The organism is Pseudodonghicola flavimaris, from assembly GCF_030164425.1.
Classification (GTDB): domain Bacteria; phylum Pseudomonadota; class Alphaproteobacteria; order Rhodobacterales; family Rhodobacteraceae; genus Pseudodonghicola; species Pseudodonghicola flavimaris.
This window is the reverse complement of sequence record NZ_JASNJD010000005.1, coordinates 54683-170025: the sequence shown is the minus strand read 5'-3', so window position 1 is coordinate 170025 and position 115343 is coordinate 54683. Positions and strand designations below refer to the sequence as shown.

Annotated in this window: 98 protein-coding genes (2 of these 98 running past the window's edge); 39 read left to right on the top strand and 59 right to left on the bottom strand. The window is 66.6% G+C overall.

The window, feature by feature from the left end:
- A protein-coding gene (gene gltB, locus QO033_RS08850) for a glutamate synthase large subunit (RefSeq protein WP_284480598.1) crosses the window boundary here: on the top strand, nt 1–4485 show its 3' portion. It extends 51 nt beyond the left edge of the window; only the last 4485 of its 4536 coding nucleotides appear in the window; its start codon lies off the left edge, out of view; its stop codon occupies nt 4483–4485.
- A 65-nt stretch (nt 4486–4550) separates the two neighbouring features.
- Here gltB and QO033_RS08845 read toward each other — a convergent pair whose 3' ends face one another.
- From QO033_RS08845 to QO033_RS08800, 10 genes are all read right to left on the bottom strand, one after another.
- A complete protein-coding gene (locus QO033_RS08845) occupies nt 4551–5828 on the bottom strand; it encodes a flavin-dependent oxidoreductase (RefSeq protein ID WP_284480597.1) in 1278 nt (425 codons plus the stop codon).
- Nucleotides 5829–5885: 57 nt separating this feature from the next.
- The gene (gene idi, locus QO033_RS08840) at nt 5886–6428 is read right to left on the bottom strand and encodes an isopentenyl-diphosphate Delta-isomerase (RefSeq protein ID WP_284480596.1); all 543 of its coding nucleotides are present in this window, start codon (nt 6426–6428) and stop codon (nt 5886–5888) included.
- Between the two features lie 197 nt (nt 6429–6625).
- On the bottom strand, nt 6626–7090 hold the full coding sequence (locus tag QO033_RS08835; protein ID WP_284480595.1) for a c-type cytochrome: 465 nt from the start codon (nt 7088–7090) through the stop codon (nt 6626–6628).
- Nucleotides 7091–7221: 131 nt separating this feature from the next.
- Entirely contained in the window at nt 7222–8262 is a 1041-nt protein-coding gene (locus tag QO033_RS08830; protein ID WP_284480594.1) for a P1 family peptidase, read from the bottom strand.
- Between the two features lie 192 nt (nt 8263–8454).
- Nucleotides 8455–9201, bottom strand: a complete 747-nt coding sequence (locus QO033_RS08825; RefSeq protein WP_284480593.1) for an SDR family oxidoreductase — start codon at nt 9199–9201, stop codon at nt 8455–8457.
- Nucleotides 9202–9276: 75 nt separating this feature from the next.
- A complete protein-coding gene (gene arfB / locus QO033_RS08820) occupies nt 9277–9696 on the bottom strand; it encodes an alternative ribosome rescue aminoacyl-tRNA hydrolase ArfB (protein ID WP_284480592.1) in 420 nt (139 codons plus the stop codon).
- Nucleotides 9697–9963: 267 nt separating this feature from the next.
- Nucleotides 9964–10593: a queuosine precursor transporter gene (locus QO033_RS08815; RefSeq protein WP_284480591.1), complete on the bottom strand. Its 630-nt coding sequence runs from the start codon at nt 10591–10593 to the stop codon at nt 9964–9966.
- Nucleotides 10594–10788: 195 nt separating this feature from the next.
- Nucleotides 10789–11679, bottom strand: coding sequence for an esterase-like activity of phytase family protein (locus tag QO033_RS08810; protein WP_284480590.1), 891 nt, complete (start codon nt 11677–11679; stop codon nt 10789–10791).
- On the bottom strand, nt 11652–12458 hold the full coding sequence (mepA, locus tag QO033_RS08805; protein WP_284480730.1) for a penicillin-insensitive murein endopeptidase: 807 nt from the start codon (nt 12456–12458) through the stop codon (nt 11652–11654). Before mepA ends, QO033_RS08810 begins: the two co-directional genes overlap by 28 nt.
- Before the next feature lie 71 nt (nt 12459–12529).
- A complete protein-coding gene (locus tag QO033_RS08800; protein ID WP_284480589.1) occupies nt 12530–13867 on the bottom strand; it encodes an MFS transporter in 1338 nt (445 codons plus the stop codon).
- A gap of 181 nt (nt 13868–14048) precedes the next feature.
- Between QO033_RS08800 and QO033_RS08795 the strand changes: the two genes are divergently transcribed.
- The 7 genes from QO033_RS08795 (at nt 14049) to QO033_RS08765 (ending at nt 28132) form a co-directional block, all read left to right on the top strand.
- Nucleotides 14049–14336 carry a YggT family protein gene (locus QO033_RS08795; protein WP_284480588.1) on the top strand — a complete coding sequence of 96 codons (288 nt, stop codon included), beginning with the start codon at nt 14049–14051 and terminating at the stop codon, nt 14334–14336.
- Between the two features lie 215 nt (nt 14337–14551).
- Nucleotides 14552–16594, top strand: coding sequence for a DNA helicase RecQ (gene recQ / locus QO033_RS08790; RefSeq protein ID WP_284480587.1), 2043 nt, complete (start codon nt 14552–14554; stop codon nt 16592–16594).
- A 37-nt stretch (nt 16595–16631) separates the two neighbouring features.
- A complete protein-coding gene (gene yaaA, locus QO033_RS08785) occupies nt 16632–17414 on the top strand; it encodes a peroxide stress protein YaaA (protein WP_284480586.1) in 783 nt (260 codons plus the stop codon).
- A gap of 101 nt (nt 17415–17515) precedes the next feature.
- Nucleotides 17516–22975 carry an alpha-2-macroglobulin family protein gene (locus tag QO033_RS08780; RefSeq protein WP_284480585.1) on the top strand — a complete coding sequence of 1820 codons (5460 nt, stop codon included), beginning with the start codon at nt 17516–17518 and terminating at the stop codon, nt 22973–22975.
- A 3-nt stretch (nt 22976–22978) separates the two neighbouring features.
- The gene (pbpC, locus tag QO033_RS08775; RefSeq protein ID WP_407682105.1) at nt 22979–25042 is read left to right on the top strand and encodes a penicillin-binding protein 1C; all 2064 of its coding nucleotides are present in this window, start codon (nt 22979–22981) and stop codon (nt 25040–25042) included.
- 85 nt (nt 25043–25127) lie between these two features.
- Nucleotides 25128–25988 (top strand): 2-keto-4-pentenoate hydratase, encoded by an 861-nt coding sequence (locus QO033_RS08770; protein ID WP_284480584.1) that lies wholly within the window; start codon nt 25128–25130, stop codon nt 25986–25988.
- A 221-nt stretch (nt 25989–26209) separates the two neighbouring features.
- Nucleotides 26210–28132 (top strand): FAD-dependent monooxygenase, encoded by a 1923-nt coding sequence (locus QO033_RS08765; RefSeq protein ID WP_284480583.1) that lies wholly within the window; start codon nt 26210–26212, stop codon nt 28130–28132.
- A gap of 75 nt (nt 28133–28207) precedes the next feature.
- On the opposite strand, the gene QO033_RS08760 is transcribed toward QO033_RS08765, so the two are convergent.
- From QO033_RS08760 to QO033_RS08745, 4 genes are read right to left on the bottom strand one after another with little or no spacing between them, the layout of a single operon-like run.
- Nucleotides 28208–30250 (bottom strand): hypothetical protein, encoded by a 2043-nt coding sequence (locus QO033_RS08760; protein ID WP_284480582.1) that lies wholly within the window; start codon nt 30248–30250, stop codon nt 28208–28210.
- Nucleotides 30247–33045, bottom strand: a complete 2799-nt coding sequence (locus tag QO033_RS08755) for a DUF4159 domain-containing protein (protein WP_284480581.1) — start codon at nt 33043–33045, stop codon at nt 30247–30249. Before QO033_RS08755 ends, QO033_RS08760 begins: the two co-directional genes overlap by 4 nt.
- On the bottom strand, nt 33042–33941 hold the full coding sequence (locus QO033_RS08750) for a DUF58 domain-containing protein (protein ID WP_284480580.1): 900 nt from the start codon (nt 33939–33941) through the stop codon (nt 33042–33044). Before QO033_RS08750 ends, QO033_RS08755 begins: the two co-directional genes overlap by 4 nt.
- Nucleotides 33938–34945, bottom strand: coding sequence for an AAA family ATPase (locus tag QO033_RS08745; protein ID WP_284480579.1), 1008 nt, complete (start codon nt 34943–34945; stop codon nt 33938–33940). Before QO033_RS08745 ends, QO033_RS08750 begins: the two co-directional genes overlap by 4 nt.
- 76 nt (nt 34946–35021) lie before the next feature.
- Here QO033_RS08745 and QO033_RS08740 point away from each other — a divergent pair, with 76 nt between their 5' ends.
- The 8 genes from QO033_RS08740 (at nt 35022) to QO033_RS08705 (ending at nt 43780) form a co-directional block, all read left to right on the top strand.
- A complete protein-coding gene (locus QO033_RS08740) occupies nt 35022–35603 on the top strand; it encodes a DUF1285 domain-containing protein (protein WP_284480578.1) in 582 nt (193 codons plus the stop codon).
- A gap of 147 nt (nt 35604–35750) precedes the next feature.
- On the top strand, nt 35751–36473 hold the full coding sequence (gene mtgA, locus QO033_RS08735) for a monofunctional biosynthetic peptidoglycan transglycosylase (protein WP_284480577.1): 723 nt from the start codon (nt 35751–35753) through the stop codon (nt 36471–36473).
- A gap of 63 nt (nt 36474–36536) precedes the next feature.
- Nucleotides 36537–37208 carry an FtsZ-binding protein FzlA gene (fzlA, locus tag QO033_RS08730; RefSeq protein WP_284480728.1) on the top strand — a complete coding sequence of 224 codons (672 nt, stop codon included), beginning with the start codon at nt 36537–36539 and terminating at the stop codon, nt 37206–37208.
- Nucleotides 37209–37352: 144 nt separating this feature from the next.
- On the top strand, nt 37353–38399 hold the full coding sequence (gene queG, locus QO033_RS08725; protein ID WP_284480576.1) for a tRNA epoxyqueuosine(34) reductase QueG: 1047 nt from the start codon (nt 37353–37355) through the stop codon (nt 38397–38399).
- Nucleotides 38400–38476: 77 nt separating this feature from the next.
- Nucleotides 38477–39241, top strand: coding sequence for a metallophosphoesterase (locus tag QO033_RS08720; protein ID WP_284480575.1), 765 nt, complete (start codon nt 38477–38479; stop codon nt 39239–39241).
- A 382-nt stretch (nt 39242–39623) separates the two neighbouring features.
- Entirely contained in the window at nt 39624–40319 is a 696-nt protein-coding gene (locus tag QO033_RS08715) for a sugar transferase (protein WP_284480574.1), read from the top strand.
- Between the two features lie 84 nt (nt 40320–40403).
- The gene (locus QO033_RS08710) at nt 40404–42557 is read left to right on the top strand and encodes a GumC family protein (protein WP_284480573.1); all 2154 of its coding nucleotides are present in this window, start codon (nt 40404–40406) and stop codon (nt 42555–42557) included.
- 65 nt (nt 42558–42622) lie between these two features.
- A complete protein-coding gene (locus QO033_RS08705) occupies nt 42623–43780 on the top strand; it encodes a helix-turn-helix transcriptional regulator (RefSeq protein ID WP_284480572.1) in 1158 nt (385 codons plus the stop codon).
- A 44-nt stretch (nt 43781–43824) separates the two neighbouring features.
- Here QO033_RS08705 and QO033_RS08700 read toward each other — a convergent pair whose 3' ends face one another.
- The 4 genes from QO033_RS08700 to QO033_RS08685 all read right to left on the bottom strand — a co-directional run bounded on the left by QO033_RS08700 (nt 43825) and on the right by QO033_RS08685 (nt 48608).
- On the bottom strand, nt 43825–45177 hold the full coding sequence (locus tag QO033_RS08700) for a polysaccharide biosynthesis/export family protein (protein ID WP_284480571.1): 1353 nt from the start codon (nt 45175–45177) through the stop codon (nt 43825–43827).
- 47 nt (nt 45178–45224) lie between these two features.
- Nucleotides 45225–45818 (bottom strand): YjbF family lipoprotein, encoded by a 594-nt coding sequence (locus tag QO033_RS08695; protein WP_284480570.1) that lies wholly within the window; start codon nt 45816–45818, stop codon nt 45225–45227.
- Nucleotides 45815–47956, bottom strand: coding sequence for a YjbH domain-containing protein (locus tag QO033_RS08690; RefSeq protein ID WP_284480569.1), 2142 nt, complete (start codon nt 47954–47956; stop codon nt 45815–45817). Before QO033_RS08690 ends, QO033_RS08695 begins: the two co-directional genes overlap by 4 nt.
- Before the next feature lie 244 nt (nt 47957–48200).
- Entirely contained in the window at nt 48201–48608 is a 408-nt protein-coding gene (locus tag QO033_RS08685) for a hypothetical protein (protein ID WP_284480568.1), read from the bottom strand.
- 854 nt (nt 48609–49462) lie between these two features.
- On the opposite strand from QO033_RS08685, the gene QO033_RS08680 reads away from it, so the two are divergent.
- Nucleotides 49463–49663: a hypothetical protein gene (locus QO033_RS08680; protein WP_284480567.1), complete on the top strand. Its 201-nt coding sequence runs from the start codon at nt 49463–49465 to the stop codon at nt 49661–49663.
- Nucleotides 49664–49745: 82 nt separating this feature from the next.
- Nucleotides 49746–50354 carry a transcription termination/antitermination protein NusG gene (nusG, locus tag QO033_RS08675; protein ID WP_284480566.1) on the top strand — a complete coding sequence of 203 codons (609 nt, stop codon included), beginning with the start codon at nt 49746–49748 and terminating at the stop codon, nt 50352–50354.
- A 23-nt stretch (nt 50355–50377) separates the two neighbouring features.
- On the opposite strand, the gene msrA is transcribed toward nusG, so the two are convergent.
- The 10 genes from msrA to ade all read right to left on the bottom strand — a co-directional run bounded on the left by msrA (nt 50378) and on the right by ade (nt 59359).
- On the bottom strand, nt 50378–50887 hold the full coding sequence (gene msrA / locus QO033_RS08670; protein ID WP_284480565.1) for a peptide-methionine (S)-S-oxide reductase MsrA: 510 nt from the start codon (nt 50885–50887) through the stop codon (nt 50378–50380).
- 4 nt (nt 50888–50891) lie between these two features.
- Entirely contained in the window at nt 50892–51335 is a 444-nt protein-coding gene (gene msrB, locus QO033_RS08665; RefSeq protein ID WP_284480564.1) for a peptide-methionine (R)-S-oxide reductase MsrB, read from the bottom strand.
- Nucleotides 51336–51431: 96 nt separating this feature from the next.
- On the bottom strand, nt 51432–52325 hold the full coding sequence (locus QO033_RS08660; protein WP_284480563.1) for a DMT family transporter: 894 nt from the start codon (nt 52323–52325) through the stop codon (nt 51432–51434).
- Between the two features lie 86 nt (nt 52326–52411).
- On the bottom strand, nt 52412–53041 hold the full coding sequence (locus tag QO033_RS08655; RefSeq protein WP_284480562.1) for a class I SAM-dependent methyltransferase: 630 nt from the start codon (nt 53039–53041) through the stop codon (nt 52412–52414).
- Nucleotides 53042–53051: 10 nt separating this feature from the next.
- Nucleotides 53052–53789, bottom strand: a complete 738-nt coding sequence (gene pssA / locus QO033_RS08650) for a CDP-diacylglycerol--serine O-phosphatidyltransferase (RefSeq protein ID WP_284480561.1) — start codon at nt 53787–53789, stop codon at nt 53052–53054.
- A 9-nt stretch (nt 53790–53798) separates the two neighbouring features.
- Nucleotides 53799–54476: a phosphatidylserine decarboxylase gene (locus tag QO033_RS08645; RefSeq protein WP_284480560.1), complete on the bottom strand. Its 678-nt coding sequence runs from the start codon at nt 54474–54476 to the stop codon at nt 53799–53801.
- A gap of 142 nt (nt 54477–54618) precedes the next feature.
- A complete protein-coding gene (locus tag QO033_RS08640; RefSeq protein ID WP_284480559.1) occupies nt 54619–55506 on the bottom strand; it encodes a cation diffusion facilitator family transporter in 888 nt (295 codons plus the stop codon).
- 171 nt (nt 55507–55677) lie between these two features.
- Nucleotides 55678–55968: an HU family DNA-binding protein gene (locus QO033_RS08635; RefSeq protein ID WP_284480558.1), complete on the bottom strand. Its 291-nt coding sequence runs from the start codon at nt 55966–55968 to the stop codon at nt 55678–55680.
- A 128-nt stretch (nt 55969–56096) separates the two neighbouring features.
- A complete protein-coding gene (locus QO033_RS08630; RefSeq protein ID WP_284480557.1) occupies nt 56097–57560 on the bottom strand; it encodes an AMP nucleosidase in 1464 nt (487 codons plus the stop codon).
- Nucleotides 57557–59359 carry an adenine deaminase gene (gene ade, locus QO033_RS08625; protein WP_284480556.1) on the bottom strand — a complete coding sequence of 601 codons (1803 nt, stop codon included), beginning with the start codon at nt 59357–59359 and terminating at the stop codon, nt 57557–57559. Before ade ends, QO033_RS08630 begins: the two co-directional genes overlap by 4 nt.
- Nucleotides 59360–59465: 106 nt before the next feature.
- Here ade and QO033_RS08620 point away from each other — a divergent pair, with 106 nt between their 5' ends.
- Both QO033_RS08620 and QO033_RS08615 read left to right on the top strand, forming a co-directional pair.
- Nucleotides 59466–59885, top strand: coding sequence for a VOC family protein (locus tag QO033_RS08620; protein ID WP_284480555.1), 420 nt, complete (start codon nt 59466–59468; stop codon nt 59883–59885).
- Nucleotides 59886–60026: 141 nt separating this feature from the next.
- Nucleotides 60027–60782: a class II aldolase and adducin N-terminal domain-containing protein gene (locus tag QO033_RS08615; RefSeq protein ID WP_284480554.1), complete on the top strand. Its 756-nt coding sequence runs from the start codon at nt 60027–60029 to the stop codon at nt 60780–60782.
- Nucleotides 60783–61124: 342 nt separating this feature from the next.
- Here the strand turns inward: QO033_RS08615 and QO033_RS08610 are convergent, their stop codons facing one another.
- Nucleotides 61125–61757, bottom strand: a complete 633-nt coding sequence (locus tag QO033_RS08610; protein WP_284480553.1) for a class I SAM-dependent DNA methyltransferase — start codon at nt 61755–61757, stop codon at nt 61125–61127.
- Between the two features lie 90 nt (nt 61758–61847).
- On the opposite strand from QO033_RS08610, the gene QO033_RS08605 reads away from it, so the two are divergent.
- Nucleotides 61848–62699 (top strand): SDR family oxidoreductase, encoded by an 852-nt coding sequence (locus QO033_RS08605; RefSeq protein ID WP_284480552.1) that lies wholly within the window; start codon nt 61848–61850, stop codon nt 62697–62699.
- 34 nt (nt 62700–62733) lie between these two features.
- Here QO033_RS08605 and QO033_RS08600 read toward each other — a convergent pair whose 3' ends face one another.
- From QO033_RS08600 to QO033_RS08575, 6 genes are all read right to left on the bottom strand, one after another.
- Nucleotides 62734–63663 (bottom strand): restriction endonuclease, encoded by a 930-nt coding sequence (locus tag QO033_RS08600; protein ID WP_284480551.1) that lies wholly within the window; start codon nt 63661–63663, stop codon nt 62734–62736.
- The gene (gene dxs, locus QO033_RS08595) at nt 63663–65591 is read right to left on the bottom strand and encodes a 1-deoxy-D-xylulose-5-phosphate synthase (protein ID WP_284480550.1); all 1929 of its coding nucleotides are present in this window, start codon (nt 65589–65591) and stop codon (nt 63663–63665) included. Before dxs ends, QO033_RS08600 begins: the two co-directional genes overlap by 1 nt.
- 28 nt (nt 65592–65619) lie before the next feature.
- On the bottom strand, nt 65620–66486 hold the full coding sequence (locus tag QO033_RS08590) for a polyprenyl synthetase family protein (RefSeq protein WP_284480549.1): 867 nt from the start codon (nt 66484–66486) through the stop codon (nt 65620–65622).
- On the bottom strand, nt 66487–66729 hold the full coding sequence (locus QO033_RS08585) for an exodeoxyribonuclease VII small subunit (protein ID WP_284480548.1): 243 nt from the start codon (nt 66727–66729) through the stop codon (nt 66487–66489).
- A 192-nt stretch (nt 66730–66921) separates the two neighbouring features.
- Nucleotides 66922–67623, bottom strand: coding sequence for a response regulator (locus tag QO033_RS08580; RefSeq protein ID WP_284480547.1), 702 nt, complete (start codon nt 67621–67623; stop codon nt 66922–66924).
- Entirely contained in the window at nt 67620–68132 is a 513-nt protein-coding gene (locus QO033_RS08575; RefSeq protein WP_284480546.1) for a MarR family winged helix-turn-helix transcriptional regulator, read from the bottom strand. Before QO033_RS08575 ends, QO033_RS08580 begins: the two co-directional genes overlap by 4 nt.
- Nucleotides 68133–68310: 178 nt before the next feature.
- Between QO033_RS08575 and QO033_RS08570 the strand changes: the two genes are divergently transcribed.
- On the top strand, nt 68311–69177 hold the full coding sequence (locus QO033_RS08570) for a branched-chain amino acid aminotransferase (protein WP_284480545.1): 867 nt from the start codon (nt 68311–68313) through the stop codon (nt 69175–69177).
- 57 nt (nt 69178–69234) lie between these two features.
- Here the strand turns inward: QO033_RS08570 and QO033_RS08565 are convergent, their stop codons facing one another.
- The gene (locus QO033_RS08565) at nt 69235–70419 is read right to left on the bottom strand and encodes a M24 family metallopeptidase (RefSeq protein WP_284480544.1); all 1185 of its coding nucleotides are present in this window, start codon (nt 70417–70419) and stop codon (nt 69235–69237) included.
- A 286-nt stretch (nt 70420–70705) separates the two neighbouring features.
- Here QO033_RS08565 and QO033_RS08560 point away from each other — a divergent pair, with 286 nt between their 5' ends.
- The 5 genes from QO033_RS08560 (at nt 70706) to QO033_RS08540 (ending at nt 76203) form a co-directional block, all read left to right on the top strand.
- Nucleotides 70706–71830, top strand: a complete 1125-nt coding sequence (locus QO033_RS08560) for an ABC transporter ATP-binding protein (RefSeq protein WP_407682104.1) — start codon at nt 70706–70708, stop codon at nt 71828–71830.
- A gap of 112 nt (nt 71831–71942) precedes the next feature.
- Nucleotides 71943–73052 carry an extracellular solute-binding protein gene (locus QO033_RS08555; protein WP_284480542.1) on the top strand — a complete coding sequence of 370 codons (1110 nt, stop codon included), beginning with the start codon at nt 71943–71945 and terminating at the stop codon, nt 73050–73052.
- A gap of 68 nt (nt 73053–73120) precedes the next feature.
- Nucleotides 73121–73414: a DUF1330 domain-containing protein gene (locus QO033_RS08550; protein WP_284480541.1), complete on the top strand. Its 294-nt coding sequence runs from the start codon at nt 73121–73123 to the stop codon at nt 73412–73414.
- Nucleotides 73411–74964, top strand: coding sequence for an ABC transporter permease (locus QO033_RS08545; RefSeq protein ID WP_284480540.1), 1554 nt, complete (start codon nt 73411–73413; stop codon nt 74962–74964). The genes QO033_RS08550 and QO033_RS08545 overlap by 4 nt, the downstream gene beginning before the upstream one ends.
- 57 nt (nt 74965–75021) lie before the next feature.
- Nucleotides 75022–76203: an ABC transporter permease gene (locus tag QO033_RS08540; RefSeq protein ID WP_284480539.1), complete on the top strand. Its 1182-nt coding sequence runs from the start codon at nt 75022–75024 to the stop codon at nt 76201–76203.
- A gap of 136 nt (nt 76204–76339) precedes the next feature.
- Here the strand turns inward: QO033_RS08540 and QO033_RS08535 are convergent, their stop codons facing one another.
- The 5 genes from QO033_RS08535 to dapE all read right to left on the bottom strand — a co-directional run bounded on the left by QO033_RS08535 (nt 76340) and on the right by dapE (nt 82356).
- Nucleotides 76340–77734: a lytic murein transglycosylase gene (locus QO033_RS08535; protein ID WP_284480538.1), complete on the bottom strand. Its 1395-nt coding sequence runs from the start codon at nt 77732–77734 to the stop codon at nt 76340–76342.
- A gap of 124 nt (nt 77735–77858) precedes the next feature.
- A complete protein-coding gene (rnr, locus tag QO033_RS08530) occupies nt 77859–80111 on the bottom strand; it encodes a ribonuclease R (protein ID WP_284480537.1) in 2253 nt (750 codons plus the stop codon).
- A gap of 69 nt (nt 80112–80180) precedes the next feature.
- Complete coding sequence (locus tag QO033_RS08525; protein WP_284480727.1) at nt 80181–80741, bottom strand: TIGR04282 family arsenosugar biosynthesis glycosyltransferase; 561 nt, start codon at nt 80739–80741, stop codon at nt 80181–80183.
- 32 nt (nt 80742–80773) lie between these two features.
- Entirely contained in the window at nt 80774–81214 is a 441-nt protein-coding gene (locus QO033_RS08520) for a GNAT family N-acetyltransferase (protein ID WP_284480536.1), read from the bottom strand.
- Nucleotides 81211–82356: a succinyl-diaminopimelate desuccinylase gene (gene dapE, locus QO033_RS08515; RefSeq protein WP_284480535.1), complete on the bottom strand. Its 1146-nt coding sequence runs from the start codon at nt 82354–82356 to the stop codon at nt 81211–81213. Before dapE ends, QO033_RS08520 begins: the two co-directional genes overlap by 4 nt.
- A 174-nt stretch (nt 82357–82530) precedes the next feature.
- Between dapE and QO033_RS08510 the strand changes: the two genes are divergently transcribed.
- The gene (locus QO033_RS08510) at nt 82531–83586 is read left to right on the top strand and encodes a transporter substrate-binding domain-containing protein (protein ID WP_284480534.1); all 1056 of its coding nucleotides are present in this window, start codon (nt 82531–82533) and stop codon (nt 83584–83586) included.
- A 60-nt stretch (nt 83587–83646) separates the two neighbouring features.
- Here QO033_RS08510 and QO033_RS08505 read toward each other — a convergent pair whose 3' ends face one another.
- Nucleotides 83647–84261 carry an enoyl-CoA hydratase/isomerase family protein gene (locus QO033_RS08505; RefSeq protein WP_284480533.1) on the bottom strand — a complete coding sequence of 205 codons (615 nt, stop codon included), beginning with the start codon at nt 84259–84261 and terminating at the stop codon, nt 83647–83649.
- Nucleotides 84258–85007: an SDR family oxidoreductase gene (locus QO033_RS08500; RefSeq protein ID WP_284480532.1), complete on the bottom strand. Its 750-nt coding sequence runs from the start codon at nt 85005–85007 to the stop codon at nt 84258–84260. Before QO033_RS08500 ends, QO033_RS08505 begins: the two co-directional genes overlap by 4 nt.
- Before the next feature lie 142 nt (nt 85008–85149).
- Here QO033_RS08500 and QO033_RS08495 point away from each other — a divergent pair, with 142 nt between their 5' ends.
- From QO033_RS08495 to lpxK, 6 genes are all read left to right on the top strand, one after another.
- A complete protein-coding gene (locus tag QO033_RS08495; protein WP_284480531.1) occupies nt 85150–86664 on the top strand; it encodes a DUF2125 domain-containing protein in 1515 nt (504 codons plus the stop codon).
- Nucleotides 86665–86809: 145 nt separating this feature from the next.
- A complete protein-coding gene (locus QO033_RS08490) occupies nt 86810–88156 on the top strand; it encodes a TldD/PmbA family protein (protein WP_284480530.1) in 1347 nt (448 codons plus the stop codon).
- A complete protein-coding gene (locus tag QO033_RS08485) occupies nt 88143–88961 on the top strand; it encodes an inositol monophosphatase family protein (RefSeq protein WP_284480529.1) in 819 nt (272 codons plus the stop codon). The genes QO033_RS08490 and QO033_RS08485 overlap by 14 nt, the downstream gene beginning before the upstream one ends.
- 67 nt (nt 88962–89028) lie before the next feature.
- Nucleotides 89029–89271: a DUF4170 domain-containing protein gene (locus QO033_RS08480; RefSeq protein WP_284480528.1), complete on the top strand. Its 243-nt coding sequence runs from the start codon at nt 89029–89031 to the stop codon at nt 89269–89271.
- Nucleotides 89272–89275: 4 nt separating this feature from the next.
- Nucleotides 89276–90526: a 3-deoxy-D-manno-octulosonic acid transferase gene (locus tag QO033_RS08475; RefSeq protein WP_284480527.1), complete on the top strand. Its 1251-nt coding sequence runs from the start codon at nt 89276–89278 to the stop codon at nt 90524–90526.
- Nucleotides 90513–91511 (top strand): tetraacyldisaccharide 4'-kinase, encoded by a 999-nt coding sequence (gene lpxK, locus QO033_RS08470; RefSeq protein WP_284480526.1) that lies wholly within the window; start codon nt 90513–90515, stop codon nt 91509–91511. Before QO033_RS08475 ends, lpxK begins: the two co-directional genes overlap by 14 nt.
- 134 nt (nt 91512–91645) lie before the next feature.
- On the opposite strand, the gene gyrB is transcribed toward lpxK, so the two are convergent.
- From gyrB to mutM, 9 genes are all read right to left on the bottom strand, one after another.
- On the bottom strand, nt 91646–94066 hold the full coding sequence (gene gyrB / locus QO033_RS08465) for a DNA topoisomerase (ATP-hydrolyzing) subunit B (protein WP_284480525.1): 2421 nt from the start codon (nt 94064–94066) through the stop codon (nt 91646–91648).
- A 101-nt stretch (nt 94067–94167) separates the two neighbouring features.
- Complete coding sequence (locus tag QO033_RS08460; RefSeq protein WP_284480524.1) at nt 94168–94788, bottom strand: LysE family translocator; 621 nt, start codon at nt 94786–94788, stop codon at nt 94168–94170.
- Nucleotides 94785–95216, bottom strand: a complete 432-nt coding sequence (locus QO033_RS08455; protein ID WP_284480523.1) for a VOC family protein — start codon at nt 95214–95216, stop codon at nt 94785–94787. The genes QO033_RS08460 and QO033_RS08455 overlap by 4 nt, the downstream gene beginning before the upstream one ends.
- Nucleotides 95213–96322 (bottom strand): DNA replication/repair protein RecF, encoded by a 1110-nt coding sequence (gene recF / locus QO033_RS08450; protein ID WP_284480522.1) that lies wholly within the window; start codon nt 96320–96322, stop codon nt 95213–95215. Before recF ends, QO033_RS08455 begins: the two co-directional genes overlap by 4 nt.
- Nucleotides 96323–96380: 58 nt before the next feature.
- Nucleotides 96381–97499: a DNA polymerase III subunit beta gene (gene dnaN / locus QO033_RS08445; RefSeq protein ID WP_284480521.1), complete on the bottom strand. Its 1119-nt coding sequence runs from the start codon at nt 97497–97499 to the stop codon at nt 96381–96383.
- 256 nt (nt 97500–97755) lie between these two features.
- A complete protein-coding gene (gene dnaA / locus QO033_RS08440; protein ID WP_284480520.1) occupies nt 97756–99177 on the bottom strand; it encodes a chromosomal replication initiator protein DnaA in 1422 nt (473 codons plus the stop codon).
- 549 nt (nt 99178–99726) lie between these two features.
- On the bottom strand, nt 99727–99990 hold the full coding sequence (gene rpsT, locus QO033_RS08435; protein ID WP_284480519.1) for a 30S ribosomal protein S20: 264 nt from the start codon (nt 99988–99990) through the stop codon (nt 99727–99729).
- Nucleotides 99991–100272: 282 nt separating this feature from the next.
- Nucleotides 100273–101049 carry an enoyl-CoA hydratase gene (locus QO033_RS08430; RefSeq protein ID WP_284480518.1) on the bottom strand — a complete coding sequence of 259 codons (777 nt, stop codon included), beginning with the start codon at nt 101047–101049 and terminating at the stop codon, nt 100273–100275.
- Between the two features lie 66 nt (nt 101050–101115).
- On the bottom strand, nt 101116–101967 hold the full coding sequence (gene mutM, locus QO033_RS08425) for a bifunctional DNA-formamidopyrimidine glycosylase/DNA-(apurinic or apyrimidinic site) lyase (RefSeq protein WP_284480517.1): 852 nt from the start codon (nt 101965–101967) through the stop codon (nt 101116–101118).
- A gap of 87 nt (nt 101968–102054) precedes the next feature.
- Between mutM and ubiE the strand changes: the two genes are divergently transcribed.
- Both ubiE and ubiB read left to right on the top strand, forming a co-directional pair.
- Nucleotides 102055–102807 (top strand): bifunctional demethylmenaquinone methyltransferase/2-methoxy-6-polyprenyl-1,4-benzoquinol methylase UbiE, encoded by a 753-nt coding sequence (gene ubiE, locus QO033_RS08420; protein WP_284480516.1) that lies wholly within the window; start codon nt 102055–102057, stop codon nt 102805–102807.
- Nucleotides 102804–104339 (top strand): 2-polyprenylphenol 6-hydroxylase, encoded by a 1536-nt coding sequence (gene ubiB, locus QO033_RS08415; protein ID WP_284480515.1) that lies wholly within the window; start codon nt 102804–102806, stop codon nt 104337–104339. Before ubiE ends, ubiB begins: the two co-directional genes overlap by 4 nt.
- Before the next feature lie 65 nt (nt 104340–104404).
- Here ubiB and tdh read toward each other — a convergent pair whose 3' ends face one another.
- The 3 genes from tdh to QO033_RS08400 all read right to left on the bottom strand — a co-directional run bounded on the left by tdh (nt 104405) and on the right by QO033_RS08400 (nt 107317).
- Nucleotides 104405–105436: an L-threonine 3-dehydrogenase gene (tdh, locus tag QO033_RS08410; protein WP_284480726.1), complete on the bottom strand. Its 1032-nt coding sequence runs from the start codon at nt 105434–105436 to the stop codon at nt 104405–104407.
- Nucleotides 105437–105450: 14 nt separating this feature from the next.
- Nucleotides 105451–106635: a glycine C-acetyltransferase gene (locus QO033_RS08405; protein WP_284480514.1), complete on the bottom strand. Its 1185-nt coding sequence runs from the start codon at nt 106633–106635 to the stop codon at nt 105451–105453.
- Between the two features lie 115 nt (nt 106636–106750).
- Nucleotides 106751–107317: a helix-turn-helix domain-containing protein gene (locus tag QO033_RS08400; protein WP_284480513.1), complete on the bottom strand. Its 567-nt coding sequence runs from the start codon at nt 107315–107317 to the stop codon at nt 106751–106753.
- 143 nt (nt 107318–107460) lie between these two features.
- Between QO033_RS08400 and QO033_RS08395 the strand changes: the two genes are divergently transcribed.
- Nucleotides 107461–108636, top strand: coding sequence for an acetyl-CoA C-acyltransferase family protein (locus tag QO033_RS08395; RefSeq protein WP_284480512.1), 1176 nt, complete (start codon nt 107461–107463; stop codon nt 108634–108636).
- A 556-nt stretch (nt 108637–109192) separates the two neighbouring features.
- Here QO033_RS08395 and QO033_RS08390 read toward each other — a convergent pair.
- On the bottom strand, nt 109193–109927 hold the full coding sequence (locus QO033_RS08390; protein ID WP_284480511.1) for a metallophosphoesterase: 735 nt from the start codon (nt 109925–109927) through the stop codon (nt 109193–109195).
- A gap of 352 nt (nt 109928–110279) precedes the next feature.
- Here QO033_RS08390 and QO033_RS08385 point away from each other — a divergent pair, with 352 nt between their 5' ends.
- A complete protein-coding gene (locus QO033_RS08385; RefSeq protein ID WP_284480510.1) occupies nt 110280–110654 on the top strand; it encodes a hypothetical protein in 375 nt (124 codons plus the stop codon).
- Between the two features lie 37 nt (nt 110655–110691).
- Here the strand turns inward: QO033_RS08385 and QO033_RS08380 are convergent, their stop codons facing one another.
- The 3 genes from QO033_RS08380 to QO033_RS08370 form a co-directional block, all read right to left on the bottom strand.
- The gene (locus QO033_RS08380; protein ID WP_284480509.1) at nt 110692–111297 is read right to left on the bottom strand and encodes a dimethylsulfonioproprionate lyase family protein; all 606 of its coding nucleotides are present in this window, start codon (nt 111295–111297) and stop codon (nt 110692–110694) included.
- Nucleotides 111298–111446: 149 nt separating this feature from the next.
- Nucleotides 111447–113045 (bottom strand): phosphoglycerate dehydrogenase, encoded by a 1599-nt coding sequence (serA, locus tag QO033_RS08375; protein ID WP_284480508.1) that lies wholly within the window; start codon nt 113043–113045, stop codon nt 111447–111449.
- A 98-nt stretch (nt 113046–113143) separates the two neighbouring features.
- Nucleotides 113144–114289 (bottom strand): phosphoserine transaminase, encoded by a 1146-nt coding sequence (locus QO033_RS08370; RefSeq protein WP_284480507.1) that lies wholly within the window; start codon nt 114287–114289, stop codon nt 113144–113146.
- Between the two features lie 269 nt (nt 114290–114558).
- Between QO033_RS08370 and QO033_RS08365 the strand changes: the two genes are divergently transcribed.
- Nucleotides 114559–115343 carry the 5' portion of an AI-2E family transporter gene (locus QO033_RS08365; RefSeq protein ID WP_284480506.1) on the top strand. Its footprint extends 271 nt past the window's final position, so only the first 785 of its 1056 coding nucleotides appear in the window; it begins with the start codon at nt 114559–114561; its stop codon lies off the right edge, out of view.

Here is a 115343-nt window from a genome sequence, read left to right as displayed (position 1 = left end):
TGGATGGCGGAAAACGGGCTCTATTCCGAGGAAGAGGAGCATTCCTCTTGTGGTGTGGGTCTCGTCGTTTCCATCGACGGGCAGAAAAGCCGCAAGGTGGTCGAGGCCGGGATCCAGGCGCTGAAGGCGATCTGGCACCGCGGCGCGGTCGATGCCGATGGCAAGACCGGCGACGGTGCCGGCATCCACGTGCAGATCCCGGTGCCCTTCTTCTACGACCAAATTCGTCGCACCGGTCACGAACCCCACGCCGGCCAGCTGATGGCAGTGGGCCAGGTGTTCCTGCCGCGGACCGATTTCGGCGCTCAGGAAACCTGCCGGACCATCGTGGAAACCGAAGTCCTGCGCATGGGCTACTACATCTACGGCTGGCGCCATGTGCCGGTGAACATCGGCGTGCTGGGCGAGAAGGCCAATGCCACCCGTCCGGAGATCGAGCAGATCATCCTGTCGAACTCCAAGGGCGTGGACGAGGAAACCTTCGAGCGTGAGCTCTATGTCATCCGCCGCCGGATCGAAAAGGCCGCCGCGGCGCAGGGCATCAGCGGGCTCTATATCGCATCGCTGTCCTGCCGCTCGGTGATCTACAAGGGCATGATGCTGGCCGAGCAGGTCGCGGAATTCTATCCCGACCTCAAGGACGAGCGGTTCGAGAGCGCCTTTGCGATCTATCACCAGCGGTATTCCACCAACACCTTCCCGCAGTGGTGGCTGGCGCAGCCGTTCCGCATGCTGGCGCATAACGGTGAAATCAACACGCTGAAGGGCAACATCAACTGGATGAAGAGCCATGAGATCCGCATGGCGTCTTCGACCTTTGGCGACATGGCCGACGACATCAAGCCGATCATCCCCGGCGGGTCCTCCGACTCCGCCGCGCTGGACGCGGTGTTCGAGGTCCTGGTGCGCGCCGGCCGCAAGGCGCCGATGGCCAAGACCATGCTGGTGCCGGAAAGCTGGTCGCAGCAGGCGGTGGAACTGCCCGAAGCCTGGCGCGACATGTATTCCTACTGCAACTCGGTCATGGAACCCTGGGACGGTCCCGCCGCCCTGGCGATGACCGATGGCCGCTGGGTCTGCGGCGGGCTCGACCGCAACGGTCTGCGCCCGATGCGCTATGTCGTGACCGGCGACGGTCTGCTGATCGCCGGCTCCGAGGCGGGCATGGTGCCCAGCGACGAAAAAACCGTGGTGGAAAAGGGCGCGCTCGGCCCCGGCCAGATGATCGCCGTCGACATGGAAGAGGGCCGTCTGTTCCACGACACCGAGATCAAGGACAAGCTGGCCGCCTCGCAGCCGTTCGGCGACTGGGTCAGCAAGATCAACGATCTGGATGCGGAGCTGGCGCGGGTCAGTGAAAAGCCGCTGTTCTCCGGGGCGGAGCTGCGTCAGCGGCAGATCGCCGCCGGCTATACCATCGAGGAGCTGGAGCAGATCCTGTCGCCGATGGCGGAGGACGGCAAGGAAGCGCTGGCCTCGATGGGCGATGACACGCCCTCTGCGGTGCTGTCGAAACAGTATCGCCCGCTCAGCCATTTCTTCCGGCAGAACTTCTCTCAGGTGACCAACCCGCCGATCGACAGCCTGCGCGAATATCGGGTGATGTCGCTGAAGACCCGGTTCGGCAACCTGAAGAACGTGCTGGACGAGGACAGCTCCCAGACCGAGATCATCGTTCTGGAAAGCCCCTTTGTCGGCAACACCCAATGGGCCGAGGTGGTGCGCCACTTCAACGCGCCGCTGGTGGAGATCGACTGTACCTTCACCCCGGGCCAGGAGGGCACGCTGCGCGATGAGCTGAAGCGGATCCGCGCCGAGGCCGAGGATGCGGTGCGCTCCGGTGCCGGCCACCTGGTGCTGACCGATCAGTATTCCGGTCCCGGCAAGGTCGGCATGCCGATGATCCTGGCCACCAGCGCGGTGCACAGCCATCTGATCCGCAAGGGTCTGCGGACCTTCTGTTCGCTGAACGTGCGATCCGCCGAATGTATCGACCCGCATTATTTCGCGGTGCTGATCGGCTGTGGCGCGACGGTGGTGAACCCCTATCTGGCCGAGGATTCGATTGCCGACCGCATCGACCGCGGCCTGCTGGACGGCACCCTGACCGAGAATATCGCGCGCTACCGCGCGGCGATCGATCAGGGCATGCTGAAGATCATGGCGAAGATGGGGATTTCGGTGATCTCCTCCTATCGCGGCGGTCTGAACTTCGAGGCGGTGGGCCTGAGCCGGGCCATGTGCGCGGAATATTTCCCGGGCATGACCAGCCGGATTTCCGGCATCGGCGTCAGCGGTATCCAGCACAAGGTGGAAGAGGTGCATGCCAAGGGCTGGGGCTCGAATTCCCAGGTGCTGCCGATCGGCGGCTTCTACAAGGCGCGCAAGTCGGGCGAGACCCACGCCTGGGATGCGCAGGGCATGCACATGCTGCAGATGGCCTGCAACCGGTCGTCCTATGAGATGTGGAAGCAGTATTCGGCCAAGATGCAGTCGAACCCGCCGATCCATCTGCGCGATCTGCTGGACATCAAGCCGCTGGGCAATGCGATCCCGCTGGAAGAGGTGGAGAGCATCACCGCCATCCGCAAGCGGTTCGTCACCCCGGGCATGTCGCTGGGCGCGCTGAGCCCGGAGGCACACAAGACGCTGAACGTCGCCATGAACCGGATCGGCGCCAAGTCGGATTCGGGCGAGGGTGGTGAGGATCCGGCGCATTTCGTGCCGGAGCCGAACGGCGACAACCCCTCGGCCAAGATCAAGCAGGTGGCGTCCGGGCGCTTCGGCGTCACCGCCGAGTATCTCAACCACTGCGAAGAGCTTGAGATCAAGGTGGCCCAGGGCGCGAAACCCGGCGAGGGCGGCCAGCTGCCCGGCATGAAGGTGACCGACCTGATCGCGCGTCTGCGGCATTCGACCAAGGGGGTGACGCTGATTTCGCCGCCGCCGCACCACGATATCTATTCGATCGAGGACCTGGCGCAGCTGATCTACGACCTCAAGCAGATCAACCCGCGCGCCAAGGTGACGGTGAAACTGGTGGCCTCCTCCGGCGTCGGCACCATCGCCGCCGGCGTGGCCAAGGCGAAGGCGGATATCATCCTGATCTCGGGCCACAACGGCGGCACCGGGGCCTCGCCCGCGACCTCGATCAAATATGCGGGTCTGCCGTGGGAGATGGGCCTGACCGAGGCGCATCAGGTGCTGGCGATGAACCACCTGCGCGACCGCGTCACGCTGCGCACCGACGGCGGGCTGCGCACCGGCCGTGATATCGTCATGGCGGCGATGATGGGGGCCGAGGAATTCGGCATCGGCACCGCCGCGCTGATCGCGATGGGCTGTATCATGGTGCGTCAGTGCCAGTCGAATACCTGCCCGGTGGGCGTCTGTACCCAGGATCCGCAGCTGCGCGACAAGTTCACCGGCTCCGCCGACAAGGTGGTCAACCTGATCACCTTCTACGCCCAGGAAGTGCGCGAGATCCTCGCCTCTATCGGGGCGCGGTCGCTGGACGAGGTGATCGGTCGCGCCGATTTGCTGACCCAGGTCAGCCGCGGCTCCGCGCATCTGGACGATCTCGACCTGAACCCGCTGCTGATCGCGGTCGATGGTGCGCATGAGATCGTCTACAACCGCGACAAGCCGCGCAACCTGGTGCCTGACACGCTGGACGCCGAGATCGTGCGCGATGCCGCCCGCTTCCTGAAGGACGGGGAAAAGATGCAGCTGTCCTATGCGGTGCAGAACACCCACCGGACCGTCGGCACCCGCACCTCCAGCCTGATCGTGCAGAACTTCGGCATGCGCAACGCGTTCCAGCCGGACCACCTGCATGTGAAGCTGCAGGGCTCTGCCGGTCAGTCGCTGGGTGCCTTCGCTGCCCCGGGGCTGAAGATCGAGGTCTCCGGCGATGCCAACGACTATGTCGGCAAGGGTCTGTCGGGCGGGACCATCGTGGTGCGTCCGCCGATGATGTCGCCGCTCAAGGCCGAGGAGAACACCATCATCGGCAACACCGTGCTCTATGGGGCGACCGATGGCTATCTCTTTGCCGCTGGCCGGGCCGGTGAGCGTTTTGGCGTGCGCAACTCCGGCGCCAAGGTGGTGATCGAGGGCTGCGGCTCCAACGGCTGTGAATACATGACCGGCGGTGTCGCGGTGATCCTCGGCGATATCGGCGCCAACTTCGGGGCCGGGATGACCGGTGGCATGGCCTATCTCTACGATCCGGAAGGCAAGGCCGAAACGCTGATGAACATGGAGACCCTGGTGACCTGCCCGGTGACCATGGATCACTGGGAGCATGAGCTGAAAGGGCTGATCGAACGCCACGCGGCTGAAACCTACAGCCGGCGCGCCGCCGACATCCTGCAGCACTGGGAACTGGAGAAAGCCAATTTCGTCCAGGTCTGCCCGAAAGAGATGCTGCAGCACCTGCCGGTGCCGCTGAGCCGCGAGGTCGAGGCGGTGCCGGCGGAATAAGCCGCGCCCTCTTGTCGGAAACGAAGAAGGCCCCGCCGATCCGGCGGGGCCTTTTGCAACTGGGGTCAGTCTGCCGCGGCGGACAGCGGCTGCCGTGCCGCCTCCGGGATGATCGGCGGTTTCGCGTTCAGCGCTTCGACCGAGAATCCGGCGATGGATTTGAACCGTGCCGCATGGGCGGCGAGGTCTTCCATCGGGATTACGTCTTCGATCCGTTCGAAATCGCCACCGCATCGATCCTCGATCCATTGCAACACCGCATCCGGCCCGCCGCCGGCCCGGTTGGCCAGACCCACTGCGGTGGTCAGCGGTCTCATCTCGGCCTCATAGGCCTGCAAGGCGGCGACACTAGGCCCGTGCTCCAGCAGCTTGGCGCCGATCACCCGCGCGTCGATGATCGCCTGGCTGGCACCGTTGGAGCCGACCGGATAGGTCGGATGCGCGGCATCCCCCATCAGGGTGACGCGGCCCTCGGTCCAGCGCGGCAGCGGGTCGCGGTCCACCATCGGGTATTCGAAGACCTCCGCCGCGCCGGTGATCAGCGCCGGCAGGTCGATCCAGCCGAACCGCCAGTCTTCGAAATCCGGCAGGAATTCGGCGATGCGGGCGGCCCGGTTCCAATCCTCGCGCCGCCAGTCGCCGCTGGGGTCGAAGCGTTTTTCGGCGATCCAGTTCATCGTCACCAGCCCGGTTTCGGGATCGGCGGCGCTGATCGGATAGGCCACCGCCCGCAGGCTGTCGTGGCCGATCATCACCATGGCGCCGCCGCCCTTGAAATTCGGTGCCTGGGTGGTGGCGCGCCACAGGATACGGCCATCCCAGATCGGCGCACCCTCGGCGGGATACATCTGCGCGCGCAGAGCCGAATGGATGCCATCGGCGGCAATGATCAGATCGCCCGCGACCCGGCTGCCATCGGCGAGGATCAGCACGGCGCCATCCTCGCCGGTCTCGAACCCGGTGGCACGGGCACCGGTGACCACCGCCTCTGACCCGGCGCGGGCAATCACGGCGTGATAGAGCATCATCTGCAGGGCGCCGCGATGGACCGAAAACTGCGGCCAGGCATAGCCGGCGCGCTGGCCCCGGGGTTCCTCCCAGATGGTATGGCCCAGCTTGGAATAGAAGCCCAGCTGCCGCGTGCGCACCCCGATGGCGTCCAGCTCCGCCTCCAGCCCCAGATCGAACAGCTCGCGCACCGCATTGGGCTGCAGGTTGATCCCCACCCCCAGCGGCCGGATTTGCGCTGCGGATTCATAGATGCGGAACGGCAGGCCGATCTGGTGCAGGGTCAGCCCCAGAGAGAGCCCGGCGATACCGGCCCCGGCGATCAGAATGGTCATGCAAACTCCTCCCGTAGCTGGCGGGAAGAAAGCAGGCCGGGCGGCCGGGCGCAAGGCTCAGCGTTGCATCGACCGGCCCAGTCCGGGGCCGAAGATGCGATCGGCATGGTTGTTGAGATAGATGCGCAGCCAGGGGGTGAACCGCTGCGGATGGCGGGTCAGCTCCGCCCGCAGGTCGTGATAGTCGATCCAGCGGGTCGCCATCACCTCCTCCGGGTCGGGGGTGATGCGGATGTCGCGATGCACCGGGGCGACGAAGACATCGACCTCTTCATGTTCGACCATGCCGTTGCCGACCTCGGCGCGGTATTCCAGGTGGTGGCGGAACTCCGGGTAGATGCCGGTCAGCCCCAGTTCCTCCTGCAGACGGCGCACGGCGCAATGGCTCGGCTCCTCGTCCCAGAAGGGATGGGTGCAGCAGGTGTTCGTCCACAGTCCCGGGGTGTGATATTTCCCCAGCGCGCGCCGCTGCAGCAGGATGTCCGACTCGCGCAGCACGAAGACCGACACCGCCTTGTGCCGCAGCCCCTGCCGATGCACGGCGAGCTTGTCGGCCGGTTGCAGCCGGCCATCGATCCAGGCGGGGATCTGCGGCGTCATCCGCGGCGCTCCTGCATCAGGCAGATGGGCCGGAGCGGCGGGCGCATCGGGCGGTGTGAGGTCATCTCGGCCTCAGGGTATCTGGGAAAACGATCGGGTGCAGGCATCTTTCGAAGGTAGGCGGCAGGCTGCGGGCGGACAACCATGCGAATGGCCGCAGCCGGAAAGGCCACGGCCCGCAGCGCTGCGGGGCAGGCTTATTCGCTGGCCTTTTCCTCATCGGCGCCCTCATCGCCGGCCGCGTCTTCGGCGGGGGCCGCAGAGAAGGTGGCGAGATAGGCGTAGATGTCTTCGGCGCCCTTCGGCAGCTTGAAGCTCATGTTCGACTTGGCCTTCTTGTCCTCCAGGTGGTGCTGCAGGAACTTGCGCGGGTCCTTCAGGTATTCCTGAAGCGCCTCTTCGTCCCAGACCAGACCGGCTTCGCCGGCGGCGATCAGGTCCTTACCATAGCGGAAGTCGGGATAGGTCCCGGCCTGGCGTCCGACCACGCCGAAAAGGTTCGGGCCGGTACGGCCGCCCTTGACGATGGTTTCGCCGCTGTCCGAGACGATCGAATGGCAGGCCTTGCACTTGTTGAATAGCTTCTCGCCCTTGGCGGCGTCTTCGGCCAGGGCGGGGGCGGCGATCATGGCGAGTGCGGCGGCAGCGATCAGGGGTTTCATGGCGTCCTCCTCTTGGGTTTGGCTGGACCCAAATAGGTAGATCGCGGCACGCGAAGTCAATTGCTAGATTGTCTCAGCGGCAGGGGGGAGGATGGGGGTGAGGCCCTGCGGCCTCAGCCCCCGGGGCAGGGTCAGGCGTCGGCGCCGGCGGTTTCCGACCAGCAGGGCAGCAGATCGCCGGAGGCCGGGGTGGCGGCATGGGCCGCCCGCGCGATGGCCCGCGACAGGCAGATCGCGGCGGCATGGCCGATCACCATCATGTCGCGTTCGGGCTGCGCCAGGGCCCGGTCGCCGGTTGTCATGGCAAAGACCAGATCGCCGTCGCCGGGGGCATGGGCCGGCACGCAGGCCCGGCCGATGCCGTCATGGGCGGCTGTCGCCATGCGCTGGCATTGCGCCTTGGTCAGGGCGGCGTCGGTGGCGACGATGGCGATGGTGGTATTGGCGCGGTCCTGACGCAGCGGCCGGCCCTCGTTGGCGGCCATCATCGCGTCGAACTTGCGGCTGCCCAGATCGCGGCCCAGCCCGGCTGCGGGGTCCGGGCCCAGGCCGCCGAATTCGCCGTCGATCTCATAGGGGGCGGCCCAGAAATGCCGGTCGCCCGGGGTGGTGACCGACCCCATCGGATTGGCCGCGACCAGCGCGCCGACGGTGGTGCCGTCGTCCAGCACCAGCGAGGCGGAGCCGAGCCCGCCCTTGATATTGGCAGTCAGCGCCCCGGTGCCGGCGCCTTCGCTGCCGAGCGCGAAATCCTCGGAGAGATTGGCGAAAGCCGCCCGCCCCAGCGCGCGATACGGGTTGTCCTGCCAGTCCTTGGCGCCGCCGTTCAGCAGATCGAAGATGATCGCCCCGGGCACCAGCGGGATCAGCGCGGTGCCCAGCCTGAGCCCGCGGCCGGCCTCGCGCAGCGCATCCATCACCCCCGAACAGGCGTCGAGCCCATAGGCCGATCCGCCCGAGAGCACCAGCGCATGTACTTCGGTATTGGTCTTGTCGGGGGCGAGTAGGTCGGTTTCCCGGGTGCCGGGGGCGCCGCCCATCACGTTGACCGAGGCGGTGAAGGGCCGGTCCGCACTGAGCACGGTGGTGCCGGATTTCACCCGGTCGTCGCGGGCGTTGCCGACCTGCAGGCCGGGAACATCGGTGATCAGGTTGCGGGGGCCTGGGATCATGGGAAACTCCGGGGTCAGATCGGTCGCCGCCCCCTGGTGGGGGCGAGGGCATGGGCGCGCGCGCCGGGTGCGCGCGGAGCCGATTTGCGCGCCTTCGGCGCATTGTCATCATTTGCGCGCCAAAGGCGCGCGGGGCGCCTCCGGCGGGAGTATTTCGGCAGAGAAGAAGCCGGTGGCCTCTGGGACCCTGCCTCAGATGCAGCGGCCGCCGTCGACTTCCATGGCGACGCCGGTGATCATGCTGGCTTCCTCCGAGCAGAGGAAAGCGGCGGCGTTGCCCATGTCCTCGGGGGTGGAGAAGCGGCCGATCGGGATGGTTGAGAGGAACTTGCTGCGCATTTCGGGGGTGTCCTCGCCCATGAAGGAGGAGAGCAGCGGGGTTTCGCCGGCCACCGGGTTGATGGCGTTGACGCGGATGCCCTTGGGTGCCAGCTCCACCGCCATCGAGCGGGTCGCGGTGATCATCCAGCCCTTGGAGCTGTTGTACCAGCTGAGGTTGGGGCGCGGCGACACGCCGGCGGTGGAGGCGACGTTGAGGATTGCCCCGGTGCCGCGGGATTTCATATGCGGCACCAGCGCCCGGGCGGTCAGGTAGACCGACTTCATGTTGACGTTGAAGACGCGGTCGAAATCGGCTTCGGAGATCTCGTCGAGCGGGGTCGGCAGATGGGTGACCCCGGCGTTGTTGACCAGGATGTCGACCTGACCGAAGGCGGCCAGCGCGGCCTCGGCCATGGCATTGACCGACTGGGCGTCGGAAACATCGACGGTCTGGGCGACGGTGGCGGCGCCGATCTCGGTGGCCATCGCCTCAGCGGCGGCGCCGTTGATGTCGGCGATCATTACCCGGGCGCCTTCGGCAACGAATTTCCGCACGATGCCGGCGCCGAATCCCGATGCGCCACCGGTGACGATGGCGGTTTTTCCCTCAAGTCTCATGGCTGTAGTTCCTTCAGTCCGGAGTTTGCGCGGACATTAGGGCGCGTCGCGAGGGGGTACAAGGTGGCGGCCCCGCTATTCCTCGTCGACGCGGCCGCGCAGCGCCTTGACGGTGCCGCGCGCCTTCTTCGCGTCGAGCCGCCGGCGCACCGATCCCTTGGTGGGGCGGGTGGCGATCCGGCGCTTCGGGGCGACCAGCGCCTTGCGGATCAGCTCGGCCAGCCGCTCGCGGGCGATCTCGCGGTTGCGGGCCTGGCTGCGGGTTTCGTCGCATTGCAGCACGATGGCGCCCTCGGTGGTCCAGCGCCGGCCGGCCAGCCGTTTCAGCCGTGCCTTGACCGCCGGGGAGAGAGCGGGAGACCGGGCGGCCTCGAACCGCAGCTCCACCGCGGTGGCGACCTTGTTCACATTTTGCCCGCCGGGCCCGGAGGCACGGATGAACTGTTCGGTCAGCTCCCAGTCGGCAAGGGCGATATCGTCGGTGATGCGCAGCATGGTGGCAGCGTAGCGGGTTCTGCGGCCACGAAAAAGGGCCGCCCGTGCGGGAGGCCCTTTCGAAAGCTCTCGGAGGTGGGGCCGGTTAGATCATCGGCCGATCCACGCAGGCGGACTGTCCGTCCAGGGTTGCCTTAACGGGCAGCCTCCTGCGTTGTCCCGACACCTCGCTCCAATACCTTTCTCGACACTGGATCACCTCCTTTGCATAGCTGTTACCGTTATCATCAGCGTGGCACGGAGGCCGTATTTCGCCAAATAAAATCGTCACGCGGCGCCGCGGCGGGCGAGCATTTGCGCAACGATCAGGCGGAACGGCAGCAGCGCCACCAGCGCGAGACCCAGTTTGACCAGCCAGTCGGCGGTCCCGAGCGACACCCAGAGCGGCACCATCGGCCCGGCGCCCAGGAGCGGCAGCGTTTCATTGGCCCAGCCGACATCGTTGGCGGGGTCGATCCAGATCAGCTGCGCCGAGAAGGCGATGGAGAAGAACAGCACCGTATCGGCGGCGGAGCCAACCAGGGTGGAGGCGAGCGGCGCGCGCCACCATTTGCCGGCGCGCAGGGCGGAGAAGATCGCCACGTCCAGCATCTGCGCCACCAGGAAGGCGGTGCCGGAGGCCAGCGCCACCCGCAGCGTGACCAGCGGGCCGAAGTCGCCGGCAATCTGGGTGCCGATCAGCGAGCAGATCACGCCGACGACGAAGCCGGCGAAGACCACCCGGCGGGCAGAGGCGGCGCCGTAGACGCGGTTCATCACATCGGTGACCAGGAAGGCGAAGGGATAGGTGAAGGCGCCCCAGGTTAGCCATTGGCCGAACAGGAACTGCACCAGGATGTTGGAGGCCACCACGATGGCGGCCATGGCAAGAATGCCGGGAATATGGGATCGGTTCATGTCTGATGCCCGTTTTGACAAGGTTGCGGCGACTTGTCCCGCCGTGGTTGCGGCGGGCAGGGGTGCTTAGCCGGTTGCAGCGGCCGGCGCAAGCCTGCGCGGTCGCGTGGGCTGGGAGAGGCCGCTGCCCGGCCTGCCTCCGCGGGGATACTTGCGGCCAGAAAAATCCCTGGGTGCGCGGGCTTGGTTGGGCGGTCAGTCGGGCAGCAGGTAATCGACCAGTTCGGTGCGTTGCAGCCGCAGGAAATTGTCGTCCGACACCAGCGTGGCGCGCAGCCGCCCGGCGTTGTCGCGCCAGATCGCGACGCCTTCGAGGTTGTCGTGGCGGCCGGCGGCGGTGGTGAGCAGGGTTTCCTCTCGCACCGGCTGGTCGTTTTCCAGGGTCCAGCGCCGCAGCCGGCTGCGGAAGCCCAGCAGCGTCACCGCCCGTTCCAGTACGTAGAGCCGCCCCTCGGGGTCGAAATCGGCCCCCACCGGCAGGAAGCGGCCCCGCGGCGGCAGGGTGAAGGCGATGTGCCAGTCTTGTCCGTCGCGGCGGTAGACCGGGATTTGCCCCCGGGCGTCGGGGGCGTTTTCCGGCAGGGTGTAGAGCCGTCCTGCGCCGTCCATCGCCAGCGCCTCGAGCGAGCGGTTGCGGGGCGGGTCGCCGAAGGTGCGGGGATCGTTCAGCACCCGCGCCGGGGCGCCGGGGCGGGCATAGCGGGCGACGCGGTCGATATCCTCGAAGGAGATATAGATCTGCCCGTCCGGCCCGGTGGCCAGTCCTTCGGAATCGGCGGCCTGCCCCTTCAGCCGCTGGCCGGTGCTGGCGCGCAGTGGCCACTGCCCGGTGAGCTCGGCGCCTACCACCCGACCGTCGGCGTCGCGGGTCAGGTCGGCGGTGATCAGCCGGGCCCGGTCGCTCAACAGCGTGGCGCGGTGCCCGTCGGCGGAGAGTTCGATTCCCGACAGGCCGCCGAACCAGGGCGCGTCCTCCTGCCAGGTGTAGCTGGAGAGGTATTCCGCCGCGCCGCTGCCGGTGCCGTCGCCGGCATCGCAGCCGGCGCAGAGCAGCAGGGTTATCGCGATTGCAGGACCGAGACGCATTGCTTGGGCAGATTGGCCAGAACGTATTCGCGCCGTTTCTTCGGCGGTGGCGCATTGGGGTCGGGCGGCGGCGGGTTGAGGATGTTGTTCACCCATTGTTGCGCATCGGCGCAGCCGTCCCCGGGCGGCGGCGGGGTCTGGTCGACGCAACCGCGGGCGCCGCGGGGGCAGTTCAGCCGGACATGGAAATGGTAGTGATGTCCCCACCACGGCCGGATCTTGCGCAGCCAGCGGCGATCGCCGGTTTCATCCTTGCACATCTGCACCTTGGCGCCGGGAAAGACGAAAATCCGCGCCACGCGGGGGTCCTCGGCGGCGGCGCGCAGCAGCGCATGGTGCTGCGGTGTCCAGTTGCTGTTGACATAGGCGCCGTTGGCCCGCCGCATCGAGATCGAGGAGATCTTTTCCCGGGCAGACCGGCTCAGGTTCAGCCGGTCGGGTGGCAGCATCCAGATATCGGCGTCGAGGCCGATCTGGTGGCTGGCATGGCCGGAGGTCATCGGGCCGCCGCGCGGTTGGCTCAGATCACCGACATAGAGCCCCTTCCAGCCGGGCAGGGTGGCGGCGAAGCGGCTCAGATCCTCGATGAAGGCAACGGTTTCGGGCTGCGCCCAGTTGCGGTTCCGGCTCAGCCGCATGGCCTGCCATGTCGGGCCCGTTTCCGGCAATTGCGCGCCGCCGGCCATGCAGCCCTTGGCATAGCTGCCATAGGGCGCCGGGCGTTGCTGCGATGGCGCGGATTTGGCCCCGAACAGCTGTTTCGCCAGCGGTTCCGCCATCGCCCGGGGGGCTGCCACAAACGCAAGGGTGCACAGGCCCAGCAGCAGGCAGATCCAGGCGAGAGGGCGGGTCATGGGGCGGCGTCTCCTTCGGATTTGACCCAGCGTAGCAGGATCAGGCCCAGCAGGAAAAGCACGATGAGCGGGGAAACGCCGGTCTGCTGGCTGCCGCTGATCAGGGTGACCGTTCCGATGGCGAGGGGCGCGATGAAGGAGGTCGCCTTGCCGGCCAGGGCATAGAGACCGAAGGATTCCGTCATCCGCTCGGGGTCGGCCTGGCGGACCATCATGGTGCGGCTGGCCGACTGGATCACCCCGCCGGCGGCGCCGATCACCGCGCCGAAGACATAGAAGACGATATCGGGCAGGGCGGAGCCCGCGGGCACCGACAGGCCCAGCACCCGGGTCGGGCCGACGAAGACGATGCCCACCGCCACCGCCCCCAGCAGCAGGATGCAGGCGGTGATCACCGGTTTCGGGCCGAACCGCTGATCGGCACGGCCGCCGATCCAGGCGAAGAGTGCGCCGGAGATGATCGCCAGGATGCCGAAGATACCGGTATCGACCACGGTCCAGTCCAGCACCCCGGCGGCGTAGATGCCGCCGAAGACATACATCCCGTTCAGCGCGTCGCGGTAGAACATCGAGGAGGCGAGATAGGCGAAGAGCGACGGGCGCGCCGGCAGGGTGCGCAGCGTCTGACCGACATCGCGCAGCGCCTGTCCGACCGACCCGCGGCGGCCGGCGGCCGGCACCGGATCGCGCACCCAGAGAAAGAAGGGGATCATGAAGACCGCGTACCAGATCGCGGTGAGCGGCCCGACGAAGCGGGTGCCCTCACGCAGCTCGGGGTTCAGCCCGAGCGCCGGGTCCAGCCCGAAGAAGGTCTTTCCGGTGGTGGCGCTTTCGGCGAAGAACCCCAGCATGATGACCAGCGACAACAGGCCGCCGACATAGCCGAAGGCCCAGCCGTTGCCGGAGATGCGGCCGATCTCCTCGCGGCTGCCCAGATCCGGCAGCATTGAATTGGTGAAGATGGTGGCGAATTCCATGCCGATCATGCCGACGGCGAAGAACAGCAGCGTCAGGATCAGGTTGAAATCGCCCGGCGCCGCCTGCCACAGCCCGGCCGCCCCGACCACGTAGAGCGCCGAAAACCCCCAGATCCAGCGCAGCCGGTTGCCGGAGAGATCGGCCATCGCCCCCAGCACCGGGGCAAGGATGGCGATGACGATCCCCGCCGCGCCGATGCCGAAGCCCCAGGCCGATTGCGCCCGACTGCCGTCGCCGATCAGCTCCTTGACGTAGGGTGCGAAGATGAAGGTGATCAGCAGCGTGTTATAGGGCTGGCTGGCCCAGTCGAAGAAGAACCAGCCCCAGATGCGCCGCTTGGTGGAAATGCCTGCCATCTCTGTCCCCGCCATTTTGCTCCGGTATGACCGGGGAACGGGGCCGCTGGCAAGCGCGGTTGCGCGTGGGGGCGGCTTTTGTCATGGGATTGTCGTGCTTTGTCCGCAGCAGGGCGCAGCGGGCCTTGCCCTTTTGCGGCCCGGCCCTTACCTCAGGGGTCGGTTGAAAAGGGAAGAGCCGATGCAGTCGCTGTTTCAAATCCTGATGCTGATCCTGAGTATCGCGCAGTTCTTCGTCATCGCGCATGTGATCATGAGCTGGCTGATCAACTTTCAGGTGCTGAATCCCCGGCAGCAGTTGGTGTCGCAGATCTGGTATGGGCTGAACCGCGTTCTCGAACCGATCTATGGCCCGATCCGCCGTCTGCTGCCGCCGATGGGCGGGCTCGATCTGGCGCCGCTGGTGGCGCTGCTGGGGATCTATGTGATCGAGATCGTCCTGCGCAACAACATGGCCGTCTTCTACTGAGCCTGCCGCATCACCCTGACTGACGGCGAGCTGTCGTCCTGAGCCTGCGCCCGTGGCGGGCTGCGGGCGCCTCCGGCGGGAGTATTTGGGCAGAGAAGAAGGGGCGCGGCGGCGCAGTGTCACGGCCGCGCGGCCGGGCGCGCGCCTGCCCTTGTCCCGTGAGTCGCGCTGTGGGACAGTAGGGGTCCTGAGCAGATCTTCCCCAGAGGCCCCAAATGACCGCCCCCCTCACGCTGTTGCGCGATGTCTTCGGATTCGATGCCTTCCGTCCCGGTCAGGAAGAGATCGTCGAAGCCGTCACCAGCGGGGAGAACGTTCTGGCGATCATGCCGACGGGGGGGGGCAAATCGCTGTGTTTCCAGTTGCCGGCGCTGTTGCGGGACGGGGTCACGGTGGTGATCTCGCCGCTGATTGCGCTGATGCGGGATCAGGTGCGCGGGCTGCAGGAGGCGGGCGTCGAGGCCGGGGCGCTGACCTCCGGCAACACCCAGGAGGAGACCGATGCGGTCTGGGCGGCGCTGGAGGCGGGGCGGCTGAAGCTTCTCTACATGGCGCCGGAGCGGCTGGCCTCGGGTGGGACGCTGGGCATGCTGCAGCGCGCCGGTGTCGGGCTGATCGCGGTGGACGAGGCGCATTGCGTCAGCCAGTGGGGTCACGATTTCCGCCCCGATTACCTGCGGATCGGCGATCTGCGCCGGACGCTCGGCGTGCCACTGGCGGCCTTTACCGCCACGGCGGATGCGGAAACCCAGGACGAGATTGTTCAGAAGCTGTTCGACGGCGGCGATCCGCGCCGGTTTCTGCGCGGCTTCGATCGGCCGAACATCCACCTGGCCTTTGCTGCCAAGGACGGGCCGCGACGCCAGATCCTGGAGTTCGCGGCGGCGCGGCGGGGCCGCTCCGGCATCGTCTATTGCGGCACGCGGGCCAAGACCGAGGCTCTGGCGCAGGCTTTGGCGGAGGATGGTCACAGCGCCTGTTTCTATCACGGCGGCATGGAGGCCGAGGATCGCCGCGCGGTCGAGACGCGTTTCGCCCGCGAGGACGGGCTGATCGTGGTGGCCACCGTCGCCTTCGGCATGGGGATCGACAAGCCCGACATCCGCTGGGTGGCGCATGCCGACCTGCCGAAGAGCATCGAGGCCTATTATCAGGAGATCGGCCGCGCCGGCCGCGACGGCGCGCCGGCGGAGACGATGACGCTCTATGGCCCCGACGACATCCGCCTGCGGCGGGCGCAGATCGACGAAGGCCTGGCGCCGCCGGAGCGCCGCGCCGCCGATCATGCCCGGCTGAACGCCCTTCTGGGGCTGGCGGAGGCGCTGGGCTGCCGGCGGCAGGCCTTGCTGGCCTATTTCGGCGAGCAGTCCGAACCCTGCGGCAATTGCGATCTCTGCGAGACGCCGCCGGAGCTGTTCGACGCCACCACGCCGGTGCGCATGGCACTGTCGGCGATCCTGCGGACCGAGGAATGGTTCGGCACCGGCCATCTGACCGACATCCTGATCGGCAATATGACCGACCGCATCCGCGACCGCGGCCATGACCGGCTGCCGACCTACGGGGTCGGCAAGGAGTGGGACAAGCGGCAATGGGGGGCGATCTTCCGGCAGATGATGGGTCGCGATCTGGTTCGGCCGGATCCGGAACGGCACGGCGCGCTGAGGATGACTGACGCGGCGTTGCCGATCCTGCGCGGCGAGGCCGGCATTACGCTGCGCCGCGACGTGCTGCGCCGCGCCGCCGATCGGCGCCCGGCGGTCAAGGCGCTGGTGTCGGAGGAGGACGCGCCGCTGCTGTCGGCGCTGAAGGCCAAGCGGCGGGCGCTGGCCGAGGCGGCCAAGGTGCCGGCCTATGTGATTTTTCCCGACCGCACCCTGATCGAGATGGCGGAACGCCGACCCGCCGATCTGGACCAGATGGCGCGGGTCAGCGGTGTCGGCGCCAAGAAGCTGGAGCGCTATGGCGCCGACTTCCTCGCGGTGATCAACGGCGGGGTGGAGGATACCCATCCGGCGCGACGCAAGCTGGCGGGGCGCGGCGCCGGCAGCCTCTATGACCGGTTGCTGGAGGTTCAGGCGGGCCTGACCCGCGGCAGCGAGGGCACCGACAAGCCGATGAGCTGCTCGGCCTCGGAACTGGCGAAGCTGGCGCAGCTGCGACCCAGCGATCAGGGCGCCCTGGTGCGACTTCTTGGCGAGCGGCGGGCGGATCGTTTCGGCGCCGCCTTTCTGGACGTTCTGCGAGAGGCGCCCTAGATCGGGGGAGACACGAGGATAGTGGGGGACTGATAGCATGATGGTGGTGATTTCTCCGGCCAAGAAGCTGGACTGGAGCGCGCGCGGGATCGACACGACAGAGCCGGTCTTTCGCGACGAGGCGGCCGAGCTGGCGGAGGTGGCCCGCGACCTGAGCGCGGAAGATCTGCAGAAGCTGATGAAGATCAGCCCGGAGCTGGCGAAGCTGAACCGCGACCGGTTCCGCGCTTTCGATCCGACGCCCGCCGCCGACCTCACCCGCCCCGCCGCGCTGGCCTTTGCCGGCGACACCTATCAGGGGCTCGAGGCCGCGTCTCTCGATCCCGAGGAAATGGATTGGGCGCAGGATCATCTGCGCATCCTGTCAGGGCTCTACGGGGTGCTGCGGCCGCGCGACGCGATCCAGGCCTATCGGCTGGAGATGGGCAGCCGGCTGAAGACGCCGCGCGGAAAATCGCTCTACGACTGGTGGGGCGACAGGATTTCAGAGGCATTGAATGCGCAGGCCGCGACGCTGGGCACCGATGTTCTGGTCAATTGCGCCAGCCAGGAATATTTCGGCGCGGTCGATCCGGCGGCGCTGAAGCTCAGGGTGATCACCCCGGTCTTCATGGAGGACAAGCCGGGCGGGCCGAAAATCGTCAGCTTCTACGCCAAGCGGGCGCGCGGCGCGATGGCGCGGTTCATCGTCCAGCGCCGGTTGACCGATCCGGCCGCGCTGACGGATTTCGACACCGGTGGCTATGCCTATCAGCCGAAGCTGTCGGCGCCGGACAAGCCGGTCTTCTTGCGCAGCGCAGAGGCCTCTGCCGCCGCCTGATCCTGGGCTGGGCCCGGCTCTGTCGGGGGGCCGCGACACGGGGAATCCTTGCAAAGCAGTCTGCGTCCTGCGACCCTGTCGCCATAGGACGGAGAGATTTCATGTACCCCAGTTTGCGCGCGGCCCTCGCCCTGATTTTCATGTTCATGATCGGGGGGGCCGCGCTGGCGCAGCCGGCCGACGGGCCGATCCCGGGCTTCCGCTATGTCGGGTCGAGCGATACGGATTTCTACGGCTCCGACCTGCAGGCGCTGTTCGACACCGACCTGCCCAGCTGTCTGCGCGCCTGTTCGGCCAGCGACCGCTGTACCGCCTTCACCTTCAACACCCGGTCGCGCGCCTGTTTCCCCAAGAGCGGGGTGAGCGAGCGGGTGCCCTATCAGGGGGCGCTGTCGGCGGAAAAGGTCACGACCTCGGCACAGGTGTTGCGCCAGGGAGCCGCGCGGGCAGCCGATCTGGGGTTTCTGACGGCTGAGGACATGTCCGCCGCGCGCGACCAGGCGCGCGATCTGGGGCTGCGCCATCGCGCCGGCGGTTCCGATCTCAAGGCGGTGACCGAGGCGGCCCGCGACCGGCTGAGCGCCGGCGATACGCTGGGCGCGGCGAACTGGATCGGGCTGGCCGTGGTTCTGGGCGACAAGGCCGCCGCCTGGACCGAATACGCCCGCCTGCTGCTGGCGGTGAGCACCGACAACGATAACCGGCGACGGGACTATGACACCCGGGCCGGGCTGGCGGCGATCAACGGCTATCTGCGCAGCGGAGGCGATCCGGCGCGGGTGGCGGCGTTGAGCCAGCTGGGCGAGGCGCTGGAGCGGCAGGGTCGCGGCCGGGTGATGCTGAGCGCGCTGCGACTGGCCAGCGAGATTCAGCCGCGCGCCGATATTCTCGCCGCCCTGGACGAGGCGATCGGCAAATACGGTTTTCGGGTGACCGACAGCACGGTGGAAAGCGATGCCGCCGCGCCGCGCATCTGCGCCCAGTTCTCTGAGCCGCTGGCGCGCGCCGGGGTCGATTACGCGCCTTTCGTCAAGCTGCCCGACCCGGGGCTGGTGGTGCAGGTGACGGACAGCCAGCTCTGCATCGACGGGGTGGCGCATGGCACCCGCTATGCCGTGACCTTCCGCAAGGGGCTGCCGGCGGCGAGCGGTGAGCTGCTGTCGAAGGACGTGACCGTCACCCATTACGTGCGCGATCGCAAACCCGCCGTCCGGTTCCCGGGGCGCGCCTATGTGCTGCCGAAGGCCGCCGATGCCGCCCTGCCGGTGGAGACGGTGAATGTCACGGGGCTGGACCTGACGCTCTATCGGATCAGCGACCGCAACCTGATCGCGGCGATGCGGGAAGAGCTTTTTGCCCGGCCGCTGTCGCATTGGCAGCAACAGCAGCTGTCGGAGGGGATGGCGGTTGAAATCTGGTCGGGCAGCGCCGAGGTGCAGACGCGTCTGAACCAGGACATGACGACACGGCTGCCGCTGGCCCAGGCCATCGCCGGGCAGCCGGCCGGGATCTATGCGCTGGTGGCGAAGGTGCCGGGCGCCGATCCCTATGACGATCCGGGCGCGACGCAGTGGTTCGTCCTCTCCGATCTGGGGCTGATGACGCAGTCGGGGATCGACGGGCTGGGTGTGCAGGTGCTGGGCCTGTCGGACGCCCGCCCGCGTAACGGGATCGAGCTGACGCTGATTTCCCGCGCCAATGCGGTGCTGGGCACCGCCGTCACCGATGCCGATGGTCTGGCACGGTTCGCGCCGGGGTTGACGCGAGGTCAGGGTGCGGCGGCGCCGGGGCTGCTGCTGGCCCGTCAGGGGGAGGCGGATCTGGCCTTCCTGTCGCTGAGCGATCCGGCCTTCGACCTGTCCGACCGCGGGGTGGAGGGGCGGATGCCGGCGGGGCCGGTCGATGTTTTCCTGACCACCGACCGCGGCGCCTATCGCGCCGGAGAGGTGATCCATGTCACCGCCCTGGCGCGGGACGACCGGGCGCGGGCGATCGACGGGCTGCCGCTGATCGCCGTATTGTCGCGCCCCGACGGGGTGGAATACAGTCGCCAGATCTCGGACGGCGGTGTCGCCGGTGGCCATGTTTTCGCCTTTCCGGTGGGGGCGAGCGCACCGCGCGGCAGCTGGCGGCTGGAACTGCGGGCCGATCCCGATGCCCCGGCGCTGGCCAGCCGCAGCCTGCTGGTGGAGGATTTCCTGCCCGAGCGGATCGATTTCGACCTGAGCCTGCCGACCGGTGCGCTGCACCCCGGCGACAGCCCGCCGCTGCGGATCGAGGCGCGCTATCTCTTCGGGGCGCCCGGCGCGGATCTGAGCATCGAGGGTCAGGTGATCCTGCGCCCGGCCGACAGTGTGGCGGGCTGGCCCGGCTATCGCTTCGGCCGTCACGATGCCGACAGCCGGCCGCAAAGCAGCTTCTTCGGCGGCGCCCGGACCGATGCGCGCGGTCTTGCCGATGTGGCGGTGGAGATCCCCAGCCCCGAGGCCGAGGGCCAGCCGCTGGAGGTGGAGGTGATCGCCCGGCTCGCCGATGGTTCCGCCCGGCCGGTCGAACGCCGGCTGACCGCGCCGGTGCGGCCCGTTGGGGCAGTGATCGGCATCAAGCCGCTGTTTGACGATGTGGTCGCCGAGGGCACCGAGGCGGGGTTCGAGGTGATCGGCCTGTCGCCCGATCTGCAGGTGGCGCCGATGGCGGTGCGCTGGACGTTGAACCGGGTGGAAACCCGCTATCAGTGGTATCAGCTCTATGGCAACTGGGACTGGGAACCGGTCACCCGCCGCAGCCGTATCGCCACCGGCACCGCCGATCTGGGCGCCGCGCCGCTGACGATTTCCCGGCCGGTCGACTGGGGCGAATACGAACTGGTGGTGGAACGCACCGACGGAACCTATGCTGCCAGCTCGGTGGATTTCTACGCCGGCTGGTATGGCGGTGGCGACAGCACGGCGACGCCGGACCGGCTGGACCTGTCGCTCGACCGGGACAGCTATCGCGTCGGCGATGTGGCGAAGCTGCGCATCGTGCCGCGGATGGCGGGCACCGCGCTGGTGACGGTGATGGCCGACCGGGTGATCTCGCGACAGGCGGTGCAGGTCGCCGCCGGAGAGAGCGTGATCCCGCTGGAGGTGACGGCGGATTGGGGCACCGGTGCCTATGTCGAGGCGACGGTGGTGCGGCCGATGGATGTGGCCGCCGGTCAGAACCCGGCCCGCGCCATCGGTCTGGCCCATGCGGCGATCGACCCGGGCGAAAAGGCCCTGAAGGTCTCGATCGCCGCGCCGGAGCTGGCCCGGCCGCGCGGCAGCCAGCGGATCCGCGTCGATGTCGCCGGCGGCACCCCGGGCGAGCCGGCCTGGATCACCCTGGCGGCGGTGGATCTGGGCATCCTCAATCTCACCGGGTTCCAGAGCCCGGATCCGCAGGGCTATTACTTCGGCCAACGCCGTCTGGGGGTGGAGCTGCGCGATGTCTACGGTCGTCTGATCGATGGGATGAACGGCGCGCTCGGCACCGTTCGTTCGGGAGGCGACGCCGGGCTGGGTGCCCAGCTGCAATCGCCGCCGCCGACCCAGGATCTGATGGCGGTCTACTCCGGCCCGGTGGCGGTGGGCGAGGATGGCGCGGCCTATGTCAACGTGCCGCTGCCCGATTTCAACGGCACCGTGCGGTTGATGGCCGTGGCCTGGAGCCGGGACGCGGTGGGCCAGGCGGCCTTCGATATGACGGTGCGCGATCCGGTGGTGGTGTCCGCCAGCCTGCCACGGTTCCTCGCCCCGGGGGACGAGGCGCGCGTCAGGCTCGACATCACCCATGCCGATGGTCCGGTGGGTGCGGCCTCGGTGGCGCTGACCGCGCGGGGTGGTGGCCTCACGCTCGGCGCCCAGCCGGCGGCCTTTACCCTGACCGAGGGCGGCAAGGTGCTGCTGGAGGTGCCGGTCAGCGCTACGGCGGTCGGCGATCCGGTGATCGATCTGGCGCTGACCACGCCGGATGGCACCGTGCTGGACCAGAGCCTGCGGCTGCCGGTGCGCGCCAACGACCCGGAGGTGGCCGAAACCCGGCGCTTCACCCTCGCCGGGGGGAAGACTTTCCGGTTCTCCGACGATGTCTTTGCTGGGCTGCGGCCGGGCACCGGCACCGCCCTCCTGTCGGCCGGCCCGCTGGCGCGGTTCGATGTGCCGGGGCTGTTGGCGACGCTGGATCGCTACCCCTATGGCTGCACCGAACAGGTGACCAGCCAGGCGATGCCGCTTCTCTACCTCTCCTCGGTGGCGCAGGCGGCGGGGATCGGCACCGGCCCGGCGGTGGCGGAGAAGATCGACGCCGCGATCACCCGGGTGCTGACCCGGCAGGCGCCGAACGGGGCCTTTGGCCTGTGGCGGGCGGAGTCGGGGGATTTCTGGCTCGACGCCTATGTCACCGATTTCCTGTCGCGGGCCCGGGCCGAGGGCCATGACGTGGCCGACCGTCCCTTTGCCCAGGCGCTGGACAACCTGCGCAACCGGGTGAATTACGCGCCCGATTTCGACGCCGGCGACAGCACCGGCAACGATGTCGCCTATGCGCTGATGGTGTTGGCGCGCGAGGGGGCGGCGGCGATGGGCGATCTGCGCTATTACGCCGATGTGAAGGCCGCCGATTTCGGCACGCCGCTGGCGGCGGCGCAGCTCGGGGCGGCCCTGGCCAGCTATGGCGATCAGATCCGCGCCGATGCGATGTTCGCCCGCGCTGCCCGTATGATCGCGGAGGATCGCACCCCCGACCGGCTGTGGCAGGCCGACTACGGCAGCCCGCTGCGCGACACCGCCGCGGTTCTGGCGCTGGCGACCGAGGCGGGCAGCACGGCCGTCGACACCGGGGCGCTGATCGCCCGGGTGATCAGCGCCAGCGACCGCCGGTCCACCCAGGAGGCGGCCTGGACCCTGCTGGCGGCCCGGGCGCTGGTCCGCGCCCCGGCGGAGTCGGGCCTGCGGGTCAACGGCGCGGCGGTGTCCGGGCCCTTCGTCCGGCTGCGGCAGGACGATGGCAGCAGCGGCCCCGATCTGGCGGTGACCGGCGCCGATGGCAGCGATACCGCGATCACCCTGACCACGCTGGGCGTGCCAGAGGTGGCGCCGGAGGCCGGCGGCACCGGTTATGCCATCACCCGCCGCTATGTCAGCATGGAGGGCGAGCCGATCGAGGGCAGAGATTTCGCGGTGGGCGACCGCTTCGTCGCTATCCTGGAGGTGACGCCTTTCGAGGATCTGGGCGCCCGGCTGATGATCTCCGACCCGCTACCGGCGGGTTTCGAGATCGACAACCCGAGCCTGCTACGCTCTGGCGATATTGGCGCGCTGGACTGGCTGAAACCGGATGAGGCGACTCATGCGGAGTTCCGCAGCGACCGGTTCCTGGCGGCGGTGGATCTGCGCGAGGCGCGCAAGCTGACCCTGGCCTATGTGCTGCGGGCGGTGAGCCTGGGGGCGTTCCATCAGCCGGCGGCCTCGGTCGAGGATATGTATCGCCCGGCCTATCGCGCCCGCACCGCCACCGGCCGGATCCGGGTGACGGAGTAACCCGTGGCGTGGCGCCGGTCCCGGGGCTGGAGCGCGATCCTTGTCGCGCTGGCGGGGGCGCTCTTTGCCGGGGCGCTGGCGCGCGACGGGGTCGATGCCTGGGTGGCGGCGACCGACCTGCCGCCGGTGCTGGCCGAAACCGGGGTGGAGCTGCGCGACCGCGACGGGGCGCTGATGCGCGCCTATCCGGTGGCGGACGGGCTGATGCGGTTGCAGCCGCCGCCGCCCGCCGCCGTCGATGGCCGGTATCTGGCGATGTTGCAGGCCTATGAGGACAAGCGGTTCGCCCGCCATGCGGGTGTCGATCCGCTGGCGATGGGGCGGGCGGTGGTGCAGGCGCTCTGGCACCGACGGGCGGTGTCCGGCGGCTCCACCCTGACGATGCAGGTGGCCCGGCTGCTGGAGGATGGCGGCACCGGTCGCTGGGCCGGCAAGTTGCGGCAAATCCGGGTGGCGCTGGCGCTGGAACGGCGGCTGGACAAGCCGGCGATCCTGTCGCTCTACCTCACCCACGCGCCCTATGGCGGTACGCTGGAGGGCATCCGCGCCGCCACCCTGGCCTGGTTCGGCAAGGAACCGGCGCGGCTGACCCCGGCGGAGGCGGCGCTGCTGGTCGCCCTGCCGCAATCGCCGGAGGCACGCCGCCCCGATCGCCACGCGGAGGCCGCCCGCGCCGCCCGTGCCCGGGTGCTGGAACGGATGCGACGCGCCGGAGTGCTGAGCGCGGAGGCGGCGGAGAGCGCGGCACGGGAACCGCTGCCGCGCGCGATGCGGCCGTTTCCGATGCTGGCGCCGCATCTGGCCGACCGGTTGCGCGCCGCCGATCCGCTGGCGCGGCGCCATGACGTGACCCTCTCGGCCGGGTTGCAGGCGCGGATGCAGGCGCTGGTAGCCGAGGCCGCGCGTCGGGCCGGGCCGCAGATTTCTGCCGCACTGATGGTGGCCGATCACCGCAGCGGCGAGATCCTCGCTACCGTCGGCTCCCCCGGCTATGGTGCCGGCGACGGTCGGCAGGGCTTCGTCGACATGACCGTGGCGCTGCGCTCTCCCGGATCGACGCTGAAGCCGCTGGTCTACGGGTTGGCCTTCGATCAGGGGTTGGCGCATCCGGAGACGCTGATCCACGACGGGCCGGTGATGTTCGGCCGCTATGCGCCGCGCAATTTCGACGGGCAGTTTCGCGGCGATGTCTCGGTGCGGCAGGCGCTGCAGTTGTCGCTGAACATTCCTGTGGTCCGGCTGACCCGCGATCTGGGGCCGGCGCGGGTGATGGCGGCGTTGCGGCGGGCGGGCACCGATCCGCAGCTGCCGGGCGGGGTGCCGGGGCTGGCCATCGCTCTGGGCGGGGTCGGCGTGACGCTGCGCGATCTGGTCCAGCTCTATACCGCGCTGGCCGAGGGTGGGGCGGGGCCGGTGCTGCGGCTGGAGGCCACCGCGGCGCGGCAGATGGGCGACAGGGTGATCTCGGACACCGCCGCCTGGCAGATCGGCGATATCCTGCGCGGGCTGAGCCCGCCGCATGGCGCCCCGGCGGGGGTCCTGGCCTATAAGACCGGCACCTCCTATGGCCATCGCGATGCCTGGGCGGTGGGCTATGACGGGGCGCATGTGATCGGCGTCTGGATGGGGCGGGCCGATGGCACCCCGGTGCCCGGCGCCTTTGGCGGCGATCTGGCCGCGCCGGTGCTGTTCGAGGCGTTCGGTTTGCTGAAACCGGACTTCGCGCCGCTGCCGCCACCACCGCCGGCGACGCTGATCGTCGGCGCCTCGGACCTGCCGCAACCGCTGCGTCGCTATCGCCCGCGCGGCGCCGTGCTGCGGCCTGCCGGCGGGCCGGAAGTGACCTTTCCACCGGATGGCGCCCGGCTGGCGGCCGGCGACGGGCGGCTGACGCTGAAACTGCACGGCGGTGCCGCGCCCTTTACCGTGATGGCCAATGGCCGGCCGGTCGGGGGTGCCTTTCACGGCCGTGAAATCGATATTCCCAGCCCCGGACGCGGGTTTTCGACGCTGGTGGTGGTCGATCGCGCCGGTCGCGCCGCCCGGGTCTCGGTTGAGCTGGAGTAGGCCGGCGGCGGGAAAACCCTTTGGTGACGCGGCCGATCCTGCCTAGGATGAGATCGGGGCTGAGGAGACCGGAGGAAGGATATCCATGCGACTGACAGGCTGGCTGGCGGCGGCGGCGATCATGCTGGGGGCGACGGGCGCCCGGGCCGATTGCGCCACACAGGAGGAAATCGACGCCTTTATCGAGGCGTATATCACCAAGGCCCCGGCCAAGGCGCTGTCGGTCGGCGGCAGCATGGCGGATGCCGCCTGCACCCAGGCCAAGCTGGGGCTGGCGATGGCGGATGTGATGGGGCCGGTGGTGGGCTACAAGGCCGGGCTGACCAGTAAGCCGGCGCAGGACCGTTTCGGTGTCAGCGAACCGGTGATGGGGGTGCTCTATCACGACACCCTGCTGCGCGACGGGGCGGAGGTGGCGCTGCCCTGGGGCTCGGTCCCGGTGTTCGAGGCCGACCTGATCGTGGAGATCGCCGATGCCGGGATCAACGCCGCCTCGACCGGAGAGGAGGCGATGGCCCATATCGCCAGCCTGCATCCCTTTATCGAACTGCCCGACCTGATGCTGGCGAAGGGGGAGCCGATTACCGGCGTCACCCTGACCGCCATGGGGGTCGGTGCCCGCTCCGGCGTGGTGGGCGAGGGGCTGCCGGTGACCGATCCGGCGGCGGCCTATGCGGCGCTGGGGGCGATGCGGGTGGTGCTGCGCGCCGCCGATGGCGAGGTGCTGGCCGATGTGCCCGGCACTGCGGTGCTGGGACATCCGATCAACGCGGTGCTCTGGCTGCGCGACAAGGGCGTGGTGTTCAAGGCCGGCGATCTGGTCTCGGTCGGTTCCTTCGGGCCGCTGTTCCCGCCGGCAAAGGGCAAGGGCGGCGCCAGCGTTACCTATGTCGGGCTGCCGGGCGATCCGGTGGTCAGCGTGTCGTTCAAAGCGGCGGACGACTAAGCCATCTGACCGGAGCGGCAGAGCCGGCGCGGGCGCGCCGCCCGGGAGGGGCGGGGCCCTGGCCTGCCTGTGTCTCCGCGGTGGCAAACCCGGCCTGGGGGTGCGACCGCGATGCCTCCACAGAAATAGTTTGTGTACTTACTTGTTGTGGTCTATATGATGTGTATGGATACTATATGCCCTCATATCGTTTTGAGCGGCTGCGGTTGGGAGGAGAAACCATGCAATTCTACCTGAACGGTTTTCGGGGCGGCGACCCGGATCTGAAGGATGCGGCCCCGGGCCGCCGCGACCGGACGCGCTTTGCGCCGCTGCCGGAAAAGGTGGACGTGCTGATCGCCGGTTGCGGCCCGGCCGGCCTGTGTCTGGCGGCGCAGCTGTCGCAGTTCCCCGAAATCGACACCATGATCGTCGACCCGAAACCCGGCCCGATCGAAAAGGGCCAGGCCGACGGGGTGAACACCCGCACCATGGAGATGTTTCAGGCCTTCGGCTTCGGAGAAACGGTCAAGCGCGAGAGCTACTGGGTGAACCAGACCGCCTTCTGGTCGCCCGATCCGCAGACGCCGGGGCATATCCGCCGCATCGGCCGGGTGCAGGACGTGCCAGAGGATTCCTCGGAAATGCCGCACACGCTGCTGAACCAGGCCCGGGTACATGAGCTGTTTCTGGATGCGATGAAGGCGTCGCCGTCGCGGCTGGAGCCGGACTACGGCTGGGCCGTGCGCGACCTGAGCGTCGATCCCGCAGCCGCGGACCATCCGGTGACCGTGACGCTGGAAAACACCGGGGTGAACGCTGGCAGCACCGTCGCGGTGCGGGCGAATTACGTCGTCGGCTGCGACGGGGCGCGGTCGAACGTGCGCAAGGCGATCGGCGGCCAGTTGCATGGCGATGCGGCACATCAGGCCTGGGGGGTGATGGATATCCTCGCCAATACCGATTTCCCGGATGTGCGCCAGAAATGCCTGATCACCTCTGCCGGAGAGGGCAACGTGCTGATCCTGCCGCGCGAGGGCGGCTATCTGTTCCGCATGTATGTCGAGCTCGACAAGCTGAACCCGGACGAACGGGTGGCACAGCGCGGCTTTACCGCCGATGACATGATCGCCGCGGCGAACCGGATCATGGCGCCCTATACCATCGACGTGAAAGAGGTGGTCTGGTGGTCGATCTATGAGATCGGGCATCGGATGACCGATACCTTCGACGATGCGGGGGACGATCCGGACCGGCTGCCGCGCGTCTTCACCGCGGGCGACGCCTGCCACACCCACAGCCCGAAGGCGGGGCAGGGCATGAACGTCTCGATGCAGGATACCTTCAACCTCGGCTGGAAGCTGGCACATGTGTTCCAGGGGCGCGCCGATGCCGGGCTGCTGCGCTCTTATTCCGCCGAACGCTGGGCCGAGGCGAAGCGTCTGGTCGATACCGACCACGAATGGGCCCGCATCATGTCTGCGCCGCCGGGGGAATCGGAACTGGACGGGTCGGACATGCCGCGGTTCCAGAAGCAGTTCATCGAGAACCTCGAATTCACCGGGGGCCTCGCCGTGCAATACGCCGAATCGGCGCTGATCGCCGCGCCCACCCATCAGGCCCTGGCCACGGGGGAGGAGATCGGCCGCCGGTTCCATTCCGCTCCGGTGGTGCGGCTGGCGGATGCGATGCAGATGCAGCTGGGGCATGCGGCAGAGGCCGACGGGCGCTGGCGCATCTATGCCTTCGCCGGCCGGGAGGACAGCTCTGCCCCCGGCTCGGCGATCCACAGGCTGGCCGACTGGCTGGAGACGGACGCTGCCTCTCCGGTGGTGAAATACACAAGGCTGCAGGAGGATATCGACGGGCTGATCGACCTGCGGGCGGTGTTCCAGCAGACCTTCGACCAGCTCGCCTATGACGACATGCCGTCGCTGCTGAAGCCGAAGAAGGGCAAGCTGGGCCTCATCGATCACGAGAAGGTCTTTTGCACCGACCACAAGGGCGCCGGCGATTTCTATGCCATGCGCGGGATCGACAGGGAACGCGGCTGCATGATCGTGGTGCGCCCGGATCAGTATATCGCCAATGTCCTGCCGCTCGACGGCTACGCGGCGCTGGCGGCTTTCTTCGACGGCATCTACCGCCCGGTGGCGCAGGGCTGAGGCCGGGGCGCGCCATTCCCCCGGGGCGGATTGTCCGGCCCGGGGGAGATGCGGCGCGGTGCCCGGGGGTTGGGCTCAGCGCCGGCCTTCCCGCAGCCAGCCGGCCAGCACCAGGGCCGAGATCATCAGCAGCACCAGCCAGGCCGGCATCAGCGGTATCTGTCGCACGTCGCGGGTTTCATAGGCGCCGCGCGGGGTCAGGCCGATCCAGCCGCGCCCGGCGGCGGGCCGGCCCTCGCGCACGTCGCGCAGTCGTGGCACCCCGTCTTCCAGCGCCAGGATACCGCCGCGCAGCGGGTCGATCACCGGCTCCATCACCGTGCCGGTGGCGATGGTCTGCTCGAATTCCTTGGGCGCGGCCGGGCCAAGGCCGATGACCGCGCTCTGATCGCCTTCGCTGAGCCGATAGAGGCCGATCTCCGGGCCGCGATAGGTCGCCTCGAAGCGGCCGGGCGAGACCTCGCGCAGGGGGATCTCCTCGGTGCCGCCGTCCGGCCGGGTCACGGTGACCGGGCCGACCGTCTCCGCCAGGCTGCGGCGGATGATCCGCATGGTCTGGCCGCTGGCCTCGGCCCAGAGTGCCTCTTCCTCCAGCTCGGGTTCCTTCATCATCCAGTGGGCCAGCCGCCGCAGCAGCTCCAGCTGCGGCCCGCCGCCCTCGTAGCCACGGCTCCACAGCCAGGCGTGATCCGAGGCCAGCAGCGCCACCCGCCCCTCGCCCACCCGGTCAAGGATGAGGAGCGGCCGGTCCTCGTAGCCGGACATCAGCACCTCGCCCGAGGTCGGCTCAACCTCGATCTGCCGCAGCCAGGAGCCCCAGCCGGTGCCGTCGCCCAGATCGGCGGTGACCGGATGGCGCCTTCCCAGATCGGTGACCATCGGGCGATAGCGTTCCTCGATCACCCGGGCGCTGGGGCGCGCCGGCAGCACCGGCGCCAGCGGCGAGCGATAGATGCTCGAGGCGGTGGCGAAATCCGGACCCGCCGCCACCAGAACTGCGCCGCCCTGGCGGACGTAATCGGCGACATTGTCCAGATAGATCGCCGGCAGGATGCCGCGGCGTTTGTATCGGTCGAAGATGATCAGGTCGAAATCGTGGATCTTCTCCAGAAACAGCTCTCTGGTCGGGAAGGCGATCAGCGACAGCTCATCCACCGGTACGCCGTCCTGCTTCTCCGGCGGCCGCAGGATGGTGAAATGCACCAGATCGACCGAGCTGTCGGATTTCAGCAGGTTGCGCCAGGTGCGCCCGCCGGCGTGCGGCTCGCCCGAAACCAGCAGCACCCGCAGCCGGTCGCGCACCCCGTTCATCTGGATCAGCGCGGAGTTGTTGCGATCGGTCAGCTCTCCCGCCGCCTCGGGAACGGAGAAGCGGATCACGTTGCGGCCACCATGCGGCAGGGTCACCGGCAGGTCGATATCCTGACCGATCGGCACCTGGAACCGTTCAGGGTCACTGCCGTCGATGGAGATGTCGAGCGGCGCCAACCCGTCCCGCGCCGGCGTCGCGCCGCTGTCCTCGATCCGCAGGGTCAGGGTCACGGATTCGCCGATGATGGCGAAGGCCGGGGCGTTGCGGACGATCAGCCGGCGGTCCCAGTCGGTGTCGTGCCCGGTCATCAGCAGATGCAGCGGCGCCGGCAGATCGGGGGTGCGGTCAAGATCGTGGATGCGCCCGTCCGACAGGGCGACGATGCCGGCGACCCGGGCGCGGGGTTCCTCCGCCAGCGCCGAGGACAGCGCCGTCATCAGCTGCGTACCGGCATCGCCGGGGGCGTCGGCGACGCGGATGCGGCGCAGTTCGGTATTGTCGCGGGCGGTGATGGCGCGGGCCAGCTCCTCCGCCGCGCGCTGCATCTGTTCGGGGCGGTCCGACAGAGACTGGCTGGCGCTGTGGTCCTCGACCATCAGCACGATATCGCTGAGCGGGCTGCGATCCTCCTGCTGCAGCGACGGGCCGGTCAGCGCCGCCAGGATCACCGCCGCCGACAGCAACCGCAGCGGCCAGCCCGACAGCCCGCGCCAGAGCGCCAGAGCGACGGCAAGAACCGCCAGAACGGTCAGCCCGGCCAGCACCGGCCAGGGCAGAAGCGGGTCGAAGACGATGCTGCCGGTCATTGGCCCAACCTGTCCAGAAGCGCAGGCACATGCACCTGATCGGATTTGTAATTGCCGGTCAGCACATGCATCACCAGATTGACACCGAACCGAAGCGACAGTTCGCGCTGGCGTTCGCCGGTCAGCCCGCGACCCACCGGCAGCAGCGGATTGCCGTTGCGGTCAATCGCCCAGGCGCCGGCCCAGTCGTTGCCGCCGATCACCACCGGCGTCACCCCGTCATTGAGATTGCGAAACGGCATGCCCTCGATCTGTTCGGCATCGGGCGGCGCCGCCTCGACCCAGACCTGGCCGTTGGCGTGGCGGCCGGGGAACACCTGCAGCAGATAGAAGGTGCGGGTCAGCACGTGATCGGCCGGCACCGGCTCCAGCGGCGGGATGTCGAGCGGCGCGGCCAACTCCTGCAGCTTGCGGCCGTTGGGGCTGGCGGCGCCGAATCCGGCGATATCGGCATCGCGGGTATCGAAGAGGATCATCCCGCCGGAGCGCAGGTAATCGTTCAGCTTGACATAGGCGGCATCGGAGGGGCGCGGCTGATCCGGTGTCACCGGCCAGTAGAGCAACGGAAAGAAGGCCAGTTCGTCGCGTTCCAGGTCGACACCGATCGGATCGGTGGGTTCGATCGAGGTGCGGAAGAACAGCGTATCGGACAGGCCGACCATGCCGGCCTGGGCGATATCGTCCACCTGGGTGTTGCCGGTCAGCACATGGGCCAGCATCAGCTCCCGGGTGGCGTCGATGGCGAATTCGGTGGCGGCGGCATCCGGGGGCGCCGGCGTCTCCTGCGCGCGCAGCTCCGGCGCCGGCAGGCCGGCGGCCAGCGCCAGCACGGCGATCAGCGCCGCGGTTCGCCGGCGGGGCGGCATCAGCCGGCCGCCGAGCGCCAGAGAGGCGATCACATCCAGCGCCAGCAAGATCAGCGCGGTGGCCAGCAGCAGCCCGCCCAGCGGTTGTTCCGGTGTCCGGCTCAGGGTCTCGACGGGTACATCGGTGGGCCAGCTTGCCGGTGTCAGCACCGCATCGGCGGGCAGCACGTTGCGCGCCAGCCGGCGGTCACCGCCGTCATAAAGACCGGGGCGCAGATCGGGGCCCAGCGGCGCTTCGGCCAGCGCGGCGCCATCCACCCCGGGCAGGGTTCCGGCATCATGCAGGGTGCCGAAGCCATCCATCACCTGCACCGGGCGCCAGGTGGTGCCCTCCAGCTCGCGCGCCTCGGGCGGCTTCGCCGAGGAGGTGACCGCCAGCCGCTCCAGCATCTGCACGAAGAGACCGGAGAGCGGCAGCGTCGACCATTCCGCATTGGCGGTGACATGGAACAGCACCACTTGCCCCTGGCCCAGCGATTTGCGGGTCACCAGCGGGGTGCCGTCCGACAGCGCCGCGATCACCCGGTCGGCCAGCGTCGGGTCGGGCTGCGCCATCACCTGGGCGCTGACGGTGACATCGGCGGGGATCGGCAGCCCGGCGAAGGGCGAGGAGTCGGGGAAGGGGGCCAGCGTCTTGGGCTCCCCCCAGCTCATCGCGCCGCCCACCGTGCGGCCGCCGCTGCGCAGCCGCACCGGCATCAGCGGGTCTTCCTCGCGCCGGCTGACGTCGCTGGCGGCCAGCCGCGGCCCGGCGAAGCGCAGCAGCATGCCGCCACCGTCGACCCAGTCGGTCAGCGCCGATTTCTCGGCCGGCGACAGGGTGGCGATATCGGCCAGCACGATGACATCGGGATTGGCCGGCAGCAGATCGTCCAGCGCGCCATGCAGCAGATCGGCCGAGGGTTTCAGTGCCTGTTGCAGGTAATGCAGCGGTGCCAGCAGCTCCAGCCCCTCGCGGTCCTCGCGGCCGGCGATCAGCGCCACCTCGCGCCGTTTCAGCCCATCGTCGGTCAGGCTGACCGCCCCGGCGGAGCGATGCGCCTGCAGTTCGAACCGGGTCACCCGGGCGCGCAGCTCCGCTGGCAGGGCGAGCGCGGTATCGGTTTCGGTGGTGCCGGCCTCGAAGCGGGCGGGGACGCTGGCCAGGACCCGGGGCGTGCCGGCGGGATCGCGGCCCTGGGTCAGCACAGTCACCTCGCGCGCCGGCCCGGGCTGCGACCGGTGCAGCGTGATGTGGATCGCTCCGTCCTCGAACCGGGCCGGCCCCAGGCCCAGCACCGGCTGGCCGGTTTCATAGACCCGCAGCGCGCCCTTGGCCCGCAGCGCGGCGATCAGCCCGTCGCGCCCGGGATAGTCGAGCCCGTCGCTCAGCCAGTGGGTATCGAAGTCTTCGGCGGCGGCGGCGGCATCGCGGGCGGCGGCGGCCAGCTGATCCCCGGTCGGCAACCAGGCGGCGGGCGCCAACCCGGGCAGCCGGCTGCGCCAGACATCGGCGGACTGGAACTGCAGCGGCTCCGGCGCGGTCAGCGACAGCAGCGCCACCGGCCGGCCGGCGCGCCCGGCCTCGGCCAGTTGCCCGTCAAGCAGCGCGATGCGATCGGCCCAGCGGGGGGCGCCGGGCCAGCCGGCATCCAGCACGATCAGCAGTGGCCCCTGTCCGGTCTGGTCCCGCTGCGGGTTCAGCACCGGCCCGGCCAGCCCCAGGATCACCGCCGCCACCGCCGCCATCCGCAGCAGCATCAGCCACCAGGGGGTCCGGTCGGAAATGCTGTCGTCATCGCTCAGCCCCAGCAGCAGCGCCACGCCGGGAAACCGCCGCCGCACCGGCGCCGGCGGGATCGCCCGCAGCAGCAGCCACAGCAGCGGCAACGCCAGAAGACCCAGCAGCAGCCAGGGAGAGGTGAAGCCGATGCCCGCGAGAATCGTCATGCCGTGCCCCTGTCCAGCGCGCGATAGAGCCACAGCAGCTCCGATTGCGCGCTGTCGCCGGTGTGATGGGTGCTGAACTGCCAGCCGGTGGCCCGGCAGAGCCCCTGTAGACGGTCGCGCCGGGCCGCCAGCCGGTCCAGATAGCGGCTGCGCAGATCGCCGGCCTTCAGCGTCTCATGGCGGAGCGTGCCGCCAATACTCTCGAAGATGGTGCGGCCCTGGAACGGAAAGCTCTCCTCCTCGGGGTCGAGCACCTGCAGCAGCACGCCGCGCACGCCGCGATCGGCCGCCTTGGTCAGCGCCAGCTCGACCTCGGCCAGCTCGCCGAGGAAATCGGACAAGAACACCGCGCGGGCATGGGGGATCATCGCCCGGTGCTCCGGCGGGGTGTAATCGGTTTCGGCATCCTCGGCGAAGGCCTCGGCCAGCCGCAGGATCTGGGTCTGGCCGCGCCGGGGCGGCAGGGCGGTGCCGGTCAGCCCGACCCGTTCGCCGCCGCGCACCAGCAGGATCGCCAGCGCCAGCCCCAGCAGCCGGGCGCGGTCGATCTTCTCGGCCAGCCGGTCGGAGGAGGCGAAGCGCATCGAGGCGCCGCGATCGACCCAGAGCATCACCGATTGCGCGATCTGCCATTCGCGTTCGCGCACGAATTGCTGATCGCCGCGGGCAGAGCGGCGGTGATCGATCATCCGCCGGCTGTCGCCGGGCTGGGCCGGGCGGTATTGCCAGAAATCGTCCCCCATGCCGGCGCGTCGCCGGCCGTGTTCGCCCAGCAGCACGGTGCCGGCCAGATGGTCGGCCCGCGCCAGCAGCGGCGGCAGCCGGGCGGCCTCGGCCTCGGCCCGGGCGCGCAGCCCGGCGACCGGAGCGACCACAGGGGGGACGGCAGATGTCACGCGGCGGCCTCGCTGCGCGCCAGACCGGTGGCGGTTTCGTCGATCAGGGCGGCAAGGCTGTCGCCACGGGCCCGGGCGGCGAAGTTCAGCGCCATCCGGTGGCTGAGCACCGGCCGCGCCATGTCGAGCACGTCTTCGGCGCTGGGGGCCAGCCGGCCCTGCAGCAGGGCGCGGGCGCGCACCGTCAGCATCAGCGCCTGCGCCGCGCGCGGCCCCGGCCCCCAGGCGACGGTTTCCGCCACGCGGGACGAGACGCCGGGTTCCTCGGGTCGGAAGGCGCGCACCAGGTCCAGGATCATCTCGACCACCGAATCGCCCACCGGCATTCGCCGCAGCAGGGTCTGCGCCGCCAGGAGATCGGCGGCGGAGAATACTTCGGTCGCGGCCTCTTCGTTCACCCCGGTGGTGGCCAGCAGGATGTCGCGTTCGGTCTTGCGGTCGGGGTAGGGCACGTCGATCTGCACCAGGAACCGGTCCAGCTGTGCCTCGGGCAGGGGATAGGTGCCCTCCTGCTCGATCGGGTTCTGGGTCGCCAGAACGTGGAACGGGGTGCCCAGCGGCCGGTCCTGCCCGGCCACCGTCACCATGCGTTCCTGCATCGCCTGCAGCAGCGCCGACTGGGTGCGCGGGCTGGCCCGGTTGATCTCATCGGCCATCAGCAATTGGCAGAAGATCGGCCCCGGCACGAAGCGGAAAGCGCGGCTGCCGTCGGCAGCGGTATCGAGAACCTCGGAGCCGAGGATATCGGCGGGCATCAGGTCGGGGGTGAACTGGATGCGGTTGCCGTCCAGGCCCATCACCGTCGACAGGGTTTCCACCAGCCGGGTCTTGCCCAGCCCGGGCAGGCCGATCAGCAGGGCGTGACCGCCGCACAGAAGCGCGGTCAGCGTCAGCTCCACCACCCGCTCCTGGCCGATGAATCGCCGGGTGATCGAGGATTTGGCGCGGGCCAGCTTGTCTTCGAGCGCCTCAATCTCGGCGACCAGATCGTCAGGATCGGACATTGGCATTCCTCTCGTGAGCCTTACATCGAATGTATATGGTGATAGTCTAACTCGCGTGAAGGAAATGGCAAAACCGATGAGCGGACAAAAACCTGTGACACCCTCGGCAGATGGCATCGCAAACGCGGTGCGTGCCGCGAAAACGCGCGGGCTGCCGCCGGTGCATCTGTGGAACCCCGACTTTTGCGGCGATCTCGACATGCGGATCGCCCGGGATGGCACCTGGTTCTATCTTGGCACGCCGATCGGCCGGCCGGAACTGGTCAGGCTGTTCTCTTCGATTCTGAAGAAGGAAGGCGACAAGTATTTCCTGGTCACCCCGGTGGAGAAAGTCGGCATCACGGTGGACGATGCGCCCTTTCTGGCAGTGGATTTCGAGGTTTCGGGGCAGGGGGAGGATCAGGTTCTGACCTTCACCACCAAGACCGAGGACGTCGCCATCGCCGGGCCCGATCACCCGATTCGCGTCACCCGCGACCCCGAGACCGGGGAGCCCTCGCCCTATGTGCTGATCCGCGCCAACCTGGAGGCGCTGATCGACCGCAAGAGCTTTTACCGGTTGGTCGATCTGGGGGCGCATCACGATGGCTGGTTCGGCCTGTGGTCCTCGGGTCAGTTTTTCCCGATCATCCCCTCGGCAGAGCTGGAGACGGCCTGAGGTCGCGGCCCGGTCCCCGGTCCGGCCTGCGGGCAACCTGCGCCTGCCGCCTGCCGCGGGGCGGTGGCCCCGGGCCCGATGCCGATGTGACGCAGGCCGCCGGGCAAGCGGCTTGACCGTCCGGATGCGGGCAGGCAAGCAGGGGGCATGGCGAAAAAGGCGACAGCGAAGAAAAAGCCCGGCGACCGGGCCCCGATCAAACCGCTGCGCTGGCTGCGCCGCTGGGTGCTGCGCATTCTGCTGGTGCCGGTGGCGCTGATCGGGATGCTGGTGCTGCTCTATACCGTGGTGAACCCGCCCTTCACCTATACGATGTGGGTCGAACACGGCAAATACGGCCGGATCGAACGGCAATGGGCCGATCTGGAGGACATCGCCCCGGTGATGGCCCGCGCCGTGGTGGCGGCGGAGGACGCCAATTTCTGCCTGCACTGGGGCTTCGATCTGAAGGCGATCCAGGCGGCGATCGAAGGCGGTGGCAGCCGAGGCGCCTCGACCATCAGCCAGCAGGTGGTGAAGAACGTCTTTCTCTGGCAGGGGCGCAGCTGGATCCGCAAGGCGCTGGAAACCGTCATCACCCCGGTGGTGGAGGCGGTCTGGACCAAGCGCCGGATCCTCGAAGTCTATCTGAACGTGGCCGAGACCGGCGAGGGGGTCTTTGGCGTCGCCGCCGCGGCACGGGAGAATTTCGGTGTCAGTGCCGCCGAACTCAGCCCGCGGCAGGCGGCGCTGATCGCTGCGGTGTTACCGGCGCCGCGGGCGCGTTCGGCGGCCCGGCCGTCGGATCGCACCCGCAAACGGGCGCTGGCGATCCAGGACGGCGCGGCCACGATTCGCGCAGATGGCCGCGCCACCTGTTTCGAGGATTGAAAAAACCTTGCCGGGGGCGCTATCTGGGGTCCACTGTCTCCGAAGCGAAATCCGATGCAACCGATGACCACGGCCCGCCTGTTCCATGTTCCCCTGTCCCCGTTCTGCCGCAAGGTCCGTCTGGTCCTGGCGGAAAAGCGGATCGAGGTGGAGCTGGTCGAGGAGCGCTATTGGGAGGCCAGCCCGGACTTCCTGCGCCGCAACCCGGCCGCGAAGGTGCCGGTGCTGAAGCTGGATGGCCGGACCATGGCCGAAAGCGCCGCGATCTGCGAATATCTGGACGAAACCCGCCCCGACCCGGCGCTGATGCCGCGCGAGGCGGCGCAGCGGCTGGAGGTGCGGCGGCTGATCGGCTGGTTCGACGACAAGTTCCATAACGAGGTGACCTCGAAACTGCTGTACGAGCGGGTCAACAAGAAGGTCAGTGGCCAGGGGTATCCCGACAGCGGCAACGTCAAGGCCGGGTCGCGGGCGATCAAGTACCACCTGGATTACATGCACTGGCTGCTGGATCATCGCCGCTGGCTGGCCGGCGACGTGATGACGCTGGCCGATTTCGCCGCCGCGGCGCATCTTTCCTCGCTCGATTATATCTCGGACGTGGACTGGAACCGCTCTGCCGTGGTCAAGGACTGGTATGCCAAGATCAAGTCGCGCCCGGCCTTCCGGTCGATCCTGGCCGATCAGGTGCCAGGGTTCCGGCCGCCGCCGCATTACACCGATCTGGATTTCTGACGGGGCGGTTGGGCGGCATCCTTCGCAAGGAGGCTGTCTGCCCCCTGTTGCCCGTGACCGGGCAGGGGCTCCGCTCCCCCCCCTCGCAGGCGAAACGCTCCGCCGGAGCGTTTCAAGGAAGCCTGCTCAGCCCCCGAGGATATTTTGAGCCAGAAAGAACCCGATCCCCTGAAACAGAGAGTGCTGGCGCAGGCCCGGGCCGAGGGATTCGTTGCCGCGCGGGTGTGCCGGCCCTGGGATGTGCCGGAGGTGCCGGCGCGGCTGGAGGCGTTTCTGCAGGCGGGGTATCACGGTCAGATGGGCTGGATGGAGGAGCGGCGCAGCTGGCGCGGCGATCCCCATGCACTCTGGCCCGAGGCGCGGTCGGTGATCATGCTGGCCGAAAGCTATACCCCCGACCACGATCCGCGCAGCATTCTGGCGCGACCGGGGCGGGGGGCGATCTCGGTCTATGCGCAGAACAAGGATTACCACGATCTGGTCAAGAAACGGCTGAAGCGGCTGGCGCGCTGGCTGATCGCCGAGGCCGGAGGCGAGGTGAAGGTCTTTGTCGATACCGCGCCGGTGCCGGAAAAACCGCTGGCGCAGGCGGCGGGGCTGGGCTGGCAGGGCAAGCACACCAACCTGGTCAGCCGGGCGTTCGGCAACTGGGTGTTCCTGGGCTCTGTCTTTACCACGCTGGAGCTGCCCGCGGATCCGCCCGAGCGCGACCATTGCGGCAGCTGTACCGCCTGTCAGACCGTCTGCCCGACCGATGCCTTTCCCGCCCCCTACCAGCTGGATGCGCGGCGCTGCATTTCCTACCTGACCATCGAACACAAGGGCCCGGTGCCCGAGCCGCTGCGCGAAAAGCTGGGCAACCGTATCTATGGCTGCGACGATTGCCTGGCCGCCTGCCCCTGGAACAAATTCGCGGTGGCGGCCAGCGACATCCGCTATGCCGCGCGGGAGGTGCTGAAGGCGCCGGCGCTGGCCGATCTGGCGGCGCTGGACGATGCCGGCTTCCGCGCGCTGTTTTCGGGCTCCCCGATCAAGCGGATCGGGCGTGATCGCTTTGTGCGCAACGTGCTCTATGCCATCGGCAATTCCGGCGATCCCGGGCTGCGGCCGGCGGCGCAGGCGCTGACCGGCGATCCCGATCCCACCGTGGCCGAGGCGGCGCATTGGGCGCTGACCCGGCTGGCCGGCTGATGCCGGTGCTTTTCTTCTGCACCGGGGCTGGCTAGGCTCGGGCCGGTGTGGTGGATGTAACGGGTGAAAGGGTTTTCATGCCTCTTGGTCCCTGGCTGAGACGGCTGCGTGGTGGTCGCGATCCCGGGCCGGTGACGCAGATGCCGCCGGTTTCGCCGGACCGGCCGTTCTATGCGGTCGGCGACATTCATGGCCGCAGCGATCTGCTGGAGCGGTTGCTGGAGCGGCTGGATCCCCGCCTTCCCCTGGTGTTTCTGGGCGATTACGTCGATCGGGGCGAGGACAGCGCCACCGTGCTGCGCCGCCTGCAGGCGCTGAGCGCGGACCCCGACAGGACCGTGATCTGCCTGATGGGCAACCATGAGGATATGCTGCTGCAGTTTCTCGATACGCCGGAGGAGCGCGCCCGCAGCTGGCTGCGTAACGGCGGATTGCAGACGCTGGCGGCTTTCGGCGTGGCGGGGGTGACGGAACGCAGCAGCGGCGCGCGGGCGGCCCGTGCCGCCGAAGAGCTGGCGACCGCCATGGGGGGGCCGTTGGTGGACTGGCTGCGGCAGCGGCCTGTGCTGTGGCAATCCGGCAATGTGGTGGCGGTGCATGCCGGGGCGGATCCGCAACGCGCGATGACCGCGCAGACCCGCCGGGCGCTGTTGTGGGGGCATCCTGAGATGGGGGCGATCGCGCGCAGCGACGGGCTGTGGCTGGTGCATGGCCATCGGATCGTCTCCGATCCGGTCGCGGCGCATGGGGTCGTTTCGGTCGATACCGGCGCCTATGCCACCGGCCGGCTGACAGCTGCGCATATCGCGCCGGGACAGGTCAGTTTTCTGACTGCCGTTTGAAACGGACTGCGGTTTGGAAGAAGACTGCGCTGCAAATCGATTTAAATTCAATTACTCGCGGCGCTGAGGTGATTCGATTTCGTGGCGCTGATTCCTTTTTTTGATTTGATTTGTATCCTTACCGAGGCGATGGGTCTGATATAGATTTTCTCTGTGTGGGCTGAGAGCTCGTCCCGCCGTGCTCTGAATTTTCGCGTGAGGACGGCGGATGGATCTTTTGTCAGGGGCGCTGGCGTCGCGGCGGCGGATGTCTAAATTTTTTATCCTGTTGATTTTGTCTGGAAATATCGTGATTTGATTTATTATTAATTACGCACCTTGCGGTGAATTATTTTCGTTATCATGTTGCTCGTTTTTGTTTCTGTCATTTTTCTGGACGCAGATGTTCTGGCTTTTTGTCATGGAGATTTGCGTGTTCGATATAAATTCAACAGATCTGAATCTGCCGTTTTCGCAGTCCCGGCCCGGGGACGTGCCAGCCGCCCGCTCGTCGGGGGTTTTCCGTCGTTGCAAACGGGCGTTCGATATCTGTTTCAGCCTGCTTCTATTGCCGGTTCTCGGGCTGGCGGCGCTGTCGCTGGTTGTTCTTAACCCTCTGGCCAACCCGGGAAATATTATCTTTTCCCAGATCAGGATGGGGCGGGGATGCAAGCCTTTCGTGGCGTATAAGTTCCGCTCGATGACAGCGGTGACGAGGATGCGTCGCGGCGCCGACGATCCGCTGGAAACCGACCGTATCACCCGGCTGGGTCGTGTGATCCGGAAGTTCAGAATCGATGAGCTTCCGCAAATAATCAATGTTCTGAAAGGGGATATGAGTTTGATCGGACCCCGGCCGGATTACATCCATCACGCGCGGAAATACCTGCGCGACGTACCGGGTTACCGGCATCGCCATGCGGTGCGCCCTGGGATCAGCGGGTTGGCGCAGACCGAGGTCGGATATATCCATGGAATCGAGGCTCTGGCGAAGAAAGTACGTGCTGATATATATTACATCAATAATTCCGGGTTTTCCCTTGAATTATGGATATTCTGGAGAACTTTGATCACTGTTTTCGGTCGGCAAGGCGAATAATTCATCAAATTTTGGGAGATCGTCTTGCTGCACAGAGTGAAAACTGAAAGAAATAAATCCAGTCGGGCCACAGGTGGTTATGAAATGCTGGATAAAAATACCGGTGCAAAATCTATCAATCAAAGCGCGCAGGCAGCTTTCGATGATGGCGATGACGTCGATCTCATTCAGGTGCTGGCGACGCTCTGGCGCGGAAAATGGACGATCCTGCTCTGCGCCTTTGCACTGACGGTTGCCGGGGCCATCTATGCCTTCGGTCTGGCGGTGCCGAAATACGCCGCCAGCACCACGCTTGCGCTGCAGGCGCGGAACCAGCCAGTGGTGGACCTGGAAAGCGTGCTGTCGGGGGTTTCGACCGATGACGCGGCGCTGAAGACCGAATTGGAAGTGATCAAGTCGCGCAGCCTGCTGGAGAAGCTTGTGGCCGAACTCGACCTGCTGGCGGATCCGGAGTTCAACGCGACGCTGCGGCCAGAGCCGGCATTTTCCCCGCGTGACAGTCTGTTCTGGCTTCTCGGCCTGGTGGGGCTTGCGCCTGAACCGGATGCACCGCCGACTGCGGCCGATATCCTGAACCAGACCGTCGCGGAGCTGGGAGAGGCGATCACCGCCACCAACCTGCATGACACCTATGTGTTCGAAATCGGCGCGCGGACGGAAACACCGGCGAAATCTGCGGCCCTGACCAACACGCTGGCGCGGCTCTATATCGAGGATCAGATCGCGTTGAAATTCGATGCGACGGAGAATGCGGTCAGCTGGCTCTCCGATCGGTCCATCGCGCTGGAGCAGGAGCTGAGAGAGAAGGAAAACGCCGTGAAGGAGGCGCGCTCGGCTTCTGGCGTGATCAGTCCGGAGGCTCTGCAGGCGCTCAATATCCAGGCCAAGGACGTGCGGGATCGAATGGCGGATATGTCGCTGACCCAGGCCGCGCTGGAGGTGCGGGCAGAGCGGTTGTTGGCGCTCCTGGCCGATGGCACGCCGGCAGAGATCGCGGCAGAGGTCGATGACACTGTGATCACGCGCCTGTGGCAGGATCAGACGATGGAGGCCGGACCGCTGCTGGAGCGGATGCGAGACCGTTTGCGACAGATCGCGGCGCGCCTGCAAACCGATGTGGAGCGTAACCGACAGCAACTGGCGGCGCTGGAGCTGTCGCATCAACGGCTGCAGGAACGGTTCGACGCGCAATCCGCCGAAATGGTGCAGCTGCAGCAGCTCGAACGCGATGCCGAGGCGACGCGGGTGCTCTACGAAACGGTGCTGACGCGCCTGAAGGAAACCGCGGTGCAGCGCGGGTTGCAGCAGGCGGACAGCCGGGTGCTGTCGGCGGCGACCCCCGGGATGCAGGTGGCGCCGCGGCGGTCGGTGATCCTGGGGCTGTCCTTCTTCCTCGGCGCGCTGCTGGGGGCCGGGGCGATCCTGCTGCGGCAGATGATGCACAATGGCTATCGCAGCGCCGAAGATCTGGAAATCGGCACCGGGCTGCCGGTTTTGGGGGAAATTCCCCGGTTGCCGATCCGCGCGCGACCGATGCTGCTGTCCTATCTGAAGGATAAGCCGACCTCGGCGGCGGCGGAGGCGATCCGCAATCTGCGAACCTCGGTCCTGCTGTCCAACATCGATTCCCCGCCGCAGGTGATCATGTCGACATCCTCTCTGCCGGGGGAGGGCAAGACCACGCAGGCCATCGCGCTGGCGATGAATCTGTCGGGTCTTGGCAAGAAGGTCCTGCTGATCGAGGGCGATATCCGACGCCGCACCTTCTCGAAATATTTCGATGCCCGATCCGAGGGGGGGCTGCTGACCGCCCTCTCTGGAGAGGCTCCGTTGAAGGAACTGGTCTCTCATGATGCACGGGTCGGCGCTGATGTGCTGATGGGCGAGAAGAGCAGCGCCAATGCCGCCGATGTGTTTTCGTCCGAAAAATTCCACAGTTTCATCAGCATGGCGCGGCAGGCCTATGACTTCATCGTGCTGGATACGCCGCCGGTTCTGGTGGTGCCGGATGCGCGGGTGATCGGTCAGTCCGCCGATGCGATCATTTTCAGCGTGCATTGGGACAAGACCAGCAAGGCCCAGGTGCAGGAGGCGCTGCGACAGTTTTCCAGCGTCAACCTTCGGGTCACGGGGGTGGTTCTGGCGCAGGTCGATCCGAAGCGGATGGCGCGGTACTACGGCTATGGCAGCCGCTATGGGACCTATTCGCGCTATGGACGTGGCTATTACGAGGCCTAGCGCGCCGGCGTCGCGACCGTCGGCAGATGCCAACCGGGAGGGAGCCTCCGGTGCCAAGACGACGCATGATTAAGAACGATCTGGACGCGATCGCCCGGCTGCCGGAGATCTATACCAGCGTCCTGCTGGGCCAATCCTGGATGGCGGCGCTGGACACGGTGGCGGAGATCGTCGGGGCGCGCGGGGTGATCCTGTTCGACGTGGCCGAGGGGGAGCTGCAGTTTCGCGCCAGACGGGGCAGCAGTCTCTATGACGGCCAGCAGGCCCAGGCCCGGCGCTATGTGCAGCAGTTCGGCCCGTTCGACCGGCAGGCTGCGGCGGTGATCGAGCGCAGCACTCCGCTGACGCCCATCTTCGATGTGGATGTCTGGCCGGATTTCATCGCGCAGGGCAGGCGCGCCGATGTGCAGTTCCTGCGGGAGCACTTCCGGATCTTCCGCCGCTTCGCCTTCAACCTCGGATCCTCGGCCGAGTCCATCGCGGCGATGACCCTGATGATGGATGCGGAGATGCGGGAAATTCCGCCGACCACCATCCGCCGGGCCAAGCTGGTGGCGCCGCACGTCGCCAAGGTGGTGGAATTGCACCGGACCTTCGCACCGTTGCAGAGCGGTACCGATGCGCTGGCCGGGGTGATCGACAGGCTGTCGGTCGGCATCTGCCTGGTGGACCGCAGCGGCCAGCTGACGTTGGCGAACCGAATGGCGCAACGTATTCTGGCAGAGAGCGGTGCGATCTGGCGGACGGAGGAGGGGCGGCTGGCCTGTCGCGACCTGCAGCTCTCCGCCGCGTTGCAGGCGGCGGTTCTATACGGGGCGGGGTCCGCCCCGACGGAGTATCCGGCCAGACCGATGCGGGAAATCATCCTGCCGAAGCCGGATCCGTCGGCAAATCCGGTCTATCTGGCGATTTCGCCGCTGGAGGCGGTGGCGCCGGGCGCGGATCTGCAGGCCGACCAAGCGCTGATCCTGCTGATCGACCCGGCCCTGTGCGGCACCGCCCGGATCGATCCTCTGGGGTTGATCTTCGGCCTGACCAGATCCGAACTGGATGTCGGGGAATTGCTGGTGTCGGGTCGGTCGGTGGAGGCGATTTCCGAAAGCCGCGGGGTGAAGCTGTCGACCACGCGGTCGCAGATCAAATCCCTTTTCGCCAAGACCGGCGTATCGAACCGCTATGAGTTCATGTGGAAGGCGCTGAAGTATATGTCGCCGCTGGCATGAGCGGGGCCGGGCGGCTTCGCCCCGCGCCCCGCCATGCGCAGAGGTCAGAGCGCATCCGCCCCGGCATTCAGCAACGACGGCAGGAACTGGTCCAGCGCCCGGCCCCAGGTGGTGATCGGCTGCTCCTGCACGAAGATGATATCGTTCGGCCGCATCTGCATCCGCGTCGCCAGCGCCAGGGTCGCGGCATTGCGCCCGTCCAGCCGCCAGGCGGTCACGGCGCCGAATTCCTCAGGCCGCGGCGAGCTGCGCAGCACATAGATATGGGCGGCATCGCCAGTGCGGGTCTGGAAGCCGCCATTGCCATAGAGCACATCGGCCAGAGAGGTTTGCTGTTCATAGGGCAGCGGGACCCGATTCTGTGTGCGCACCTCACCGGTGACATAGACATAATCGCGCGGCTCGGCCTCCAGCTCCAGCCGGCTGGAAAAAGTGCTGCGATGCTCCTCCAGCGTGCCGCGGCGCAGGTCGACTTCGGCCTGCAATTCCTCCAGGGCGGTGGCGCGGGCTTCGCGCCTGAGGTTGATGACGTCGATTTTCTGCCGGTAGAATTCCACCGCGCGATCAAGATCATAGGTGGTGTCGACATAGACCGCATCGCCGTTCAGCAGGTAGGTGTTCTGCAGCGCGGAAGACCGCAGGTAGGTCTGCAGCGGGATCTGATAGAGATCGCCCGTGCGGTAAATCCGGATCGAGGCGAAGCCCTTGTCGCGTAGCGAGATGCCGCCGGAGGCCGTCAGCGCCTCGTGCAACGTCAGCGGCGTCAGGGTGATCGGCACCAGCCGGGGCGACTGCACCGCGCCGCCGACGGCCACGCGTTTCGAATTGAACTGCGCCACTTCCAGCGAAAACGCCGGGTCGATCTGGCGCTCAACCAGCGCATTGAAGACGGCGGATTCCGCATCCTCCAACGTGCGCCCGGCGATCTGGATCTGGCCGATGTCTGGGATCGCGATCGCTCCGTCGTCGCGCACGGTATAGCCTTCGCGCCGGTTCTGCGCGGCGAGCAGCCCGGTTAGCTCCTCTATGGTGGAGCCGGTGCCCTTGGTGGCCAGCAGCACCTCATCGCCGATGCCGATCCGATAGGGCGGTGGCGTCACCTGCGGCGGCGCGCGCAGTTCCAGAGGTTCCGGTTTGATCTCAGGGACATAGGGGGTGTCGGGCAGGGCGCCGATCCCCTTCAGCCCGGAGCCCATCCCGGCGTTCTGGTGAAAGGCCAGCGGCAGCGGCCGCGGGGTATAGGGGCTGCGGTTCGCGACCAGCACGGTTTCGGCGGTCAGCGCCACCTCGCGCACGGCCAGCCCGGCGGCCTGGTCGCGTACCTTGGGGCTGGTATAGGTGACCCCGCAGGCGGAGAGTATGAGGGTGGTCAGGGCGAATATGCGGTGCAGCTTCATGTCCGTCGTTCCGTTCCTTGCCGGCGCCGGGCGCCTCTTGCCAAAGCTCATCTGTGCAGCCTTTCGATTTCGGCGTAGCCGACCCGGGGGCTGATCCATTGCCGGGATTTCCAGATCGTTCCATCCGCCCCGCGCCAGTAGATATTGGTGAAGCGCAGATCAGGGCCGCGGCACTCCTCCTCGATCCGGGTGGAGGCATGGGGGCGACCCATCACCTCGATCCGCTCCGGCCGGCGGGATCCGGCGCGGCACTGGAAACTTCGGAACAGGGTCTGATATTCGCCGTCGAGATAGCTGTGAAAGCGGGGGACATACCCGGCGTCGGTCTGGCCGCGCAGCAGCCGCAAGCTGTTTTCGATCTCGGCGCTCATCAGATCGTCGCCAAGCCGCCGGGTGGCGACGACCAGCCCGTCGCGGAACGACAGGCTGACATCGTCGCGCGATCGCCAGGTGGTAACCCCGCCAGTCCGGCTGCGGGGGGCCAACGTTGCGGCATTCCGCAACGCGGGGATTTCCACCAGCAGCAGCGGCTGGCCGGCGGCGTCGATCTGTGCGCGGGTGATCTGCTGACGCAGGTCCGGCATGGCGGGGCGGCTGCAGCCGCAGAGCAGGGCGATCAGGATCAGCGGCCATTTTGTCATCGCCAGAACCGCCCCCAGCCGTTTTTCAGCCCCGGGCGCTGATGCGCTCGCAGAACTTCGTGCAGGCGGCCGGCGACCTTCAGCCGGGCGCCGCCATCGCGTTGCAGCGGCCGGATCACGGTGGCGTAATTTTCCTGGGTGGAATCGCCAGACACCCAGCCGACCGGGATGGTCAGCATCAGCCCCTTGTCGAACGATCCTTCGCCGAAATCCTCGAAGGAGACGTCGGTGAAGGTGGCGAAGGCGCCCAGCCGCCAGCCGTTGCGAAAGGTTCGCTCCACCGTGATGGTGGACCCCCAGTCGCCGGCCAGATAGCGGCCGACATCCAGTTGCAGGTCGAAACCGCCCTGCAGCGACCAGTAGCCAGAGACATGGCCGGTGACGATCTTGTAGTCCTGAAAGCCGAACAGCTGGTCGAAATCGCGCTGTTGCACGTAATTGAGCTCGATCCCGGCAGCGAAATTGCTGTCGTTTCGGCTCCAGAGCAGCTCGGTCGACAGGCCGCCGAACATCGGTTCGAGATAGCCCAGGGTCATCCGCCCGAAGAGGTCGTCCCCGGGCTGGAAGTAATAGGCCGCGGTTAGTTCGGGGATCGCCGGATCGCCATCGCGATCATAAAGATAGCCGTCGCTGCGCACATGCGGCAGCACCGAATCCGAGGTGCGGGTCGATTGATCTAGGGTGCCGATCAGCTTCTTGCGCAGGCTGCCGGAAAAGATCAGCCCGCGCCTGGGTTCGAATTGCGCGCTGGCCTGCAGCCCGAAATCGGCGCGCAACGGCTCGTCCGGATCGAAGAACGCCGGCTGCAGATAGACCCCGATGTGTGGGCGAAAGCGCTTGAAAGACGTTTCGGGCGGGAGCGCGGCAGCCTCTGCCGGGGCGATCCGGGCCTGGGCATAGCTGGCCCAGCTGCCGTCCAGCGCGAATTCCTCGCGTTCCAGCGTCCGGCGCTGCAGGGTCACCTGGCTGGGTGCCAGCCCGTGAGAGAGAGGGATCAGTTCAAAGGTTTCGATCTGCGTCGGCAGGATCGCCGTGAGGATACGGGCGGTGCGACCGATGTTCTGCGCCGTCTTGTTGGGGGCGCCGCCGCTGATCACCACACGGGCGATGGTGGGCGTCAGGGAGAAGCCGCGCAGTTCGATGGACTGCGCCGCAAGCGCATCGCGCAGCCGGGTCTCCAGCGCCGGTTTGTCGGCCTCCGCCACGCTCACCTCCAGCAGCTCTGCCGCGGGGGTGCCGCGGGCCACCACCGGCGGCGGGGCCGGATCGCGACCGCCGGAAAACGGGGGCTGCTTGGGGTTCAGGGCCATCGACAGCTGCACGCCGAGTTCCGAGCCGTAGAGGTAATTGACCGCCAGCGTCGTCATCGGCCGCAGCCGATAGACCGCGCCGATGTTCAGCGGGATACGGCGGTCGAACGTGGTGCCGTCCTCGCTGTCATAGCTGTCCGAGGAATATTCGGCGATCAGCTTCAGCCGTGGCGTCGCCTGCCACTCGACCCCGCCGAAAAACGCCGCATCGCCGTGAAACAGATCACCCAGCTTCAGCTCTCCGCCGGTATCCGCATCCAGATCCATCTGGTGGCGGTGTCTCCAGTTGCTGCCGAACAGGCCCAGCGGGTTGCTGAAGCCGTTCATGCTGCCCAGCCGGCCCCAGCCGATGCCGCCGGTGACCCGCACATTGTGGCGCAGCGTCTTGGTCGCGACAACATATTCGGAGGCATAGACGCCGGTGCCGATGATGTCGTTCAACCCGACTGCCAGTGCCGGCCAACGCGGGGTCTCATCCCTGAACCTGTAGTGCAGGGAAAAGCTGCGATCGAAGCGGAAATGGATGACCGGCGCGCCGGTGGCGGAGGTCAGATGGGTGTTCTGAATGCTGGCATAGCGAAAGCTTGCAGACAGCCGCCGGAGAAACTGAAAGGTCAGCGTGCTGCGGGTATTGTTGTGGAAATGGCTGAAACTGAGCGCAAGCTCTGCATCGGGCGGGCTGACCGCTGCAGGCATGTCGATCAGGCCGGGGTATCCATATGTATTGTAAGTACTATCGACCTCCGCCCAGAGGCGATTGGGTGTCGCAATTGCCGTCAGGAGCAGGGAAAAAACAACCCCCCGATGTAAACCGGAGCAGGATACCATCGCAAATCCATATTAATCGTAATGTAGGTTTTGGGTTTGTGTGGGCTGGTGCGGTTTCAATGATCTCCTGTTCTGTTGTTGCAATCCTCTATAACTGAATTCGTATTTCCACGATTTGAAAAAATAAACCCCATATATGTCGATAATTAAAATCACGTGGTGAATTGATATAATTTGGATCGTGAGGCGGGGCGAATCTGGGTTATCTGACTAAATCACCCTCATTTCCCCGCCTCATGCTACTTCAGCGTTTGACCGCTTGCTGTGGCGACGAGGGCATCGCCCTGGCGCGATCCATCGTGGTGCCGGGAGAGTCCTGGCGCGGCTCGGAGACCTGGAAGATGATGCCGACCCAGTTTCCATCGGTTTCGACGAAATTCACTCCCTCGGCCTCGAAGGCTCGGCTGATCCGCTCCAGATAGCCCCGCCGCGCCGGCGGCACCCCTTCGACCAGTTCGTACCGGTTGATCGTGGCGGTGCCGATGCCGGTGATCAGCGACAGGTCGCGCACCGACCACTTCAACACCCCGCGCGCGGCCCGCATCTGTTTGCCGGAAAGCTTCGGCGTCGTTTGCCCGCGCGGCGGTTCCTGCGGCCGCGCATGGCCATTGGTTGCCCCGTTCGTCATGTGTTTGAGCGAATAGCTTTTCATCTGTTGCGCCCCCTCTGCGCGTTCCATTACCCGGGTTTGGGCTGTTATTTATTTGTTTTGAAAGAGTTCTTGCATCGCCGCATCGCCGCATCGCCCTGAGCCGTCCTCGCCTCCAAAGGTGATCAGGCTGTTGATGACACGTCTGTCTGGAAAGGCGTCTGCATCCACTGGACAACGGCTACCGCATCGAAGGTCGCTTGCTCCGCGCCTTCTGGCAGTGGCATCCTGAGAATCGACCGCCTTGGGAAAGGCGAGCAGGGCGTCGCCTCGGAAAAAAGATTCCATCACCATTCTTGGGAGATTGGCCTGCGAGTCAATCTATCTATGGTAGAAAATTTGACATCTCGCTGATTTTTCTTTTTGGGCTTCCCATTTTGCCCTTTTATTCGATGCAGGCATCCTGTGCGGTATCCTGAAATTTGGTGACCCACATAATCATAATGATGATGTTAGTGGGTCTCGTGTTAGGATTTTCCGGCGGAGATGGGCTGTGAGACCTTAGGGGGTTGCAGGATCTCTGGGCAGGATTTCAATATCTAAATGAAAGGATTGAGCCATTTCAGGCCAACTTAACTGAGGCGGTCGGATTGGGAGGCAGCAGAGAGCAGTTGGTTAATTTTTCCCGTTATCGCGTTGGTCTGGAAATTCCGTGGCCGAAAAGGAAACTGTCTTGAAATGAATTTCCGTTCCCGTAGGCTTCTGGATAGGCAATGAAATGATTTGCTGTGTGATATTCGGAGGTTTCGATGTGTAAAAGAAAATATTTCACAGGTCTCATTTCTGGCCTCCTGGCAACCACCTGCGCCGGAGCCGTTTTCGCCGCTCCCCCGGGTGCCGGGGCCGGCACGGGCGCCGTGGGCGGAGGCAGTGGCTCCGCGGCGGGGGTTGCCAGCGGTGGGGCCGCAGCCGGGGCCGGAGCAGCGGGCGCCGGGCTGGCCGGCGGGGCGTTGATCGGGACGCTGGCGCCGGTGGTCGGGCTCGGGCTGGTGGCCACGACCGCGGTCATCAGCAGCGGCTCGTCTTCCAGCACGACCAGTACCACGACCACCCGGTAGCAACCACGGTGGCAGGGACCGGGGTGGGTATGTGAAATCCGACAGCCCTGGATGACTGACCCGGCAAGAGGGAGGACTCGGCATGACTGCAGAGCATGGGGCCGCGCCGATTGCACCGGAAGCCGGGCCGACCTTGCAGCGCCGCTCCCTATTGGAAAGCGTGGGTCTGGGGGCGCAGAACTGGTACGTTGCTCAACTGAAACCCAATGGCCTGGCGTTGGCGCTGCGACATCTGTCCCGTCAGGGATTTCGGGGATTCGCCCCACGGCTGGCGGTGGCGGGGGGCCAGAAAGGCAAGACAGCCACCGCACCGCGACCGGTGTTCCCGGGCTATGTCTTCGTGCAATTCGTGCCGGAGCAGCAGCGTTGGCAGGCGATCAATGCCACCCGGGGCATCGCCCGGCTGATCGTCGGCGATCCCCGCCGCCCGTTGCCGCTGCCGTCCTCCTTCATGGCCGGACTGATGGCGCGATGCGACGCCAGCGGGGTGATTGCCCGGCCGGGGGACCTGTGTGAAGGGGACCGCATCCGCATTCTTTCGGGGCCCTTCGCCGATTTCATCACCGTGGTGGACCGGCTGGATGAGGGCGATTGCCTGAGCGTCCTGATCGAGGTGATGGGGCGCCCGGTGCGGACCAGGCTGCCCCGGCAGATCGTCGAGAAACTGCATGCGGCGGGAGCCGACACCTGACAGGCGGTCCTCCCGGGCCCGGTTCAGGAGGCCGCGCGTTTCGGCAACACCCAGTTCGGGCGGGGGAAATGGCAGGTATAGCCGTTGGGATGTTTCACCAGATAGTCCTGATGCTCTTCCTCGGCTTGCCAGAAATCGCCTACCGGCTCGACCTCGGTCACCACTTTTCCGGGCCAGAGACCGGAGGCATCGACATCGGCGATGGTGTCTTCTGCCACGGCCTTCTGCGTTTCATCGACATAGTAGATGGCCGACCGGTAGGAGAGTCCGATGTCGTTGCCCTGCCGGTTCGGCGTGGTCGGGTCGTGGATCTGAAAGAACACTTCCAGGATCTGGCGATAGCTGATGCGGTCGGGGTCGAACAGGATTTCGATGCCCTCGGCGTGGGTGCCATGGTTGCGATAGGTGGCATTGGGCACGTCGCCACCGGTATAGCCCACCCGGGTCGATACCACTCCGGGCAGCCGTCGGATCAGATCCTGCATGCCCCAGAAACAGCCGCCTGCCAGCACGGCGCGTTCGGTCGTGGCCATTCTCTTATCCCTCCACCTGGTCCAGATAGGCGCCATAGCCCTCGGCCTCCATCTCCTCGCGGGGGATGAACCGCAGCGAGGCGGAATTGATGCAATAGCGCAGCCCGCCGCGATCCAGCGGCCCGTCGGGGAACACGTGGCCCAGATGGCTGTCGCCATGCTTCGACCGGACTTCGGTGCGGATCATGCCATGGCTGTGGTCCTGCAGCTCGACGACATGGGCCGGTTCGATAGGTTTGGTGAAACTGGGCCAGCCGCAGCCGGATTCGTATTTGTCGGCCGAGGCGAACAGCGGTTCGCCCGAGACGACGTCGACATAGATACCCGGCGCCTTGTTATAGAGCAGCTTGCCGGTGCCCGGACGCTCCGTCCCGCTTTGCTGCGTGACGAAGAATTCCTCAGGCGACAGGGCGGCGATGGCGGCGGGGTCTTTGGAATATTGGGTCATTTGAGGTCTCCTGCGCATCCTTGTTGCATGAGATGGGGCGTTTTCGCCAGAAGCAAAGAGGCAGAAGCAGAGGGCCCGCATTCCGGCAACCCGGGATCAGCCATCGCCAACCGGGGCTGGGGCGGGGGCCGGCTGGCGCGCTAGCTGCACCGCCAGAATGCCCAGTGTGACGATGCCGACGCCGAGTGCATCCAGCGGCCCGAGGTGTTCATCCAGTATCACGGCGGCGATGGCGACGCCGAACACCGGGTTGAGGAAATGAAACGTCGCCGCCCGGGTGGCACCGATCCGGTGCAGCAGCAACACCCAGACATAGGTGGCCGCCAGCCCCGGCACCAGCGTGGTATAGGCGAAGGCGGCGATCCACCGGGGGCTGAGGGCGATGTGAATCTCCTCGGTCAATGGCGCAGCGACGAACAGCAGGGCCGAGCCCACCAGCATCTGCAGCCCGACGATCATCATGAAATTGCCGCCCGAGGTGGCACCGCGCACCGCCAGCGTGGCGAAGGTCAGCGCCAGCGCCCCCAGCCCGCAGAGCAGTACGCCGAGCGGGTCGACCCCGGAGCTGAGCCGGCTTCCCATGATCAGCGCGACACCGGCAAAGCCCATCGCCAGACCCAAAATTCCCAGCGGCCGTATCCGTTCGCCGAGCAGCGCCCAGCTCGCCAGCGCCACCAGCAGCGGCATTGAGGAGGCGATGATCGCGGCCAGCCCGGCCTCGACCCATTGCATGGCGATGAAGTTCAGCCCGAGGTAGAGCGCGTTCTGGCACAGGCCGAACAGCAGCGTGGCATACCATTGGGCCCGGCTCAGCCGCCAGCTCTGGCCGAGGAGCCGGGCGATCAGCACCCCGAGCAGGCCGGAGATCAGGAACCGCAGTGCCAGCGAAAACAACGGAGAGGCATCGGCGACGATGATCCGGGCGGAGGCGAAGGCCGACGACCACATCAGGGCAAAGACCAGCCCCATGGCGATTGCGCGCGTGTCCACTGGCTCCTCCCTCCGGTTGCACCGCTTGCCAAAGGGCTAGAGGCTGGGGAAGGCGATGGCAAGGGGCGCGGCAGGTGGCCCCGGGCTCAGCCCATCCGCTTGCGCAGCACCAGGAAGGTCATCATTCCCAGCGGCGGCAGGCTGGTCTGCTGTTCGATTTCCAGCACATCTTCGCCCAGAACCGTCTCGATGGCGAAATCGGAATGCCAGCCCAGCACATTGGCGAAGGGGGCCGAAACCCGCTCCAGCATCGCCAGCGGGCCTTCGGTGCGCATGAAGTGGTTGGTGATCACCACCCTGCCGCCGGGTTTGCAGACCCGGGCGATTTCCGCCATCACCCGTTCGGGTTCGGGAACCACCGACAGCACGTGCATGGCGGCCACGGTGTCGAACTGCGCGTCGGGGAAATCGAGCGCACGGGCATCCATCTGCCGCAGCTCCTCGACCTGGGTCAGCTGCAGCTGGGTGACCTTGGCGCGGGCCTGTGCCAGCATTTCGGTGCTGAAGTCGATGCCGGTGACCCGCAGCTCCGGCCGGTAGAACTCCAATGCCAGCCCAGTGCCGACGCCGACCTCCAGAACCCGGTCGCCGCAGGAGAGCGTCCGGTTGATGAAGTCCACCGTGCGGCGGCGGCCGGTCCGGGTGACCGCCCCGAAGGTCCGGTCATAGACCGGTGCCCAGCGGGCATAGGAGGTCTCGACTGTCTTGATATCCACGGGCTTTGCCTCAACGCAGTTTTGATGCGGGTTTGGTCAGGGCGCACCAGAAGACGATTGCCCCATAGGCGAGGCAAAGCATCATCAGCGCGATCCAGAAATACACGAGCAGCGCCACCGCGACGGCGGCGAAGGCGACCAGGAAGACCGTCACATTCTCCCGTGAGATGCGGACGCTCTTGAAGGACCAGGTGTAGATGTGGCTGATCAGCAGCAGGCCGATCCCGATCATGTAGAGGGCGATCAGGGCCGAGGGCAGCCGCGGCATCTCGGGCAGGGCAAAGGCCAGAAACAGCGGCAGCATGACCAACAGCGCCCCGGCCGGCGAGGGTACGCCCTCGAAGAAATCGCCGGAGCCCTTGCCCTCTTCGGACTTGCTGCTGACGTTGAATCGCGCCAGCCGCATCACGCAGCAAACGGCGAACACCATCACCGCCAGCCAGCCGGCATTGCGCATGTCCTGCAGCGCCCAGAAGTAGACCACCAGCGGCGGCGCCACGCCGAAGTTGAGGAAATCGGCGAGGGAATCGAGCTCGGCCCCCATCTTGCTGTCGCTGCGCAGGATGCGGGCAAGGCGCCCGTCCAGCCCGTCCAGCACACAGGCGGCCAGGATCAGCTTGACCGCCAGCGGGAAATCCCCGTGGACCGAGAAACGGATCGCGGAGAGGCCGGCACAGATCGCCGCTATGGTCAGCATATTCGGCAACAGCTGAATCAGCGGCAGTTTCTTCTCGGGCGTTTCAGGCATCGGCGCGGCCTACTGCAGGACCGGCGGCTGGGTCAGATCGGCGATCACGGTTTCGCCCGCAACCATGGTCTGGCCGAGCCGGACCTGCGGCGCCACCCCGGCCGGCAGATAGACATCCAGCCGCGACCCGAAGCGGATCAGCCCGAAGCGTTCGCCGGCGGCGAGCCGGGTGCCGGGTTCGATGAAACAGACGATCCGCCGCGCCACCAGCCCGGCGATCTGCACCACCGCGATCGAGCGACCGTCTTCCATCTCGATCCTCAGGCCATTGCGTTCGTTGTCGGTGCTGGCCTTGTCGAGAGAGGCATTGAGGAACATGCCGGGGCGATAGGCGATGGCGGTGACCTCGCCGGCGACGGGGGCGCGGTTCACATGGCAGTTGAACACGTTCATGAAGATGCTGACCCGGGTCAGCGCCATGTCCGGCATGCCCAGCTCCGCCGGCGGCACCGCCGGTTCGATCAGCGACACGATGCCGTCGGCCGGGCTGATGACCAGGCCGGGGCGGTCGGGCGGCACCCGCTCGGGATCGCGGAAGAAGTAATAGCACCAGACCGTCAGCCCGACGCCGATCCAGCCCAGCACGTCCCAGATCAGGAACAGAACCAGGGTGATAACGGCGAAGGCGGCGACGAATTTGACCCCTTCGCGATGCATCGGTTTGATGAAAGTGCCCAGCATCTGCATGTCGGAAAGGTCCTCAGGGTCAGTCTTGCCAAGACTCATACGTCAGAGCGTTCCGAACGCAAGGTTATTCCGGCCCCGGCTGCGGTCTGTCGCGACGCTTTGCCGATCGGGGCGGCAGCGCGGGGCGCTCTGCGGTTGGGATTTAATGCACCACGATGCCGCTGCGCTTGGCCTTTTCCTCGGGCTCGACATGGATGGTGATGACGGCCCCGGGCAGTTCGCTTTCCAGCGCCGCCTCGACCCGGTCGCAGACTTCATGGGCGGCGTTGACGGTCGAGTTGCCGGGAACGACCAGGTGGAATTCGATGAAAATGGCGCTGCCGGCCTGCCGGGTGCGCAGGTCATGCGCCTGATAGGCGCCGGTCGCCTCGGTGGCGATCACCGCGCGGATCCGTTCCAGATCCTCTTCCGGCAGGGCCTCGTCCATCAGCCCGCCGACCGAATGGCGCATCACCCCCCAGCCGGCCCAGAGGATGTTCACCGCCACCAGCGCGGCCATCAGCGGATCGAGCCAGGGCAGCCCGGTAAAGACGGCGAAGGCCACCCCGAAGGCCACCCCGATCGAGGAGACCACATCGGTTCTGAGGTGTTTGCCATCCGCCACCAGCGCCGGCGATCGCAGGCTGCGCCCGCGCGAGATCAGCACATAGGCCCAGACCGCGTTCAGCAGACTGGCGGCGCCGTTGATCATCAGGCCGGGCAGCGGCGCCTGGATCACTCGCGGCGCAAACAGCGAATCCCAGGCCTCATGCAGGATGAAGACGGCGGCGACGACGATCATCACCCCTTCCAGAACGGCCGAGAACAGCTCTGCCTTGTGGTGGCCATAGGGATGGTTCGCATCCGCTGGCCGGTTGGCATAGATCACCGCCAGCAGCGCCGCCGCCGCGGTGGCGACATTGACGATGCTTTCCAGCGCGTCCGACAGCAGGGCGACGGAGCCGGTGATCTGCCAGGCGATGAATTTGATCCAGAGCACCAGCAGGCCGACAATCAGACTGCCCAGGGCAAGAAGTGTCGTGCGGCTCATGGAAGAAATGTCCTCTGCGGGGGAGGTCGCAGGTAGCGGATCGCTGCCGAAGGATCAAGCCCAGGGTGCCGCAGCGCATCCGAAAAAGAAAGCCCGGTCAAAAGAAAAGGGGCCGCCCGATCCGGCGGCCCCTGACTCTGGTCGAACCGGCCAGGCCGGTCGTCGGACCGATCAGCCGTTGACGCTGTCTTTCAGCGCTTTGGCGATGGTCATCTTGACCACCTTGTCGGCTTCTTTCTTGAACTGCTCGCCGGTGGCGGGGTTGCGCACCATGCGCTCCGGGCGCTCGCGGCAGTAGATCTTGCCAACGCCGGGCAGGGTGACGGCGCCGCCAGCGGACACTTCGCGGGTGATCAGGGCGGTCAGCGCGTCCAGCGCGGTGCCGGCGGCTTTCTTGTCGGTGCCCATTTCCTCGGCCAGTGCGGCGACAAGCTGGGTCTTGGTCATCGGCTTCGTTGCCATTTTTTAGGTCTCCTTCGTCTGCCCGATGTTGGGCCTCATCGCATGAGTCTTGCGTTATGTTGCGGTGTAACACAACGCGTAGTGGGGAAAATCAAGCCCAATTCAGCGGATACTGCAGGTTTTCGCCCTTACAAGAAAGGGGTTTCATCGAAAGAGCGCAATTTCCTGCTGTGCAGCCGTTCCAGCGGCATGGTTCGCAGGATCTCCATCGCGCGGATCCCGATGTTGAGATGCCGCGACACCTGGGTCTTGTAGAAGTCCGAGGCCATGCCGGGCAGCTTCAGCTCTCCGTGCAGGGGTTTGTCCGAGACGCAGAGCAACGTGCCATAGGGCACCCGGAACCGGTATCCATTCGCGGCGATGGTGCCGCTTTCCATGTCCAGGCCGATCGCGCGGCTCTGGCTGAGGCGCTGTACCGGGCCGGTCTGGTCGCGCAGCTCCCAGTTGCGGTTGTCCAGCGTCGCCACCGTGCCGGTGCGCATCACCCGCTTCAGGTCATAGCCCTGCAGTTGGGTCAGCTCTGCCACCGCCTGTTCCAGTGCCACCTGAATCTCGGCCAGCGCCGGGATCGGCACCCAGACCGGCAGGTCGTCGTCCAGCACCTTGTCTTCGCGCAGATAGGCATGGGCCAGCACGAAATCGCCGAGCGCCTGGGTGTTCCTGAGCCCGGCGCAATGGCCGACCATGATCCAGGCATGCGGTCGCAGCACCGCGATATGGTCGGTCGCCGTCTTGGCGTTCGACGGGCCGACGCCGATATTGACCAGGGTGATGCCGTTGCCATCCGGCCGCTTGAGGTGAAAGGCCGGCATCTGCGGGGTCTTCTCCGCCGTCGGGATCGGGGCGTCTGGATCGGTGATCTCGGCATCGCCGGTGCTGACGAAACTGCTGTAGCCGCTGCCGGGATCGGCCAGCTGGGTGCGGGCGTAGGCCTCGAAGGCGCTGACGTAGAACTGGTAGTTGGTGAACAGAACGTGGTTCTGGAAATGCGATGGATCGGTAGCGGTGTAATGACTGAGCCGGGCCAGCGAATAGTCCACCCGCTGCGCGGTGAAGGGCGCCAGCGGGCCGACCCCGTCCTGGGCGACGAACGTGCCGTTGACGATATCGTCGTGCGTGGTGCTGAGGTCCGGCACATCGAAGATGTCGCGCAGCACGAACCGCGTCGCCCCCTCCTGCGGGACGGCGATGCTGGCGTCGTTGGCCACCGCGAAATGCACCGGCATCGGCGTGGTGGAGGCGCCCACGGTCACCGGCACCCCGTGGTTTTCCACCAGCAGGCCGATCTGCTGGGTCAGGTAATTACGGAACAGATCGGGCCGGGTGATGGTTGCGGCATAGGTGCCGGGGGCGGGGACGTGACCGAAGCTGAGCCGGCTGTCGACATGGGCATGGGTCGTCGTGGTCAGCCGGATTTCCGGGTAATAGGCGCGGATCCGGGTGGCCGGAACCGCCCCCGACATCACGCCGGCGAAGTGGGTGCAGAGAAACCCGACCGACTGCTCATAGAGCGACTCCAGCCGGGCGACGGCGGCGGCGGGATCGGTGAACTGCTCTGGCGCCGGGGTGTCGGGCGTCATCAGGTCGGTCATGACAGCGGCTCGAACAGCGGGATCTTCTGGAAGCTGCGGACGTCGATCAGCCCGAGGTCCGAGATGCGCAATTCCGGGATCACCACCAAGGCCAGCAGCGAATGCTGCATATAGGCGTTGTTGAGGCTGCAGCCGCAGTCCTGCATCGCCTGCATCAGCACGGCGGCCTTTTCGGCCACCTCCGCTGCCGGCGCATCCGACATCAGCCCGGCGATCGGCAGTTCGACCAGCGCCAGTTCCTGACCGTCGCGGAACAGCGTGATGCCGCCGCCGACTTCGGCCAGCCGGTTGGCGGCCAGCGCCATCTGGTCGCGGTCGGTGCCGACCACGATCATGTGGTGGCTGTCATGCGCCACGGTGGAGGCCATCGCCATCCGCCCCTGATAGCCAAAGCCGGAGACGAAGGCATTGGTCACCCCGCCGGTGGCCCGGTGGCGTTCGACCAGGGCGATCTGGCAGACCTCGCCCTCGGCCTCGACCAGACCGTCGCGCACCGGCAGATCGGCCTTCAGCGCCTTGGTGGGGGCCTGGTTCTCGATCACGCCGATGACATTGGCACGCACCGCATTGGCGCCCTCGGGGGCGGTGATCTCGAAATCCCCGCCGCTCAGCTCATGGCCCAGATGTACGGTTTTGCGGGCGGCATCGGGCCAGTCGTAATGCGGACAGTCGACCAGGCAGATCCCGTTTTCCGCCACCAATCGGCCGCGGGCAAAGACCTGTTCGATCGGCAGCGCCGTCAGGTCCGAGGTCAGGATCACATCCGCCCGCCGCCCTGGGGTGAGCGATCCCAGCTCGCGCTCCAGCCCGAAATGTGTGGCAGTGTTGATTGTCGCCATCTGCAGCGCCACCAGCGGGTCGCAGCCGCAGGCGATCGCATGGCGCACCACCCGGTTCATATGGCCGTCGTGGACCAGCGTGCCGGAATGGCAGTCATCGGTGCAGAGAATGAAGTTGCGCGGATCGAGGCCCTTTTCCGTCACTGCGGTGATCTGGCTTTGCACATCGTACCAGGCCGACCCCAACCGCATCATGCTGCGCATCCCCTGCCGGACCCGGGCGATGGCGTCGGCCTCGCAGGTGCCTTCGTGATCGTCCGCCGGCCCGCCGGCGACATAGCCCGCGAAATCCGGCCCCAGATCGGGGGAGGCATAATGGCCGCCCACCGTCTTGCGGGCGCGCTGGGTCGCGGCGATCTCGGCCAGCATCTTGGGATCGGCCGCCGCCACGCCGGGAAAGTTCATCATTTCCCCCAAGCCGATGATGCCGGGCCAGGTCATCGCCTCGGCCACGTCCTCGGCGGAAATCTCGTATCCCGTGGTCTCCAGCCCGGGGGCGGAGGGGGCGCAGGACGGCATCTGGGTGAAGATGTTGATCGGCTGCAGCGCCGCTTCGTCATGCATCATCCGCACGCCCGCCAACCCCAGCACATTGGCGATCTCATGCGGGTCGGTGAACATGCTGGTGGTGCCGTGCGGGATCACCGCACGGGCGAATTCCGCCGGTGTCAGCATGCCACTCTCGATATGCATATGCGCATCGCAGAGCCCCGGGATCATGTAGCGCCCCTCGGCCTCGACAATCTCGGTCTCCGGTCCGGTGCAATAGCCGGCATCGGGCACCACGCAGGCGATCCGGCCTTCGGCGATGGCGATGTCGTGGCCGGGCAGAACCTCGCGGCTGTGAACATTGACCCAGGCGCCCCCCCTGATGACCAGATCGGCGGGCTCGCGGCCGGTGGCGACGGCGATCAGACGGGCGGCCACATCGGGCCAGGCGGGGAAAGCTTTCTGTTCCATGGCTCAGTTTGTCGCCAAGTCATGGGCGGGTGCAAGCCCCGGCGTCACCTGTCGCCAAAGCTTCATCGACGCTTGCGCAGTTGTGGCGGACAGGCAAAGTGACGGCATGGATTATGAAACCGCCTCCCCCGAGAGCTTCGGCCGATCCCTGCATGGCATCGGGCTGAACCTGCTTGTCCGCGACGTCGAGGCGGAAGTCGCCTTCTTAGAGACTGTTTTCGGTCTGTCCTGCCACCGCGTCAGCGCCGATTTCGCCATAGTGACCTATGGCGATCAGCTGTTTCAGCTGCATGGGGATCACACCTATCATTCCAATCCGCTGCTGGGGCTGCTGCCGGAAACCCCGCCACGTGGCGCCGGGCTCGAGATTCGCCTGTATGACAGCGATCCCGATCAGGCCGCCGCCCGTGCTGAGGCCTTCGGTGCCACCCTGCTGCAGGCGCCCACCGACAAGCCCCACGGGTTGCGCGAGGCCTACATCCTCTGTTCCAACGGTTATGCCTGGGTGCCGAGCCGCCGGATTTAGACCCTGATCCGGTGTTGCCCTTTGCTCAGTCCCGGGGCGTCCCGCCCGGGCGGAGCCGTCTTCGGTTCAATTGCTGCCGGTTTCGTGTTGCCGCCGCCGCCATAGGCCGTCAGACTTCGGCCAAATTTCCGGAGAGCTGACATGACCGTAACCAATCTGCGCCCGAACATGAACCATTGGCCCGAACGGGTCGATCTGGCCGCTGCCTTCCGCTGGACCGCGCGGTTGAACATGCACGAAGGGGTGGCGAACCATTTCAGCCTCGCGGTGAACGACGATGGTACCCAGTTCCTGATGAACCGCAATCAGGTGCATTTCTCGCGGATCCGCGCCTCGGAACTGTTGCTGATCGACGCCAACAATCCCGACACGCTCAAGGGTCCCGATGCGCCCGATCCCACCGCCTGGGGGCTGCATGGCGGGATCCACCGGGCCTGCCCGCACGCCCGCTGCGTGATGCATGTGCATTCGATCTTCGCCACCGTGCTGGCCAACCTGCAGGACAGCACCCTGCCGCCGATCGACCAGAACTGCGCCACCTTTTTCAACCGCTATGTGATCGACGAGGGCTATGGCGGTCTGGCGTTCGAGGACGAGGGCGCCCGCTGTGCCACGTTGCTGACCGATCCGAAGAAGAAGGTCATGATCATGGGCAACCACGGCGTTCTGGTGATCGGCCAGACCGTGGCGGAAACCTTCAACCGGCTCTATTATTTCGAACGCGCCGCCGAGACCTATATCCGCGCCCTGCAGACCGGTCAGCCGCTGCGGGTGCTGTCTGATGAGATCGCCGAGAAGACCGCGCGCGAGCTGGAAGCCTATCCCGAGCAGGACGAACGCCATCTGGCGGAACTGAAGGCGATCCTCGACGAGGAAGGCTCGACCTACGCAAGCTGAGCCTGGCGTCCGGCGACGGGCGCCTTCGGCGAGGATATTTGGGGCCAGAAAAAGACAGGTTCCGGCCCGGAAGGACGGGCGCCGGACTGGGCCCGAAGGTAGAAAAGGCAGGGGCGGCGTGTGGCCGGCCCCGCCAAAATGACCGTATGGGGTCTTTTCCTGGCGCGGTCATCGGCGTCCCCGCCTGCACCGCGGTACCGAGCCTGGGGCACTGAGGTTAATGCCGGGTTAGCGCTTGCCCGCGATCGGTTTTGGGAGGCCGCCGTTTTTTCTGGCCGCAAATTTCCCCGCCGGAGGCATCGGGTGCGCAGCGCGCGATCTGACCCGGCCTGCGGCGACCGCTCAGGCTTTCTCGAAAAGCGCGATCAGGGCGGTGTCGTCCTTGTGGGCGCCGCGGCCATTCTCTCCGTAGATCCGCACCTCCGGCAGCCACAGGTTGCGGATCGGCCCCTGTGCCAGGGCGTCCAGCTTGGCGGAGAAGCCGGCGGCCTCGTAATGCGCTCCGTTGATCGCGATGGCGAAAAGCGCGCCGGGACGGGCGATCGGCAGCAGCGCCTCGATCTCCTCCGGGCCGACGTGCCCGGTGGTAAAGGTGCCGGAGGAGACGACACCGGCATAGGGCGTCTCCGGCAGTGGCAGGCCCTTGGTCAGATCAGCCTCGATCAGTGCGCGGTACAGGCCCTTCTCTCCCGCCACCTTCAGCATTTCGGGGCTGATGTCGGCCGCATCGATCGGGCCGATCCCCAGGGCGGTGAGCGCGGCAGCGCAGAGCCCGGTGCCTGCGCCGACGTCCAGCACAGGCCCGGAGCCGCCGGCGGCTTTGAATGCCTCGGCCGTCGCCGCCGGCAGCCGGTAATCCTCCGCCGTGGCGAAGGTCTGATCGTAATCCTTTGCCCAGCCGGCATAGAGCGCGACGGAATCCTCAGGCGTCTGCAGGGAATAGGCGCCGCTCAGGTCATGTGTTTTCTCGGTCATGGACCGAGCATGGGCGGAGAGGTGACGCGAAATCAACCCCGCCGCCCGGCAGGGCTTGCACGATGACGGCCCATTGCGCATCAAAGGGGCATGACGAAGACACTTCTCTGTATCGGAATGGGATATTCCGCGCGGGCGCTGGCCGCCCGGCTGCTGCCTGAGGGATGGCGGGTGCTGGGCACCAGCCGCAGCCCGGAGAGGGCGGCGGAGCTGACAGCCCTCGGGGTCGAACCTGTTGTCTGGCCCGGTGACGGCCCGCTGCCGCAGCTGGTTGAGGCGAGCCATGTGCTGGTCTCGGTCGCGCCGGGACCCGATGGCGATCCGGTTCTGGCGGCGTTGGGACCTGACTTCACCACCGCCGCCGCGCATCTCGACTGGGTCGGCTATCTGTCCACCACCGGCGTCTATGGCGATCATGGCGGCGGCTGGGTCGATGAGGAGACGCCGCTGACCCCTTCCACCCGGCGGGGGCAGCAGCGGGTGGCGGCAGAGGCGGGCTGGGCCGCGACCCCGGGTTTGCCGCTGCATATCTTCCGTCTGGCCGGGATCTACGGCCCTGGGCGCGGCCCCTTTGCCAAGGTGCGCGCAGGCACGGCGCGACGGATCGTCAAGCCGGGGCAGGTGTTCAGCCGTATCCATGTCGACGACATCGCCCAGGTGCTGGCGGCCTCGATCGCCCATCCGAACCCGGGGGCGATCTATAACGTCTGCGACGACGATCCCGCCCCGCCGGAGGCGGTGATCGCCCATGCGGCGGAGCTGTTGGGGCTGCCGCTGCCGCCGGAGGAAGCGTTCGAGACCGCCGAGATGACACCGATGGCACGCAGCTTTTATGCTGAAAGCAAGCGGGTGTGGAATGACCGTATCAAGCGGGAGCTGGGGGTGAAGCTGATCTATCCCACCTATCGCGAGGGGTTGGCGGCGTTGCTGTCGGAGGCGTGAGGACAGTTCGGAGAGCCGGTGTCAGTCATCACGCTCAGCTTTCCGAGAAATAGTCCTCGTCAACGGATCGAAGGATATAGGTTTTTCGGGCGCGCACTCCGACCTCATGTTCGATCAGCAGTTGGGCAAGACGCTGGCCGTTGATCAGGACGATGCGCTGCTGCACTCGGGACACATATGCGATGGCGTCTTTCGAGAAATCGGACGTGGTGACAAAGACACCTTTGGACGCGCCTTCCCCGGTGAGTGAGCCGACGAAGGCGTTCAACGCGGGTCGGCCGACCTTATTGTCCGGAGCGTAACGTTTCGCTTGCACGTACACGGCATCCAGTCCCAGCGTATCTTCATTGATGACGCCATCGATGCCGCCATCGTTGGAAAGGCTGGTCTGCAAGCCTCTTTCCAGGTCACCACCACCATAGCCCATGGCGAGCAGGAGATCGACCACAAGACGTTCAAACCGCGCTGGGGAGAGCGACAGAACCGCTTCGATCACGTCGCTGTTCAGGGCGCGGTTATGCGCATGAATCGCGCGTTCGATTTGTTCTTGCGGCGTGTCTGCTGGGTCTTGTCCCGGCAATGCGGGTGAGTGGGGCTTGCGCTCTGCGGCCGCATCGGAATTGGAGCGGTTGCGGAACTCCTGAAACGACGGAAACCGGGACAGATAGTCGACGTCGATTTGCTCCAGATCGGCCCGAAGCGTTGCCTCCCCCTGCGGGGTAAGACGATAGGATCCACGCTTGATCGGCTCGACCAAACCGGCTTGGGACATGTAGTTCCGCGCCCAGTGTGCCCGGTTAGCAAGAACCGTTTGTTTCCCGCTGGGGAGGAGTTCGTTCACTTCGTCCGGCGTCAGTTCAAACTGCTCCGCGAGCGGTGCGAGGCAGCTCGGGATCGTTTCGTGGCCGTCGGCGATCAGCCTCAGGACGGGCAGCATCAGGTTCTGGAAGGTCGGAATCGACACTACGCCCGCTTCCCGGCAATCGACGTGACGCCCAGAACCTCCAGCACCTTTGCCTCGATCTGATCGGCGCTCATGCCGGCGGTACGGTACATGTCTTCGGGGCTGGCCTGGTCGATGAAGATATCGGGCAGGACCATGGAGCGGAACTTCAGCCCGTGGTCGAAGACCCCCTCGTCGGCCAGCAGTTGCGCGACGTGAGAGCCGAAGCCGCCGACCGATCCCTCCTCAAGGGTGATCAGCGCCTCGTGTTCCGCCGCGAGCCGCAGGATCAGATCGCGGTCGAGCGGTTTGGCGAAGCGCGCATCGGCGACGGTCGGGCTGATGCCGCGTGCGGTCAGCGCCTCGGCGGCTTTCAGAACCTCGGCCAGATGGGTGCCGAAGGACAGGATCGCGACGCGGCCGCCTTCGCGGATCATCCGGCCCTTGCCGATCTCCAGCACCTCGCCGCGCGCGGGCAGGTCCACCCCCACGCCTTCGCCACGGGGATAGCGGAAGGCGATCGGCCCCTCGTCATGGGCGGCGGCGGTGGCGACCATATGTTTCAGCTCCGCCTCATCGGCGGCGGCCATCACCACCATGCCCGGCAGATTGGCCATGAAGGCGATGTCGAAGGCGCCGGCATGGGTCGCCCCATCCGCGCCGACCAGCCCGGCGCGGTCGATGGCGAAGCGCACCGGCAACCGCTGGATCGCCACGTCATGCACGACCTGATCGTAGCCGCGCTGCAGGAAGGTCGAATACATCGCGCAGAAGGGTTTCATCCCGCCCGCCGCCAGCGCGGCGGAAAAGGTCACCCCATGCTGTTCGGCGATCCCCACGTCGAAACAGCGCGACGGAAAGCGTTCGGCAAAGAGGTTCAGCCCGGTGCCGTCGGGCATCGCCGCGGTCACCGCCACGATCTTGTCGTCGCGGGTGGCTTCCTCCACCAGCGCCTGACCGAAGACCGAGGTATAGCTCGGCGCGTTCGAGGGGGCCTTTTTCTGCTCCCCGGTCAGCACGTCGAACTTCGCCGTCGCATGGCCCTTGTCGCGGGCGCGTTCGGCGGGGGCGTAGCCCTTGCCCTTCTTGGTCAGCGCATGGATCAGGATCGGCCCGGTGGCGCGGGCCTTGACCATGCGCAGGATCGGCAGGATCTGGTTCAGATCATGGCCGTCGATCGGCCCGATATAGGAAAACCCCAGTTCTTCGAACAGGGTGCCGCCCATCGCCATGCCCTTCAGCATCTCCTTGGCGCGTTTGGCGCCTTCGCGGAAGGGCTCGGGCAGCAGCGACACCGCGCCCTTGGCGGCGGCCTTCAGCTCCTGGAACGGTTCCTCGGCATAGAGCCGCGACAGATAGGACGACAGTGCCCCGACCGGCGGCGCGATGCTCATCTCATTGTCGTTGAGGATGACGATCATCCGCTTCTTCAGATGACCGGCGTTGTTCATTGCCTCAAAGGCCATGCCGGCGCTCATCGCGCCGTCGCCGATCACCGCGATGGCGTCGCCCAGCCCCTCGGGCACCTGGCCGCCCAGATCGCGGGCCACGGCGAATCCCAGCGCCGCGCTGATCGAGGTCGAGCTGTGCGCGGCGCCGAAGGGGTCATAGGGGCTTTCCGACCGTTTGGTGAAGCCCGACAGCCCGCCCTTTTGCCGCAGGCTGCGGATGCGGTCACGTCGCCCGGTCAGGATCTTGTGGGGATAGCATTGATGCCCGACGTCCCAGATGATCTTGTCGCGCGGCGTGTCGAAGACCGCATGCAGCGCCACGGTCAGTTCCACCACCCCCAGGCCCGCGCCCAGATGGCCACCGGTCTCCGACACCGCCGAAATCGTCTCGGCCCTCAGTTCCGCCGCCAGCTGGATCAACTGACTGTCGCTCAGCCGTTTCATCTCGGCGGGGCTGTGGACCTGGTCCAAAAGCGGTGTCTTGGGTCTGTCTGGCATCTTCTGGCGCCTCCTTTCGGGGCGGGGATTAGCTGTCGCGCGAGATAACGAAGCGCGCGGCCTGCCGCAAGCACTCCGCCGCCGCGCCATAGGGCTCCAGCGCGGCACCGGCCTCCTCGACCAGCTCTGCCGCCCGCGTCCGGGCGCCGGACAGCCCGAGCAGCGACACGAAGGTCGCCTTGCCGGCCTCGGCATCCTTGCGCAGGCGCTTGCCGGCCTTCTCGGCATCGCCTTCCTCATCCAAGATGTCATCGGCGATCTGAAAGGCAAGCCCGAGCGCGGTGGCAAAACGGCTCAACGGCGCGGTCTCCGCGCCGGCCAGCCGGGCGCCCGCGCAGGCGGACCATTCGATCAGCGCCCCGGTCTTGCCGGCCTGCAGCCGGGTGATCTGCTCGAGCGTCAGCGGCATCTCGGCGGTCTCCGCCGCGATATCCAGCGCCTGACCCAGCACCATGCCGCGGGCGCCGGAGGCACGGGCGAGGCTCAGCACCAGATCGGCCCGGACCGCGCCATCGCCGCAATCCGGATGCCCGGCCAGCTCAAAGGCCAGCGCCTGCAGCGCATCGCCGGCCAGCACCGCGATGCCCTCGTCCCATTTCACATGCACCGTGGGCCGGCCGCGGCGCAGATCGTCGTCATCCATGCAGGGCAGATCGTCATGCACCAGACTATAGGCATGCAGCGCCTCGATGCCGGTGGCGGGCCAGATCGCCCGGGCCGGGTCGACCCCCAGCATCCGCGCGCTTTCCAGCACCAGAAACCCGCGCAGCCGCTTGCCGCCCTCGCAAGCGTAGCGCATCGCCCGGGTCACCGGCAGGTCGTCGAGCGGGCCCAGAACCTGATCGAAATGGGCCTGGATGCGGCGCGCATCCCCGGCCAGACGGTCGGCGAACATTCAGAGCCCTTCGACCGGCTTGGTCCCGGTGGGGGCGCCTTCGGCATCCAGCGTGATCGCGGCGACTTTTTCCTCTGCCCGCTTCAGCTCGTCCTCGCAGCGTTTCTTCAGCGCCGCGCCGCGTTCATAAAGCGCGATCGACTGGTCCAGCGCCACATCGCCGCGTTCCAGCTGGCCGACCACCGCCTCCAGCTCTTTCATCGCCTGTTCAAAGCTCATCTGTTCGACCGGCGTATCGCTCATTCCGCAGCCCTCGTCCGTTGTCTCGCTCGCGCCCGTTCAGATCACACCTGATCCGCAAAGTCGAGCGGTTGGCAGGATCGCGGGTGCCCCTCCGGGCGCCATCGCCCCGGGGACTTTCCTGACTGCAAATATCTTCGCCGAAGGCGAAATGTGCCGCGGAGCGGCGGCGCCCGGGGGGCGCCCCGAGGCGGGTCAGTCGGGCGCCAGCATATACCCGGCGCCCCGCACCGTCTGCAGGTAGCGGGGTTGCTTCGGGTCAGGCTCGATCTTGCGCCTGAGCCGGGTGATCTGCACATCCACCGCCCGTTCCTGCGCCTGGCCGCGGTCGCGGCCCAGTTCCTCGACCAGGGTGGTGCGGCTGATCGGCTCGCCGGGGCGGGCCGAGAATATCCGCATCAGCTGGCTTTCGGTGGCGGTCAGTCGCACCAGATCGCTGCCTTGCCACATCTCCCCGCGGGAGATGTCATAGCGGATCGGGCCCAGCTGCAGGATTTTCGGCGCGGTCTGTTCGCTCGGGGTTTCCGGCATCCGCCGCAGGATCGCGTTGATCCGCAGCAGCAGCTCCTTCGGCTCGAACGGCTTGCCAAGGTAATCGTCGGCCCCGGCCTCCAACCCGGCGATGCGGTCGTCGGTCTCGCCGCGCGCGGTCAGCAGCAGGATCGGCGTCGTCATCGTCTCGCGCAGCGACCGGGTCAGGCTGATGCCATCCTCGCCGGGCATCATCACGTCCATCACGATCAGATCGAATTCCAGCCCTTCGAGGATCCGCCGCGCATGCGCCGCATCGCGGGCCGCGCTCACCAGAAAGCCGTTGCGCTGCAGGAATTTCTTCAGCAGGTCGCGGATCCGTTCGTCGTCGTCCACGATCAACAGGTGCGGGTCGAGCGCGTTCATCCCGCGCTGTCCCTGAGTCGCAGGTAGCAGCGTCGCATATCCGGATCCATCATCGCCTCCAGCACCTTGCGAAACCCGGCCACCGCCTCCGGTCCGGCCTCGCGATAGGCGGCGCGCATGCGGGCGCGCTGCGCATCCGACAGCCGCGCCTCCAGTTCGTGGCCGGTGTCGGTCAGATAGAGATGGCGTTCGCGCTTGTCGGCGGTGCCGACACAGCTTTCCACCAGCCCGTCGGCGATCAGCGTCCGCAGCACCCGGTTCAGCGACTGTTTGGTGACGCCGAGGATGGTCAGCAGATTGTTCACCGTGGTGCCCGGCGCGCGGTTGATGAAGTGGATCGCCCGGTGATGCGCCCGGCCATAGGCCATTTCCCCTAGGATCCGGTCCGGGTCGGCGGTGAAGCCGCGATAGGCGAAGAACATCGCCTCGATCCCCTGACGCAGCTGCTCGTCGGTCAGAAACAGAAGGTCCTCGCCCTTTTGCACCTGGGCAATGCGTCCATCCGCCATCGTCTGTCTAGCCCCTCTCACCTCTCGCGGCGGAGTTTACGTCAGTCTTGTTGACATTCCAAGAGCGAAGCAGTATCGAATCGCATCTTTTGCGCAACTTTCTGTCGTTCATATGCGGATGTCGCGCAAGAAAGGTAAAGCTTGATTCGAGGCTCACGCAAGGAGATGGAGGCGTAACATGGCTGGATATGGCGACCGCGACGGCAAGATCTGGATGGATGGCCAGTTGATCGACTGGCGCGATGCCAATGTACACATCCTGACCCATGCAATGCACTACGCCTCCTCGGTGTTCGAGGGTGAGCGCTGCTACAACGGCAAGATCTTCAAGGGCGTCGAGCATTCCGAACGGCTGCGCAATTCGGCGCGGCTTCTCGACATGGAGATCCCCTATTCGGTCGAGGAGATCGAGGCGGCGAAATACGCCATGCTCGAGGCCAACGGCTGGACCGATGCCTATGTGCGGGCGGTGGCCTGGCGGGGGGCCGGTGAGGACATGGGCGTTTCCGCCGCGCGCAACCCGGTGCGGCTGGCCGTCGCCGGCTGGGAATGGGGCAACTATTACGGCGACGCCAAGATGAAGGGCGCCAAGCTCGATATCGCCAAATGGAAACGCCCCTCGCCAGAGACCATCCCGGTTCATGCCAAGGCGGCCGGTCTCTATATGATCTGCACCATGTCGAAACACGCGGCCGAGGCGAAGGGCTGCTCGGACGCGCTGTTCATGGATTACCGCGGCTATGTGGCCGAGGCGACCGGCGCCAATATCTTCTTCGTCAAGGATGGCGAGGTGCACACGCCGCTGCCCGATTGCTTCCTGAACGGTATCACCCGACAGACCGTGATCGGCATGCTGAAGGACAAGGGCATCGCCGTGCATGAGCGCCACATCATGCCGGAAGAGCTGGAAGGGTTCGAACAGTGCTGGCTGACCGGCACCGCCGCCGAGGTTACCCCGGTGGGGCAGATCGGCGACTACAGTTTCGATGTCGGCGCATTGACCCGGGACATCTCGGAAAGCTACGAGAAACTCGTGCGGAGCTGATCGCTCGCGACAGGTTCTGCAAGTTGAGGCCCGGCCGTGCGCCGGGCCTTTTGTTCGTCAGCGTTTCACGAACATCTGCCGTGGCCGGTTGCAGAAGGTTTCCGCCGGGCCCTCGTCGCGGATCAGGATGCTCTCGGTGATCTCCAGCCCCCAGTCCAGCATCCACAGCCCGGGCATGAAGTGGAAGGTCATCCCCGGTTCCAGCACGGTTTCATCCTCCGCCCTGAGCGAGATCGTCCGCTCGCCCCAGTCGGGCGGATAGCTGAGCCCGATGGGATAGCCGCAGCGGGCGCCGCGTTCGATGCCGGCACGTTCCAGCGGCGCGGCCAGCGCATTGGCGATGTCGCAGGCGCGGTTGCCGGGGCGGGCGGCGTCCAGCCCGGCCTCCAGCCCCTCGATCAGCGCCGCTTCGGCGCGTTTCAGGAAATCCGGCGGCTCGCCCAGAAAGATCGTGCGGCAGAACGGGGTGTGATAGCGGCGATAGCAGCCGGCGATCTCGAAAAACGTGGCATGTCCGGTTTCGAACGGCCGCCCGTCCCAGGTCAGATGCGGCGCGGCGGCGTCCGGGCCTGAGGGCAGCAGCGGCACGATTGCCGGGTAATCGCCCCAGGCACCCTCCACGCCGCGAATCGAATCGCGGTAGATTTCGGCGACCACCTCGTTCTTCGGCACGCCCGGTTCGACCCGTTCCAGCAGCCCGTCGACGATCTTTTCCGAGATCCGCGCAGCCTTGCGCATGAAACCGATCTCCTCGGCGGATTTCACCGCCCGCTGCCAGTTCACCAGCGCGGTGGCGTCGATCCAGCTGGCCTGGGCCAGAGTCTCGGAGAGGACCTCCATCGCCTTGGCCGAGAAGTAGTAATTGTCCATCTCGACGCCGATCCGGGCCTGCTCCAGCCCGAGACCGGCGAGACGCGCGGCCAGCTCCTGCATCGGATGGCGGTCGGTCGACTGCACGTAATTGTCGGCATAGCCCCAGATCCGTTCCGGCTCCATCCAGACCGTGCGCAGGGCGCCATTGGTATCCTGGTTGCGGCCCCACCAGATCGGATCGGCATCGGGCAGCACGATCACCCCCTGATGCACGTAAAACGACCAGCCGTCATAGCCGGTCAGCCAGGCCTGGTTCGACGGGTCGGTCACGAACAGGGCGTCGAGCCCGCGCGCGGCCATTTCGGCGCGGGTCAGGGCCAGCCGGCGCTGATATTCGGCGGGGGTGAAGGGCAGATCGATCGGGCTCATCGGCGGCTCCTGTAGGTTGCCGGGCGGTTTTGCTGTCCGGCCATATGGGCACAAGAGCGGCTGGGGACAAAGGCCCGGTGCGGCATCCGGACGCTCCCGGGCGGCCTGATTTGGGTTCGGAAGAACTGCTGACACAATATGTTGTGTTCGCGTAGCGCCTTAACACAAGTGACTCTGCCTATTTGCTGGTCGAAACGCGGAATCTGCCTCGAAACTCCGCAAACGGGTTGCGTCGCGCCACGGGCCTTGTTTTAGTTTAGGAACAAAGCGGCGCAGACCGCAGCAAATGACAAATGACGGGGAGCCTCTTTTGGCTGTTACATCAAGCAACGATGCGTTCGTTGAATTCGAACGTGTGCAAAAAAGCTATGATGGCGAAAATCTAGTCGTCAAAGACCTCAACCTGACCATGCCCAAGGGCGAGTTTCTGACGATGCTCGGCCCGTCGGGGTCCGGCAAGACCACCTGCCTGATGATGCTGGCGGGGTTCGAGACCGCCACCCATGGCGAGATCAAGCTGGACGGTCGACCCATCAACAACATCCCGCCGCACAAGCGCGGCATCGGCATGGTGTTCCAGAACTATGCGCTGTTTCCCCACATGACCGTGGCGGAAAACCTGTCGTTCCCGCTGGAGGTCCGCAAGATCGGCAAGTCCGAGCGCGAGGAGAAGGTCAAGCGGGCGCTGGACATGGTGCAGATGGGTGCCTTCGGGGGCCGTCGTCCGGCGCAGCTTTCGGGTGGTCAACAGCAGCGGATTGCCCTGGCCCGGGCGCTGGTGTTCGAACCCGAACTGGTGCTGATGGACGAACCGCTCGGCGCGCTGGACAAGCAGCTGCGCGAACACATGCAGTTCGAAATCACCCGGCTGGCGCATGATCTGGGGATCACCACCGTTTACGTGACCCATGACCAGACCGAGGCGCTGACCATGTCGGACCGGGTCGCCGTGTTCAACGATGGCCGGATCCAGCAGCTGGCTCCGCCCGATGAGCTCTATGAAAGCCCGAAGAACAGCTTCGTGGCGCAGTTCATCGGCGAAAACAACACGCTGGAAGGCGTGGTCAAGGAAATCTCGGGCGAGCACGCTGTGGTGCAGCTCGACGGTGGCGGGCTGATCGACTGCAAGCCGGTCAATGTGACTGAGGTCGGCCAGCGCACCAAGGTGTCGATCCGCCCCGAGCGGGTCGAGGTCAACAAGGACCGCCTGCAGGAGGGCGCGCATCTGCTCAAGGCCGAGGTGAAGGAATTCATCTACATGGGCGATGTGTTCCGCACCCGCATCAGCGTCGCCGGAAACGATGATTTCATCATCAAATCGCGCAACGCACCCGATCAGATCCGCCTGAAGCCGGGCGAACAAGTCGAGATCGGCTGGTTGCCGCAGGACTGCCGCGCGCTCGACGCCTGAGGGCTGCCCTCAGGCGCCCGGCGCCCAGCGTGACACAACCCCGGCAGACAGACCGGGGATCCATAAGAAAACGCGAATCCGAACCGCGCGATTTTACAAGGAGAGTCTAATCATGAAACTCAAGTCCCTTGCCGCACTTGCCGCTTCGACGGCGCTGCTGGCACCGATGGCGATGGCCGAAATGGCCGATGAAATGACCCTGGTCAGCTGGGGCGGCGCCTATCAGAAATCCCAGGTCCGCGCCTATGCCGAGCCCTATGTCGCCATGCACCCCGAGGTGAAGGTCGTCTGGGACGAAAGCTCGAACGAAGCGGTGGCCAAGCTGCGCGCGATGAACGAAGCCGGCAACATCACCTGGGACCTGGTGGACGTCGTCGCCGCTGATGCCATCCGTCTGTGCGACGAAGGTCTGGCGATGGAATTCGACCCCGATGAGCTTCTGCTGCCGGGCGATGACGGCACCGCGGCATCGGAAGATTTCGGCGATCTGATCGTGTCGGACTGCTTCATCCCGCAGATCGTCTATTCCACCACCTTCGGCTATCGCACCGACCTGGTGCCGGAGGGCGTCGCCGCCCCGAGCACTGTCTGCGACGTCTTCGACCTGGAGAAATATCCGGGCAAGCGCGCGCTGGAAAAGCGCCCGATCAACAACATGGAATGGGCGCTGTACTGCGACGGTGTCGCCAAGGACGAAATCTATGATGTCCTGGCGACCGAAGAAGGTCAGGAAAAGGCCCTGGCCAAGCTCGACACCATCAAAGACAGCGTCGTCTGGTGGTCGGCCGGCGCCGATACCCCGCAGCTGCTGGCCGATGGCGAGGTCTTCATGGGCTCGACCTACAACGGTCGCCTGTTCTCGGTCATCGAAGAGCAGAAGCAGCCCGTGGCGATGATGTGGGACATGCAGGTGTTCGACCTGGACGGCTGGATCATCCCGACCGGCCTGTCCGAAGATCACCTGGCCCGGGTCGAGGATTTCGTGAAATTCGCCACCGACACCAAGCGTCTGGCGGATCAGGCGAAATACATCTCCTACGGTCCGGCCCGTTTCTCCTCGGCACCGCTGGTGGGTCAGCACGCCGACCTGGGCATCGACATGGCGCCGCACATGCCGACCGATCCGGAAAACGCCAAGAACACGCTGCTCTATAACTACGAGTTCTGGGCCGACTACCGCGACGACATCGACGCCAAATTCCAGGCCTGGCTGGCCAAGTAAGCGTCGCTGACTGACGAAACCGGATGGGCCCGTTCGGGGCCCATCCCCCAAGGGACGGCGGAGGCAGCATGCCCAAAGGTTACATCATCGGCCACATCACCGTGAACGACCCCGAGGCCTATCAGGAATATGTCGTGCGCGATACGCCGATCCTCGAAGGTCTGGGCGGCAGGTTCATCGTCCGCGGCGGTCAGAGCGTTGTGCCCGAAGGTGAGGTTCTTGAGCGCCACGTCGTGATTGAATTCCCCAGCTACGAGGCTGCGCTGGCCGCCTATAACGACCCGGCCTATCAGGAGGTCGCCGAGATCCGGCGCCGCACCGCCGACAGTGTCATTCTGGTTGTGGAGGGTCATGACGGATGAGCGATAGCGCAGCAAACTCCGGCCCGGTTCTGGCCGCCGACGGCACCCCGCTCAAGCGCAGCCTTGCCCGCGCGCTGCGGATGCAGAAGATGCGTGCACTGGCGCTGATCTCGCCGCTGCTGATCTTTGTGCTGGTCACCTTTATCGCCCCGATCGCGGACATGCTGTTCCGCTCGGTGGAAAACGACATCGTCGCCGAGACACTGCCCGAAACCGTGGTGGTGCTGCAGGATTGGGACGCCGCCAGCGGCGCGGCGCCGGGCGAGGCGCTTTACGACGCCTTCTACATCGATCTGGTGTTGGCGGAGGAGCAGAAGCTGCACACCCGCCTGGGCACCCGTCTGAACTACGAGAAAACCGGGCTGTCGTCGCTGTTCCGCAAGACCGGGCGCCGGGCCAGCCGGTTCGATACCGATATCTACACCGATCAGCTGATCGCCCTGGACCCGAGCTGGAAGGATCCGGCCAGCTGGGCGGCGATGATGCAGAGCGACGCCAATCGCACCGCGCTGCCGCTGACCGCCCGCACCTGGGATCGCTGGGCCGCCTATCTGACCGGCGAAGGCGACGATCCGGCGAAGAAGAAGCTTGAAGATTTCCTCTATACCGCAGCCTATCTGGACATGGCCGCCGGTCACGCCAAGGGCGCCAGCGATGCGCGTATCGCCGCCGCTGCCGCCGCCGCGCCGGGGTTCGAGACGGTCAGCCTGAAGGACCAGTTCGCCAAGGCCGACAAGGCCTGGGTCGACCCCTCGGTCTGGGAGACCATCCAGATCTTCTCGCCGAAATACACCAACGGCTATTTCCTGAACGCCATCGACCTGCAGAAATCCCCCGACGGAATCGAGCCGCGGCCGGAGAACCAGCAGATCTATCTGATGCTGTTCAAGCGTACCCTGTTCATGAGCCTGGTGATCACGGCCTCCTGCATCCTTCTCGGTTATCCGGTGGCCTGGATCCTCGCCAACCTGCCGTCGCGCACCGCCAACCTGCTGATGATCCTGGTGCTGCTGCCGTTCTGGACCTCGCTTCTGGTCCGTACCAGCGCCTGGAAGGTGATGCTGCAGCAGCAGGGGGTGATCAACGATGTACTGGTCTGGCTGGGGCTGGTCGCCGATGACGCGCGGCTGGTGATGATCAACAACCAGTTCGGCACCATCGTGGCGATGACTCACATCCTGCTGCCCTTCATGATCCTGCCGCTCTACTCGGTGATGCAGACGATCCCGCCCAGCTATCTGCGCGCGGCGAAATCGCTGGGTGCGACCAACTGGACGGCGTTCTGGCGGGTCTATTTCCCGCAATCGGTGCCGGGGATCGGCGCCGGCTCCGTCCTCGTCTTCATCCTGGCGATCGGCTATTACATCACGCCCGAGATTGTCGGCGGTACCACCGGGACCTTCATCTCGAACCGGATCGCCTATCACATCTCCTCCTCGCTCAACTGGGGGCTCGGGGCGGCGCTGGGATCGATCCTGCTGGGTGTCGTGCTGTTGCTCTACTGGGTCTACGACAAGATCGTCGGCATCGACAATGTCAAGCTGGGCTAAGGCGATGGCAGTGCAACTCTCTGAACTGAAAAAGAAAACCGAACCGGAGGCCGTGACGTGTCCGCAGCACTGACCCCGATTTCCCGCAAGCCCGTCAGCTTCTACGTGCCCGTGGTGGCCGCCGCCGGCGCCTTTGCCGGGCTCTTCATCGGCACCGCCCAGGGCAGTGGCCTCCTCGGCATCGTGATCGGCGCGGTGCTGCTCGGGGTGCTGGCCTATGCCGCGACCAAACTGGTGCCCAGCGAAAAGGCCGCCCGCTGGGGCATCGCGCTGGTCTTCATCGTCGCGGGGTTCGCGCTCGGCGCGCTGCCCGGGGCAATCGTCGGCGGCGCCTTCGGCTGGTTCTTCGGCTGGTTTACCTACTGGCTCTACGAGGGCCGCTACCGGGCGCGGCTAGTGCCCTACCTGACCCCCGGCCAGGTGCTGTGGCATTATACCTTCCGGGTGATCTGCGGCGCGATCCTGGTGTTCCTGATCACCCCGATTCTGGTGGTGATGCCACTCAGCTTCAACGCGGAGAACTTCTTCACCTTCACGCCGGAGATGCTGCGGCTCGACCCCGCCGGCTATTCGCTGAAGCATTACCGCGATTTCTTCACCAACAACGACTGGCAACAGGCGCTGAAGAACTCGGTGATGATCGCACCGGTGGCGACGCTGCTGTCGGTCAGTTTCGGCACCCTGGCGGCCATCGGGCTCAGCGCCGAACATGTGCCGTTCCGTCGTGCCATCATGGCGATCCTGATCTCGCCGATGATCGTGCCGCTGATCATCTCCGCCGCGGGGATGTACTTCTTCTATTCGCGGATCGGCCTGCAGGGCACCTATTTCGGTGTTGTCCTGGCTCATGCGGCGCTCGGCATTCCGTTCGTCATCATCACCGTGACGGCAACGCTGGTGGGCTTCGACCGTTCTCTGACGCGGGCGGCGGCGAATATGGGGGCCGATCCGGTCACCACCTTCTTCCGGGTGCAGATGCCGCTGATCATGCCGGGGGTGATCTCGGGCGGGCTCTTCGCCTTCATCACCTCCTTTGACGAGGTGGTTGTGGTGCTCTTCGTCGGGTCCGCCGGTCAGAAAACGCTGCCCTGGCAGATGTTCACCGGCCTGCGCGAACAGATCAGCCCGACGATTCTGGCGGTGGCGACGATCCTGGTGGGGATCTCCATCGCGCTTCTGACCACGGTGGAGCTGCTGCGCCGCCGCTCCGAACGGCTACGCGGCATGTCGCCGAGCTGATTGGAGAAAAACAGGGTGCGGGCCCGGAGGCCCGGCCCGGTCGAAAACCTGCCTGGAAAACCCGCCTGGCGGCTTCTTCTCTGTCCAAATACTCTCGCCGAAGGCACGCGCGTCCCGAAGGGCGCGCGTTTCCGGCTCAGCGCAGACGCTTGAGCAGGTCGAGCGAGGGGTAGCCGTCCGCCTGCAGCCCGTTCGCAACCTGATAGGCGCGCACGGCGGAGATCGTCAGCGGTCCGATGCGGCCATCGACATGCTGGGTGTCATAACCGGCCCGGGTCAGCCGTTCCTGCAGCTCCTTGCGCTCATCGAAGCTCAGCAGCCGGTCGTTGCGCGGCCAGGCGCTGTGGATCGGCCCGGCGCCGCGGATCCGGTCGGACAGATGGCCGACCCCGATCACATAGGCATCCGCTGCGTTATAGCGTTCGATCACCTTGAAATTGTCGAAGATCATGAAGGCGGCGCCATGGCCACCGGCCGGCAGAAGGATCGCCGCCTTGCCGTATTCCGGCACCGGCACGCCGTTCAGCCCGGTGACGCCGAGGCGCGCCCAGTCGGCCGGGGACATGGTGATGCTGCGCTGCGCCAGCGCGTAGTCGAAGCCCTTGGGCAGCCGCACCTCGACCCCCCAGGGCTGGCCCCGGGTCCAGCCGAAGCGGGCCAGATAGGCGGCGGTGGAGGCGAGCGCGTCGCTGGGGTCGTCCGACCAGATGTCGCGGCGGCCGTCGCCGGTGAAATCCACCGCGTGCTCCAGGAAGGAGGACGGCATGAACTGGGTATGCCCCATGGCGCCGGCCCAGCTGCCGGTCATCTTGTCGGGGGCGATATCGCCGGCCTGCACGATCTTCAGCGCGTCAACCAGCTGGTCTTCGAAAAATGCCGCGCGGCGGCCTTCATAGGCCAGCGTCGCCAGCGACCGGATCACGTTGTTGTTGCCGCGGAAGCTGCCATAGGCGCTTTCCAGCCCCCAGATCGCCACCACGACCTCCTTGTCGACGCCGTATTTGCGTTCGATCCGGTCCAGCGTGGCGCGGTGTTTTTCCAGCGCCGCCTTGCCGTTTGCGATCCGCACGTCCGAGGCGGCGCTGTCGAGATAGGCCCAGATCGGTTTGGAGAATTCGGACTGGTTGCGGTCGCGCCGGATCACATCGGCATCGAGCGTCAGGCCGCGAAAGGCCCGGTCGAAGGTGTCGCCGTGGATGCCCTGTGCCGCGGCGCGGGGCTTGAACTGGGCGACCCAGCGATGGAAGCCGGCGATTTCCTGAGGGCTGGGCATGTGCGGGCTGTCCTCGGCGCCGGCGATCTGAGGGGAGAGCTGATCGGGGCGCCGGGTAGGTCGCAGCGAGGTGCGGGGCGACAGGGCGCTCGGGGTCAGCATCTCCTCATCGGCCATGACGAAGCTGGCCGCTTCCAGAAGGAAACCGGGGATGGCGGCGGGGCGCGCTTCCGGACGGGGGGAATGATCGACTGCCTGTGCTGCAACTGACCCACCGCCCAACAGGGCGATGGCTGCGGCGCCATACCAAATACGCATGTTTTTGTTCCCGCTTTTGCGTGGGTTTTCTGCTCTTGCCAGCAGTATACCGCGAAACCGGCGGTCACGAAAGCGTCACGACAGCGGCAGCGGCGTTTTGGCACCGGAAGCGGGCGGGGAAGGGTCAGCGGCGGCGGAGCTTGCGGTTGAGCTTGTCGGACTTCTTCTTCGACCGCGACAGTTTGCGTTTGGGGGCGCCGCGCCGGGAGGCAGGTGACGGTCCGCGGGGCAGCGGCTTGTCGCCCAGCGACAGCAGTTCCAGCTGCAGCCCGCCGGTGACCGCGGTGGCCTCGGTCAGCCGCACCGTCACCTGTTGCCCCAGCGCGATGGTCAGCCCGGTGTCCGATCCCATCAAGGTGCCGGCCTCGGCATCGAAATGAAAGAACTCGCGGCCCAGGGTGCGCACCGGAATCAGCCCGTCGGCGCCGGTCTCGTCCAGCTTGACGAAGGCGCCGAAGCGGGCGATGCCGCTGACCCGGCCGGCGAATTCATTGCCGACCCGTTCGGACAGATAGGCGGCCAGATACCGGTCGGTGGTGTCGCGCTCGGCCATCATCGAGCGCCGCTCGGTTTCCGAGATATGTTCGGCGGTCTTCTCCAGCCGTTCGATCTCCTCGCCGCTCAGCCCGTCCTTGCCCCACCCGTGCGAGGCGATCAGCGCGCGGTGCACGATCAGGTCGGCATAGCGCCGGATCGGCGAGGTGAAATGGGCGTAATGCGCCAGCGCCAGGCCGAAATGGCCGAAATTCTCCGGGCTGTAATAGGCCTGGGTCATCGACCGCAACGTCGACATGTTGATCAGCTCGGCATCGTCGGTGCCGGCGGCCTGATGCAGCAGCAGGTTCAGATGCCGGGTCTTCAGCACCTGTCCCTTGGCCAGGTTGAAGCCCGCCGCCTGGGCGGTTTCGCGCAGCGCCTCCAGCTTGTCGGGGGCGGGTTCCTCATGCACCCGGAACAGCAGCGGCGAGCGTTTGGCGATCAGGGTTTCGGCGGCGGCGACATTGGCGAGGATCATGAACTCCTCGATCAGCCGGTGCGCCTGCAGCCGGTCGCGGAAATTGACCGATTGCACCTTGCCGTCCTCGCTCAGCACGATACGCCGTTCCGGCAGGTCGAGATCGAGCGGCTGGCGCAGTTCGCGGGCCTCCTGCAGGGCGTTATGCGCGGCGTAGAGGGGCTTGAGCACTTCCTCCAGCAGCGGCCCGGTGCGGTCGTTCGGGGCCCCGTCGATCGCCTCCTGCACCTCGGCATAATTCAGCGACGCGACCGAGCGCATCAGTCCGCGCACGAACCGGTGGCCGACCTTGTGGCCATGGGCGTCGATCTGCATCCGTACCGCCAGACAGGCGCGCGGCACCCCTTCGTGCAGCGAACAGAGATCGCCCGACAGCCGGTCGGGCAGCATCGGCACCACCCGGTCGGGGAAATAGGTGGAGTTGCCGCGTTTCCAGGCCTCGCGGTCCAGCGCGCTGCCGGGGCGGACATAGGCGGCGACATCGGCGATAGCGACCCAGATCACATGGCCGCCGGGGTTCTTCGGATCGTCGTCGGCATGGGCATAGCAGGCGTCGTCGTGATCGCGCGCGTCGCTGGGGTCGATGGTGATCAGGGGCAGGTCGCGCAGATCCTCACGCCCGACCAGCCCGGCGGGCTTGCAGCGGTCGGCCTCCTCGATCACCTCGTCGGGGAAAGCGTCGGGAATGCCGTGCTGGTGGATGGCGATCAGCGAGACCGCGCGGGGCTCGGTCGGGTCGCCCAGCCGGTCGGTGATCCGGGCGCGGGGCAGGCCCAAGCGGGATTTCGGGCCGGACTGTTCTGCCTCGACCAGCTCGCCGTCGCGGGCACCCTGGCGGGCGTCTTCGGGCACCATCCATTCGGTGCTGCCGGATTTGTCGATCGGCACGATGCGGCCGCCCTCCGCCCCCTTGCGGAAGATGCCGAGGATGCGGCGCGGGTTCGATCCGATGCGGCGGATCAGCCGGGCCTCGTAATTGTGGTCCTCCTCATGCACCAGCGTCATGCGGGCGAGGATGCGGTCGCCTTCCCCCAGCGCCGGATCGGAGGCGCGCGGAATCACCAGCACGATGGGCTCCACCCCTTCGCCATGCCATTCCAGCGGCCGGGCGAACAGGTCGCCGTCCTGATTGGGGGCCTTGACCTGCAGCACGGTGACTGGCGGCAGCCGGTCGGGATCGCGATAGGTGCGCTTGCGCTTTTCCAGATGCCCCTCGGCCTCGAGGTCCTTGAGAACCCGTTTCAGGTCGATCCGGTCCGACCCCTTGATACCGAACGCCTTGGCGATGTCCCGCTTGGAGGACTGGGTGGGGTGGGCGGAGATCCAGTCGAGGATTTCCTGTTTGGAGGGGATGCGTGTCATGAATCCGCCCTATCACTTCGGCGCTGCGGCGTCATTTGAAATCGGCGGATGCGCGCGGCGGGGCAGGGCTCAGCGCAGGTCGGCGGCGGTGTCGACATCGTGCAGCCGGTCGGTCAGCGCGACACTCAGCCCGGGCAGGCTGGAGAGACTGTCGGCCAGCGCGTGGCGGCTGGACCAGCGGGCGCCGTCGAAGCTGTCGCACGGCAGCCGGGCGGGGTGTTTGGCGCCGACCAGCCAGAAGCCGCCGTCCTCCGCCGGACCGAACACCGCATCATGGGCGCCGAGCGCGGCGAAGGCCCGGGCGATATGGGGCCGCGCGATATCGGGGATGTCGGAGCCGATCAGGCAGACGGGCCCGTCCCGCCCCGCCGGCCCGGCGGTCTGCAACAGTCGCAGCATCCGCCGGCCCAGATCGCCGCGGCCCTGTGGCACACGGGCGAGATCGGCGGGCCAGACCCGCGACCCGAGCGCGGTCTGCGGGGCGACCGCCAGCACCAGCCGCCACCGCGGATCGCGCAGCCGGCGCAGCAGCCGGGTACAGGTGTGCCGATACCACCACGCCGCCCGGTCCATGCCGATCTCCGCCCCCAGCCGGGTCTTGACCCGGCCCGGGCGCGGTTCCTTCAGCATGATGACGAGCACCGGGCGCGTCCCCGGGAGTGTCACCCGGCGGCCCCGGTCGCATCCCGCTTCATCGACCGGTGCGGGATTCCCTCGTCGTCATAGACCGGCCCATAGGCAGTAAAGCCCAGCCCCTCGTAGAAGCCCAGAACCGGCACCTGCGCGCTGAGCCGGATGGCGGTCACCGCCGGCCCCTCGGCAATCGCGGCAAGGGCAGCCTGCATCAGCGCGGCACCCAGCCCCTTGCCGCGCGCGCTCTGGCGCAGGCAGACCCGGCCGATCCGGGCGTCGCCTGCCTCGTAGAGAATGCGCAGGGTGCCGATGGGGCCGTCTTCCTCGGTCATCAGAAGGTGGATCGCCTCCTGATCGGCGGCGTCGATCTCGCTCTCCGGGGTGACGCCCTGTTCGTCGACGAAGACCTCGAAGCGCAGGTCGAAACAGGCCTGCCGCTCCGCATCGGTCCGGGCGATGGCGATGTTCATGCGAAATAGTCCCGCAGGATCCGGCTGTAGATCGCCTTGAGCTGATGGATCTGCGCCACCGGCACGTTTTCATCGACCTGATGCATGGTCTTGCCGACCAGCCCGAATTCCACCACCGGGCAGTGCGACTTGACGAACCGCGCGTCCGAGGTGCCGCCGGTGGTGGAGAGCTCCGGGATGACCCCGGTTTCGGCCTCCACCGCCTTGGCCACCAGATCGGAGAGCGCCCCCGGCGGGGTCAGGAAGGCCTCGCCCGAGATCTTGATCTTCACCTCGATCTTCACCCCGAAGGCTTCGGCCACGCGGGCGGCCTCCTCCTCCAGCCAGGCGCTGAGCGAGGCGCCGCTATGGGTATCGTTGAAGCGGATATTGACGGTGCCGCGGCATTCCGCGGGGATCACGTTGGTGGCCGGGTTGCCGGTGTCGACGGTCACCACCGCCAGGGTGGAGGCGTCGAAATGGTCGGTGCCCCGGTCGAGCTCGTGGCTGGCCAGCCGGTCCATCAGCCGCACCATCGCCGGCAGCGGGTTTCTGGCCCGGTGCGGATAGGCGGAATGGCCCTGCACACCGGTGACCGTGAACCAGGCCGACAGCGATCCGCGCCGGCCGATCTTGATCATGTCGCCCATCCGCTCGGGGCAGGTGGGTTCCCCGACCAGACAGGCCGACATCGCCTCGCCTTCCCGGTCCATATAGTCCAGCAGCGCGACGGTGCCGTCCACCGCATCACCTTCCTCGTCGCCGGTGATCGCAAGGATCACCGCGCCTTCGGGCGGGGTGTCGGTGACGAAATCCACCGCCGCCGCGGCAAAGGCGGCGACGCCCGATTTCATGTCGGTGGCGCCGCGGCCATAGAGCACCCCGTCAACCTCCACCGCACAGAAGGGCGGCTGGGTCCAGGCGGCGGCATCGCCCACCGGCACCACATCGGTATGGCCGTTGAAGCCGAAGGTGCGGGCGTGGCCCTTGTCGCCCCAGCGGGCGAAGAGGTTGGCGACGCCGCCGCGGTCGACCCGGGTGCAGGCGAAACCGGCACCGCTCAGCAGCGTTTCGAGCAGCTGCAGCGCGCCGCCTTCCTCCGGTGTCACCGAGGGGCAACGGATCAGATCGGCGGTCAGTTTGGCGGCATCAATCGGCGGCATCTTTCAGGCATCCTTCGCTGGCTTCGGGCGCGTCCCGGCAACGGGCGACGCAGGCGCCAAACTGCGGCGAAAATGTCCCGATGCCAACCCCGTGCGGATTCCGAAGCGTCACCTGCGCGCCACCGCTTGCTCTGTCGCGGGAAACTTCGTAATCAGCCTGAAAAATAGGGACAGATGAGACATCTTTTCGCCGCCATCCTGCTGGCCGCGACGGCCCTGATTCAGTCCGCCGCTGCCGAAACGCTGACCGTGACCACGGTGACCCGCCCCCCGTTTTCCATGCAGGAGGACGGGATCGACACCGGGTTTTCCATCGAATTGCTGGAGGCCCTGGCGACATCGCTGCACTGGGACTATCAGATTGATCGGATGGACCAGTTCGGCGACATGCTGGACGCGGTCAGCCATGAGCGCGCCGATCTGGCGATCGCCAATATCTCGATCACCTCGGCGCGTGAGGTGACGATGGACTTCAGCCAGCCGATCTTCGAGGCCGGCCTGCAGATCATGGTGCCGGTGGGCTCGACCTCGGGGCCGTCGCTGATGCGGGCATTGATGTCGCCGGACCTGGTGCTGGCGATCGGCGCGGCCTTTCTGCTGCTGCTGGGCGGCGGCATGCTGATGTGGCTGTTCGAGCGCCGCGCGCAACCCTATTTCGACCGTCCGGTGCACGAGGCCTGGTTCCCCTCGTTCTGGTGGGCGCTGAACCTGGTGGTGAACGGCGGCTTCGAGGAGCGGGTGCCACGCACCATTTTCGGCCGGGTCTTCGGTGTGGTTCTGGTGGTCTCCTCGCTTTTCATCGTCTCGGTCTTCGTGGCGAAGATCACAGCGGTGATGACGGTGAATGCGATCAGCGGCTCGGTGAATTCGGTCAACGATCTCTATGGCAAGCAGGTGGCGACGATCGAGGGTTCCACCGCGGCGGGGTTCCTCGACCGGCGCGAGATCGGCTACGCCGGCTTCTCTGCCCTGGCACCGATGCTGCAGGCCTTCGAACAGGGCGATGTGGATGCGATCGTCTTCGATGCGCCGATCCTGGCGCATTACGTCACCCATGCCGGCCGCGATTTCGGCAGCCTGGCCGGGCCGGTGTTCCTGCGGGAGAATTACGGTATCGCCTTCACCTCCGGCAGCCCGCTGGTGGAGGATGCCAATCAGGCGCTGCTGGCGCTGCGGGAAAACGGTACGTACGAGCAGATCTACCGCAAGTGGTTCGGCGCCATGCGCTGATCTGTTCGGCCGCGTTGCGCGGGGCAGGCGCCGGCCCCGGGGGCCCGGCGCTGTCTTTGGTCAGCCGCGGCGGCACATCTCGCCGATCTGCCGGGCGATCAGGGGGTCGGCGGCGCAGCTGTCGGCGACCAGCGCGCGGGCAGTCTCCATCAGCTCTTCCGGCGCGACGATCCGGTCGATCAGCCCGAAGCTCAGCGCCTCTTCCGCGGTGATCTTCTGGCCGCCCATCAGGATCAGCTTGGTGCGCGCCGGGCCGATCAGCGCCGCCATCCGGCCGGGATCGGAGGGCTGCGGCAAAAAGCCCAGCTTCATCACCGGATAGAAGAACTTGGCCGAGGGCACCGCGATCCGCAGATCGCAGGCCAGCGCCATGCCCGAGGCGCCGCCGGCGAGCGTACCGTTCAGCGCCGCCACCGTCAGCCCGGGCAGGCCGGCGATCGCGCCGGAAAGCCGTTCCCAGAGATCCGAGGTGGCAAGGCCGGCGCGCGCGGCGTCCAGATCGGCACCGGCGCTGAACACCTTGCCGGCGCCGGTCAGGATCAACGCCCGCGCCTCGCTGGCGCTTTCGGCGATGCTCACCAGTTCGTCCAGCATCGCCTCGGTCAGCGAATTGGCCTTTTCGGTGCGGTCGATCGTCACGATCCACAGCCCGTCTTCCTGATCCAGTCTGATCATATCAATCCCACCTTTTGCCGGATCGCCGGGTCACGCAGCGATACCTCCTGTCCCACGAGGTCTTCCGCCGCCTCGGAGCACATCCACAGCAGCGTACGCGCCGGCCAGTCGGCCGGGATGTGATCTTCCCAGTCCAGCTGGCTCACCGGGTTGACGCCGCTGGCCTTGATCTCGCGCTGCATCTGGGTGGCCACCGTCCCGGGGCTGAGCCCCATCGCGCGGATGCCGTTGCCCGCCTCTTCGAGATGCAGGGCGGAGGTCAGCATCGCCGCCCCGGCCTTGGAGGCGCAATAGGCACTCCAGCCCTCCAGCGGGCGATGCGCCGCGCCGGAGCTTATGGTCAGGATGGTGCCGCCACCGGCGCCGCGCATCACCGGTAGGGCCGCGCGCATGCCATTGAAGACGCCCTTCAGATTGATGTCGATCAGCCGGCCCCAGGCCTCCGGATCGGCCTCCGCCAAGGGCGCGATCGGGTCGATCACCCCGGCGTTGCCGATCAGCACGTCGAGGCCGCCGAAGTCCGCCACCGCCCGCGCCACTGCCGCTTCCATGTCGGCGAAACGGCTGACATCGCCACTCACCGCCACGGCTTTGGGGCCGATCTCGGCGGCCAGCGCGGCCACCGCATCGGCGCTGCGGGCCATCAAGACCACATTGGCGCCGGCGTCGGCAAAGATCCGCCCGGCCTCGGCCCCGATGCCACGGCTCGCGCCGGTGATCAGAACCGTCCGTCCCGTCATATTCATGCTGCTTTTCCCCGCTCTGCCCCTTCGGAACTGTGGTACTGCGGCGGGGCAGGCGGGTCCAGCCCTGCGGCTTGACTTCCGCTTGACGCTCCGCCACCGAAGGCCGAGCATGTCCCGCAAAGACTTCCAGGAGGACCTTTTCATGAAGCCATTTCTTTTGCGCGGTACCGCCGTTGCGCTGATCCTGTCGGCATCGGCCCAGGCGGCGCTGGCGGACCTGAGCGTGCAGGACGTCTGGTCCGACTGGCGTGATTACGTGACCGGCATGGGATATCAGCTGAGTGCCAGCGAATCCGTGTCCGGCGGCACCCTGACGGTCAGCGATCTGACCATGGCGATGACCCTGCCGGAAGACGGCGGTGTGCTCAGCGTCGGGCTGGGGCCGCTGGTGTTCCGCGAAGATGGCGATGGCGGGGTGACGCTGGACATGCCGCCGAGCATGCCAATGCGCATCCAGGTGACCGGCGGGGAAGAGGAAATCGACGCCAGCTTCAGCCTGACCCAGACCGATGCCAGCCTGAAGGTGACCGGCTCGCCCGAGGACATGATGCAGCTTTATCGCGCCGGCAGCGCGGCGCTGGTCTACGATCACATGAGCGTGGATGGCAAAGCCCTGCCGCCCGAGGCGCTGCGCGCCCAGGTGGCGCTGAGCGATTTCGAAAGTCGCAACCGGGTGCGCAAATCCGGCGCGGACCGCAGCTACGATCAGAGCGGTGCCGCCGCATCGCTGAGCTATGACATCGCCTTCGCCAGCCCCAACGGCGAAGACAGTGGCCATTTCTCCGGCACGATGCAGGACCTCAGCTTCGACGGGCAGAGCGTCATTCCGGCGGCGAGCTCCGGCAAGGAGCTCGGCGATATGCTGGGGGCGGGCTTCTCCGTCGACGGGCGGTTCGGCTTCGGCTCCGGCAACTCTCAGGGTGGCGGCAAGAGCGAGGGGGAGGAGTTCATGATGAGCTCGACCTCCGCCGGCGGGTCCGTGGCGGTGAAGATGGATGCCACCAACCTCGTCTATGACGTGACCCAGATGCAGCCGCAGATCAGCCTGCAGACCAACGACCTGCCCTTCCCGATCTCCGTCGCGATGGAGACGATCGGGTTCCGGCTGGACATGCCGGTGGCCCGCGCGGCAGAGGATCAGCCCTTCGGCCTCGGTCTGAAGCTGATCGATTTCACCATGCCGGACCAGTTGTGGAGCATTTTCGACCCCAGCGCGGTGTTGCCGCGCGATCCGGCGACCATTGTCGTTGATCTTGCCGGCACCGCCAAGCTGCTGGTCGATCTGTTCGATCCGGCGCTGGCCGAGGCCGAGGAGGCGCCGGCCGAGCTGACCGGGCTGACCATCCGCGATCTGCATGTGGCCGCGGTCGGCACCGATCTGACCGCCAAGGGCGATTTCACCTTCGACAACAGCCGCAGCGAGGAATTCGGCGGCATGCCCGCGCCGGTGGGCGCCGCGGATCTGCGGCTGGCCGGTGGCAATGGGCTGCTGGACAAACTGATCGAGATGGGTCTGATGACCGATCAGGACGCGATGGGCGCCCGTATGATGATGGGTATGATCGGGGTCCCGGGCGACGGCCCCGACACCCTGACCTCGCATATCGAAGTCAACGATCAGGGCCAGGTCTTCGCCAACGGTCAGCGGCTGAAGTAAGCCGCATCGCATCCGGGGCCGGCGCCGCAGCGGTGCAGTGCCGGCCCCGATTTCCCACCGCTCTCTTGCAGTGGGGCCTCTCTGCGGCTACCTCCTGAACGGTCCGATTGCGGTTTCGCCAATCCCGTCCGATCAAGGAGCGCCCATGACCCGATCCCCAGAAGAGCTTTGCCATGCCCTGCTGGCCGCCGCCCGTTCCGCCGGGGCGGAGGCCGCCGATGCCATCGTCGTGCGCGGCGATGCGGTCGAGATCGATATTCGTGGTGGTAAGCTGGAAAAGGCGGAACGGGCGGAAAGCACCGATCTGGGGCTGAGGGTGCTGATGGGGCAGCGCTCCGCCATCGTGTCGGCCTCCGACATCAGGGATGAGACCCTGGCGGCGATGGCCGAACGCGCTGTCGCCATGGCGCGCGAGGCGCCGGAGGATCCCTATGTCGGGCTGGCCGATCCGGCCGATCTGGTGCAGGGCGCCGATGTCGCGGCGCTGGAGCTGGCCGATCCCGCCGCCGAACCCGATCCGCAGGCGCTGCAGGCCGATGCCATCGCGGCAGAGGCGGCGGCCCTGGCCGTCGACGGGGTGACCCAGGTGCAATCCGCCGGCGCCGGATATGGCTGCAGCACCGTGCATCTGGCGGCGACCAACGGGTTTTCCGGCGGCTACGTGCGCACCAGCCGGTCGACCTCCTGCGTGGCGATTGCCGGCAGCGGCACCGGCATGGAGCGCGACTACGACGGCGATAGCCGTACCTTTCAGACCGATCTGCGCGCGCCGGAAGACATCGGCCAGAGCGCCGGCGAACGCGCCGTGGCGCGACTGGCGGCGCGCAAGCCGGCGACGGGCAGCTATCCGGTGCTGTTCGACGAACGGATCGCCGCCTCGCTGATCGGCCACCTTCTGGCCGCCGCCAACGGTGCGGCGATCGCCCGCGGTTCCTCCTGGCTGAAGGACAGCCTGGGCCAGCAGGTGCTGCCCGAGACGCTGTCGGTGATCGAGGATCCCTTCCGTCCGCGCATCTCCGGCTCGCGCCCCTTCGATGCCGAAGGCCTGCCGACCCGGCGCCGCGCGATTGTCGAGAACGGCGTGCTCACCGGCTGGACCCTGGACCTGGCCAGTGCCCGCAAGCTCGGGCTGCGCTCCACCGGCAATGCGGCGCGCGGGGTGTCTTCCGGCCCGTCGCCGGCCAACTGGAACATCGATCTGACCCCGGGCACGGCCAGCCGCGCCGATCTGATCCGTGACATGGGCACCGGGCTGCTGATCACCTCGATGATCGGCTCCACCATCAACCCCAACACCGGGGATTATTCCCGCGGCGCCTCGGGCTTCTGGGTCGAAGGCGGGGAGATCGCCTATCCGGTCAACGAATGCACCATCGCTGGCAATCTGCGCGACATGTTGATGCGGATCATTCCCGCCAACGACGCGCGCGATTATCTGTCGCGTCGGGTGCCCTCTTTGCTGATCGAAGGACTGACGCTTGCCGGAAACTGACCTGTCCCTGCTGATCGCGGCGGCCGAGGCTGCGGGCGACATCGCCTGCCGCTATACCGGGCCCGAGGCGAAGATCTGGGACAAGCCGGACGGTGCCGGCCCGGTGACCGAGGCCGATCTGGCGGTCAACGACATGCTGGAGCGGCGGCTGCGTGGCGTCCGGCCTGGTTATGGCTGGCTGTCGGAGGAGACCGAGGACAGCCGGGACCGGCTGGCGCATGAGCATGTCTTCATCGTCGACCCGATCGACGGCACCCGCAGTTTCTCCAAGGGCGAACGGACCTGGGCGCATGCCCTGGCGGTGGCCAGGGCGGGGGTGGTGACGGCGGCGGTGATCTACCTGCCGATGTGCGATCTGCTCTATTCCGCCGCCCGGGGCGAAGGGGCGCGGCTGAACGGCAAGCCGATCCATGTCGGCCCGGCGGCGGCGCTGGCCCAGGCCACCATCCTCGCCGCCCGGCCGATCCTGGAGCCGCGCCATTGGCGCGCCGGCAGCTTTCCCGGATTCAAAAGCGCCTATCGCCCGTCGCTGGCCTATCGCATGGCGCTGGTGGCGCAGGGCCGTTTCGACGGCATGCTGACGCTGCGGCCCAGCTGGGAATGGGACATCGCCGCCGGCGACCTGATCCTGCGCGAGGCCGGCGCCGCCTGCACCGACCGGCGTGGCGCCCGGCTCAGGTTCAACAACCCGCGGCCGCAGCTCGATGGGGTGATTGCCGCCGCGCCGGACCTGCACGACCGGATTGCCAGCGCACTGGCGCCGGAGCCGCTGGTTCTGCCCGCCCGGCGTCCGCCGGCATCTTGACCCCCGCCGCGCAAGGCGTAGGGTGCGCCCAGCCTCAGACCGGCTGACAAGCGAAAAGGATATGTTCATGGCGCAACGTCTGCACCTGGTTTTCGGCGGCGAGTTGGTCGACCCGTCCCGGAGCGCGTTCAAGAATGTCGACGATATTCACATCGTCGGGATGTTCCCGGATTACGAGTCCGCCTACGCCGCCTGGAAAGCCGAAGCGCAGCGCACCGTCGATGACGCGCATATGCGTTACTACATCGCGCATATCCACCGCCTGCGCGACGAAGAGCTCGAAGCCTCCTCCACCGAGGAACTGGGCTGATCTGTTGCGGCTGTCGCTTGGGCTGACAGCCTATCGCGCGCTGTCCTGGCGCAGCGCGCAATCGCCGCAGGAGCCCTGGGCACCGCGGCCCGCCGGGCCGCTTCTGTGGATGCATGCCACCAGCGCCGAACGGTTCTCGGCGCTGGAGGATCTGGGCCGGCGGCTGGGGGTGCAGGCGCCCGACATCAATTTCCTGATCTCCGTCAATGCCTCGGTGCCGCTGGCGGCCAGCCGGGGCGCGCGCGGTGCCGAAACCCAGGCCAGCCCGCCGATCGCACTGCTGTCTGACCATCCGGCGGGGGTCCGCGATTTCCTGGAGCACTGGAAACCGGATATCTGTCTGTGGACCGGCGGCGACCTGATGCCGAACCTGATCTGCGCGGCCGCCGACCAGGGGGTGGAGATGATCCTGGCCGATCTCAATGCCAGCGATCTGCCGCGCCGGCGAGGTGGCTGGCTGGCCGACGTCACCCGCCCCTGTCTGGACTGTTTCTCTCTGGTCCTGCCCGATGGCACCCGCGTTGCGGCCCAGTTGCGCCGGCTCGGTATTCCCGGTCGGCGGATCGACGTGCAGGGCCGGCTGACCACCGGCGCCAGCCCGCCCCCCTGCCCGGAGGAGGCGCTGACCGCCGCCGCCCAGGCTCTGGGGGTGCGGCCGCTGTGGCTGGCCGCGCTGATCCGGGCGGAGGAGATTCCCGCCGTCGTCGCCGCCCATCGAGAGGCGCTGCGGTTCCAGCACCGGTTGCTGCTGGTGGCGGTGCCCGCCGATCCCGACGACACGCCCGAGCTGATCGAGGTCGCCGATGCCAATGGTTTGAGGCTGGCGGACTGGCACGGCGGCGACAGCATCGGCGAGGACACCCAGGTGCTGATCTGCGACGACAGCAGCGATCTCGGCCTGTGGTATCGGATGGCGCCGGTGACCTTCATGGCGGGTTCGCTCGCCCCGCCGGGGGCCGGCGGCAACAGCCCCTATGAGGCGATGGCGCTGGGGTCGGCGGTGCTCTATGGTCCGCATGTCGGCGATCACGCGGCGGCCTACCGGCGGCTGACCGATGCCGGCGCCGCCCGCAGCCTGCGCGATGCCGACAGCCTCGCCAATGCGGTGGTCCAGCTCTCCGCCCCCGATCACGCCGCCGCCATGGCCCTGGCCGGCTGGGAGACAGTGACCGAAAGTGCCGCCCTCACCGATCACCTGATCGAGCTGATCCAGGATCGGCTCGACCAGCGGGAGAATTCCGATGCGCGCGCCTGAGTTCTGGTCGAATCCGCCGGACCACCCCGGCTGGCAGGCCCGTCTGCTGGCGCCGCTGGGCCGGCTCTATGGCCGCGCCACCGCCCGCCGGCTGGCCGGCACACCCGGCATGGCCCCCGGCGTGCCGGTGATCTGCGTCGGTAACCTGAACGCCGGCGGCACCGGCAAGACCCCCACCGCGATCCGGGTGGTCGAAACGCTGCGCGCCGCGGGGCACGATCCGCATGTGGTCAGCCGCGGCCATGGCGGCTCGCTCGCCGGCCCGGTCCGGGTCGACCCGCGCCGTCACAGTGCTGCCGAGACCGGCGACGAGCCGCTGCTGCTCTCCGCCTTTGCCGAGGTCTGGGTCGCCCGGGACCGTGCTGCCGGTGCCCGCGCCGCCGCATCCGCCGGCGCCACCGTCATCGTGCTCGACGACGGTTTCCAGAACCCGGCGGTGGTCAAGGATCTCTCCATCGTGGTGGTCGATGCCGCCCGCGGCTGGGGCAATGGCCGCTGCCTGCCGGCGGGGCCGCTGCGCGAACCGGTGGCCACCGGGCTGGCCCGGGCCGATCTGCTGCTGTCGATCGGCGCGCCGGCGGCGCAGGCCGGTTTCCGCGACCGCTGGGCCGGAGCGATCACGATTCCGCATGTGACCGCCGAGCTGCAGCCGCTGCAGACCGGCATGGACTGGACCGGCACCCGGGTGCTGGCCTTCGCCGGCATCGGCCACCCCGAGAAATTCTTTGCCACCCTGCGTGGGCTCGGCGTCGATCTGATCCGCGCCGAACCGCTCGACGATCACCAGCCGCTGTCGCCGGCGCTGATGAAACGGCTGCAGGCGGAGGCCTTCGCCCTCGACGCCCAGCTGGTCACCACCGAAAAGGATGCCGCCCGCCTGCCGGCGGATTTCCGGCTTTCGGTGATCACCCTGCCGGTGCGCCTGGAGGTGGCGGAGGCCGAGGCCTTCCGCGCCCGCCTGCTCGCCGCCGCGCCGCCCCCCTGAGCCACCCCCCCTGACGGGATCGCGGCCGGACCGCGTGCCCCGGTGTCTTTTTCGGGCTGGAAATATCCCGGGGGAGTCTCCGTCAGGAGACGGGGGCAGCGCCCCCATCCCGCAGGCCCTCCGGCGACCCGCTCTCAGAAGTCGAGGTTTTCGACGCTCAGCGCGTTCTGCTGGATGAATTCGCGCCGCGGCTCCACCACATCGCCCATCAGCTTGGTGAAGATATCGTCGGCCTCGGTCATGTCGTTGACCTTCACCTGCAGCAGCGTCCGTGCCTCCGGGTCCAGCGTGGTTTCCCACAGCTGTTCCGGGTTCATCTCGCCCAGACCCTTGTAGCGTTGCAGCGTCAGGCCCTTTTCACCCTCTTCGAGGACGGCGTTCAGCAGGCCGAGCGGGCCATAGATGGTCTGCACCCGCTCCTTGCGCACCAGCTGCGCGGCGGTGCCATAGATCTCCTGCAGCGACTCGGTGAAGCTGGTGCCGGTGCGCCGTGCCTCTCCCGACCGCAGCATCGGGCCGTCCAGCGTGCGCACCTCTTCGACGCCGCGCAGGATGCGGGCCAGCCGGATGCCCTTGTCCTGGGTGATCCGGCCCTGCCAGCCCTTTTCGTATTCCAGCGCGATCAGGTCGAGCCGCGCGGCCACCCGGTCGGCCACCCCCTGGAGGTCGGCATCCACCGCCCCCGGCACGAAGGCGCCGGCGATGGCCGCCTGTTCCAGGATGTGGCGCGGATAATGCGTCGGGAAGGCATCGAGCACACGTTTGAGCTGGCGCGCCTCCTCGACCACCCGGGTCAGGTCGGCGCCGATGATCTCCTCACCGGAGCCGAGCCGCAGCACCGCGCCCTCGACCCCCTGATGGATCAGGTAATCGTCCAGCGCGGCCTGGTCCTTGAGGTAGACCTCGGATTTGCCACGCGCCACCTTATAGAGCGGCGGTTGCGCGATATAGAGATAGCCCCCCTCGATCAGCTCCGGCATCTGGCGATAGAAGAAGGTCAGAAGCAGCGTGCGGATATGGGCGCCGTCGACATCGGCATCGGTCATGATGACGATCTTGTGGTAGCGCAGCTTCTGGATGTTGAATTCGTCGCGGCCGATGCCGGTTCCCAGCGCCATCACCAGGTTGCCGATCTCCTGCGAACTCAGCATCTTGTCGAACCGCGCCCGCTCCACGTTCAGGATTTTCCCGCGCAGCGGCAGGATCGCCTGGGTGCGGCGGTCCCGTCCGGTCTGGGCGGAGCCGCCGGCCGAATCCCCCTCGACGAGGAAGAGTTCGGTTTTCGACGGGTCCTTCTCGGAACAGTCCTTCAGCTTGCCGGCGAGGTAATTCACATCCATCGCCGTCTTGCGCCGGGTCAGCTCCCGGGCCTTGCGGGCGGCCTCGCGGGCCAGCGCCGCTTCGATGATCTTGCCGACGATCACCTTGGCCTCGTTGGGGTGTTCCTCGAACCACTCGCCCAGCTTTTCGCTGACCAGGTTCTCCACCGCCGGGCGCACTTCGGAGCTCACCAGCTTGTCCTTGGTCTGGCTGGAGAACTTCGGGTCCGGCACCTTCACCGACAGCACGCAGGTCAGCCCCTCGCGGGCGTCGTCACCGGTGAAATTCACCTTCTCGCGCTTGGCGATACCGCTTTCCTGGGCGTATTTGGTCAGTGTCCGGGTCAGCGCCCCACGATAGCCGGCCAGATGGGTGCCGCCGTCCCGCTGCGGGATGTTGTTGGTGAAGGGCAGCACGGTTTCGTGATAGCTGTCGTTCCACCACATCGCCACCTCGATGCCGATATCGTCCCGCTCGCCGGTGATATAGATCGGCTCCGGCATCATCGCGGATTTCGACCGGTCGATGTATTTGACGAATTCCTTGACGCCGCCTTCGTAGTGCAGCTCGGCCCGCAGCGGTTCGGCGGGACGTTCGTCCTCCAGGATGATGCGCACGCCGGAGTTCAGGAAGGCTAGTTCGCGCAGCCGCTTTTCCAGCGTCTCGAAGGAATATTCGAGGTTCGAGAACGTCTCGGTCGAGGCGAGAAAGCGCACCTCTGTCCCGGTCTCGCCCTCGGCCTCGCCGACCACGCGCAGATGCTCGACGGTATCGCCATGTTCGAAGCGGGCGTAATGTTCCTTGCCGTTGCGCCAGATGCGCAGCTCCAGCCAGACCGACAGCGCGTTCACCACCGACACGCCGACCCCGTGCAGACCGCCCGACACCTTGTAGGAGTTCTGGTCGAACTTCCCGCCGGCATGCAGCTGGGTCATGATCACCTCGGCGGCCGAGACGCCCTCCTCGGGGTGCAGATCCACCGGAATGCCGCGGCCGTTGTCGCGCACCGAGACCGAGTTATCGGCGTGGATTTTCACCCGCACGAAGTCGGCATGGCCGGCCAGCGCCTCGTCGATGCCATTGTCCACGACCTCATAGACCATATGGTGCAGGCCAGAGCCGTCGTCGGTGTCGCCGATATACATGCCCGGACGTTTGCGGACAGCCTCCAAGCCTTTGAGAACCTTGATAGATTCAGCGCCGTATTCGTTGGGCTGCTGCGCGGTTTCGGACATGCTCGTTTCCCGTGGTTAGTCTGCTGAGTTTATAGGCTTTTCTGGGGGGATTGTCACGCGGCTGACACAAGATTTAGCGGTAGGGCACGGCGCGGCGCCGCTCAGGTGAAGGGCAGAATCAGCCCGACCAGAATCAGCGCCGCGCCGGCGGTCAGATTCATCCGCCGGATCGCCGCGGGCGAGCTGAGCGTGCGCCGCATCCGGTCGATGATCAGGGCGAAACTCAGGTTGCCGACCAGCGGCACCACCACCGACAGGGCCACGATGGCGGTGATGTCTGTTCGGGTGACCGCCCCCAGGTCGAAGAAGCCGGGCAGCACCCCCATGTAGAACAGGATCGCCTTGGGGTTGCCCAGGATCGCCGCGACGCCGGCCAGGAACCCGGCCCAGCGGCCCGGGCGGGTCAGCCGGCGGTTGGCGGTGATCTCGGCCCCGGCGTGACGGATCGCGCCCCAGCCCATGTACAGGAACACTGCGCAGGCGACCCAGCGCAGCACCACCAGCACGGCGCCGTACTCCGACACCAGCCAGGCCATGCCGACCACCGCCAGGAACGGCCAGACGATATCGCCGATCGCCACCCCGAAGGCCAGCGGCCAGGCCGAGGTGAAGCCCCCCGCGACGGTGCGCGCCACCAGCGCCAGCCACACCGGCCCCGGGGTCAGGAACAGGATCAGGAGCGCCCCGGCATAAAGCGCCATATCGCCCAGGGACAGGGTCATTCCGCCACCGGCAGGGTCAGCCCGCCCTCAGCATCGAGGGTCCAGAACGGGTTCATCGCCACCTCCCAGACATGGCCATCGGGGTCGGCGTAATAACCGGAATAGCCGCCCCAGAACACCTGTTGCGGTGGCTTCAGCCCGCGCGCCCCGGCCTTGAGCGCGGCGGCAAATGCCGCATCGACCTCCGCCTCGGTGGTGAAATTCTGTGCCAGGGTGATCGCGCCGGTGCCCAGCTCCGCGTCCGGCCGCTGCTGATCCTCGGCCAGCGCGGCGCGGCCGAACAGCCCCAGCACCTGCCCTCGCAGCTGATAGAAGACGATGCCCTCCTGCGCCTGAACCGGGGTCCAGCCCAGGGCAGCGTAAAAGCCGCGGGCCCGGTCCAGATCGGCGACCCCCAGGGTGATCAGGGTAATCCGTTGCGGTGTCATGGCGCCTCCGTCTCCTCCACATGGCTTTCGCCGGCATTCTCGGTGACCTCCAGATAGCGCGCGCGCGCGCCGAGCTCGGCAAAGAGCTCGGGTCCGGTTCCGGTCATCCAGGCCTGCGCCCCCAGCGCGCAGATCTCGTCATAAAGCGCGGCGCGCCGGCCGGCGTCCAGATGGGCGGCGACCTCGTCCAGCAGCAGGACCGGCGGCGCCCCGTCGCGCGCCGCCAGGGCGCGGGCATTGGCCAGGATCAGCGACACCAGCAGCGCCTTCTGCTCGCCGGTCGAACAGTCGCGCGCCGCCACCGCCTTGGCGGCGTAGACGGCGCTCAGATCGGCCCGGTGCGGCCCGACCAACGTGCGCCCGGCCTGCAGATCGCGGCCGCGGCTCTCGGCCAGGGCGGTGCGCAGATCAGTCTCGGTCGCGGGCATCTCGCCCTCGGTCTGCACCAGTTCCAGATCGGCGGCGGGAAAGGCGGTCTCCGCATCGGCCTGCGCCGCGACCAGCGCGGTCAGCGCTGCCTGGCGGGCCTGGTGGATACGCTGCCCCGCCTCGGCCAGCTGCGCCTCCAGCGCCGCATACCAATGGGCGTCCCGCACCTGGTCCTTCAGCAGCCGGTTGCGCTCCCGCATCGCCTTCTCATAGATCAGCGAGGCCTCGGCATGGCCGGGGTCGAAGCTCATCACCATGCGGTCCAGAAACCGCCGCCGCCCCTCGGCCCCCTCGATCCACAGCCGGTCCATCGCCGGGATCAGCCAGACCACTCGCGACAGCCGCCCCAGATCGATCTGCGTGGCGGCCTTGCCATCGATCCTGAGCTGCCGCGCCGCCCCCTGTTCGGACCAGGTCTCGATCTCATAGCTGCGGCCGGAGCGTTGCAGCAGCCCGGTCAGCTTCCAGCCGGGGCGCTCGGGCCGGCGCGCCATATCCCCCGCCGCCGCCCGTCTCAGGCCACGGCCGGGGGAAAACAGCGATACCGCTTCCAGGATATTGGTCTTGCCGGCACCATTGGGCCCGTAGATCGCCATCGGCCGGCCGTCGCCGGCGATCCGCGCGCGCCGGTGCGACCGGAAATGCGACAGCGTCAGCTCGGTCAGGGCCAGGGACATGGCGGCCCCTTCTTCTCTGTCAAAATACTCCCGCCGGAGGCGTCGCGCGTCAGCGCGATCACACGCGCATCGGCATGACGACATAGACCGCGCTCAGGTCGTTGCCTTCGCGCATCAGGGTCGGATCGCCGGAGGAGTTGAACAGAAACACCGCGTTTTCGCGGTCCACCTGGCTGGCGATCTCCAGCAGGTATTTGGCGTTGAAGCCGATTTCCAGACGTTCGTCGGCATAGGCGACTGCCAGCTCCTCTTCCGCCGCACCGCTGTCGGGGGCGTTGACCGACAGCACCAGCCGGTCTTCGTCCAGCTGCAGCTTGACCGCGCGGGAGCGTTCCGAACTCACCGTCGCCACCCGGTCGACCGCCTTGGCGAAATCGGCGGCATCCACTTCCAGCCGGCGGGTGTTGTTCTGAGGGATCACCCGCGAATAATCCGGGAAGGTGCCGTCGATCACCTTGGAGGTCAGGGTGATGGTCGGCGTGGCGAAGCGCACCTTGGTTTCCGACACCGACACCGCGATCGCCTGTTCGTCGTCGTCCAGGAGCTTGCGCAGCTCGCCCACGGTCTTGCGCGGCACGATCACGCCCGGCATGTCCTCCGCTCCGGCGGGCAGCTCGGCATCGATGCGGGCCAGCCGGTGGCCGTCGGTGGCGACGCAGCGCAGCACCTTGAGCCCATCGGCCTCGGCCACATGCATGTAGACGCCGTTCAGATAATACCGGGTCTCTTCGGTCGAGATGGCGAATTTCGACTTGTCGAACAGGCGCCGCAGCACCGCTGCGTTGGCGGAGAAATTCGACTGGTATTCCGACGAGGCCATCACCGGGAAATCTTCCTTCGGCAGGGTGGCCAGCGAGAAGTTCGACCGTCCGGCCTCCACCGTCAGCCGGCCCGCGGCGCTGTCCGCAGTCAGCGTCACCAGCGCCCCGTCGGGCAGCTTGCGCACGATTTCATGCAGGGTGGTCGCGGCCACCGTGGTGGCGCCGGCGCGTTCGACCTGGGCCGGGGCCTTGTCGACCACCTCGATATCCAGATCTGTGGCACGGAAACTGGCGGTATCGCCCTCGGCCTCGATCAGCACATTGGCCAGGATCGGGATGGTGTTGCGCCGTTCCACCACCGACTGGGCCTGCGCCACGGCCTTCAGGAGCGTGCCGCGCTCAATGCTGATCTTCATGTCCCTCACCCTCCGCATCTGCCGGGAAGGGCACACTAGCCGTTCGCCCCTGCGGCACAAGGTTTTTCTGGTAAATCTTTGCCTTGAGTTGTCGGCTGGAATGCCCGGAGGGTCAAGGGGCTGCGCCGCGGTTTCGCGGCCTGTCCGGGGGCGGCGCCGGATTGCCCGGCAGATCGCCGGAGATCCGGCTGGCCCGGAGGGGATCGGTGTCGATTTCGGGCAGCCCGGGGGCCGGACCACCCGCGAGAGGTCCGGATCAGGCTTCCAGCGCGCGGCGCAGGATTTCTACGTCCTCGGCGATCTGGCCATCGCTGTTGCGCAGCTCTTCGATGCGGCGCACCCCGTGCATCACCGTGGTGTGGTCGCGTCCGCCGAAGCGGCGGCCGATCTCCGGCAGCGACCGGCTGGTCAGCTGCTTGCACAGATACATCGCTACCTGTCGTGGCCGCGCGTAGGAACGCAGGCGCTTCGGCCCGATGATGTCGCTGAGCCGGATGTTGTAATATTCGGAGACCTTGCGCTGGATCTCCTCGATGGTGATCTTGCGTTCCGAGGCACGCAGCACGTCGGCCAGGCAATCCTGGGTCAGCTCCATGTCGATCTCGCGCCCGACCAGAGAGGCGAAGGCGAAGAGCCGGGTCAGCGCGCCTTCCAGCACGCGGACGTTGGTGCTGATCCGCTGGGCGAGGAATTCCAGTACACCATCGGCGATCTGCAGATCGGGGTAGGAGCCCCGATACTGCTGCACCTTGGTTTGCAGGATGCCCAGCCGCAGCTCGTAGTCGGTGGGGTGCAGGTCGACCACCAGGCCGCACTGCAGCCGCGATTTCACCCGCTCTTCGAGATCCTTGATCTCGCCCGGCGCCCGGTCGGCGGAGATGATGATCTGCTTGTTTTGATCCACCAGCGCGTTGAAGGTGTGGAAGAATTCTTCCTGCGTGCTGTCCTTGCCGGCGATGAACTGGACATCGTCCACCATCAGCACGTCGACCGAGCGGAACAGGTGCTTGAAGTCCATCATCTTGCGTTCGCGCAGCGCCTGCACGAAGCGGTACATGAACTGTTCCGCCGACAGATACAGCACGTTCAGCTCCGGCCGCTTGGCGCGCAGCTCCCAGGCGATCGCGTGCATCAGGTGGGTTTTCCCGAGCCCGACACCGCCATAGAGCACCAGCGGATTGAAGGTCACCGGACCGCCTTCGCTGACGCGGCGCGCGGCGGCATGGGCCAGTTCGTTCGGCTTGCCGACGACGAAGGTGTCGAAGGTGAAGCGCGCGTCCAGCGGCGCCGCCTGCAGCGCCTCGACCACGTTGTCGACGGCGCTGTCGTTTTCGGCCGGCTCCGCGGCGGCGGGATACACCGTCTCCGGGGCGGTGGGCGCCGGGGTCACGGGATGCGGCCGTTTCGCGGCGGCGCTCGGCGCCCGGGCGGGGGCGTTGGCGGCGACCTGAAAGGCCAGTCGCTGCACGGTTTCCCCGGACATCGTCAGCTCATAGAGAATGAGGTCGGAGAAATTCTGATTGACGTAATTGCCCATGAAACTGGTGGGCACATGGAAGACCGCAACACCATTCCGGAGATCCGCCAGTTCCAGCGGCTCGATCCAGGTCTTGTAGTTGTTCTGACCGACCGTCTTCAGCAGCCGTTGCCTCAGTTTTCCCCATTTCTCTTGCGTCATCGGCGCCTCGTATCCCGAATTGTCGGCCTTGCGGCCTGTTCATATCATTGACCGGGTTGCCCCGGCGGGATTCACGTCGCACCTTACCCATGCGCCTGCCGAGAGATCGACAGACGTCATCCGGATCTGGATGACACCGCAGCACGAAAAACACAAAAAACCACAACACCGCTCCGGCACCGGAGCGTTAACCCGTACCGCTATGCACTCAATATCATGACAGGGTCTTGCAACCAGCGCGATACTGGCATGCACGACAATCGAGCGGTCGGGGCAGCCCCGAACCTTCGACTAAAAGCTCCATGATCGACCCGATGCCCGTCGGTTCGCTATGAAGCCAGCCTGTCCCCCCAAGCGAGTGAATCGCACCCACAGGGATAGCAAGAGCGGGCGGAGAGCGGCAATGAAACTATGATGTTGACTCTGCCTTTCGGCCCAAAGAATCTCTCGCACCTGCGGAAAGTTGCAGCGCGGCATCGGCCCACCAAAAAAGGCGCCGCGAACCGCAACGCCTTTTGAAAAAACACTTTTGAGTTGTGCCTTTTGGGCTCAGCCCAGGGCTTTGACCCGTGCCGACAGACGCGACATTTTCCGCGACGCGGTGTTCTTGTGGAACACGCCCTTGGTGACGCCACGCATCAGTTCGGGCTGGGCGGCGCGCAGGGCAGCCTGGGCTGCGTCCTTGTCGCCGGAAGCGATGGCTTCCTCGACTTTACGCAGATAGGTGCGGATGCGCGAACGACGGGCTTTGTTGACGGCGAAACGGGCTTCGTTCTGACGGGCGCGTTTCTTGGACTGGGGCGTATTTGCCATTGTGTGCGGACCTTCTCGGTTCGGGTATCGTTGAAAACGCATGGGCCGAACCCGGACACGGTCCCCGGGCGACGCCCTCCGGACAGAGTGATTCTGGCCAGAGCGGGCCGCACGCGCATGTATAGCGGCGCTGCTTAGTCGCTTTGCCGCCGCTTGCCAAGCCCCAAATGGACCGTGTTCCGATGCATCAGGGGCGCCCGCCGTCTGGCGCGCGCCCCTGGGTTTTCTCTGTCCAGATACTCTTGCGGAAGGCTGTGCACGTCCCGCAGGGGCGGGCCCGCCTCACTTGTCGCGGAACTGCGGCTGGCGCTTTTCCAGGAAGGCGCCCATGCCCTCTTTCTGGTCTTCGGTGGCGAACATCGAATGGAACACCCGGCGTTCGAACAGCATGCCTTCGGACAGGGTGGTTTCGAAGGCGCGGTTGACCGATTCCTTGGCGGCCAGGACCGAGGGCATCGATTTTTCCGCGATCTTGGTGGCGGCGCCCATGGCCTCTTCCATCAGCTTCTTGGCGGGCACGACGCGGCTGACCAGCCCGGCGCGCTCGGCCTCTTCGGCATCCATGAAGCGGCCGGTCAGGTTCATGTCCATCGCCTTGGCCTTGCCGATGGCGCGGGTAAGCCGCTGGGTGCCGCCCATGCCGGCGATCACACCCAAGTTGATCTCGGGCTGGCCGAATTTGGCCGTCTCGGCGGCGATGATGAAATCGCAGGCCATCGCCAGTTCGCAGCCGCCGCCCAGGGCATAGCCCGACACCGCGGCGATCACCGGCTTGCGGGTCCCGGCGATGCTGTCGATGGCCTCGGCAAACAGGTTTTCGGTGAAGACATCGACAAAGCTCTTCTCCGACATCTCCTTGATATCGGCGCCGGCGGCGAAGGCCTTTTCCGACCCGGTGATGACGACGCAGCGCACCTTGTCGTTGTCGTCGGCCTCTTTCAGCGCCTGGCAGAGCTCGCCGAGAAGCTCGCTGTTCAGTGCATTGAGCGCTTCCGGGCGGCTGAGCTTGATGAGGGAAACGTGATCGTCCACTTCGACGGTGATCGTCTCGAAGGCCATATGCGTTTCGCTTTCGCTTGTTGCAGTCAGGTAGGAGTCCTTACCACGGGAGCCTCATGGTTCAAGCTATCTTTGGCAACTGGGGCAGTAGAAGGTCGAGCGCCCGGATTGCACCTTGCGGCGGATCGTGTCGCTGCAACCGGGTGTCCGGCAGGGCAGGCCCTCGCGTCCGTAGACATCGAAGGAATGCTGGAAATATCCAAGTTCGCCATCGGCTTGGCGGAAATCCTTCAGCGACGATCCACCTGCCGCGATGGCCCGTTCCAGCACGTCGCGGATCGCCGGAACCAGGGTCGCGACGCGGGCCGCGGAAATCTGGCCGGCCTTGCGCAGCGGAGAGATGCCGCAACGGAAAAGCGCCTCGCAGACATAGATGTTGCCGAGTCCGGCGACGATTCCCTGGTCCAGCAGCGCCGATTTGACCGGGGTGTTCTTACCGCGGAAGGCGGCGATCAGATGGGCCTCGTGGAAATCGTTGCCCAGGGGCTCGGGGCCCAGCACCGACAGCAGCCGGTGCTGATCGGCGGTCGCCGTCGGCATCAGGTCCATCGCGCCGAAGCGGCGCGGATCGTTGAAGGTGATGCGGGCGCCGCTTTCCATGTGAAAGACCACATGATCGTGTTTCTGCGCCGCCGGGTGATCGTGGACGAAGCGGCCCAGCGGATCACCCGACACCGTCATCCGCCCCGACATGCCCAGATGGATCAGCAGCGTCTCGCCCGAATCCAGATCGCCCAGCAGGTATTTCGACCGCCGCCGCAGCTGCAGCACCCGCCGACCCGTCAGCCGCTCCGCCATCCGCTCGGGGAAGGGCCAGCGCAGATCGGGGCGATTCACCTCCACCCGCGCCATCACCTGGCCCTCCATCACCGGGGCCAGACCGCGACGAACCGTCTCGACCTCAGGCAATTCCGGCATTCTCTCGCTCCTGATCGACCGGGCCGCATTGTGCCTGCCCGCATGCGCCCTATAACAAGGGCGGATCGCAAGGAACGGCAAGACCCCATGGCAGACCAAACCGACAATACCACCCACTTCGGATTTCAAACCGTGCCGGAGACCGAGAAGGCGGGCCGCGTGCAGGGCGTGTTCAACTCGGTCGCCTCGAAATACGACATCATGAACGATGTGATGAGCATGGGCATCCACCGGGTCTGGAAGGACGCGATGATGGACTGGCTGGCGCCGCGCCCGGGTCAGCGGCTGCTGGACGTGGCGGGGGGCACCGGCGATATCTCCTTCCGCTTCCTCGACCGCGCCGGCCATGGCCATGCCACCGTGCTCGACCTGACCGAGCCGATGCTGATCGAGGGCCGCAAGCGGGCCGAGGCGGCGGAGATGGCCGACAGCCTGGACTGGGTGGTGGGCGATGCCATGGCGCTGCCCTTCGCCGACAACACCTTTGACGTCTATACCATCAGCTTCGGCATCCGGAACGTGACCCGCCCGCAGGAGGCGCTGAACGAGGCCTACCGGGTGCTGAAACCCGGTGGCCGGCTGATGGTGCTGGAGTTCAGCCAGCTGCCCAATCCCGGGATGCAGAAGCTTTACGATCTCTACAGCTTCAACGTCATTCCGCGCATGGGCAAGCTGATCGCCAACGACCGTGACAGCTATCAGTATCTGGTCGAATCGATCCGCAAGTTCCCCGATCAGGAGACCTTCCTGAGCATGGTGCGCGCCGCCGGCTTCGACAACGCCAAGTATCGCAACCTGTCGATGGGCATCGCCGCGCTGCACTCGGGCTGGAAACTGTGAGGGGTCCGCATAACATCTGGCGCCTGATCCGTACCGGCGCCACGTTTGAGCGCACCGGCGCGATGAATGTGGTGCTCGATGCCTTCGAGGCGCCACGCGTCCTGCGGATTCTGGCCCATGCTCTCGGCAAGCCCTTCATGTGGCTGGGCTACAAGGGCGATCCCGAGATGCCGCCGGCGACCCGGGCGCTGACCGCGCTGGGGCCGGCCTATATCAAGTTCGGCCAGGTGCTCTCGACCCGGCCCGATGTGGTCGGTGGCGAGCTGGCACAGCAGCTGCGGGTGTTGCAGGACCAGCTGCCGCCTTTCCCGCGTGCCGTCGCCAAGGCCGAGATCGAGAAGGAGCTGGGCGTCTCCGTCGATCAGGTGTTCTCGGAATTCTCAGAGCCGATCGCTGCGGCCTCCATCGCCCAGGTCCACCGGGCACGGCTGGCCGAAACCGGGCAGGACGTGGCGGTCAAGGTGCTGCGGCCGGGGATCGAACGGGCGTTCCGCCGCGATGTCGATGCCTTCTATTTCGCCGCCAATATCGTCGAGCTGTTCGCCCCCGGGGCGCGGCGGCTGCGGCCGATGGATGTAATCACCCATTTCGACGGCGTGGTCCGGGGCGAACTGGACCTGCGGCTGGAGAGCGCCTCCGCCTCGGAATTTGCCGCCAACACGTCGGAGGACCCGGGATTTCGCGTACCGTCGATTCAGTGGCATCTGTCGTCCCGCCGGGTGATGACGCTGGGCTGGGCCGATGGCATTCCGCTGGGCGACAACGACGCGCTGGATGCCGCCGGGCTGGACCGGGCAGAGCTGGGCGAGCGGGTGCTGACCCTGTTCCTGAACCATGCGCTGCGCGACGGTTTCTTCCACGCCGACATGCATCAGGGTAACCTGAAGGTCGCCGCCACCGGTGAGATCATCGCCTATGACTTCGGCATCATGGGCCATATCGATGAATACACCCGCCGGGTCTATGCCGAGATCCTCTATGGCTTCATCCGCCGCGATTACAAGCGCGTGGCGGAGGTGCATTTCGAGGCCGGCTATGTCCCCGCCAACCGCGATGTCGATGAATTCGCCCGGGCGCTGCGCGCCGTGGGCGAGCCGATCTTCGGCATGGACGCCACCCATATCTCGATGGGTCGGCTGCTGTCTTATCTCTTCGAGGTGACCGAGCGCTTCGGCATGGAGACGCGGACCGAACTGATCCTGCTGCAGCGCACCATGGTGGTGGTCGAAGGGGTGTCGCGCTCGCTCAACCCGCATATCAATATCTGGGAAGTCGCCAAGCCGGTGGTCGAGGAATATATCAAGCAATCCATCGGCCCGCGCGCGGTGATCGGCGACCTGATCAAGACCGCCAAGGTCATGGGCCGTTTCGGCCCGCGGCTGCCCGGGCTGGTCGAGGCGGCGCTGATCGCCCAGACGCATCCGGCCCCGGTACAGGGACGGATTCGCTGGGGGCTGCTGATTGCCACCGTGGTGCTGAGCGCGCTGGCCGGGGCCGGTGGCCTGGCGCTGGGGCTGTTCCTGTTCGACTGAACCAGACGGGCAGAGCGCGACGGGCTTAGCTCGACGGGCCTAGCGGGACGGACCAGTCCGCGGGCTCAGCCCGCGGTCCAGTCGAGCACCACCTTGCCGCTCTGGCCCGATCGCATGGCGTCGAATCCCTCGGCGAAGGCATCGGCCGGGTAGCGGTGAGTAATGATCCGGCCGATATCCAGCCCGTCCTCCAGCATGGCAATCATCTTGTACCAGGTCTCGAAGATCTCGCGGCCGTAGACCCCCTTGATGGTCAGCGCCTTGAACACGATGCGGCGCCAGTCGACTTGCGATTTGCCCGGCGGCAGGCCCAGCAGGGCGACGCGGCCACCCATCACCAGCGCCTCGACCATCTGATCGAAGGCGGCCTGGTTGCCCGACATCTCCAGCCCGATATCGAAGCCCTGCTTCATGCCCAGATCGGACATCACGTCGCGCAGGTCGGTTTCGGCGATATTGACCGCAACCACGTCGGTGACCTCTTCGGCCAGTTTCAGCCGGTAGGGGTTGATGTCGGTGATCACCACATGGCGGGCACCGACATGCTGGGCGACGGCGGCGGCCATGATGCCGATGGGGCCGGCACCGGTGATCAGAACGTCCTCGCCGATCAGATCGAAGCTGAGCGCGGTGTGGACCGCATTGCCCAGCGGATCGAGGATCGCGCCGATCTCGTCCGGGATCGCATCGGGAAGCGGCACCACGTTGAAGGCCGGCAGCCGCAGGTATTCCGCAAAGCAGCCCTGTTCGTTGACGCCGATGCCGCGGGTCTCGGGGTCCAGATGAAACCGCCCGGCGCGGGACTGGCGAGAATGGCGACCGATCAGATGCCCCTCGCCGGAACAGCGTTGGCCGATTTCCAGATCGGTGACATTGCGGCCGAGTTCGACAATCTCGCCGGCGAATTCATGGCCGGTGATCAGCGGCACCGGCACGGTGTTCTGCGCCCAGTCGTCCCAGTTCCAGATATGCACGTCGGTGCCGCAGATGCCGGTCTTTTTCACCCGGATCAGCACATCGTCCGGGCCGATTTCGGGCACCGGCGCCTCGATCATCCAGAGCCCTTCGGCGGGCTGCGACTTCTCCAGGGCTTTCATGGTGTTTCTGCGCATCAGATCACTCCGCAAGCTGTGCCGGCGCGGGCGAAAGCGGCCAGCGCACGGTCGAGGTCGTCGCGGCTGAGCGCCGCGTTCATCTGGGTGCGGATGCGGGCCTGGCCCTTCGGCACCACCGGATAGAAGAAGCCGGAGACATAGACGCCCTCTTCGAACAGCCGCGCCGCCATCTCCTGCGCCAGCCGCGCCTCGCCCAGCATGACCGGGATGATCGGGTGTTCGCCGGGCAGCAGATCGAAGCCCAGATCGCCGAGCCCGGCGCGCCAGTAGGCGGCATTGCCGTGCAGGGCGGCGCGGCGCTCGGCCCCCGAGGCCACCAGATCGAGCGCGGCCAGACCCGCCGCCACCACCGCCGGCGGCAGCGCGTTGGAGAAGAGATAGGGGCGCGACCGCTGTCGCAGCATGTCGATCACCGGCTGCGGCCCGGCGGTATAGCCGCCGATCGCGCCGCCAAGCGCCTTGCCCAGCGTGCCGGTCAGGATGTCGGCGCTGACCCCGAAGTGATCCGGCGTGCCGGCGCCTGCCGGCCCCATGAACCCGGTCGCATGGCAATCGTCCACCATCAGGACCGCGCCGTACTGATCCGCCAACCGGCGGATCTCCGGCAGTTTCGCCAGGTAACCGTCCATGCTGAACACCCCGTCGGTGGCGATCATCACATGTCGGGCGCCCTCGGCGCGGGCGGTCTGCAGCTGGGTTTCGAGATCCGCCATGTCGGAATTGGCGTAGCGATAGCGTCGTGCCTTGCAGAGTCGGATGCCATCGATGATCGAGGCATGGTTGAGCGCGTCGGAGACGATGGCATCTTCCGGTCCCAGCAGCGGTTCGAACAGCCCGCCATTGGCGTCGAAACAGGCGGCATAGAGGATCGCATCCTCCATCCCCAGAAACGCCGCCAGCTTTTGTTCCAGCTGCCGGTGCAGATCCTGGGTGCCGCAGATGAACCGGACGCTGGCCATGCCATAGCCGTGGCTGTCCATCGCCTGTTTCGCCGCCTGGATCAGCGCCGGATCGTCGGCGAGCCCCAGGTAGTTGTTGGCGCAGAGGTTGATCAGATGCCGGGAACCGACATCGATGCTGCCGCCCTGCGGCGAGGTGATCAGCCGCTCGCGCTTGAAAAGCCCCTCTGCCGCGATCTCGCTCAGGGTGTCGCTCAGCTGGGACAGGAATGCCTCGGACATGGGTGAGTCTCCTCGAAAACTGAGAAGAGGGTAACACGCGCCATCCGTTATCGAAACGAAAAAATCCTATTTAACGGAAAAAATCTGTTTTAACGGATTTCGATGTCTGTCCGGCCTAGGCATCCTTCACGATCAGGAACACCCGTGCGGGCCCCTCCAGCGCCTCGATCGCATGGGGAATGTCGGCGGCGTAGCGGGCAGTATCCCCGGCGGTGAGGGTGTCGCTGGCGGCGCCGGAGCCGACCTGAACTTGCCCCTCCAGCACGGTGAGCTGCTCGGTGGCGCCGCGCTGGTGCGGCTGGCTGATCAGCTTGCCGCCGGCATCGAAGCGGATGTCGTAAACCTCGTGCCGGCCGGCTTCCTCAGGCGGCGACAGGATCAGGATATGGCAGCCCTGGCCCATCTCGATCCGCGGCGCGGCGCTGGCGCGCAGCACCTCGACCTCCGGGGTGCCGCCGGCGGCATCGTCCAGCAGCCCGGCGAAATCCATCTGCAGCGCCCGGGTCAGGTTCCACAGGGTCGAGATCGTCGGGCTGGATTCGCCGCGTTCGATCTGGCTGACCATCGACCGCGACACGCCCGACAGCCGCGCCACCGCTTCAAGCGACAGCCCCTTGGCGCGGCGCGCCTGTTTCAGCCGCTCCGGCAGGCGCGACAGGATATCGTCTGTTCTTTCCGTCATGACGGAATTCCTGCGCGGTGCCGGCGGACAAGTCAAGCCGGGCGCTGGCATCTGCCGCACCGTTTTGTCACAACGTCATGGGAAGACATTCCCCGACGGCCCCCCCATAATGCCGCCGAATCTGGACGAGGAGACATTCTGTCATGACCGAGATCGTAATTCTGGACGGCGCCCGCACCGCCATCGGCACCTTTGGCGGGTCGCTGTCCGGCATCGCCCCCATCGACACCGCGACCATTGCCGCCAAGGCCGCGATGGAGCGTTCCGGGGTCGAACCGGCGCAGATCGGCAATGTGGTCTTCGGCCACGTCATCAACACCGAGCCGCGCGACATGTACCTGTCGCGGGTGGCAGCGATCCAGGCCGGCATTCCCAATGGCACCCCGGCGATGAACGTCAACCGGCTGTGTGGCTCGGGCGCGCAGGCCATCGTCTCGGCGGTGCAGTCGCTGATGCTCGGCGATGCGGAGTTCGCCCTGGCCGGCGGTGCCGAAGCGATGTCCCGCTCGCCCTATATCCTGCCGCAAGCGCGCTGGGGCGCTAAGATGGGTGACATCAAGGCGCTGGACATGATGCTGGGGGCGCTGAGCTGTCCCTTCGGCACCGGCCATATGGGCGTGACCGCCGAGAATGTCGCCGATGAGCACAGCATCACCCGCGAGGCGCAGGACGCCTTCGCGCTGGAGAGCCAGAAGCGCGCCGCCGCCGCCATCGAGGCCGGTTATTTCGAGCGCGAGATCGTGCCGGTGCCGGTGAAGGTCAAGCGCGACATGGTGGATTTCAAGGTCGACGAACATCCCAAGGCCACCAGCGCCGAGGCGCTGGCCGGGCTGAAGACCGTTTTCAAGAAAGACGGCACCGTCACCGCCGGTAACGCCAGCGGCATCAACGACGGCGCGGCGGCGGTGGTGCTGGCCACGGCGGAAGCGGCACAGCGTGCCGGCCTGAAACCCAAGGCGCGGGTGCTGGGCTATGCCCATGCCGGCGTGCGGCCCGAGGTGATGGGCATCGGCCCGATCCCGGCGGTGCAGAACCTGCTGAAGAAGACCGGCCTGAGCGTCGGCGACTTCGACGTGATCGAATCCAACGAGGCCTTCGCCGCCCAGGCGCTTGCGGTCAGCAACGAGCTTGGACTCGACCCGGCCAAGGTGAACCCGAACGGCGGCGCCATCGCGCTGGGCCATCCGGTGGGGGCCACCGGGGCGCTGATCACCGTCAAGGCGCTCTATGAACTGGAGCGGACTGGCGGCTCCAAGGCGCTGATCACCATGTGCATCGGCGGCGGTCAGGGCATCGCCCTGGCGATCGAACGCATCTGATGTCGGCGCGGGGGGCTGTCTGCCCCCCGGTTGCCCGTGCCGGGCAGGGGCTGCGCCCCCGGCCCCCCGAGGATATTTCCAGCCAGAAAAAGCCGGTGCCGCGCAGAGATCGCGGCGTCGGCATTTTCTTTGTCCTGTTTTCTTTGCCCTGCCGGGCGCGGGGCAGGAAAGAGGCGGCGATTTCCGACCGGAGCATCGCCATGGACAGTCTTGCGCCCTCCCTCACCTAAGCCGCGGCGCTGTCGATCGCGGCGGCGATCCCGGGGCGCGGCATTGCGGCACTGGTGGGGTGGGCGTTGGAGGAGCTGGCGTTCCTGAGCGTCGCGGTCGCCGGGTTCGCGGCGGTGGCGCAGATCTTTGCCGGGGTGTTTCGGGTGGTGAAGCCGCTGGGGCGGCTTTCCTGCTCTACCTGGCCTCTGTGTTCTGGAGCGGCCAGGACGGGCCGATCCGGATCGAGGCTGGCCGGACACCCTCAGGGCGCTGAACCGGGTGGTCGCCGGTGCGCTGAACCCTGAGGCCGGCGGCCAAGGCGCGCTGCTGCGACCGGCCTGAGCGGTCAGCCCGCCGGGGTCAGCGGTACCCGGCCCGCATCGGTCAGAAGCCAGCAGGCAGTGCCCTCGAACACCGCCGGATGCAGCGGCCGGCCGTAGCCGGTGCCGCCGTCCAGATCGACGCGATTGCCGAAATGCTGCGGATGCTCCAGCGCGGTATGGCCGTGAACCACCAGCCAGGGGTGCGGTCTGGGGTCGGAAAGGAAGGGTTCGCGGATCCAGATCAGATCCTCCGGGTCCTGCGCGTCGAAGGCAATGCCGGGGCGCAGGCCGGCGTGAACGAAGAGCAGCGCCTCCCGGATCAGGTGGCGCGGGCGGGATTGCAGGAAGGCCAGATGCGCCGCCGGCACCGCGGCGGCCGCAGCGGCGAAGAGATCGGAGAGCGGCGTGTCTGCCTCCGCCTCGATCCCGTAGGAGCGCAGGGTGTCGAACCCGCCGACACGTTCGTGCAGCCAAGTGATGCCGGAGCGGATGCGCGGATCATGTACCACACCGCCCTGCAGGAAGCTGGCGAACATCCGGTCGTGGTTGCCCAGCAGGACATGCCAGCGCCGCCCGGCGTCGAGCCCGGCCTGCAGCCGCGCGATCACCCCGCGGCTGTCGGGGCCACGATCCACCAGATCGCCGGTAAAGACCACCTCTGCCTCCGGGCCGCCATCGGCGGCGATCAGCTCCAGCGCGCGATCGAGAAAATTGCGTCGCCCGTGGATGTCGGCCACGGCATAAATCGGGTCTGTCATCGGATCTGCCTTGCGCTCTGGCCCGGCGCGCGGGACGCGCTCCGGCGTTTGGCCCCGTGATGCCGCAAAGCGCCGCCGGGCGAAAGGGGCGGCGCGGAGAAATCGGGCTCCCCCAGCCGGGGGCGGTCAGAGGCTGACCGGAGCCGGTTCCGCCTGCCGCCGGTTTGATCGTCGTGGCAGTGACCGGTCTGTCACGACCGCGCGATCCCCGGCGGCGGGCGCGCGGATTCCTGTTCCCAATCGCTTTCCCTTGCGTCAGTCTGTCGCAGGGTGCGTGTGGGGTCGGGCACCCAGCCAAAGGCGGGTGCGCGATGATGCGACAACCGCGTTAGCCAAACGAGGGACGGAACAGATGAACGGACTTGCGAAATATTTCATGCTTCTGGGCGTGCTTGCCGCGATCATCGGCATGGCCTGGGGCATTCAGATGTCGGCCTCTGGCAATCACATGATGGCGGCAGCGCATGCGCATCTGAACTTGCTGGGATGGGTGAGCTTTGCGCTCTTCGCTTTCTACTATCACAGCGTGCCGGCCGCGGCCGGGGGCATGTTGGCGCGGATCCACGCGGCCGTCGCCACACTGGGCCTGGTGACCATCGTGCCGGGGATAGTCATGGCGCTGAACCACAGCGGCGAGACGCTGGCCAAGCTGGGGTCGGTTCTGACGCTGCTGTCGATGCTGACCTTTGCCGTCGTGGTGCTGACCAGCGGCCGGGGCCGGGGCTGAGCCCGCGGTCCGCGTCAGGACAAACAGGGTCTGGGCGTCACAGGCCGAAGGCGCCCAGACCGTCATGGATGCGGTAGGAGTCGACACCGATATCCCCGCTCCACCGCCAGATCGCCAAAACCCCCTCGGGGCCGGTTTCGCAGGCGTGCGGGAGATAGGTGCTGTGATGCACGTAATCGCCGGGACCCATCTGTTTCTGGGTATCTCCGGCAGTCCAGAGCGCGCGACCGGCGATGATCGCATAGGTTTCCGCAGCCGCATGGGAGTGCAGCCCGTAGCGGGTGTCGGGCCGCTGATAGAACAGGCCGACCCGCAGGGTGTTTGAAAAGATCGGCGAGTCCGGCCCCATCAGATCGCTGCTGACATAGGACGACAGCGCCTCGGCCGAGGCCTGGCCAGAGACCGGGTTGATCCCCCAGGGAATCTGATCCAGCACTGCAAGCATGGCGGCGGCCACCGGCAGCGGTGAGGTCTGCAGCAGATCGCGGATCGGATCGGTATCGACCATCCCGGTCAGCGGGGTCAGTTCCGGATTGGCCAGCGCACAGAGGGCGGCGGCCGTCTCGACCGCCTCGGGGCGGCCTTCAGCTTCGAAAATCGCCGCCATCGCGGCAAAGAAATCCAGAACGGTGGTCTGCTGCATCCGCGTCCTGAGCCTCCTGGCAAGGGGGTGGTCATTCGGGTGCAGCATCAAACGAATCGGGCCGCCGCATCTGTTCATGCGGCGACCCGTTCGATGTCGTTTTCAGCCTTGCACCGGTGCCGGGGCGGCCGGCCCCGGCAGAGCCGGGATCAGGCGATCTCGAATTCCAGCGGCTTGACCTGACGGAACAGGCCGGTGGCTTTCAGCGCGTCGACGGCAGTGGCGTTCATCGGCTCGTCCAGATAGGCGATGGCGATCGCCTCGCCGCCCTGGGATGCCCGGCCGAGGGTGAAGTTGGCGAGGTTCACGTTGTTCTCACCCAAGAGCGAGCCGAGCTTGCCGATGATACCCGGCACGTCCTCGTTGGTGGTGTAGAGCATATGCTCGCCGACTTCGGCGTCGATGTTGATGCCCTTGATCTGGATGAACCGCGGCTTGCCGTCCGAGAAGACGGTGCCGGCGATCGACCGCTCGCGGCTGTCGGTGACGACGGTCAGCTTGATATAGCCTTCGAAGACGCCCGACTTGTCCTGATTGGTGGTCGAGATCTTGATGCCGCGTTCCTTCGCCGCCACCGGCGCGGAGACCATGTTCACCTCGGGGTTGAACTTCTTCATGATCCCGGCGACGGCGGCGCAGTTCAGCGCCTCCAGGTTCATTTCGGCGGCCACACCGTCATAGAGGATGTTGATGGCCTTCACCGGTTCCTCGGTCATCTGGCCGATGAAGTTGCCCAGATGGCCGGCCAGCTTGATCCAGGGGCCCATCACCTTGGCTTCCTCGGCGGTGACCGACGGCATGTTCAGCGCGTTGGTGACGGCGCCGGTCAGCAGGTAGTCCGACATCTGCTCGGCGACCTGCAGGGCGACGTTTTCCTGTGCCTCGGTGGTGGCAGCGCCCAGGTGCGGGGTGCAGACCACGTTCGGCAGGCCGAACAGCACGTTTTCCTTCGCCGGCTCTTCCGAGAAGACGTCGAAGGCGGCGCCGGCGACATGGCCGGATTTCAGCAGCTCGGCCAGCGCCTCTTCGTCCACCAGACCGCCGCGGGCACAGTTGATGATGCGCACGCCCTTCTTGGTCTTGGCCAGGTTTTCCTTCGACAGGATGTTGCGGGTCTGATCGGTCAGCGGCACGTGCAGGGTGATGAAGTCGGCGCGTTTCAACAGATCGTCGAGGTCTTCGATCTTCTCGACGCCCATCTTGTCGGCCTTTTCCTGGCTCAGGAACGGGTCATAGGCGATGACCTTCATCTTCAGACCGCGGGCGCGGTCGCAGACGATGCCACCGATGTTGCCGGCACCGATCACGCCCAGGGTCTTGCCGGTCAGCTCGACCCCCATGAATTTCGATTTCTCCCATTTGCCGGCATGGGTAGAGGCCGAGGCCTCGGGGATCTGACGTGCCACTGCGAACATCATGGCGATCGCATGTTCGGCGGTGGTGATCATGTTGCCGAAGGGGGTGTTCATCACGATGACACCCTTTTTCGACGCGGCTTCCTTGTCGATGTTGTCGGTGCCGATGCCGGCGCGGGCGATCACCTTCAGGTTGGTGGCGTTTTCCAGGATCTTCTCGGTCACCTTGGTGGCCGAGCGGATCGCCAGGCCGTCATAGGCGCCGATCACCTCGGCCAGCTTGTCCTTGTCTTTGCCCAGATCGGGCTGGAAATCGACATCGATGCCGCGGTCTTTGAAGATTTGAACGGCGGCGGGCGACAGTTTGTCGGAAATCAGAACTTTGGGGGCCATGTCGGGCGCTCCTTCAAAAGTCAGAAAAAGGGGGAAGGGCTGGCGGGATCACCCCGCCATGCCGATAAGCTCTGCACGGGCCGGAGCCCGCTGCGGTCTTATTCCTGCTCTGCGATGCAGGCCTCGAAGGCCCATTTCAGCCAGAGCGTCAGTTTTTCCAGATCGGCTGCTTCGATCGTCGCACCACACCAGATGCGAAGGCCGGCGGGCGCATCGCGATAGGCACCGATGTCATAGGCGGCGTTGTAATCTTCCAGCTTCTTGGCGACGGCCTTGGCGAAGGCGGCCGGATCCTTGATCCGGTCGTCGGTGAACTTCAGGCAGACGGAGGTGTTCGACCGGGTGGCCGGTTCCTCGGCCAGGTTGTCGATCCAGTCGTGCTCGTCGCAGAAGTCCCAGATCACCTTGGCGTTGGTGTCGGCGCGTTTCATCAGCGCCGGCAGGCCGCCGATCTTCTGGCCCCAGTCCAGCGCGACCAGGTAATCCTCGACCGCCAGCATGGAGGGGGTGTTGATCGTCGCACCGGTGAAGATGCCGTCGATCAGCTTGCCGCCCTTGGTCATGCGGAAGATCTTCGGCAGCGGCCAGGCCGGGGTATAGCTTTCCAGCCGTTCGACCGCGCGGGGGCTGAGGATCAGCATGCCGTGGGCCGCTTCGCCGCCCATCACCTTCTGCCAGGAGAAGGTGGTGACATCCAGTTTGTCCCAGGGCAGGTCCTGCGCGAAGGCGGCCGAGGTGGCGTCGCAGATGGTCAGACCTTCGCGGTCGGCCGGGATCGCGTCGCCGTTCGGCACCCGCACACCCGAGGTGGTGCCGTTCCAGGTGAAGACCACATCGTTGTTGAAGTCGACGGTGGCGAAATCGACGATCTGACCGTAGTCGGCGGTTTTCACCTCGGCGTCGATTTTCAGCTGTTTGACCACATCGGTGACCCAGCCGGCGCCGAAGCTTTCCCAGGCCAGCATCTCGGCCTTGCGGGCGCCCAGAAGCGACCACAGCGCCATTTCGACGGCGCCGGTGTCCGAGGCGGGCACGATACCGATCTTGTAGTCAGCGGGAACCCCGAGGATGTCGCGAGTCGTTTCGATCGCGGCTTTCAGCTTGTCCTTGCCGACCTTGGCACGGTGCGAGCGGCCCAGAGCCGCATCAGCAAGCATATCGAGGTTGTAATGGGGGATCTTGGCGCAGGGGCCAGAGGAAAAACGCGGATTCGCCGGCCGCGTGGCCGGATGTTTGTCAGTCATATGACTTAACCTTCCAGATAAGCGCCCCTCGTTGGGGAGGGGTGTCCCGCGGTCGGATATACGGGCGATTCTCGGGCCGCGCAACAGCGCAGATGTCGCTGTCGTCGAATAATGCGTCGGTTTTTCGCTCTGCCTCAAAGATGCCGTCTCCTATCGGAAACAGCCGTTCGTATCGCTGTCGCAGGGGGCTGCCCATTGCGGGGCGGGGCCGGGACTGATTTGCTGGGGCTGCCGCGGCGACGCGGTCCAGATCGGGAGACGGGCGACAAATGCAGATCGAAGGGCGCAACCGGCTGATGGTGACGACCTATTCGGTCGCGCTGATGCTGATGATCGGCTGGCTGCTGCGGGTGGGGCAATCAATCCTGCTGCCGGTGCTGGTGGCGGTGATCGTCGTCTACATCCTGACCACGGCCGCCGATGCGATGGTGCGGCTGCCGGTGCTGGGCCGGCTGGGGCGGCGCTGGCGGCGGCTGATCGTCCTGGCGGCGATTCTGGCCGGGGTGCTGATCCTGGCCGCCTTCATCACGTCGAACGCGGCGGCGATTTCCGCCGCGGTGCCGGGCTATGCCGAGAATTTCGATGCGCTGCAGGCCCGGTTCCTGCATCTGATCGGGGTCGATGAGCTGCCCAGCTGGACCGGGCTCAGCCAGCGGCTGATGGATATGCTCGACATCACCAACCTGATGCCGGTGGTGCTCAGCACGATCACCAATGCCGGGTCGGTGGTGGTGGCCGCCGCGCTCTATGCGATCTTCATCATCGCCGAGCTGGACGGGCTGCCGGAGAAGACCCGCCGCGCACTGGACCGCAGTGCCCAGGCTGAGCGGACGCTGGATGTGGTGCGCCAGATCAACGAACGGATCGGCGGGTATCTCGCGGCCAAGACGCTGGTCAATGTCATCCTCGGGTTGGTGTCGCTGGGAGTGCTATGGCTTCTCAAGATCGACTTTCCGGTGTTCTGGGCGATCCTGATCGCGCTGTTGAACTACATCCCCTATATCGGTTCGGTGATCGCGGTGGCTTTCCCGGTGACCACCGGGCTGGTGCAATA

Bases quoted from the DNA above. Each gene is read 5' to 3' on its own strand.
- QO033_RS08845 (WP_284480597.1), bottom strand. From the start codon at position 5,828: ATGACCATTCTGATCGCCGGGGCCGGTATCGCCGGGCTCTCTCTGGGG.
- idi (WP_284480596.1), bottom strand. From the start codon at position 6,428: ATGACGCCGCAGATCCCCGCCTGGATCGATGGCCGGCTGCAACCGGCC.
- QO033_RS08835 (WP_284480595.1), bottom strand. From the start codon at position 7,090: ATGAAACCCCTGATCGCTGCCGCCGCACTCGCCATGATCGCCGCCCCC.
- QO033_RS08830 (WP_284480594.1), bottom strand. From the start codon at position 8,262: ATGATCCCAGGCCCCCGCAACCTGATCACCGATGTTCCCGGCCTGCAG.
- QO033_RS08825 (WP_284480593.1), bottom strand. From the start codon at position 9,201: ATGAGACTTGAGGGAAAAACCGCCATCGTCACCGGTGGCGCATCGGGA.
- arfB (WP_284480592.1), bottom strand. From the start codon at position 9,696: ATGCTGCGCATCACCGACGATATCGCCCTTGCCGACTGGGAGCTGACC.
- QO033_RS08815 (WP_284480591.1), bottom strand. From the start codon at position 10,593: ATGAACCGATCCCATATTCCCGGCATTCTTGCCATGGCCGCCATCGTG.
- QO033_RS08810 (WP_284480590.1), bottom strand. From the start codon at position 11,679: ATGCGTCTCGGTCCTGCAATCGCGATAACCCTGCTGCTCTGCGCCGGC.
- mepA (WP_284480730.1), bottom strand. From the start codon at position 12,458: ATGGCGGAACCGCTGGCGAAACAGCTGTTCGGGGCCAAATCCGCGCCA.
- QO033_RS08800 (WP_284480589.1), bottom strand. From the start codon at position 13,867: ATGGCAGGCATTTCCACCAAGCGGCGCATCTGGGGCTGGTTCTTCTTC.
- QO033_RS08795 (WP_284480588.1), top strand. From the start codon at position 14,049: ATGCAGTCGCTGTTTCAAATCCTGATGCTGATCCTGAGTATCGCGCAG.
- recQ (WP_284480587.1), top strand. From the start codon at position 14,552: ATGACCGCCCCCCTCACGCTGTTGCGCGATGTCTTCGGATTCGATGCC.
- yaaA (WP_284480586.1), top strand. From the start codon at position 16,632: ATGATGGTGGTGATTTCTCCGGCCAAGAAGCTGGACTGGAGCGCGCGC.
- QO033_RS08780 (WP_284480585.1), top strand. From the start codon at position 17,516: ATGTACCCCAGTTTGCGCGCGGCCCTCGCCCTGATTTTCATGTTCATG.
- QO033_RS08770 (WP_284480584.1), top strand. From the start codon at position 25,128: ATGCGACTGACAGGCTGGCTGGCGGCGGCGGCGATCATGCTGGGGGCG.
- QO033_RS08765 (WP_284480583.1), top strand. From the start codon at position 26,210: ATGCAATTCTACCTGAACGGTTTTCGGGGCGGCGACCCGGATCTGAAG.
- QO033_RS08760 (WP_284480582.1), bottom strand. From the start codon at position 30,250: ATGACCGGCAGCATCGTCTTCGACCCGCTTCTGCCCTGGCCGGTGCTG.
- QO033_RS08755 (WP_284480581.1), bottom strand. From the start codon at position 33,045: ATGACGATTCTCGCGGGCATCGGCTTCACCTCTCCCTGGCTGCTGCTG.
- QO033_RS08745 (WP_284480579.1), bottom strand. From the start codon at position 34,945: ATGTCCGATCCTGACGATCTGGTCGCCGAGATTGAGGCGCTCGAAGAC.
- QO033_RS08740 (WP_284480578.1), top strand. From the start codon at position 35,022: ATGAGCGGACAAAAACCTGTGACACCCTCGGCAGATGGCATCGCAAAC.
- mtgA (WP_284480577.1), top strand. From the start codon at position 35,751: ATGGCGAAAAAGGCGACAGCGAAGAAAAAGCCCGGCGACCGGGCCCCG.
- fzlA (WP_284480728.1), top strand. From the start codon at position 36,537: ATGACCACGGCCCGCCTGTTCCATGTTCCCCTGTCCCCGTTCTGCCGC.
- QO033_RS08720 (WP_284480575.1), top strand. From the start codon at position 38,477: ATGCCTCTTGGTCCCTGGCTGAGACGGCTGCGTGGTGGTCGCGATCCC.
- QO033_RS08715 (WP_284480574.1), top strand. From the start codon at position 39,624: ATGTTCTGGCTTTTTGTCATGGAGATTTGCGTGTTCGATATAAATTCA.
- QO033_RS08710 (WP_284480573.1), top strand. From the start codon at position 40,404: ATGCTGGATAAAAATACCGGTGCAAAATCTATCAATCAAAGCGCGCAG.
- QO033_RS08705 (WP_284480572.1), top strand. From the start codon at position 42,623: ATGATTAAGAACGATCTGGACGCGATCGCCCGGCTGCCGGAGATCTAT.
- QO033_RS08700 (WP_284480571.1), bottom strand. From the start codon at position 45,177: ATGAAGCTGCACCGCATATTCGCCCTGACCACCCTCATACTCTCCGCC.
- QO033_RS08695 (WP_284480570.1), bottom strand. From the start codon at position 45,818: ATGACAAAATGGCCGCTGATCCTGATCGCCCTGCTCTGCGGCTGCAGC.
- QO033_RS08690 (WP_284480569.1), bottom strand. From the start codon at position 47,956: ATGGTATCCTGCTCCGGTTTACATCGGGGGGTTGTTTTTTCCCTGCTC.
- QO033_RS08685 (WP_284480568.1), bottom strand. From the start codon at position 48,608: ATGAAAAGCTATTCGCTCAAACACATGACGAACGGGGCAACCAATGGC.
- nusG (WP_284480566.1), top strand. From the start codon at position 49,746: ATGACTGCAGAGCATGGGGCCGCGCCGATTGCACCGGAAGCCGGGCCG.
- msrA (WP_284480565.1), bottom strand. From the start codon at position 50,887: ATGGCCACGACCGAACGCGCCGTGCTGGCAGGCGGCTGTTTCTGGGGC.
- msrB (WP_284480564.1), bottom strand. From the start codon at position 51,335: ATGACCCAATATTCCAAAGACCCCGCCGCCATCGCCGCCCTGTCGCCT.
- pssA (WP_284480561.1), bottom strand. From the start codon at position 53,789: ATGCCTGAAACGCCCGAGAAGAAACTGCCGCTGATTCAGCTGTTGCCG.
- QO033_RS08645 (WP_284480560.1), bottom strand. From the start codon at position 54,476: ATGCAGATGCTGGGCACTTTCATCAAACCGATGCATCGCGAAGGGGTC.
- QO033_RS08640 (WP_284480559.1), bottom strand. From the start codon at position 55,506: ATGAGCCGCACGACACTTCTTGCCCTGGGCAGTCTGATTGTCGGCCTG.
- QO033_RS08635 (WP_284480558.1), bottom strand. From the start codon at position 55,968: ATGGCAACGAAGCCGATGACCAAGACCCAGCTTGTCGCCGCACTGGCC.
- QO033_RS08630 (WP_284480557.1), bottom strand. From the start codon at position 57,560: ATGACCGACCTGATGACGCCCGACACCCCGGCGCCAGAGCAGTTCACC.
- ade (WP_284480556.1), bottom strand. From the start codon at position 59,359: ATGGAACAGAAAGCTTTCCCCGCCTGGCCCGATGTGGCCGCCCGTCTG.
- QO033_RS08620 (WP_284480555.1), top strand. From the start codon at position 59,466: ATGGATTATGAAACCGCCTCCCCCGAGAGCTTCGGCCGATCCCTGCAT.
- QO033_RS08615 (WP_284480554.1), top strand. From the start codon at position 60,027: ATGACCGTAACCAATCTGCGCCCGAACATGAACCATTGGCCCGAACGG.
- QO033_RS08610 (WP_284480553.1), bottom strand. From the start codon at position 61,757: ATGACCGAGAAAACACATGACCTGAGCGGCGCCTATTCCCTGCAGACG.
- QO033_RS08605 (WP_284480552.1), top strand. From the start codon at position 61,848: ATGACGAAGACACTTCTCTGTATCGGAATGGGATATTCCGCGCGGGCG.
- dxs (WP_284480550.1), bottom strand. From the start codon at position 65,591: ATGCCAGACAGACCCAAGACACCGCTTTTGGACCAGGTCCACAGCCCC.
- QO033_RS08590 (WP_284480549.1), bottom strand. From the start codon at position 66,486: ATGTTCGCCGACCGTCTGGCCGGGGATGCGCGCCGCATCCAGGCCCAT.
- QO033_RS08585 (WP_284480548.1), bottom strand. From the start codon at position 66,729: ATGAGCGATACGCCGGTCGAACAGATGAGCTTTGAACAGGCGATGAAA.
- QO033_RS08580 (WP_284480547.1), bottom strand. From the start codon at position 67,623: ATGAACGCGCTCGACCCGCACCTGTTGATCGTGGACGACGACGAACGG.
- QO033_RS08575 (WP_284480546.1), bottom strand. From the start codon at position 68,132: ATGGCGGATGGACGCATTGCCCAGGTGCAAAAGGGCGAGGACCTTCTG.
- QO033_RS08570 (WP_284480545.1), top strand. From the start codon at position 68,311: ATGGCTGGATATGGCGACCGCGACGGCAAGATCTGGATGGATGGCCAG.
- QO033_RS08565 (WP_284480544.1), bottom strand. From the start codon at position 70,419: ATGAGCCCGATCGATCTGCCCTTCACCCCCGCCGAATATCAGCGCCGG.
- QO033_RS08560 (WP_407682104.1), top strand. From the start codon at position 70,706: ATGACAAATGACGGGGAGCCTCTTTTGGCTGTTACATCAAGCAACGAT.
- QO033_RS08555 (WP_284480542.1), top strand. From the start codon at position 71,943: ATGAAACTCAAGTCCCTTGCCGCACTTGCCGCTTCGACGGCGCTGCTG.
- QO033_RS08550 (WP_284480541.1), top strand. From the start codon at position 73,121: ATGCCCAAAGGTTACATCATCGGCCACATCACCGTGAACGACCCCGAG.
- QO033_RS08545 (WP_284480540.1), top strand. From the start codon at position 73,411: ATGAGCGATAGCGCAGCAAACTCCGGCCCGGTTCTGGCCGCCGACGGC.
- QO033_RS08535 (WP_284480538.1), bottom strand. From the start codon at position 77,734: ATGCGTATTTGGTATGGCGCCGCAGCCATCGCCCTGTTGGGCGGTGGG.
- rnr (WP_284480537.1), bottom strand. From the start codon at position 80,111: ATGACACGCATCCCCTCCAAACAGGAAATCCTCGACTGGATCTCCGCC.
- QO033_RS08525 (WP_284480727.1), bottom strand. From the start codon at position 80,741: ATGCTGAAGGAACCGCGCCCGGGCCGGGTCAAGACCCGGCTGGGGGCG.
- QO033_RS08520 (WP_284480536.1), bottom strand. From the start codon at position 81,214: ATGAACATCGCCATCGCCCGGACCGATGCGGAGCGGCAGGCCTGTTTC.
- dapE (WP_284480535.1), bottom strand. From the start codon at position 82,356: ATGCCGCCGATTGATGCCGCCAAACTGACCGCCGATCTGATCCGTTGC.
- QO033_RS08510 (WP_284480534.1), top strand. From the start codon at position 82,531: ATGAGACATCTTTTCGCCGCCATCCTGCTGGCCGCGACGGCCCTGATT.
- QO033_RS08505 (WP_284480533.1), bottom strand. From the start codon at position 84,261: ATGATCAGACTGGATCAGGAAGACGGGCTGTGGATCGTGACGATCGAC.
- QO033_RS08500 (WP_284480532.1), bottom strand. From the start codon at position 85,007: ATGAATATGACGGGACGGACGGTTCTGATCACCGGCGCGAGCCGTGGC.
- QO033_RS08495 (WP_284480531.1), top strand. From the start codon at position 85,150: ATGAAGCCATTTCTTTTGCGCGGTACCGCCGTTGCGCTGATCCTGTCG.
- QO033_RS08490 (WP_284480530.1), top strand. From the start codon at position 86,810: ATGACCCGATCCCCAGAAGAGCTTTGCCATGCCCTGCTGGCCGCCGCC.
- QO033_RS08480 (WP_284480528.1), top strand. From the start codon at position 89,029: ATGGCGCAACGTCTGCACCTGGTTTTCGGCGGCGAGTTGGTCGACCCG.
- lpxK (WP_284480526.1), top strand. From the start codon at position 90,513: ATGCGCGCGCCTGAGTTCTGGTCGAATCCGCCGGACCACCCCGGCTGG.
- gyrB (WP_284480525.1), bottom strand. From the start codon at position 94,066: ATGTCCGAAACCGCGCAGCAGCCCAACGAATACGGCGCTGAATCTATC.
- QO033_RS08460 (WP_284480524.1), bottom strand. From the start codon at position 94,788: ATGACCCTGTCCCTGGGCGATATGGCGCTTTATGCCGGGGCGCTCCTG.
- QO033_RS08455 (WP_284480523.1), bottom strand. From the start codon at position 95,216: ATGACACCGCAACGGATTACCCTGATCACCCTGGGGGTCGCCGATCTG.
- recF (WP_284480522.1), bottom strand. From the start codon at position 96,322: ATGTCCCTGGCCCTGACCGAGCTGACGCTGTCGCATTTCCGGTCGCAC.
- dnaN (WP_284480521.1), bottom strand. From the start codon at position 97,499: ATGAAGATCAGCATTGAGCGCGGCACGCTCCTGAAGGCCGTGGCGCAG.
- dnaA (WP_284480520.1), bottom strand. From the start codon at position 99,177: ATGACGCAAGAGAAATGGGGAAAACTGAGGCAACGGCTGCTGAAGACG.
- rpsT (WP_284480519.1), bottom strand. From the start codon at position 99,990: ATGGCAAATACGCCCCAGTCCAAGAAACGCGCCCGTCAGAACGAAGCC.
- QO033_RS08430 (WP_284480518.1), bottom strand. From the start codon at position 101,049: ATGGCCTTCGAGACGATCACCGTCGAAGTGGACGATCACGTTTCCCTC.
- mutM (WP_284480517.1), bottom strand. From the start codon at position 101,967: ATGCCGGAATTGCCTGAGGTCGAGACGGTTCGTCGCGGTCTGGCCCCG.
- ubiE (WP_284480516.1), top strand. From the start codon at position 102,055: ATGGCAGACCAAACCGACAATACCACCCACTTCGGATTTCAAACCGTG.
- tdh (WP_284480726.1), bottom strand. From the start codon at position 105,436: ATGAAAGCCCTGGAGAAGTCGCAGCCCGCCGAAGGGCTCTGGATGATC.
- QO033_RS08405 (WP_284480514.1), bottom strand. From the start codon at position 106,635: ATGTCCGAGGCATTCCTGTCCCAGCTGAGCGACACCCTGAGCGAGATC.
- QO033_RS08400 (WP_284480513.1), bottom strand. From the start codon at position 107,317: ATGACGGAAAGAACAGACGATATCCTGTCGCGCCTGCCGGAGCGGCTG.
- QO033_RS08395 (WP_284480512.1), top strand. From the start codon at position 107,461: ATGACCGAGATCGTAATTCTGGACGGCGCCCGCACCGCCATCGGCACC.
- QO033_RS08390 (WP_284480511.1), bottom strand. From the start codon at position 109,927: ATGACAGACCCGATTTATGCCGTGGCCGACATCCACGGGCGACGCAAT.
- QO033_RS08385 (WP_284480510.1), top strand. From the start codon at position 110,280: ATGAACGGACTTGCGAAATATTTCATGCTTCTGGGCGTGCTTGCCGCG.
- QO033_RS08380 (WP_284480509.1), bottom strand. From the start codon at position 111,297: ATGCAGCAGACCACCGTTCTGGATTTCTTTGCCGCGATGGCGGCGATT.
- serA (WP_284480508.1), bottom strand. From the start codon at position 113,045: ATGGCCCCCAAAGTTCTGATTTCCGACAAACTGTCGCCCGCCGCCGTT.
- QO033_RS08370 (WP_284480507.1), bottom strand. From the start codon at position 114,289: ATGACTGACAAACATCCGGCCACGCGGCCGGCGAATCCGCGTTTTTCC.